The sequence below is a fragment of the Paenibacillus sp. NPDC058174 genome (assembly GCF_042883865.1).
In the GTDB taxonomy this organism is placed as follows: Bacteria; Bacillota; Bacilli; order Paenibacillales; family Paenibacillaceae; genus Pristimantibacillus.
Window position 1 is genome coordinate 210,048 of sequence record NZ_JBHVUY010000002.1, and the last position, 115,343, is coordinate 325,390.

Below are 115,343 nucleotides of genomic sequence, written 5' to 3' on the forward strand. Positions count from 1 at the left end.
AAGTGAGGCGGCAGCGAAAAGTAACATTGTGTTTGTGCATTAGCGAAGTAGGTTCGCAAAACAGCGAACCCAATTTCGCTAAAGAGTCCTCGCGTAGCTTGGATTACGGCTACAGCGAAGCTAGCTTCGCTGTAGGCGACCGGCGATGCTGCTGCTCCGTGCCGAGCGAACTTAGCTTCGCTAAACAGCGAAGCAGGTTCGCAAAATGTGTAGCCCCGCGCGCCGAACGAACTCAGTTTCGCAAATAGCGAAATTTGATTCGTAGTAGGTAAGCGGCTGAGCTAATGCCACCCGTCGAGCGAACTCAGCTTCGCAAATAGCGAAAACAGCTTCGCAGCAGTTAAGCGGCTGAGCTGATACTCCTTCCCGAACGAGCCTACTAGCCTCGCAAATAGCGAAAAAAGCTGCGCTCTAGGCGGCTAACCAACGCCCCCCCTCCCCCCAAAGGAGCATTTTGTCAATCCATTTATCGGAATCGCATATAGGAACTGTCTGCAACCTGAGCTATTATAGAGGGAGTCTTTTCTAGAGGGGGCAGAGGAATGCATATTTTGATCGTTGACGATGAGATTATTATTCGCAATGGCCTGAAGCATATGATGACCACGTACAGCAAACCGTTCACAAGTGTGCGCGTAGCGGAAAATGGCGAGGAAGCGCTGGCCCGAATCGCCGAGTATCCGCCCAATATATTGATTACCGATATCCGCATGCCGAAGATGGACGGTCTCGAACTTTGTAAGCGCATACAGATCCTATACCCATATATCCGCGTAGTCGTAATCTCCGGTTTTGCCGAATTTGAGTATGCGAAGCAATGCGTGGCGTACGGCGTGAAGGAGTATATGCTGAAGCCGGTTGTGAAGTCGGACATCCATGAAATGCTCGACCGGATACTGCCAGCGATGGAAAAGGGAGTCGTAACGCCAACGCAATCCAAGCAATGGCTCGACGAAATTACGGAGCATATTTGGCAGCTTCGGATCCCCGAGCTGGATCAGTGCTTGGACGAATGGCTGCGCTATTGCGCTGAACGGACCGACCACCCCAATCAGCTCAAAGAGCTGCTGAATGATTCATTCCAAGCGGTGCTCGACCGGCTTCAAGCGAAGGGCCACAATCATTCGGAGGCGAAGCCGAGCACCCTGACGCCAGCATCCAGCTCAAGCGAGTCCAACGACAACTATGGATTCAGCGGTATACAAGAGCAGTTCCGCCGCAGAATTCACACGGTAACGAACGAGCTCGCCTTGCGAAGAGACGGCTTCAAGGACATTATGTCCGAGGTTAAAGCCTATATCGAGCAGAACATCGCGAGGGAAGTAACGCTGGAGGAGGTCGCCAATCTTGTCGGACTCACTCCAAATTATTTTAGCCTCTACTTCAAAAAAACGACCGGCGTCACCTTTATCAATTACCGCATTGCCAAACGAATCGAATTCGCTGAGCAGCTGCTCGCTTTGCCGCATTACCGGATCGTGGACGTCGCTCACGAGATCGGTTACGAGGATTATTCGCATTTCGCCAAAACGTTCCGCAAAGTCAAAGGCATCACGCCAACGGAATACCGCAGCAGTCTGGGGATTAAATAGATGGCGGGGCATAAACGCCGGAAGGGGCTTTTTGTACGGCTGTATACGTATTTCGTCATCGTTATTTTCGTGCCGCTCGCTGCGCTCGGGCTGTATACGTACTATGGAGCGACGGACAAGCTGCGCGATCAGGCGGAAGCAAACATGGCGCAGGTCGTCAACATTGCATCCTATCATTTGGAGCAGTATATCCACAATTACGAGAACTCGACCTTATCGTTGTTGTCCAACTCTGATATTAAGTCGTTTTTGGAAATCGATCCCGATAAATATTATGAAAAATATTACTACACGTCCACCATCAAGACGAACGCGCTGGAGCCGATTATGATCCGCCATCCGGAAGTAATGGCCTTGTACGTGGTCGGCCAGGACGGACGAACCGTTAGCGTCAACAACGGCGCTTCCCTTGATTTTACGAGTCCGTCGGCCAAGGCCTACGTGGACAAGCTGTTCGCAGACATTCCGGATAACGGCCAGATTATGATCCTCAATGCCAGTATCAGCCCGGGTCAGCAGGGTCAGACCATTACGCTCGCTCGCAAAGTGAGAGCGCCTCGGTCGTTGACCTACAAAGGCGTGCTCGCCATAGAGGTGCGCAGCACTGAATTATCGGCATTATGGCAAGGCATCGACTTGGGGCCGCGGGGTTATTTTCACATCGAAGACAGAGACGGGAAAATCGTCTACCATACCGATGCGAGCAAAATCGGACAACAACTGCCTGCTGCCGAACGAAGAGGTTTGTCCGACGGGAAAACCCAGTCGTTCATCGGCAAGGAGGACGGCGAAGAACGGTTTACGATCGCCCGCCACTCGTCCTATACGGATTGGAACCTGCAAATTTCGATTCCAATGGAGGATTTGCGCGAGCCGATTATCGGCATACGAACGAATATTTTTTGGATCGGCTCGATTACACTGGTGCTGGCGCTGCTGCTCGCTTACCGGTTCAGCCATTCCCTCACAAGTCCCATCCGCAAGCTGAGACGGGGCATGAAGCAGGCGGAGAAAGGCGACTGGAACCGGATTCCGCTCAACGGCACGCAGGATGAAGTGGACGAGCTTATCGTCAGCTACAACTCCATGGTGAACAAGCTGTCCGATATGATCGAGCAGGTCTATATGGCCGAGAATACGAAGCGGGAAGCGGAGCTGGAACGGCAGAAGGCCGAGCTTCAGGCGCTGCAATTGCAGATCAATCCGCATTTTCTATATAACACGCTGGAGACGATCGTCTGTTTCCCTGCCGTTCAAGACTCGGATGAGGTTTCCGAAATTGTGAAAAGTATGGCCCATATGCTGCGATACGCCGTTCAGACGAGCCTGGAAGAAATTACGGTCGTTAATGAGCTGAAGCATGTGCTTAATTATATGGCGATCCTCAAGCATCGGTACGGCAAGGATTTCGAGATTGAAGTCGAGATTCCGTCGGACTTCCTTCTGAAGAAAATGGTTCGGCTCACGCTTCAGCCGCTGATCGAAAATATTTTTCAGCATGCCTTTTTCGAAGGGCTGGAGGACGGCCATCGCATTCAGATTCAAGCAACCGAGACGGATCAATACTTCGTCGTATCCGTTATCGACAACGGCTCGGGGATGAGCGAAGCCGCGCTGCTGCAATTGAGAAACCGGCTGGAGACGAAACGTCTGACCGAGGCGGAGGGGAAGGGCGGAATTGGCGTCCTCAATATTCACCGCCGTATTCAGCTTGTATTCGGCGACAACTACGGTCTCGAAATTGAGAGCATGCTGGGCGAGGGAACGGTCGTGCGGATGAACATGCCCAAATCGTAAAAAAAGCCATACCGCCAAAGATCACGCCATCGTAAGCGCCCAGCGCCATAGTGTACGATTGTCGTACAAACTATGCAAGGAGTTGACTCCCATGGCGAAAAGCAATATCGAAGCGGAAATCGGGCCGATGCGGTTTCGAACGGCCAAAGAACGATGGGCCTATCTGAATAAGTATAAGGCACTGTATTTTATATCGATTCCCGGCATTCTTTATTTTTTGCTATTCAAATACGTGCCGCTGTTCGGCTCGGTTATGGCTTTTCAAGACTACAATATTTTTAAAGGATATCTGGGCAGTCCGTGGGTCGGGCTGGAGCATTTTCAGAAAATGTTTCAGTACACCGATTTTTTACGGATATTGAAAAATACGCTTTTGCTTGCCTTTTACAGCTTGGCTATCTCATTTCCCGTACCGATTATCCTAGCACTGCTGCTCAATGAGATTCGCAAGGTGCTTTTCAAACGGGTGCTGCAGACCGTTTTTTATATGCCGCACTTCCTGTCTTGGGTCGTTATTGGCGGTATCGCAATCGAGATTTTGTCGCCCCGGAGCGGGATTGTGAACAATATTATTACGGCGATGGGCTTTGAGCCGATTTACTTCATGGGCGAGGAATCCTATATCCGTACCATTCTGGTCAGCTCCGGCGTATGGAAGGATGCAGGCTGGGGGACGATTATTTACCTTGCTGCACTGACGAGCATCAACCCGGAGCTGTATGAAGCTTCCGAGATCGACGGAGCGGGACGCTGGAAGCAGACGATGTCCATTACGCTGCCTGCGCTGATGCCGACGATTACGATTTTGTTTTTGCTGCAAATCGGTCATTTCATGGACTTTGGCTTTGAGAGGGTTTCGATCTTTTTGAATACGCTTAACTCTGGCAAAGGCGAGATTCTGGATACGTACATCTATACCGTGGGCCTTCTCGACCGGCAATACAGCTATACGACAGCCATCGGTCTATTCAAGTCAGTAGTGGGGCTTGTCCTGATTATGACAGGCAATACGCTGAGCAAGAAGATGACCGGAGAAGGATTATATTAAGGAGGAGAGCCCATGGTAAGAACAAGCAACGCTCAACGTTGGTTTAACGTGTTTAATTATATTTTTCTGATCGTATTAGGCCTGAGCATGATCCTGCCGATTCTACATGTTCTGGCGCAATCCTTCAGCAGTAATGCAGCGATAAACAGCGGCAAAGTGTATTTGTGGCCGGTCGATCTTACCCTTACGAACTATAAGGCGGTTATCGGCGAAAAGCTGATCTGGCGCTCCTTCGGTGTCAGCGTCATTGTGACCGTGGTCGGTACGTTCATCAACTTGGCGATGACCTCGTCGCTGGCGTATCCGCTGTCGCGTTCCGAATATGTCTATCGCAAGCCGGTACTCATTATGGTGCTGCTCACGCTTATTTTCACGGCACCGCTTATTCCGAACTACTTGCTTGTTAGAGGCTTGGGGCTTCACGATACGTTATGGTCATTGATGATTCCTGGCGCAATCAGCGCGTTTAACCTGTTTGTTATGCGTTCATTTTTTATGGGACTGCCGAATGAGCTTATCGATGCATCGCGAATCGACGGCTGCGGCGAGATGCGGATCCTGTGGAACATTATATTGCCGCTGTCGAAGCCGGTTATGGCGACGCTTGGTATTTTCTACTCCGTAGGGCATTGGAACAGCTATGCGAATGCGCTTTATTTTATCAACGACCGGATGCTGTATCCGCTGCAAGTGAGATTGCGTGAATTCATCATTACGGACAGCTCATCAATCAATGTGCCTGCCGAGGACGCGCTGATGTCTTCTCCTGAAGGGATCAAAATGGCGGTCGTCATTATTGCCACCATCCCGATTATGATCGTCTACCCGTTCCTGCAAAAGTATTTTACAAAGGGAATGATGGTTGGTTCCGTCAAATCGTAATAGCGTAAAAAAAACCATTGCGCCATAAATGAGACCATGTGAACGGTTTTTATACCGTGATAAGGTAGTAATTGTAAAATGTAAGCGCTATTACAAAATGAGAGGGGATCTAGGCATGAAGAAAAGTATGCTCAGCTTATTATGCGTAATACTTCTCGCCGGCTTGCTGGCGGCTTGCGGAGATGGAAACAAGGGGAAAAACTCGGAGACAGGCACGGACAAGGGCAATGGAAAAGAGGCTGCTGCCGCGCCGACCAAATTTACGATGGCTAAAGGTACACTCGCGATGAAAGCGATCGAATCCGTCGAAGACTTAAACAAAGACAAATGGGTTCTGGAGCTGGAGAAGCGGACGAACACCGATTTGAACATCACACTGATTCCGCATAAGGATTTTGGGCAAAAGGTTTCGCTGATGTTCGCGGGCGGCGATGTGCCGGACGTATTGGTCGGCAACACGACACCGTCCAGCAATGCGATGAAGGATGCGGTGGATGCGGGCGTGTTTATGCCGCTGGACGATATTCTCAAGACCCACGGTCAAAACCTGCTGAATTCGATTCCGAAGGAAGCTTGGGATTCCGTTACGTATGAAGGCAAAATTTACTCCATTCCGCAATATTTGAGCGTGCAGTCGCGCCGTGCAACGTTTGTACGTGCTGATCTGCTGGAGAAAGCGGGCATCGAAGCGCCAAAAACGATCGACGATCTGCTTCCGATGCTCCGCGAGTTCAAGAAGCTTGGCGTGGAGCAGCCGTTCGGCTTCCGCGAAAACTTCAAATATGCAGACTTTATCTTGGGCGCTTATGACGTCCTGCCATACAGCACGATGTACGAGAAGCAGGGCGATCAGATCGTTCCAAAGTTCTTCGATAGCGAAAATATGATGAAGGCGCTTGGCGTCTACAAAGCGATGTATGACGAAGGCTTAATGGCTAAAGACTTCGCGACGATTACCGGCGCAATGTGGACGAAGGGCCGCGACTCCGGCAAAATCGGCATCTACAACGCCAATGCGAACCAGCTTGGCATCTATGAAGCCGAATTGAAAAATGCCGTGCCGGAAGGCAAGCTGGCAATGATCGCATCGCCGACAGGTCCGGACGGCAAAGGCGGCATGATGCTCTACAACAGCACGCTGGAGCAGGCTTACCTCAATGCGAAGCTGAGCAAGGAAAAAGCAGAAGCGATTGTGAAGTTCTTCGACTACATGGTGACGGAAGAGGCGGCAACGTTCTTCTCCTTCGGTATTGAAGGCGAGAACTATACGAAAGAAGGCGACAAAATCAATTACAAGCTGCCTGAGAGCGAGGAAGATCGCTTCTCCGAGCAGCGCCGCGACTGGCTCTGGCTCATTAAAGACGGGGCATACAACGCCGAAAAGCTTCCAATGGAGCCAAAAGGCGAGGAAATGCTGAAAAGCTTCGAATCGATCCTTCCGCATGAAGGACGCGGCGGATTCTCATTCGCACCAGAGCTGAAGAGCTACACGCAATACCCGGATCTGGCTCCAAAATTCGATGAGCCTTCCAAGTTCATCCTGGATCACATGATCAAAATGATCTACGGCAAAGAGAACATCTCCGATTGGCCGAAGGTGATCGAGGAGTGGAAAGCGAACGGCGGTAACGACATTATTAAAGAAGCAACGGACCGCTTCAATAAAAAAGAGGGCGTGGAGATCGGTCCAGGCGCTAATGTGCAATAAGTTTATTAGTGAGTGCAGTCGCCAACGTATGCGTACGTTGTGAATTGTCACGAACTATGGATAGCAAGCCGAAGAGCGTCCGCGAGGACGCTCTCACATTTTCGGAGAGCCTGGAGGATGCACGCAAGTCCTCTGCAACCATGCGGTGCATGGGCAACAAAATGTAAAAGTGCAGGCTGATAAAGCCAAAAAGCTCCAAAATCGCGATCAAAATGCAAAAGTGCATTTGAAATCGCCCGATATCGCTCTATGAGGCCATTTTTGACCAATCAAACTGCACATTTGCATTTTGAAGCGATAAATCATCGAAAAAGCGGCTGACAACCTGTACTTTTACATTTTGATTCGTTGCAGCTGGCCCACAGCAGACTATTCGCGGACATGAAAGTGATGCGAGGACGGCGAATGATGATAGCGGTGGTTAACCAGCTAAACGTTTAGCTAAATAAACTTTTTTATGCAATTGGTCAAACGCGTTTTATTTGTCCCTGAACATGCTCGCTTTCCTAGCAGTATATTTCTCTACCTGCAATGGTTGAAATGGGAGTGGAGGTGAGCGGAGCGTTTTGAGTTCAGGATGACTTTTTGCAGATTTTATCCATTTTTCATCGGAAAAGCGATGGGACAATGAAATCAAGAATGGCAGCATGAACCAAAACGCGCAGCGAAACTCTTTTTTCGACAGTCGAATAGCAATCGTAAGGACGCTTTTCCAAAAAGAAAAAAGACAGGAGAACAACAGCATGCACAAACAGCGGCTTATAGACGGATGGCAGCACTATACCGGCAGCCTTGGCGGCGTCTGGGAAGTATGGCGCAGCGATAAGCTGAACAATCATTATAATGTCCCATGGCAGGAAGTAAAGCTGCCTCACAGCTACAATGCCTATGATGTGATGGACCCGGACCGGACGTATTACCAAGGCCAAGGCTGGTACCGGCTTAAAGCAGATATCGATAATCCTTATCCGGGCGGGCGCACTCTGCTTCACTTTGAAGGGGCGGGGCAGCGGACGGATGTGTATGTATATACGAGTAAAGCGGGCTCGCATCTGGGCGGTTATGATGAATTTACAGTAGATATTACGGACGCGGCCAAGGAAGCCGCCGAAATGGAGCGTTATGCCGGCAAGGTGCCGATTGCCATCTGCAGCGACAACAGCCGCGATCTGGAGACGATTCCGTCGGATGCCAATGATTTTCATGCGTACGGCGGCGTTTACCGGTACTTGAATCTCGTATATGTACCGGCCATATCGGTCGGGCAGGTGCAGGTGACGATGGAGTGGACGGGAGCGCCAGAAGAGGCGAAGACCGGTAGAGGCCCGGTGAAAGTACAGGTCGATGTCTCCTTGTACAATCCCGAGCAGCATCAAGAAGAGCTGGCTATTACGGTTATTCTCCATGACCCGCAAGGTAAGGAGGCGGGGCGCATCACGCTTCAATCCAAGCCTTGGGACGGGAAACAACGGATTGCCGAATTTGAACTCAAAGATCCAGAGAGATGGTCCACCGATACGCCTACTCTATACTCGGTTACGGTCATGCTGGAAAGTGCTCATGGTCAAACCGAACTCAGCGAGCGCTTCGGCTTCCGTACATTCGAATTCGTCGACCACGGTCCTTTTCTATTAAATGGTGAACGGCTGCTGCTGCGGGGAACGCATCGGCATGAGGATTACGCTGGAGTTGGACCTGCGATGACCGAAGCGATGATTCGCGAGGAGCTTCAAGTTATCAACGAGATGGGCGTGAACTTCATCCGCTTGGGGCATTATCAGCAATCCCGGATTGTGCTCGACCTTTGTGATGAGCTGGGTATTCTGGCTTGGGAGGAAATTCCGTGGAGCCGCGGCGGCTTGGGCGGTGAAGGCTATCGCCAGCAATGCAGGGACATGCTGGAAGCGATGATTACGCAGCACCGGAACCATCCGTCTATTGTGCTCTGGGGCCTTGGCAACGAAAACGACTGGGAATGCGATTTCGATTATTTCGATCAGAATGAGATTAGAGCGTTTATGAAGGAACTGCACGAGTTGTCGCATCAGTTAGATCCTTTCCGGCTGACGGCTATCCGGCGCTGTGACTTTTGCAAGGATATCGTCGATGTGTACTCGCCTTCTATATGGGCGGGCTGGTACCGCGGCATTTATACTGATTATGAAGAAAGCTGCAAGACGGCTGCCGCTGATGTTCGTTCGTTTTTCCATGCGGAGTGGGGAGCAGATAATCTCGCAACCCGCCATGTGGAGACGCCGTATACCGGCTTTGCTTCCATAACAGGCGGAGCGGGCCGGACGGACGAGCGTGACGGGGACTATTTGCTTGTTGGCGGCGAGCCGCGGGTTTCACGTGACGGCGATTGGTCGGAGACGTACTTCTGCGAAATGATCGACTGGTATTTGAGCGCGCAGGAACGGATGGATTGGCTGACCGGTGCGGCCCAATGGGCGTTTAAAGATTTTGCCACGCCGGTTCGCCCGGATTCGCCGATTCCATATTTAAATATGAAAGGCGTCGTCGAGCGCGACCTGACGAAAAAGGATGCTTATTACGTCTTCCAATCGTACTGGGCGACAGCGCCAATGATTCATCTGGCTGGGCAATCCATGCCGGTGAGATGGGGAGCGGCGGGGGAGAGCAAGGTCGTGAAGGCCTACTCCAACTGTGAATCAGCAGAGCTTTTCTTGAATGGTGTAAGTCAGGGAAAGAAGCGGCGGGACTCGAATGATTTTCCGGCGGCAGGCTTGCGCTGGGAGGTTCAATTCGCCCCAGGCGAGAATCGCTTGAGCGTCGTTGCCGAGCAGGACGGCGTCGTTGTCCGTGACGAGCTCGTGTTACACTATCAGACGGAGCCGTGGGAGGAACCGGCAGAAATCCGGTTGACGGCGGAGCGGCAGGATAAGACGGGGTTATATGAGGTAACGGTTAAAGCGTATGACCGTCATGGCGTTTTTTGTCCCGATGCAGCTGGTTTCATCCGTTTCGGGGCAGCGGGAGACGGCAGGCTGCTGGACAATCTCGGAACGATACGCGGCTCCAGACTGATCCAGCTGGCAAGCGGCCGGGCAAGCATATTCGTTGATCCGCATGGAGCGCCACCGCCTCGTATAGCAGTGGAGGAGTTTTTCACGGCCGGAGGCCCTGCTGCTTCATTGCAGCGGGACAGCAATACTCAAGCGAGAGTATCCCATACCATCGTTAGCGCAGCCTGTGAGGGGATGGCAACGGTATTTGCAACCATTAGCGACATCCGTGAATGCAGCAGCGGCAAAGAGGAGGGGAAATAGACGATGACTGAGCAGCAGCAATTTGATTTTACGAAACCACTAGCCATGATCGCCGATAAAACAGAACGAATGATTGCGCAAATAGGAGACAAGTCGCCGCACGTTGCCAAAGCAGACGGTAAGTATGACGATATGCGCCACGACTGGTGGACGTCCGGGTTTTGGCCCGGCATGCTGTGGATTATGTATGAGATGACAGGGAATGACCTGTATAAGAATGCAGCTTGGGAGTGGGATGTGAAGCTGGAGCGGAAAATGATGCAGCCAAGCAATTTCCATCACGATGTCGGCTTTCAATTTCTTCCGACGGCTATAATGAAGCATAAGCTGACCGGTGATGAGGACGGCTTGCGGCGGGGCTTGTTCGCCGCCAATTTTCTGGCAGGCCGCTATAATATCGAGGGCCGGTTTCTGCGGGCTTGGAATCAGGAGAAACTGGGCTGGTCGATCGTCGACTCCACGATGAACCTGTCGCTGCTGTTCTGGGCTGCACAAGCATCGGGCGATCCGCGCTTTGCGCATATCGCGAAAGCACATGCTGATACCGTCGTGGACCGGTTCGTCCGGGCGGACGGGTCCGTACGCCACATCGTCAGCTTTGATCCTGAGACGGGTGAGTATCTGGGAGCAATCGGCGGGCAAGGCGCCAGTCCGGATTCCGCATGGAGCCGCGGCGCGGCTTGGGCGCTGTATGGCTTAGCGAACACTTACCGTTATACGAAGCAGGAGAAATATTTGCGCGCCTCCCAGCGGGTCGCCAATTTCTTTCTAGCCAACCTGCCGGAAGATTCCGTCCCGCATTGGGATTTTCGCGCGGCGGAGCGCTTGGAGCAGGAGCCGCGGGACAGCTCTGCTGGCGCTTGTGCGGCATCGGGACTGCTGGAGCTTTCCTCCCATCTCCCTGCAATTGAAGGAGGTCTGTACCGCAATGCCGCCGAACGAATCCTCATCTCGCTGCATCACAACTACGCAACCTGGGATCAGCCCGAGCATGAGGCGATTTTGCTGCAAGCGACGGGCAATCGTCCGGCTGACGTTGACGTGAACGTATCGCTCATTTATGGTGATTACTTCTTCGTGGAGGCTATTGCGAAGCTGAACGGCTGGGTTACCCGGATCTTCTAACTAATATTTGATAGTAATCACAAGCCCCTCTCACAAGCGGATTAACACTTGCGGGAGGGGCTTATTGCTAGGCAGAGGAACGCTCACTGCCGGGGCCGGCAGCAGAGCCGGCTTCATCTGCTGGTAGTATGAACGTAAAGCGGCTGCCCTCTCCAATACGGCTCTCCACGGTAATGGCACCGCTGTGTCGCTCGACGATTTGCTTTGCAATCGCTAATCCAAGGCCGCTTCCCGAAGCAGGGTCTGCTTGATTCGCGCGGTAAGCCCGCTTGAAAATATGATTCAGATGCTCAGGCGGTATGCCACCCCCTTGATCTAGTACCGAGAAGGATATGCCATCCGGCAGGCTCTTCGCTTCCAGAATTATTACGGAGTCCAGCGGAGAGAACTTGCAAGCGTTATGGATCAGATTGCCCAGCAGCCGGCGAATGCCATGCAGATCAATACGAAGCGTCCGGTTATCCTCCACTTCAATCCGGTATTCGCATCTGTGGTTCATCATCTGAATATCTTCCGCAGACGTCTGGAATTCCCGCGTAATCCAGTCCTTGACCCGTACACTCTCCAGTGGAAGCTCCACAGACGATTCATCAAACCTGCTAAGCTGAAACAGATCGTCCATGAACCGGTTCATGTACAGTACTTTGTCGTACAGCTTTTCTAACGTTTGCCCTTTATCATCACTTCCGACCCGAATCCCCATCATTAAGGCGCGAAGGCTGCCTTGAACAACGGTAAGCGGCGCACGAATGTCGTGGGAAATGCTCTGCAGCATTTCAGCCCGTTCCTTTTGCGATTGGACAAGCTTTTCCGTACGTTCCTGTACCGTGGATTCCAGCTCCTCATTCCAGCGCTCGAGCGTGCGGACTAGCTCCTGCTGATGCACGATCATCCGCGACTGCGCTTTTTCCTTTTCTCTTTGTAATTGCCGTGCTTGGAAGGAAAGCGCGAAAGCGAGAATAATAAATTCAGCGAAGGAGCCGAACTGATAGCCGTAATGAGTGAGCGGATTGCTGTCCATGAGGCCAAACGTGTACAGAACGGACGGGAGAGCGCAGCCGATGATGGCAATAAAGCCAAGCATCAAATATCTGGCGGTCCGGTTGCCATTCAGAACGCACCAGCAGATAGCGGAGAGAAGGAAGGCGGCGACTGCTGCTTCATAATAGATTGCAAGGGTAACGAACCACGGCCAGTGGAAAAGCAGACCGGCAATGACGATCGGTGAAGCCCACTTCACGATAGCGGCAAACGGGAGGAGCTGCGGCGCGTAGCGCTTTAGTTCCAGGACGCCCACCAGGAAGAACAAGGCGAACCAAAGACATAGGATGAACACAAATACAAATACGCCTTCGAGCGTATTAAATGTATGCAGCAAGAGTTGGAGAACGGGATGGTTTTCACCCAGAAGCTCTTGCGGTATGCCGTTCCAGATGAGCTGGGAGGCTGCGAAGAAAATTAAATAGAATGAATAGTAGAGATAAGAGCGATTATGGAAAAAGATATACATCGATAACATATAGGCCGCCATAAGCAGTACGAAACCGTAGTAGACTCCGAACAGCAGGTACTCGGTCCGCAGCGTCTCGTGATAGCTCGCACGATCAAGCAGCTCGACCGGGACGATCATTGAGCCTTCTGTCGTCACCCGCATATGCAGCGTGACCGGTTTTCCCGCAGGCAGCGCAAGCTCATAGGCGCCGTAATGATCGTTCAATCGCTCCCCCAGGGGAGAGACTCCCTCCGCACCCAGACGATTGCCGTCTAAGTAAACGTCGAACTGGTCCACAACCGCATTGTGGAGACGAATCACCCATTCCCCGGTCTCACTTTCATTCACTACTGTCATCCGAAGCCAATAGGTGCTTGCGGACAAGCCGAATGCGGCGCGTCCGTCTGCCGGAAGAAACTGCTCGGCTATGCGGGGAGAAACAACCTGTTCATACTCCAGCATGCCTTCCCGGTCGGGCAATACTTGCATGGAATTGTTGCCTTTATAGTGTCCATTGCCGTCCGTAAGCCGGATTAAGGAAGCGTCGCCGGAGAACGGTTTCCATTGCGGAATAAATACCAGCCACAGTGCCGTCAGCGCAATGAGAAATAATAATATGGTGGCTGCAAACACCCGGTTGTGTTCTGCCAATGTTTTTCTCATGGTGAGGCCTCCTGAGCATTCGATGTTTTCTACTATTATCCTAGCATATTCTATTTTAATCGACAGCAATCTGTCATAAAATGTTGATAGGATCACTGTGATATTGTAGAGATACCGTCTTTAGGAGGTTAACCATATGAGGCCAAAAATCATCTTCGTCATTGAGGATGATCCAGATGTTCAGAGTATCGTGACATCTTTTCTTCAGCATGAGGGTTACACGGTTCGAAATGCGTTATCCGCTGCAGAGGCGTTCCATTTGTTTGCTGCGGAGGAACCGGATTTAACCATACTCGACATTCAATTGCCGGACATGGATGGCGTCACCTTTTGCCGTCATATCCGCACGCATTACCGGAGGCCGATTCTATTCGTGACCGGCAACCGGGAGCAGGAGTATAAAGTGAATGCGCTCCTTTCAGGAGGAGATGATTTTATTCAGAAGCCGTTTGATCCGCTCGACCTGCTGCTGCGGGTGAAGGGGAATTTGCGGTGGAGCGATCTTCTGCCCCCGGCAGCCTCTATTCCAGAACCGGATAGGGACGTGCTGGAATATCCGGGACTTCGCATCGATCTCAGACGTATGACCGTCACAGTTCGTGAAGAGCTGGTTACACTTCTTCCGAAGGATATCAAGCTGCTTACGACGCTGGCCAGCCATCCCAATCAGGTGCTCCATACTGAGCAGCTCTACAGGCTTGCGTGGCGGGACGAGAGCAATTTCTCTAAAGATACGGTCAAGGTGCACATATCGAAGCTGCGCAAAAAAATCGAAGAGAACCCTTCCTCCCCCAAGTTTATTTTGACAGTCGGCAGTCTCGGCTATAAGTTCAATCCTTACGGGGCCCTTGAGCCGGTATAAGTACCACACCATCTAGCGGCTTTGACTTATTGGCCTGCAATCGCTTACAATAAAGCTACGCTTAGTTTTCGGCCGCACCCGGCCGAGAAGCGGGGGAACCAGTCAATTGGGGCGAATCATTTGCGAATGTAGGGTACCATCTTACCCGAGCCCGTCAGCTAACCTCGTCAGCAGTGGATGGGTCTGCTTCAAATTGAATGTGATCAACCAGAGACCCTATTTTTTAAGGGTCTCTTTTTGTCTTTTTTTGGACCCTGCTGGCGGCACACTGGCTTCTTGACACAAAAGGCTCCCTTTATTCTCACCCTATGGGACGAAGGAGAGAGATACAGTGCAGAAGGTACGGTACATTACGGATGTTGCAAAAATGGACAATTTGTCCGAGCACGAAAAAGCCGTTTTAAAGCCGATTACGGACAAATTCGTTTTTCGCGTCAACGATTATTACCTCCAGTTAATCAATTGGGATGATCCTCATGATCCGATCCGCAAGCTCGTTATCCCCAATGAAGGGGAGCTGTCTGAGTATGGACGCTGGGATGCTTCGGACGAGGATACAAATTATGTCGTTCCGGGATGCCAGCACAAATACAGGACGACGGCGCTTCTGATCGTCTCTGAGGTTTGCGGCTCCTATTGCCGCTACTGCTTCCGCAAGCGGTTGTTCCGCAATGACGTCAAGGAAGCGATGTCGGATGTAGCTCCGGGGCTTGCTTATATTGCGCAAACTCCTGAGATCAGCAATGTGCTTCTCACTGGCGGGGACAGCCTCATTCTGGCAACCTCCAAGCTGCGTACAATTATTGAAGGACTCCGAAGCATCGATCATGTCAAAATCATCCGGCTCGGCTCCAAAATTCCGGTATTCAATCCGATGCGGATTTATCAGGACGAGGAGCTGCTGGAGCTGATTCGCACCCATTCGACGGAGGAGAAGCGGATTTATGTCATGGCGCATATTAACCATCCCCGTGAAATTACGCCAGAAGCTAGAAGAGGGTTCAAGGCGCTGCATGACGCAGGGGCGATTGTCGTGAACCAAACTCCGGTGCTTAAGGGCATTAACGATGATCCGGCCGTATTGGGCGAGCTGCTTGACCAGCTGTCGTGGGCAGGCGTTACGCCTTACTACTTTTTCGTCAACAGGCCGGTGGCCGGCAATCGCGAATTTGTGCTTCCGCTAGAGCGGGTGTATCAAATTGTAGAGGAAGCGAAGGCAAGAACTTCCGGTTTGGGCAAAAGAGTGCGCTTGTCCATGAGCCACACCTCCGGCAAAATTGAAATTCTGGCCATTGATAACGGCAAAGCCTATCTTAAGTATCATCAGTCAAGAGACGATAATTACGGGCAGTTCATGGCGCTCGATTGTCCGCCCGATGCCGAATGGTTCGACGACCTTCCCGGCAGCGAGCAATACTGGACGAAGCCGGTCAAGAAGAACGATGCGATCATTTCCGTTAATGAAATGGAGCGCAGTCCTAGTTGTGCGGCAGCTGATTAATAGAGCCGGACAATAAAATAGTAGCCTTTTGGGGAGCAGCAAAGTCATTTTAGGACTTTTGCTGCTTCTTTTGTTTTCCAATTATTGATAAAGTGGTAAACTGAAAGGTGAATTGTAGCAAATTGGAAGAGAAACTGGAGAGATTAGAGATGGATCGAAAAATAGTAGTCAAACTGACGAATCTAATTGGATATACGGCCAGCATATCGACGATTTTATTATGGATTATTTTTGTATGGGTGAATCCTTATGGTCCAGGGCTGGAAAAAACGAGTGCATTTATTACCTTTATGATGCTTGTGCTTCCTGCCGTTATTTTTGGCACGGGTCTCATGCTGGAGAAAAGCATGATTTTGCTGGCAGCATATATTTGGAGTTTTCCGTATAGCATGTATATGGTAGTTACGCCGGGCGTGTTTATGCTGTTTGGCATGACCAGCTTCATCTATTTCATCTGTTTTATGATGTATCGGCTTCGCGGCGTCAAATATTAAGAGGGAGTTGCATCTAAGGTGTTGAAATCCAGACACACAGCAGCAGTTATATTGATACTGGCCGCTATTATTTTATTGTTTAGTATTTTCTCTTTAGTGAAGAAACAAGAGGCAGTCCAGAATAAAATCGACAGGACCTTCATCGAACAGTTATCTAATGTAATAACCGGGTTTAGTATGAAGTTGACTGGTGATGAGGGTATCTCCTCTTATCAGCGGTGCATAGCGTCAGTTGCAGCAGCGGCTGCAATGTCGCCGCTTACCTCTTACGAGGAGGAAAACGATGAGCTCGATATCGCTTTGCATAATTTGTATATGGCGATGCTTAATGCCGATTACAAGGAAGAAATAGTGAGTAATGATGCTCTTTTTCGCGAATTGTTTCTTAATTTGTCCCGCAACCCGAAAGATAAAGGAACAACGGATGCGATTATTAAATTTACCGCTAGCCTGCAACGGTAGCGCAGCAAGGAACGAGGCAACAGCGTGAGAAAATGGATTTTCATCGTATTGATTCTGTGCGTTCTAGCATTGGCGGGCTGCTCGTCAGGCAGCCGTCTCGTTTTTAATGATGAGGATATTCGAATCAGAGCAGTAGCTCTCCAAGTGAGAGAAGACTTCACCGAATATAATATTGAAGTGAGAAATGAAGGCAAGATCGAATTGAGGAACCTTCATTTCTATCTTTCTTTTCCTGTGATTACCTCGAATGGAACGAGCGATAATCCATTCAGGCTGGAAGGAAAAACAGAACTGAATCGTCCGGTTATACTCCGTCCAGGCGAACAGACCGTATATACGTTTATAGCGCCTATCAAAAAAGTGTTCGGAGATTCCGAGCTTCTTGATTTTAATCAGCCCAGCATCGATTTAAACGGTACATTCTTATATAAGAAGAAAGAGATCCCTTTTGGAATGGGAATGGGCTGGGGTGTTGTCGAGGACAGCGATAAATGGAGCAGCAGCTAGCAGCGGCTAATTAATTGATAACATCAGGAGGACCTTATGTGGCTAATCATTAGCATCATTTTTTTTGTTTTATGCATCTCAAGCATTATAGGCAATCAGATGGTTTCCTTGCGCAAAATGGATGCGATGCAGAAATCGCTGGATGAAATGAACCAGAGCCTGCAGGAGCTGAATGCGAAGCAAAAGCATTAACAGCTTGTCGTCATATGGAGGCAATGATTTACTCCAACAAATAAGGCGCGTATCTTTGCGCCACTTTGTGATTTACGCGGTAGTAGATATACGTACCGTCCTTGCGTTGATCAAGCAGCCCGCATTCTGTCAGTTGCTTCAAGTGATGGGAAAGCGTCGAGCTGGCTACCGATTCGAGCTTGGTTCCAAGATCAGAGCAGCATAAATCGGCATCTTGTGTAAGAAGCATGGCGATTTTGATTCGGGTAGGCTCTCCGAGTGCTTTGTAGACTTTAACAGCTTGACGTACGTCTGTATTTTCTCCTGCCATCGTAATTCACCTTTTTTCAATCATAATCTTTCTATATCTGTAGAAACAAAATAGCATACCTGTTGCTAGAAAGTAAACCTGACCTGCTTGGAAGCAGTCCGTACCCCTCCTTGGAATATTAATCCTCTGAGAAAAGCCCACTTCGGGCTTTTTTGTCGTTTCTATCGTTTTCTCCAATCAAATTGATGAAAAACCAATCGTTGTGATATGGTTCCGCTTTCATTTCCTCCCTATACTTTTAAACAAAGGGGTGACACGATGCTTGCAAGTCTGAGAAAATACCGCTGGCAGTACATGATGATTTTACCGGCCTTCGTACTTTTGTTTCTGTTCAATTACGTACCGATGACCGGTATACAGGTAGCTTTTAAAGATTTTCACATCGGCCTGACGGTATGGAACAGCCCGTGGGTCGGCTTTGAAAACTTTGCATTTTTGAAAGATGATCAGTTCTGGATAGTAGCGCGAAATACGATCTACATCGCGGCACTTAAATTTGTGTTCGGTTTCCCGGCACCAATATTGTTAGCACTGTTAATTAATGAAGTTCGTCATAGCGTCTTCAAAAGATTTGTTCAATCAGTCAGTTATTTGCCACATTTCTTCTCCTGGATTGTTATTGCTTATATTTTGCAATCCTTGCTTACACTCGACGGTGGATTGGTCAATCAGCTCATTACGAATCTAGGCGGCGATCCGGTCTTTTTCCTGGGCTCTACCGAATGGTTCCGTCCGATGATCGTCGTAAGCGGTCTATGGAAGGAAGTCGGCTGGAATACGATTCTGTATTTGGCGGCGATTACTACCATTGATCCCCAGCTGTATGAAGCGGCTAAAGTGGAAGGCGCCGGCAAGCTGTCGCAGATTCGTCATATTACGATACCGGGCCTTATGCCTACAATTACGATCATTCTCATTCTGAGCATGCCGAGCCTGATTGCTGTCGGAATGGATCAAATTTATCCGTTAATGAATCCGGCAAACCAGCCGGTAGCAGATGTACTTGATACGTACATTTTACGCAGCGGCTTGCAGCAGGGCTACTTTGGACCGGCAACCGCTATGGGCCTTATCTCTTCGCTCATCAGTCTGATCCTCGTCGTAACTACTAATAAGATATCCAACAGGATGAACGGGGAGGGGCTCTGGTAAGCATGAAACTTTCAACTGGCGAAAAGGTAAGTCAGATAGTTATAGTTGTGTTTCTGGGCCTGTTATGCCTATCTGTTATTTATCCGTTTATGTACATGCTGGCGATATCGCTAAATGTAGGCAGTGATGCCGCAAAAGGCGGAGTATACTTATGGCCGCGGGAGTTCACTTTGTACAATTATGAAGTCGTTCTCGGCAATTCGGTTATTCAGCACGCTTATCTCATTACGATTCTCCGTACGATTGTCGGCACGGTATGCGGCTTGTTCATTACATTAATCGCAGCATTTGGCTTGTCCTACCGGGCGCTGCCGCTGCGGAATACGCTGCTTGGCTACATTCTGATTACGATGCTGTTCAGCGGCGGATTGATTCCGTTCTACATTCAGCTCTATAACTTGAATCTGATCAATTCCTTCTGGGTGTATATCATTCCAACGGCTTTCTCGGCCTGGAATATGTTCGTCATGATGAAATTCATTCAAGGCATTCCGGATGCGCTCATCGAATCGGCTGAAATCGACGGCGCTAACCCGGTACGCATCCTATATTCGATTATTATTCCGCTATCTAAGCCCATGCTTGCGGCGCTTGGTTTGTTCACCGCCGTTATGCACTGGAACGACTGGTTTGCAGGGGCGTTCTACGTATCCGACCAGACTCTGATCCCGGTGCAGACCTTCTTGCAGCAGCTGCTTTCCGCCCAGGATATATCGGTCGTCCTTGGCTCCAACAACAATCAGGAAGCGATCGCTCGGGGCTCGATGCTATCCAACGTAACCCTGATGTCGATCAAGATGGCTACGGTTATGGTCAGCGCGCTGCCAATCCTGTGCGTCTATCCGTTCCTGCAAAAGTATTTTGTTAAAGGTGTATTAATCGGTTCGGTCAAAGGGTAAGCCATAACTAGCAGGTATAGGGCATCACCACATACCAATTTACAAGACGAGAGAGGGGAAGCATGACATGATAGCAAAACGGGGAGCAAAAGGATGGGTCGCATTAACGCTTGCAGCTTTGATGCTCGTTCTGGCAGCTTGTTCGTCAGGCGGGGATGGCAAGAAAGAAGAAGGCAGCCCGAATGCCAGTTCTACGGCAGCGGCAGGAACCGGGTCCAAAGCGTTTAAGCTTTGGCTGGGCTGGACCGCAACGATCAATAACGACAGCATGGTACAAACGTATTGGAGAGAGAAAGAGCCAGGCATTAACGTTCAGATCGAGGCTACGCAAGGCGATGCCATGACGGCGCTTAATCTGAAGCTGAATACGGGCGGATTCGAGGATGCGGCAATTTTTGGCCGTACCGATATCGTGACTTCCGCTATGATTAAATCCAATACGGTTCTGCCGCTGGAGCAATACTTCGACATGCCGGACAAATATCCGGGTCTGGCTGCTATTCCGAAGGTTTATCTGGACAGAATGAAGGATAAAGACGGCCATATCTGGTCGATTCCGGCCTGGTTTGACCAAAACCCGCAAGACCCGTGGCCGGGCTGGGCTTCGCTGGGCTGGTTCGTCCGTTCGGACGTGCTGGAGAAAACCGGCATGACGGTTGATGATCTGAAAACGATCGACGGCGTTGAAAAATATTTGAAAGCTGCTGCTCAGCAAAAGGATGCTTCCGGCAAAAACCTCATTCCGCTCAGCTTCTTGTCTGATGCGAATGATGAGAATGTCATTCTGAGCACCTTCGGCGTAACGGTTGCTTCGGCAGGCGGCGTCGTGCCAGTTGAGAAAAAAGGCGAAGGCGTTGAATTCATCTACGATAATCCGCAATACAAAGCGGCTTACCAATGGATGAACAAAATGTACCGTGAAGGATTGATAGATCACGAGGTTATTACCGACAAGAAAGAGCGTTACAAAGAGAAAAACAAAACCGGCCGCGTTGCGCTGAATGCCGGCGGATTCTTCAATATGGATGCTCAGCTGTGGGAAGTGCTGGACGGTCCTACAGAACCGGCTTGGTACTATCAAGCGATTCCTTATCCGCAAGTAGAAGGCGTAAGCAAAGTAGGCGCGAATCAAATCGTCAACCCTTACCCGGCTAACGATATCTTCATTAACAAAGATACGAAAAATCTCGAAGCTATCTTGAAGTTTTTCGATTACACGCTGACGCAAAAACCGGAGCAGCAGCAGGTTGTCAGCGAAGGCCCTCCAGGCGTGTTCTGGGATTGGACCGATCAGCCGCTTGGCAAATGGACTTACACGGACGAGAAGTATCAGCAGGCGCATGATTCCGGCGATGCAGCGAAGGTTGCAAGCACGAACCCAGGTCTGTATGGCGCTGCTTCTTACAGCAACGAATGGTATCCATGGTGGAACTACGGCGTAACGAAGCCGGAAGGCCGCTTGAAAACGATCCAATTCACAGAGAGCATCGGCAAAATGGGCGGCATCCGTGTCGCTGAAGCGTACGATATGGTAAAAGCGGAATCGGGCGGTTTGTGGGAGAAATATTTGCCTGAGCTTGAGAATGTAAGAAAAGAGTTCAAAGCCAAGCTGTTGATGGCTAAGGACGACGCTGCGTTCGAAGGCGCATGGAAGGACTTCCAGGCTGCGCTTGAGAAACGTGCGCACTGGACGGACCTGAAGAAAGAATGGCAAACATCATTTGATGCGACTAAAGCTTAATGGCATAAAAGAGGGACAGGGGAAGCCGCAGCTGCGGTTTCCCCTTCGTTCCCGTACGGCGCGCGTGCTATACTGAACGTGTGAAAGGGGTCAGGCACCGTGAGATTATGGCTGGAGAAACAAGTGATTCGCTTCACCCGTGGCATGAACCTGCGCAGCAAAGTGCTTGTTATGTACGGGCTTATTTTGGTTTTGCCAACTTTGGTGTTAGGCGGCAGCGCCATTTACTTGGTCATTCAAAGCTTTCATCAAAGCTATTTGACGACGGTAGATGAGGCTGTGAGACAAACGGCGCAAAACGTCGCTTTTGGCAAAAAAAGCTATGATTTGCTCGCAGTCCGAACAGCGACAGATGGTGAGCTCATTTCGAGATTAGGGCGCAGCTACGCCGATATGACTGAAATATTGGATACCGTCAATTATGTGGACCGCACATTCCTGATTACGAGCAAATATTTGCCGGGAATTGCGGATTTTCGCATTTATCATACGAATGAAACGCTCGTACAGGACGGACAGCTGCTATGGCGGCCGGAGAAGCGGTCGCTGGTCGGCATGGATGAGCAGGCCTGGTACGAAGAGGCGGCCAGCAGCGATCAAGCGCTGCGCTGGAGCAATGCGCCAAGCAATCCGAAACAAATTGTCATTACGCGCAAAATTATGGGGGCCGACGGCAGTGTGCTCGGCATGGTCTACATTTTACTCAATTATGACAGCGTTTTCGGTGAACTGCTTGACAAACCGTTCAAAGGCGCCGGCAATTTATTTGTCGTTGACAGCAGCCGACATGCGATTGCCGCAACGGAGACCGACAAAATCGGCAGCCGGATCGTGACGAAGGAATGGCCGCTGAGCGGGAAGGAGAAAGATCCAGATTTAGATGTACATTCAGATTTAGATGTAGATACGAATGCGGATGGTTCATCGCCAGTGTATGATCTCACTTCAACGAAGGAGCTGTTGATCGCCAAGCCGCTTTCTTCCGGCTGGGAGGTCGTTGCGCAGCTGCCGATGCAGTATATGGACAGCCAGAACCGTAGGATTTTGCTGCTGAACGTTTCGATAACGGCACTCTTTCTTTTATGCTCATTGTTCCTGATCATGACGATCGTCAAAAATATGGTATGGCGCATCCGCAAGCTGGGAACACGAATGAGCGACCTGTCGCGCGGCCAATTCGAGGTTAGCGTCCGCCATAATAATAATGATGAGCTCGGCGACCTGGAGAGCATGTTCAATTCGATGTCCGAGCGGCTGGGCAAACTGGTGGAGGATATTACGAAGGCGGGGCTGATGGAGAAGGAGCAGGCGTTCAAGGCGCTTCAAGCGCAAATCAACCCGCATTTCATTTATAATTCCTTAAGCCTGCTGCGCTGGCGCGCGCTGGACGTGCAGGATGAAGGACAAATTCAGATCATCGACGCGCTAACGACCTTTTACCGGCTGGCTCTCAACAATCAAATTAGTGTCATTCGAATTCGAGATGAGCTGGAGCATGTGAAAGCCTATTTGGACATTCATCAATTCCGTTATCCGGACAGGGTACGTGTGGAGTGGGATGTGGACAGCTCGGCTCTCGATTTCTATACCATTAAGACGGTGCTGCAGCCGATTGTAGAGAACTGCTATTTGCATGGGGCGATTACCCGGAAAAAGGATGCGGTTATTCGCATCTCTGTTCATCGGGAGGGCGACAACATTCGAATGGCCGTCTATGACAACGGCAGCGGCATTGCCGAGAACGTTCTCAGCGGAATTGAAGCGGGAACCCATCGGGGGAAAGGCAACGGATTCGGCACGGCTAACATTAAGGAACGGCTATCGCTTTATTTTGGCAGCAGGGCTTCATTCATCATAGAAAGCGAGGCTGGCGAATGGACACGGGTAAGCATCGTATTCCCGGCTTCCACAGAGCAGCCTGTGATTAGGAGGGAAATATAATTTGTTGAACGTGATGATCGTAGACGACGAGCCTTCCAACATTCAAGGGCTGGTCCGTTATATCAAGTGGCAGGATCACGGCTATGCGTCTCCGGTGACGCATGAATCGGGAGAGGAAGCGCTGGAGGCGCTGCAGGAGATGGAGTTCGACGTCCTTATTTCCGACGTGTCTATGCCCGGGATGAACGGGATTGAGCTGGTGGCAAGAGCCAAAGCGCTTTATCCCCATATTCAGGTTCTGATGATTAGCGGCTACAATGAATTCGAATTTGTTCAGGATGCGATTCATGTCGGCGCTCAAGCTTATGTGCTGAAGCCGCTCAAATTCGAGGAGGTGACGAGCCGGCTCGACACGTTCCGGGCAACGCTGGAAAAGATGCGGCAAATCGTCGAGCAGACTAGTGAGCTGGAGAAGAAGGTGTCCGGCAGTCTGAAGGTAGTTAAGGAACGTTTCGTCAACGACCTAATCGGAGAAATGGTGCAGACCGACGACATGCTGCTCTCGTGGGAAAGCCTTATGGAGCTGCCACAGGTTGACCGCGGATTGCGAGTCATTTTGTTTGGCCTCGATCACTTCCTGTCCTTAAGCAAAGATGCCAAGGAGCGAATGGTGCTGGGCAGCGGCTTTCGCAAAACGGTGGACGTCGGCTTATCCGATCTGGAATCGCTGTATGTAGCGCAGACCTCTCCGGATGAAATCGTCGTGCTGCACGCCAATCCGACGCCGGAGGAAAGCACAGTATTGGAGAAGCAGATGGTTTTTATCCAGCGCATGATGGAGGAGCAATACGGCTCCACTGTAACGGTCGGCCTAAGCCGGACGGGCAATGGGTGGGAGGATGCATCGCTTTGCTATAAAGAAGTGAAATTCAAGATGGCTCAGGCGCGGCTCATGTCGGACGGTCAGATTGTCCACTATGACCCGACGGATTCGCATGAATTTAAGGAATACCGGCTTCGCGAGGAATTTATGCCGAACATCGTCAAGCTGATGGAGTCGGGTGACCGGGCCCAGGTTGGCGAATATATGAACCGGGTGTTCGGCTTGCTGCAATCTCAGGAGCCGTTCTCCTTCTCTTACGCTCAAGCGTTCGGGATGAGCTTTCTGAGCGAGCTGATCCGGATTTTGAAATGGCAAAACGGAGCGGAAGGCGAAATCAATATATTAATGTGGCGCAGAATGCTCGATTGCAGCAGTACGAGCCAGATCATTGAGCTGCTGGTCGAATATGTGGATCGCTATATGCTCGTTGAGAAAAAAGAGCAGGGCCATCAGCTCCATAATCTGATCCGGCAAATTGCCACGTTCATCGAGGAGCGCGTCCACGAAAGCTGGACGGTCAAGCAGCTGGCTGAGCAGTTTAACTTGAACGCGAGCTATTTAAGCGTGCTGTTCAAGAAGGAAATGGGGAAGACGATCTCCGAGTTCGTTCAGGAGACTCGTATCCAGCTGGCAAAGCAGATGCTGCAGGACCCGAGTATTAAAGTGTACGAGGTCGCCGACCGGGTGGGCATTCAGACCTCGGCGTATTTCACTTACTTGTTCAAGAAGATGGTCAACTGCACCCCGCAGGAATTCAGGGACCATCATTATTCTGCCCAAAGCCCGGGCAGCGGAAGCGGCGGCGGGGCCAAGCCGGGCGCTGGGCGCTAGAGGGCAGGGGCTTAGAGCAAGAGGAAGAGCAAGAGCAAGAGCATGCTTTGCATGGCTTCAAGCCTCTCGCTAAAGTTTGCTTTATATTGCTTCAAGCTTCTCGCTAAAGCTTGCTTTGAATGGCTTCAATTCTCTCGCTTAAAGCATGCTTTGGATTGTCTCCTTTGCCTGCTGGAATGTACACGAATAGGAACTGAGCTCACTTTACTCGCCACGTACACGCAGATAACTTGCTTCAAGCCTCCTGCTAGCCGTACGCTCTCGACGCCTAACTTACTTGTTTTGCTTAAAGGCTACGCAAAATGCAAATGCGGCTAGACTCTAGGATCGCCACTAATCTGGAGCTTTCCCGCCTCTACATTGGATAAATCCAATGTAGAAGCGGGAAAGCGGCAGAGAATGTGCCTACGTTGGAAATATCCAACGTAGGGGTGGAAAAGCAGCGTAGAATACGCCCTACGTTGGAAAAATCCAACGTAGAGGCGGGAAAGTGGCAGAGAATGTTCCCTACGTTGGAAAAATCCAACGTAGAAGCGAAAAAGTAGCCAAGAATGCGCCCTACGTTGGAAAAATCCAACGTAGAAGCGAAAAAGTAGCCAAGAATGCACTCTACGTTGGAAATATCCAACGTAGGGGCGGAAAAGTAGCCAAGAATGCTCTCTACGTTGGAAATATCCAACGTAGGGGTGGAACAGCAGCGTAGAATACGCTCCACGTTGGAAAAATCCAACGTAGAGGCGGGAAAGTGGTAGAGAATACACCTTACGTTGGAAAAATCCAACATAGGGGTGGAAAAGCAGCATAGAATACGCTCCACGTTGGAAAAATCCAACGTAGAGGTGGAAAATCAGCGGCTTAGCACTACCTTGACAGGGTAGAGGTCAAAGTTTCGATCCCTGTTCAGATCAGCATACTTAAGCGACCGGAACCCTTTAGAAATCAAGGGTTCTTTTTTGCATGGCGATAATTCTCTCACTAACGAGAAGATAGTAAGGAGCAGAAGAAGCTCACTTAGGCGAAACGTGCTGTTAATAATAGATCAGAGCGTATTATTAAGATGATAATGTGTTTTTTTATCGAGTTTGACAGGAAGGATTGTTTACTTTAAATGTCAATGTTAACCTGATTTTGTAAGAAAAACGAATCATTAAAGGAGGAAGATGACACAAATTAACGGGAATGAAAGGGCAGTATGCAAGCGGCTTAAAAACTCAAATGGAGAAGGAAGTGTCGATCTTGAAATTGAAAAAATGGCTAGTTGCTTTGATTGCCCTTATGCTGCTGATTCCGGCGATGTCTGCTAATGCTGCGACGGGTGCTTACGTAACGAATGTTACATCCAATTCATTGACCTTGTTATGGACGCTTCAGTCCGGAGAAAATTATGTTCATGTCTATAAGGACGGGGCCTTTTACTCCACAATGGCTGGGAATGGCATCAATGTTACGGGGCTAAGCCCTTGCACGACGTATAATTTCAATGTTGTCAGCGGCCAGAGCGGGTATAGCAGCACATCGACATCTGCAACTACATTAGGCTGTGATCCGGCTCCAACTGCTCCGGTAATTACGTATACAACCAGCCCTTACTACAATATCAATCTTTCATGGACTTCGACAAACGCAACCAACTATGACATTTACAAGGATAATGTGTTTGTGGCCAACACGACAAATACATCCTACACGATTTCAGGCTCGATTAGCACGGCCTATACGATTAAAATTGTCGCCAAAAATAATACAGGACAGTCGGCTTCTTCAACGATTAACGCTACGTCCCCTGGCTTCTCCAATTCATGGACGGCAAATCTGAACGCAGGGAACATCAGAGTAGGTGCGGCTTTATACAACTCAAGCTATGCGTTTTCCACGGTCATGTATATGGATCTGTATCGCGTAACGGCTTCGGGAGACGTGTTTGTAGCAAGCACTAGCGTAAATCTTAACCCTTCGCAAACGACGGGAGGCTGGTACAACCTGGCTTACGGCCAGCCGGCGGGAACCTACAAAGTCACACTTCATTCTACTTATGCCACGACATCCGGAGCTTCATTGGGGAACTTTTAATCAACTAAAATGATATTAATGCGAAAAGAGCAGACGGGCTCGCTGTAGCGAACCGTTCTGCTCTTTTCTTTTATTTTGTGAGCATCGGAAGCAAGGATTAGGTTGAGCGCAGCGCATCCGCGTATAGCAAAGCGGTGTTCTTTTTATTCAATTTGTATGTTATAATAAACAAAAATATATTATAACGCACGTTTGAAACAGGAGGGACCATCATGCATCCCATCAACATTAGCATCAGCAAAAATGTACTAAGAATAAGAAAGGATCGGAAGCTTAGCTTAGACCAAGCTGCTGAACTGACAGGAGTCAGCAAAGCGATGTTAGGTCAGATCGAGCGAGGCGAGACGAATCCTACAATAACTACGCTCTGGAAAATCGCGAACGGACTGCGTGTCTCTTTTTCCTCCTTGCTGAAGGACCAGTCAACGCCGGTTACTCTTATTGCTAAGGAAAATGTAGAGGCGCTGTCAGAGAATGAAGGGAAATATCGCGTGTACCCGTTATTCCCCTTCGATCCGAAGAAGCAGTTCGAAATCTATGCGTTGGAAATCGACCCGCAATGCAGCCATGAGTCGGAGCCCCATCATGAAGGCGTGGAAGAATATCTATCGGTATCCGAAGGGACGTTGGAGCTGCTGATTGAGGATGAGTTATTCGTCGTGAACGAAGACAGTACGATTCATTTTCAAGCGGACAAACCGCATACCTACCGGAATTCGGGAAATACAACGGTCAAATGTATGCTTACGATTCATTATCCGGGCTAATGGCGAGGGGTGAAGATATAAGAAGTGCAGGAGAGGAGTTTAAAGGCTTGGAAGCTAATAAAAATCATATCCCGGCACATTCTCATGCACAGGGAGCTACACAACCCGAGGATACCTTCCTCCAGGGTGTGAAGGATTGTATTCCGACTTTGCTGGGATATTTAAGTATAGGATTTGCTGCTGGTGTTGTTGGTCATACCTCGGGGTTGAGTATTATGGAAGTCACTCTGATGTCTCTGTTAATCTATGCTGGTTCTGCCCAGTTTATCGTCGCCGGAATGCTGGCAGCTCAAGGCTCGGCGATTGCAATTATCGCAACGGTATTCATTGTCAATCTTCGCCATGTGCTGCTGAGCGCAGCGTTGTCGCCGTATTTTCGCCAATTAACCCCATTAAAGACGATGATAATCGGCTCGTTACTTACGGATGAGACATTCGGCGTTGCTGTCAATCAGACAGCCCAGAAAACAGCCATTAGTGCGAAGTGGATGAACGGTCTTAATGTGACGGCTTATCTCAATTGGATTGCGGCTACGGTAGCCGGTGCTTTTTTGGGCCAGTGGATTACAGACCCTGAGAAATATGGTTTGCATTTTGCTCTGCCCGCCATGTTCATAGGGCTTCTTGTTACACAAGTTATGAGCCGCGGAAAAATACGCAGAGATCTGTTTGTGGCATGCAGTGCGGTGATTCTTGTCATCGGAGCAAGCTTTGTGCTGTCCGGAAGCATGGCTGTTATTGCTGCAACCGTCATTGCTGCAACATTAGGAGTGGTGGTGGAAAAGTGGAAGTAAGAGCGGATGTGCTGCTGATCATTATCGGCGCGGCGCTGGTCACCTTAATCCCAAGAGTAGTTCCGCTTATGGTGCTAAGCCGGATGAATATACCAGACTGGGCTATGCGATGGCTGAATTATATTCCGATAGCCGTCATGGCGGCGTTGGTCGGAGAACAATTAATGACAGCAGATCATGGTCTTTTTCAAAATAAAGTAGAGCTGCTGGCTGCGCTGCCGACTTTTGCGATGGCTATATTCACCCGCAGCCTGCTGGGAACCGTAGTAGTTGGAATCGTTTCTGTGATGGTGCTTCGTTTGATTTTATAATTGGAAAATTGTTAAATGAGGAACATTTTCACTCGGATGTTTGCTAAAATAAAGTACATCCTAAAAGCTTTAACGACATCATAAGACTCTGCCTACAAGATCGATTATCTGAGGCAGAGTCTTTTTTCATAGGGAGGGACTTGGTATGGAATATGTATTTTTGGTAGTTGTGGCGTTCTTTATTGTCGCTTTGGGAGTTCGCGTCGGATTGGACTATTCCAAGAACACGCAGTATACGAAACAAGTATTGAAAGAGTTGAGGGAAATCAAAGAGCTGCTGCAAAAAGGCAGCGAGAAGTAGAAAATGGGGGGCGATGGCGTGACAGAGAGCCAATTATATTATTCAATACCTGACGGTATGCTGGGTCCTGACAAGACAGTGATCTGAGCAGGTGAAAGCGGAAATTATCCGCGATTTATACGGTTAAATGAATTTTGTAATCCGAATAATTACATATTGGTACATATTATTACCTTTTGTCTAGACAGAGGGTTTTCTTTGCTTTACAATCTCCTTAAATGGAATGAATTGGAGGGGACTGGGATGTACAAAATCGATGATTTGGCTGAGCTGCTGGATATGCATGCACGAACCATTCGAAGATACATTCATGAGGGCAAGCTAATTGCGATGAAGGTAGGCGGGGAATGGCGAGTAAGCGAAGAGGAGCTGAACCGGTTTTTGGGCAAAAAAGTGCAGCAGCTGCATGAAGAGTCTCTGCAGCATGTCGATGAGTATTTGGGCAAAGGCACGACTGAGATTGACGGGATCTACCAGGTCTGCTCGATTATCGATTGCTATGTTGACGGCGCTAAAGCGGCGTTGATTTCTCAGGAGTTAATCCAATTGCTCAATGCCGATGACCCGGAACGGGGAAAAGCCAAGTTTCAGTACTTTTATCTTCAAGAAGAGAAGAAGAGCAGATTCATCGTATGGGGAAAACCGGGATTTGTAGGCAAGCTTCTGCTGACTATCGAAACGTTATCCAAATTGGATTAAACTTGCGTACGCTTCTAAACAAAAACACGTTCTCCCTCGTCTATGTAGAAAATGGATGAAGGCGGGGTTGAAGCGTGAAGTACCGGTATGGTTGGATCATAATAGCATCAGCCGCAATGCTAGCGTCAGGCTGCGGTGCAACGGAGCCGAATGTACGAGAGCAGCATGTTGCCGGGCAGCAGCAGCATTCTTACGCTGAGAACGTTAACCCGATAGTACAAAATGAAGCAGCATCCGGCGATGATGCCATAGAACGGTCGCCGGATGCTGCTTCCGGATTATTGTCCCCGCTGCCCGACGAAATCAGCTTGTCCTTCACGCCCTTACAACTGGAAGAGCTGCAGCAGGGCGTGCCGGATAAGAAATGGACGCTCAAGCGGACGATTTCTTTTGGTCAAATCAACAAGCGGGAGGCTGAACTTAGCATTTACGAAGAGCTAGGAGAGAGTGACATAATATCCCGCTCTTATTACGGTGTGCTGCTCGTAAACAAAACCTCCTATTTGATCCGGGACGTATCCGCTTCTCTAGCAGCCGACAATGCAGAGACAGACTGTACTCAAACCTGTCTATTCCAGCGGATGCTCCCCGGTCAAACCCGATATGAGCTGATCGGAGGAATAGAGCTTTTAGCTAACGGACCTGGCCGGGCGCTTTACCTCGTTTATGATCATGAGAAGCATCAGCTAACAAGCTTCGAAAGCTGGGGAATGCCTGATTTTATTGACTTAGATGGAGACGGAGCGGATGAATTCATTATCGAATTCCAAGGTCTGCATTTGTCTTGGCCCGATCTATCTATTCTGAGAGTAAATAACGGAGTTATTGAACTTAGCCCCTCTGTCGTCGATCCCGTCAGATGTAATCAAGGCGACTATGCTGTAATAATAAGGGATCAGCAGTCGCCGCCTCTCATCCGTCTGTCCAATATTCAATACGAGGATAAAGTAATGGATGACTATCTGTATTCCAAAGGAAATTTAATCAAAATAATCTCCAGTCCGTAGTTCTCCTAGCCAGCCCTTCATTCATAACAAGAATCGCTTTGGCATCAACAATAGTTGCGCTAATAACCACTCTAAGGTGTATACTATTTCACAATACGGATTGATCTGGACGCAACGAAGCGTATATTCAATCATGCCAGTCAGATTGAGCGCGGCAAGCAGGATGCGAAGCATGGAGATTTTAGAATGGGCGATAAAACGCACTCATACAATGATCGCATAGGGGAGAGGGGTTAAGCATGAACAGCAATTTGGATACGGAAAAAGAGCAAGTGGCGCCGCGGCGGGCATTGGGACAACTGAAGCCTTATACAGCCGGCAAACCTATATGGGAAGTCCAGCGGGAATACGGAGTGGAGCGGGTTGTTAAGCTCGCTTCTAACGAAAATTCGCTAGGTCCTTCGCCCAAAGCGGTGAAGGCAATGCAAGAAGCATTAGCGGAGCTGCACCGCTACCCGGATGAGCGGTCCTCTGGTTTGATTAGCGAATTAGCCCGTCAATATAACCTTTCGGACGACCATTTTATTGTCACGAACGGAGGGGACGAGCTCATTCTGCTTATCTCGCAAGCGTATTTGGAAGAGGGCGATGAAATTATCGTGCCCGAACCGACGTTTAGCGAATACGCATTTGGCGCTCATCTGATGTGCGGCGCTGTTGTAAAGGTTCCTTTTCAAGAAAATTACAGCTATAACGCAGATCATATACTCGCGGCAGTAACGGACAAAACAAAGCTGATCTACCTGTGCTCGCCCAACAATCCGACCGGCACCTATTTGCCGGAAGCGGAGCTTCGCCGCCTTCTCGATCGTCTCCCGGCAAGAGTGCTCGTTGTAATCGACACCGCTTACCGGCATTACGCTACAGCTTCTGATTACTCAGATGGCGCGGCATTTATTCGCGAGGGCTATCCGCTGCTGGCGTTAAATACCTTTTCGAAAATATACGGTCTGGCCGGCATTCGCGTCGGCTTCGGTATCGCGCCGGAAAACGTCATCCGCACGCTGCTGAAAGTGAAGGAGCCGTTTAATGTCAACGCGCTGGCGCAGGCGGGAGCTCGAGCTGCCTTGACCGATTATGAACATATCGAAGCTTCGCGTGCCATGAATAAGGCGGGCCGGGAACAGCTGTACAGCGGAATGCGAGAGCTGGGTATCTCTTATACGGAGAGTATGGCAAATTATGTACTAGTGGAGCTTGGGGAAAAAGCAGACCATATCTATAATCAGCTGCTGCAACGGGGCATTATTATTCGTGCGGCCAAAGGCTGGGGGCTGCATCAGCATATGCGGATTTCCGTCGGTACGGAGGAAGAGAACCGGATCTTGCTGGAGGCATTGGCAGAGCTGATCTAGCGCTTGATAGCAGGCGCTCAGGTAAAAGAGGACAATCGAACCTAAGGGAAGGTTCAGCTGTCCTCTTTTCTGTTTTCCAGTTTTTAGTCATATGATAAACTGAGCTCATGATTAGACTGAAAAGGAGTGTTAAAATGGACAATTCTACGAGCAGCATACCTGGCGCAGCAATTCGGGGAACAGCATCGGGTGTCATTTTTATGGCTTTTTTCGGTACATTCTGGGCCTATACGGGCGTAATGGGCTTGCAGGGCTGGGGGACCGCATTGCTCCTGATCATTGCTGTGGCTATTGGTCTAGTTTTATTTCTAAGCGCAGCCTCGCTTATACGCGCTTCCAGAAAGCTGGCTAACCAAGGCTCGAAATCCGACCTGCGCGTCAGCAAAATGAAGGGTAAGAAGTTCTATTTTATTTTCGCTGGTGAAGGTGTTGCGATCTATATCGCCGTTCTCCTATGCAACTCGTTGGGCCGACCAGAGTTAATTCCCGGAATAATTGCGATCATCGTCGGCATTCATTTTTTCCCGCTGGCGCCTCTGTTCCAGGTGCGGCTTTACTACGTGACAGGAGCTTTATTATGTCTGCTTCCGATTGTAACGTGGCTTAGCTTCTCGCAAAAGGTAATCATAGATGGCCATGAAGTAGTCGCCTATATGGCTATAATTGGGCTAGGTTCTGCTCTTATTTTATGGGCGACGGGATTGGCTGTATGGCTGCAGGGCAAAAGCTTGCTGTCGGCAGCAGCAGCCCAGCAGTCCGGCAAGCCGGTTGGTGCATAACGAACCGAACCGAATCGAATCGTTGCTTCTGTTTGTATTGCTCAAATGATTACACGCGGCTACGGTCACATCTTTCCACCGAGCGCTTTTCTTACTGATAGGGCGAGCAGCAGCAGCAGCGGCACGAATACCATAAAGATCGTCGCAAAGGGAGACCAGATTTTAGATAGAAAGTCTTGAACGAAGATCGTATTGGGGTAGCTTAATAAAGCCAGCACGATCATACCGAAGCCCATAGGGATGACGATCGGTTTCGATTCCTTAAGCTTGCATACCTGAGAGAGTCCGAGAACGGCAGCGTCAAAGGTTATGACGACTTTGATCATGATCGAAATAACCCAAATCAGCATCATGACGCCTTCTATCCGCTCAAGGAAATGGCCGATGCTTATTTTTTTGGCCAGCACGTAGGCGGGATACAGCTGATTGGAGGTTACCAAGAAGCTCATTACGCCAATACAGCAAGCTGTCGTAATAATGAGAACAACGCCGCCGACCAGCACGCCGCCTACAAACGCATTTCTGCGGTTGCCCGATCGCTTCACATAAGGGTAAAGCATCATAAGAACGATAATTTCCTGCAGCCCGAAGAAGGAATATCCGCCTCGTATGACAGGCTTTAAGCCGAACTCCAGCATAGGCTGAAAATTCCGGTAGTCTATAATGTGCAGCATGGAAATAATGAGCAGGCTAAACATGAAAATCATTAGCGGGAGAAAAATTTCTGCCGCCCTTGAGTAAACAGCGATGCCTCCTCTGATGACCGCAACGACGAGTATTACAAACAGAATTTGCAAAATTTCAATCGGCGTTTCCGGCATAATTTGTGTCGTCATAAAAAATCCGAGATCTCCCACCATCAGGGAAGCCAATAGGAGGAAGAAACCAATATAACACAAAGCGAGCAAGGCGCCGATCCATTTTCCGAATGCGGCGATACAAAGCTCGATTAGCGTTTTTTGCCCAAACCGCTCCCCTAGCGAAACGTATAGAAGTGCCAGTAAGCTGTTAAGCACAATGCCGAATATGGCGGCAATCCATGCATCTTGTTTAGCCTCATGAGCAAGCTGTGCCGGTGTAATAAGAATGGAGGTGCCAATCATGAACAAAATAACGAGTATCGTGTACGTGCGGACAGTAATCAGCGGACTCGCCTTTATCATCTCGCTGCCTCCTTTCAGGAGAGTAGGCTGTATATCGCTTTGGAATAAGAAGAGAAAGCCGCTTGGATCCATTTCAACGGATTTGGCGGATGATTGGAGTAGATATAAACCACACTCCCTGCCGTCATGAGGGCCATTAAGAGAAGGTGCAGCATTAGCACTCCCCGCTGCCGCTCTCTTACTAATTGAGGGATATCAACAATGCCCGACCATAGCCAAACCCCGATTATGCCTACCCATAGCCACATTGTCTATCGCCTCCTATCTCGTTTCGTTTTGCAAGGAATGAACCGTAGTACCGATTCTTCGAATCGTGACCAAAGCCCGTACATTGATTTCCACATTCTCAAACGTTTTGTTCCAGTCCTTGATTACCCGCCATTTCTTCGGATAGGCACGGTGCAGCACATCGCCGAATCCGTAGATATCAACTTTAAGCTCTTTCTGCGCTTTACGGATAGAGTTCTCCAGCAGCTTCTCGTATCTTTTATTTCCTAGCTGCTCCAATAAGTGAAGATTATCCGGTTTGGAGATGTCGAATTCGCAGCCGACATCCCTGACATCCTGTTCGGTTTTCAACAGCACATCAAAGACAGGTTTCCCTTCCTTATAGTTGACGTGAATCGCAGCATGCGAGCTAACAATTTGAAACGTAATAAGACCGTCGCGATTTGGACATTCCAATATGCCGGTCGTTTGCGTAATGTTGTTCTGCAGGTAATTGAGCACCTTTGTATCGGTTTCATTCAGCCAGCCTGTCATTTTATCAAATTTGAAAGCGGCCATTCCTGCGTACTTTAATACAGCGGTAGGATCGATATAATTGGCATCCGTATAATTATCGCCTCTGGATTTCTGACCAATGATTTCTATAGCAGTCAGAGAAGGGTTTTTCCCTTGCTTAGAGAGGTCTTCTATCAGCTGATCGAGCGTGATTTTGCCAGTAGCAGCCCAGAGCTTATCGGATGTCTCCAGCTTCGTGAATAAATTGTTCGAAGGAATGGGATCCATCGGGCTGTACGTTTCCAAAACTTTATCCGCAGTCGTATTTTTCGCTACGATCAGATAGAAGTCGGTCCGCATTTCCCGGTTACGGGCTATGAAATCCAGCGGTTTGCTAATGCCTTCACGCGCCACTTCCTCACCTACAATCAAGATACGCAAATGGGAGAAATAAAGCTGACGGGCAGCCTTCACCGTCATTCGGCTCAGCGCTTCGGGAATAGTAGCACCAGTAGCGTCATAGGTGACCACGGGACTAAAATTTCTGCTCCCCCCTTGCCGGAGGCTGACCTGGCTGGGATTGACGATCTGAGCGCTTACTTTATACTTCTCTCCCTTTTTATCAATCCCGAGTCCCACGACGATACTGATATCATTCAGCTCATGACGGCTCCAGCAGGAGGACAGCAATCCGGTGCAGCAGGCGAGAGCAAGTGAGACAAGGAGTAGACGGGTTATTCTGCGGATATGTCTCATGATTTTTTTTGCCTAACCAGCTGTTTAGGATGTAGACTTTTTGGCCGCGTAAACAGTTTTGGAATCGGGAAGCGGAAAAATGTATCCTTCTGGTCGCTCCCTTTAAAAGGAGCGAGCGGCGCCATATAAGACACCCCGAATGATCTTAGGCTGCATAGATGAAACACAATGCCAATGACCCCTATAAATACGCCGTATAAGCCGAAGGTAGCGGCCAGCATCATTAACACAAACCGGATGATACGGGCAGCTATCCCTAAGTTGAAGGCCGGCAGCACAAAGTTGGAGATGGCTGTGATGGAGACGACGATAACCATAGCTGCACTGACGAGCCCGGCTTCTACCGCTGCTTGTCCGACAACAAGCGTGCCTACAATGGAGATCGATTGCCCGACTGTCTTCGGCATGCGGACGCTGGCCTCCCGCAGAATTTCGAAGGTAACCTCCATAATGAGCGCCTCGATAAACGCCGGAAAAGGCACGCCTTCCCGCTGGCTGGCTAAATTGTAAAGCAGCGTAGTCGGCAGCATTTCTTGATGGAAGGTCGTGATCGCGATATAGAAGGAAGGAGTGATCGTTGCCAGGAAAAAAGAAATGAAGCGAAGCAAGCGGATCAGCGTGCTGAAATCCGATCTTTCATAGTAATCCTCACTGGATTGAAAAAACTGCGTGAACAAGGCAGGCACAAGCAGCACAAAGGGGGTGCCGTCTACCATAATAGCTACCCGGCCTTCAAGCAGTCCGGCTGCGATAACATCCGGCCGCTCCGAGTTGAATATCGTCGGAAAAGGGGAGTATTTCTTGTCCTGAATATGTTCCTCCAAATAATTGCTTTCCAGAATACCGTCGATGTCGATTTTTTGCAGCCGCTCGCGAACCTGTTGAAGTACACTGTCGGCGACAATATTATCGATAAACAGAATGGCCACTTTTGTCTTAGTTACACGGCCGATTTGAAGGGTCTCGACCCAAAGATGCCGGCTGTTGATTTTTCTCCGGATCATGGCAGTATTCCAGCTAAGCACTTCGGTAAAGCCTTCCCGTGGTCCCCGCACGACTGATTGCACATTGGGTTCTTCGACGGGACGGGCTTTCAGATCCAGCGTGGAGACGCCAAGTGCTTGGGAGCAGCCTTCGAACAGCAGGATCGTATTTCCTGTAAGCAGCAGATCGTACATGTCATCAAAGGTATGGACATCCTGTACGGAGCCTTCTGTAATGACGGATTCCTTGCAATAATTCAACAGCTCAGCCGGAGTTGTACAGCGGGTGGTGCTGCTGTTTTCAGAAAAAATAGACTGCAGCATGGAAGTGGAGCTTGATAGTCCGTCCATATAAAGGATAGCGCCCTGCAGCGGCAGATCATGGATCAGCTTTACTTGCAAGTAGCGCGTAATCAGGTCAGGACTATGTCCGAGGCCTTTGGTGACCTCGTCAATATTGCGTTTCAGCTCGTTATATAAGGAATTGACGTTAGTCTTTTGCTCGGCTTTCTTGACCATCGCTGCTCACCCGATTCCGCTTCGAAAATAAACCCGTTTCGTTAAATTGTCCAATATGTGCAAAAAAATACATCTGCTCCATCTTCCTTCTATTATTAAGAACATCTATAAGAACGATAGACAAAACCGTATTGATCGTTAATTGCAGATATCTCTACAATAGATGTAATCCATCAATTACGAACAATTCGGAGGGGTAAAATGGGAAAACAAATTGTAGATCTTAGCCACACAATTGAGCATGACCATGTCACATATCCGGGGATGCCCGCACCGCAAATATCTGATTTTTTAAGCTTTGAAGAGGCAAAGGGGAAGTATGCGCCTGGTGTGGCTTTCAACATCGGACGCATCGAGATGGTCGCCAATTCGGGCACATCCATCGACAGTCCTGCTCATCGCTATGAAGGCACCGCTGATGTTGCCGATTTGCCGCTGGCTGCTATTGCGGATCTTGAGGGTGTTGTTATTCGTCTCGTCGAATTCAAGGGGCGAGCCATTACCCGCCAGCAGTTAGAAGGGCATACGGTTCGCAATCGGGCTGTATTAATTGAGACGGGCCGCGGGCAAGCATGGGGACAGCCGGACTATTTCGAGGAGCATCCCTATTTAACAGAGGATGCCGCTGCTTATTTGAAGGATGAAGGCGCGCTGCTTGTCGGCATCGATAGCCATAACATCGACGATACGTCTGATCCGCTTCGTCCCGTTCATTCGATCCTGCTGGCAGCATCGATTCCGATCGTCGAAAACTTAAACAACCTAGGGCAATTGCCCCTTGAAGGCTTCTATTTCACAGCCGCCCCGATGAAAATTAGAGGGATGAGCGCATTCCCGATTCGGGCATGGGCTAGACTGGTTTCGAATAACGGTTAAGATGCTGGGGCAATTTATAGTCACAATGTTAGGGATAGGTGGGACTATAAAAAATGAAATGGCTACTGGCTTCGTTAAGCCTTGTGCTTTTGTGCGGCTTTCAGGCTCCTGTGGAAAAAAAGGACCGCTATTTTTACGAAAAAAGAGGAGAGGTCATATGGGAAGTGCCCTTGAACGAGAAGAAAATCGCGTTAACGTTCGATGATGGCCCCTATCCCGCAACAACTGAGCCGATACTGGATTTATTGAAGGAATATGATGCGAAAGCGACCTTTTTCGTATTGGGCAACCGGGTTCGGAAATATCCCGATCTGCTGCGGAGAGAAGTCGAGGAAGGGCATGAAATTGCGAATCATACTTTCAATCATGTTTATTTCAGAGGCAATACGAATTTGAATACTATTGAAGATGAAATCGTGAGAACAGAGGAGCTGCTTGTTGAATTAACGGGGAAAAAACCGTTCCTGTTCCGGCCGCCGGGCGGATTCTATAACGATAATACAATTCAAGTAGCCAAAAAATTAGGGTACCAGACCGTACTATGGTCATGGCATCAGGATACGAATGACTGGAGAAAGCCGGGTGTGGGCAGTATCGTTAAGAAGGTGCTGGGCAATGCAAGGAATGGAGACATCGTATTGCTGCATGACTATACGCCAGGCTCGACGCAGACGGTAACGGCGCTGCGTACGATTTTGCCCGAGCTAAAGAAGAGAGGGTTCAAAATCGTTACCGTATCCGAATTAATTAACGGCGAGCCGGATGAGGGCATTCCGCTTCAGCAGCTTGACAATATAGGGCGTTCGAGCTCCGAATAATGTTAGTTTCACGAAAAAAGCATGCGAAGGGGATAAATCCTGCGCATGCTTTTTGCTTATAATATGGTTGTTATGACTGTTGGAGTCCCTGCAGCATTTGCTGCTTTTCGTCCGAGTTCTCATAAGCGTCCAATATCGCTGTGAGCAGGCCTGGAAAACGGAATTCCAAGTCGTCCGTTCTAATGGATACGAGACGCTGGGTGCCGTGGCTGCGTACGTTGACGACTCCGGCTTCCCTTAGTGTCCGGGTATGATGAGAAAACGTGGATTTGGCAACGGGTACGTCGAAATCACCGCAGCTTTTTTCCTGGTGTTGACGCAATTCGGAAAGAATAAACAGGCGTATGGGATCGCTTAATGCATATAATACGGAGGACAAATGGATGTCTGCCCGGTCGGGATGATGTAAAATTTTCAAGATAGAAGCCTCCTTTGAAAAAGTTCAAACCGATGATTGCATTATAACATAACGCGTGCTATGATTCTATTGTTCGATTACGATCGAACTTTAGAACTTTGGAGGTGGAGAAACCATGACAGCCGAGACTTTAAGTCAGGCGAATAAGCCGGCAGAGCAAGCAGCTATGAAAGAAGGCCTGGTCATTGGCTTGTTAGGATTAACGATTGTTCTCGTCATCATGAATACGATGATGTTTAATTTGGCTTTGCCGGACGTTGCGGAATTATTTCATTTATCCGCTTCCTCCACTTCATGGATCGTGACGGGATACTCGATCGTATTCGCAATCTCATCCATTACGTACAGCCGGCTGGCTGACTTCGTGCCGATTCGCAGGCTTTTTATTATCGGTATCTTATCGCTAAGCTTAGCGGCGCTTGCCGGTATTTTCAGCAACAGCTTCATTATGCTGCTCATCGTCCGCATTTTGCAAGCTTCAGGGGCAGGGGCAATTCCATCCCTTTCGCTTGTGCTCATTTCGAGGTACATTCCGCTTGAACGGCGGGGCAAAGCAATGGCGCTTATTATGTCCTCAGTATCCCTTGGACTTGGATTGGGGCCTGTCGTAGGCGGAGCTATCGTCGAATATTTGGGCTGGCATGTGCTGTTCATCGTAACAGCTGTCACGCTGCTGCTGATTCCTTTGTTCATATCGCTAATTCCGAAGGAACAGCCGCAAAAAGGCTCTTTCGATGCACTTGGCGCTTTATTTATAAGCATAGGCACAACCGGACTGCTTCTGTTTCTGACGAACCAATCATGGCTTGCGCTCATTATCGGCCTCGTATCGCTTATTTTGTTTATCATACGTATACGTTCGGCTAAAAATCCTTTCGTGCTGCCGTCCTTATTCCGGAACCGCTCGTACTTGATACTGGGCAGCGTCGGGATCGCCGCTTATCTGTGCAGCTTTTCAACGCTGTTTCTGATGCCGCAAATCTTGGTAAAGCAATATGGCTTAAGTGCAATTCAAGCCGGACTTGTCATTTTTCCGGGATCGATTCTAGCTATGTTCGTCTCCCGTAAAGTCGGCCGTTACATCGATACGTACGGAAACAGCTCCATTATCCGTTACGCTCCGCTGCTGCTTCTTGCTGCGGTCATTCTGTTTGCCTTGTTCGAAGGGGTATCTTATTTCGCGATATTGTTCATCTACATGCTGTTAAGCACAAGCTTCACCGTCTTAACCAGCAGCGTGTCCAATGAAATGTCCCGGATATTGAAGCCTGAACAGATCGGCTCGGGACTTGGCTTGTTCCAACTGCTTCAATTTTTCAGCGGCGCATTTGGTGTAGCTGTATCGGCCACTGCTCTCGTCTGGCAGAAGAACCTTACGCTGGCACATGCCTATAGCAATATCTATTGGGGTTTGACAATTGTTGTCATCCTGGCAATTATCTGCGCACTGACTTACTTCCGAATGGTGCTCAGCAGACCTCAAACACCTTGATATAGGTGATTTATTACCTCGTAGTAACGTAAGTCTCACATGCCCTTATGTAAAAAAAGCGCAAGAAGCCGTTTTAGGCATCTTGCGCTTTTTCACGTAATCAGCTTGCTGTCGTGAGGAACCTGTCCGTTATCCAGCCAGTGCTCAATCATTTGATTAAAGTATTCGGGCTTCGCCAAAGAAATGCCGTGTCCGATGCCTGGAATGACCACGCCGATGCAGCGGGGATTATTCCGGGCAAGAAGGGCTGCTGATTTTTGCATAACGGCTTTTTCTTTTTCCCCGACGGTTATTAACAGCTTGCTTTGTGCGATATGGAAGTTGGCAGGCAGCTCGAATGACATATTTTCCTCTAATATGCGTACTAGGGAATTCTGCTGTAACCGGCAGCTCTCCTCATAATAGTTGTTGAACTGATTGCGGTTCAGGTAAAGTTGTTTCGCTTGCAGCCTAGAGAAGGTCCTATTGCGGATGAGGGGAAAGGTTAAACGGACAGACAGAGGAATCCACCGTTTCATTGAAGGCATGGGGATTACGAGCGCGCTGTTGATGATGGCGTAATGGATGAGGTCTGGTCGTAAGCTGACCATCTGTACGGCAATCTGAGCACCTAGAGAAAATCCAATTAGAATGACCATTTTCCCTGCTCCGATCGCTTCAATCCGCTGCAGCAAATGCTCGGCGCTGGCTTTAATGGAGAAGGGGGAGCCGTCCCGGCTTTTTCCGTGCTCCGGCAGATCGGGTGCAACGCAATGATAATGAGGCGAAAAGTGCCGGATTTGCTCATCCCACATCCAGCCGCTGACACCGCCGCCATGAATAAAGAGCATCAGCGGGTTATCTGCCTTGCCATAGTGCTGTTCATGCATAATTGGGCATTCACCTCTTCTCAGATAACACTTCTATTTGGATAATTATAACATGAGAGGACGCTATTATTTGGCATGTGCAACAAATATAGCATTTGCTTGCGTCATGATAGGGAAGCAATTCCATCATCAAATTCTAATAATGATGCATGACGACGATGGGGGCTATTCAGAACAATTCTGAGGAGGAAATAGAGATGCCTTGGCCAATGGTCCATTTTGCGGTGGCGGAAGAAGTGTGCACAGTTGAGTCTTCCCCTCATTTTTTAATCGGAAGCATTGCTCCAGACGCTATACATAGAAGAGAAGCGTCTACTAAGGAAGATAAAAAATTTACGCATCTATTCGAGAACGGCAAATTCTCGACGATCGAGCGGCTTAAGGATAGATGCCTGTACTACTTGACGCTAAATTCTGATGCGGAGTGGAGGGACTTTGTGCGGGGCTACATCTCGCATATCTACACCGACATAAGATGGACGCAAATGCTGTACAGCCCGTTCGCCAATGAATATCAGGGAACGCGTGATGAAGCGAAACGCTTTTACTATAAAGAAGTGAGCCAGCTGGAGTTCATCCTGCTGCGGAATGAAGCTTGGGGAGCGGGGGCTCTTGGCCGGCTGCGGCAAGCTTCTGGCTTTGGTATCGAGCCGCTCGTCACGAAGACGGAGGTGGAGCAATACCGGGATGATAAGCTGCAATGGTTTGCAGAGGAGCACAACGAACCGGGAATTGAGCCTTTATTTTTTACCGAGGCCAGGGTCAAGCCATTCGCCAGCCAAACGGCAGCCGAGCTGCGCCTGCTCTATAAGGACTGGGGTATCGAGTAGCTGCGCTCCTTCGGCGCACATTTTGCATACCGGACTAGTAGTAGCGGCTCTGCCTTGGCGGCTAACCTCCGACCACCTGCTAAATGATAGATAGCCATGCTAGCCACGCTCCATGCACGTTGCGGGATATGTAACCTAAAAGTAACTGAGTAGTATCACGTGTGTTCTGCTATGTCACTTGCAAGCAGCTAACCAGCCTCTCACGCATGTAACTAACTGTTTTTTCGGCTTCTAAACTAGCTAATTTTCACCTCATGGTAAACAAAATGCAAAAATACATTTTGATAAGCCCTGTACAGCCCAAAACAGCCATCAAAATGCAAAAATACATTTAAAATCGCTCAATTTCGCCTGTATGAGGCGATATGAGCCTATCAAACTGCACATTTACATTTTGATGCGAAATATCTCCTATAAAATGGGAATCAGCCTGCACTTTTGCATTTTGATAGGCTGAATTGCTTGTATAACGAACCTGCTTCGCTAAACAACGAAGTAAAGTTCGCTACAACAACAACTGAGGAGCATCGGCATTGCTGTAGCGAACTAAACTTCGTTTTTGGAGAACGCAGCATCGCCATTTGCGAAAATCTCTTCGCTAAATGGCGGCAGGCTGCTTGATTAGGCATATTTAAAGTAAAATTTGCGAACCACTCTTCGCTATAAAGCGAACCAGGTTCGCTGTCCGTCCATCCTGGGCAGTTTTTGTGAGTCGATTGGAGTGAATGAAGCACTTTGCTCAATGCTGACTCACTGGCAGATGATTATCTACGATTGATGAGTTGGGACAGTGCCGCGTGAGTATTGTTGGATGTGAATGATTGTTCTGTATGGCCGACTGTAAAAGGGAGAGCGGAGTGTTTTGAGTTCAGGCTGACTTTTCGAAGGTTCAATCCATTAATCATCGTTTAGGCGATGGGAGAATGGAATCAAGAACGGCAGCATGAACCAAAACGCGAAGCGATCCCGATATCAGTACGTGGTAAGTTGCAGGCTGCGGAGCAGGGAGAGCGGAGCGATTTGAGTTCAGGCTGACTTTTCGAAGGTTTAATCCGTTAATCATCGTGTATGCGAAGGGAAATGGACTCAAGAACGGCAGCATGGACCAAAACGCGCAGCGACCCCGTTGTTAGTGCTAGTAAGTGGCAGGCAGCGGGATAGGGAGAGCGGAGCGATTTGAGTTCAGGATGACTTTTCGAAGGTTCAATCCATTAAACATCGTGTATGCAATGGGAAAATGGAATCAAGAACGGCAGCATGAACCAAAACGCGCAGCGACCCCGATGTCAGTGCGCGCAAGTTGCAATCATATAAGTGTTTCTCCAAGGCGCCGCATACGCGGCGTCTTTTTGTTATGGCTGCGGTCCATTACACACCAGCGATCCTCGACATCCTCCACACCAATCCGAGTTCCAAATCCGCGCATAAGTTTCATATCTGCTACCATTCCTAGTTCCAGAAGCGCGCAATCGCCCAATGTAGCAGGATTAGAACTATTCACAGCCGCTCCGAATCCTTATCGTTAGAGGCAGTTGGAGCCAACGTCAACGGAAATCTGGGAAGGAGCAATGCGCTCATGGGATTCATCAAAGAGATCGTGAAAAATCGCCAGCTCTACACGCTGGCCATTCCGGGTATCGTATTTTTGGCCCTTTTCTCCTACATTCCCATGTTCGGGCATTTGATCGCGTTTGAACGCTTTCAGCCTGTCAAAGGAATATGGGGGAGCGAGTGGGTAGGGCTGGATAATTTCAAGTTTTTTTTCGGTAGCCAGGATTGGCTGCGGGTAACGTTTAACACGGTATATCTAAACGCGTTGTTTCTCATATTCGGCATCGGAATTGCGCTGCTGCTCGCGATATTAATTAACGAAGCGACCTCGACGCTGCTGAAGAAAATAAGCCAGTCGCTTATTTTTCTCCCTTACTTCATTTCTTGGCTGGTCGTCAGCCTGATGATTATGGCGTTTATGAGCACCGACGGTTTATTGAACCAATGGCTCGGCCAACTGGGCATTTCGGAAGTTAACTGGTATCAGAACGCCAAGCTGTGGCCGATTATACTGACGCTGGTCTATGTGTGGAAGTTTTCAGGCTACTATTCCGTAATTTTCATGGCTGCGATCGTCGGCATCTCGAATGAGTATTACGAATCGGCGAGAATCGACGGCGCGACACGGCTGCAGCAAATCCTTCATATTACGATTCCGTCGATTCGATCGGTCATCGTCGTGCTTCTCTTGCTGGGCGTCGGCCGCATCTTCTTCGGAGACTTCGGGATGATCTACGGTATCATCGGCGACAACTCTATTCTATTCCCGACAACGGACGTTATCGATACGTATTCGTTCCGGGCGCTGCGTCAGCTGGGCAACTTCGGAATGTCGTCAGCGGTCGTCCTGTATCAGTCGATTATGGGCATCGCGGCCATCCTCATTTTCAATAAAATCGCCAAAAAAATCGATCCCGACTCGAGACTGTTCTAGGAGGTAGCTTAGCTTATGACGAACCGATCCATGCCTTTAACTAAAAACAAGCCAGAGCCGAAGATGAAGCGGAACAAAATCAAGAACGACCAATCGTTTGGGGAAAAAGCATTCCTTGCCTTCACGTATATCATCATCGTCGTATTTAGCGCCGTCTGCGTCATCCCGTTCTGGATCGTGCTGGCGGATTCCTTCGCCTCAGAGGCCAGCTTCCTAAAGCACGGCTATCAGCTGCTCCCTAGTGAATGGAGCTTGGACGCCTACATTTATTTGCTGCAAGGCAGCCAGCTGCTGACGAGCTATAAAAACTCGCTGATCGTTGCCATTGTAGGCACGCTATTGGCTGTCGCCATTACCGCGATGTTCGCCTACGTCATTGCACATCCAAGAGTGAAATACCGCAACGTGCTTGCGTTTCTCACCTATCTCGCGATGGTGCTTGGCGGCGGCTTGGTCGGTTTCTATATTATGATCGCCAACTGGCTGCATCTGAAAGATAGTATCTGGGCGCTCATTCTGCCATACCTCATGAACCCGTTCTACGCGTTTATTCTGGTCGCTTTCTATAAATCGCTGCCTTACGAGATTAACGAAGCGGCGACAATTGACGGAGCGGGAGACATCAAGCTCTTTTTCAAAATCATCCTGCCGATCTCGACGCCGGTTATCGCGACCGTATCGCTCTTTTACGCCATTCTGTATTGGAATGACTGGTACTTGTCGCTGCTCTTCATCGATGACCACAATCTGCATCCGCTGCAGCTGATGATTCGTCAGCTAATCTCGAATCTCAACGTAGCTGCCTATGTCGGCGGGGGCGCAAGCTATCAGGTGTCAGCACCATCCAACTCGATTCAGCTGGCAACGGTGTGCTTAACCATCGGTCCCATCGTCCTGCTCTATCCGTTCCTGCAAAAGTATTTCGTCAAAGGCATTACGATCGGCGCCGTTAAGGGCTGATATAGGCTTGATTTATCCGAGCTTCTCGGTTAAATATAACAATAGATACAGGAGGTCATGTGACAATGAGAATGAAAAAAGGAATTGCCGCTATTCTCTCCATTATTATGCTCGTAGGTTTGCTCGCCGCTTGCTCCGGCAAGACAGAAAACAATGCCCCGTCAGCTAGCCCTGATGGTACGGCTGCCCCGGAGGCAAGCACTAAGCTGGATCCTGTTACGCTGAAAATTATGATTCCCGGCGACCGCCCGAGAGATTTTGATGCGGTTGTAGCGGAAGCGGAAAAACGAATGGCCGGCACTTTGAACGTGAAGCTGGACGTCGTATTTGTACCTTGGGCCGATCTTGCGCAAAAAACGCAAGTGACGCTGTCCTCCGGCGAGAACATTGACCTGATTTTTGATGCGCCATGGCTTCACATTACCCAGCAAATCGCCGCAGGCAGCTATGCGCCGCTTGACGATCTGCTTCAGCAATACGGACCGAATATTTTGAAAAACCGTCCGCAAGCGATGTGGGACGCCAATAAATTTGACGGTAAAATTATGGGCATTCCGAACGGCATTACGTTCGTGCAAGGCCGGGTCTACTATGTCAGGAAGGATATCCGCGAGAAGCTTGGCATCGCGCCAATTCAAACCTATGATGACCTGATGAAGTTTGCCTATGCGGTGAAGGAAAAGGTGCCGAATATGACGCCAATGATCCCAGCCGGTCAGGATGTAACGAAGGGATTGTCGGAAGCTTCCTTCCGCCACTATTGGAAAGACAATACGGCGAACATTACGCCTAGCCCAGCGTTGTCGGAATCGCTTGTTCTTTACACGAAGAACAACGACGGCAAAGTGTACAACCTGTTCGACGAGATGGAGCCGATGGTATGGTCGTGGATCGAGAATGCCCGCAAGCTGTATCAGGATAAAATCATCCACCCGGATGTGCTCGCAATTAAAGATACGGGCGAGCTGGCGAAGCAAGGGAAAGCCGCAATCATTCCGAACAATGATTTTGGCGTGAAGAATGATGTGCAGCAAGCGCTCAAAAGCGTAGATCCTAATGCAGAGTTCGAAGCTGTAACGCTAATGAATCTGGATAAAGGCGCTGTGCTGACTAATGCATTGCAATACAACTTCATCAGTGTGCCAGCTGTGAGTAAAAACAAGGAGCGCGCGATTCAGTTCCTCGACTGGGCCAACCAGAAGGAAAACTATGACCTGCTCGCATATGGAGTTGAGGGCAAGAACTGGGAAGCCGTTGGCGACGACCAGTACAAGTTTTTGAATGACGGTTACACATGGTTCCCGTTCGCATGGATTTGGAATCCGGCGACCGATCGTCAAGATGCCGGACAAGATGATGTGACCAAGCAGTTGAATCAGTGGGGAGCGGACGTGAACAACTTCACGCTCGATAAGCTTGCGGGCTTCACTTTCAACAATACGGCAGTCGTGAATGAGATCTCGCAGTACACGAGCATTGAAGCCAAATACTATACCGCAATGTTCAACGGCGTTGTAGAACCAAATGAGTATTGGGCGAAATTCAAAGCGGAAGCAGCACCGCTGGCCAAAAAAATTCAGAACGAGCTGCAAAATCAGATCGATACATTTCTGGCTGCGAAATAATTAAAAACTTAGCGCGACTCCAGTCTTTATAAGGCTGGGCCGCGTTTTTTGGCGTTGTCGCAGGCAGCTACTAGCGGATTTGATACCTCATAATCAAAATTCGAACAACCTGAATTGCAAAATATATGTTTTAATGAATGGGAACAAGAACAGGAGAAGGGGAGTTCGGATTGCGACGACTGCTGCCTAAGAAAACATACATTCGAAATTTTCTAATTATCGGAATTTTGTTCACGATCATCATTCTTCTGTTTTCTTATTTATTGAGACAGCAATATGCGAATCAGGCTTACGACGATGTAAATCATTTGATGGAGATCAAGACGACCAGCGTCAGTCAAAGCTTTGAGTATCAACTGGACCATCTGCGTGCGTATGCACTCACGATCTATCAGGACCCTGAAATTTTCAACTGGCTCATGTCGGAAGACGGCGATCCGCTAGTGATGTCGTCGGCGTTGAAGTCGGTATCCAAATTTATGAGTCTGCAATCCTTCATCGACTCGACCTATTTGGTCAATATGAAGCTGGGGAAAGTCATTCATTCCAGAGACGGTATTCATACATTTGCGGATTTCATGGACCAGGATATGCTGGATCAGCTGCAGCATCATCCGCCTTCGACGTTGCGTTTTTTCAACCATACGAATAAAACCGGTTCTTACCTTGCGCTTATTGCGCCTGCTTATTATTCCAAAGTCGCGAGCCAAGGCTATATCGTCATTTTATTGGACAAAAGTCTGCTGGAAAAATATTTGCTGCAAAATTTGAATGATTCGACGACGAGCATCATGGTGCTGGACGGGGATCAGAACGTTATTCTCGGCGGCTCAGACGACTTAGACGTCAAGCAATTGATCACACAAAACGAGCAAGTGAATGATAACAATAGATATTTGATTCATTCGCATGCGTTTAATATCGAGGATTGGAAGCTTTATTCCACTGTTAAAGTAAAGGACATTAGCAAAAATATCGATAAAATCATGTTCCGAATGTACGGCATGTGCTTCTTCCTGCTGCTCATCTTATCGGCTTTGACCTATTGGAACTCGCGCCGTCAGTTTATGCCGATCAGCCAGCTTGCGGGACAAATCCGCAAAACCGTCGCCACGAGTGCTGCGAATGCCGAGCAAAGCTCCAATTCGGAATTTGCCATTATTAAAACCGGCGTGGACCATATGGTGAAGACGATGGAAGAGATGAACAGCATGATCCGCAATCATCAGGAGGTTGTGAAGAACGAGGTGCTGCGCCAATGGCTGCTGCAAGGCACGTACAATAACGCCATTCAGGAGCTTGGCAACGGAAACGTATCGCAATTACTGGCTGGCAATATCCGGCTGGCCGTTATCCGGATCAACCGTTTCCAGTCCTTCTCGGAGCGGTATGCCTATGCTTCCAGAAAGCTTCTCTTGTATGCGATGGGCAATATAGCAGGAGAGACGCTGGGCAATCAAGGCTTCGTTACGGAAAATGTTGATCTGGGCAGCGATCATCTCGTCATTCTGATCGGGGGCGGCACAGCGGATCAGAACCCGGTTCCGGCCTTAGAGGAAGCTCGGGTAGCTATCGACAAATGGCTGCATATTCAAGTGACGGCGGCAGTCAGCCATCAGACGGCGATCGACGAAAATATGCGCGGCTTATATGACCGCGTCTGTGATTTGACGCTGCTGCGGTTTTTCGAGACGGAGGAGAAGGTTTATGTTGAGGGAGATTTAGGCGACTATTTGCCGGAACGGCAGTGGGATTTGGATGAAAGCCGGATTCAGAAGCTGATTCAGGCGGTGCGTAAGTCGCAGAAGGAGCAGGTGCGCGAGCAGCTTGATCTTATTTTCGGACAACTGCAGAGCTTGCCTTATTCGGAATGCCAGTTCCAGCTGAAGCTATTGTTCTTCTATATTGTGAAAGCGTTTAACAAGGTGATGGGCGAGCAGGAGCAGGGGGGCGTCGATCTGCTGCTGCAAAAATTCGATACGCTGATGGATGTCAGGGACTGGCTTGATGACCAGTTCACGCGGCTGATCGACAATGTGGCGCAAAGCCATACCGCCTCCAACCGCAAGGAGGAGCTGGCTTCGGAAATTTTCGACTATGTGAAGCGGCATCTTCATGACCCGATGCTGACGCTGGAGAGCATTGCCGATTACTTGGTGCTTTCCGTCAGCTATGTCCGGCTCGTGTTCAAGGAGACGTATCTCATTACGCTGTCGGGTTTCATTCATCAGGAGCGGCTGGAGCAGGCGAAGCAGCTGCTCGTATCGACGGATTGGCCAGTACTCGACATTGCCGAGAGATCCGGCTTTCAATCGAAGACGACGTTCTTCACATCGTTCAAGAAGTATACAGGGCTGACGCCGAATCAATTCCGCGAGCAGAACAGCAATACCGGTACAGATTTTTAAAGCTGTGCTGGCTGCTGGAAAGCAGGCCGCGGCTTACCTTATTGCGCCAGCTGCTCTAAATCGGGCTGAAGTTTATTCCGCAGCGCATAGAGCATGACCGCCCCGACGAGGAAGGCAACCGCATCCGCTATGACGAGCGACCAGACAACGCCGTGGAAGCCATTCAACAAATTCGCAAGATACAGAACAGGGATGAGGGTCACACCTTGCACAATGGACATGACGAAGGCGGCTGTTCCTTGACCCGTAGCTTGGAAAATCCCGGTGAAGAGCGTTGTCGTCCCCGAAATGAACAGAGACAAGAAGGTAACATGCAGAATATAGCTGCCTAGTTCAATCATTTGCGGATCGTTCGTAAAAAAGCCGATCAGATGATCCGAAGTAAAATAGACGATAATGCCGAAGACTACAGCCAAAGCGGCCACGATTTTGATTGTGAAGCTGATCGTTTTTTTCATCCGCAGCTTATTCGCAGTGAAGGAAAAGGCGATGAGCGGTACAACTCCTTCACATAGCCCCATCAGTATAAATTCAGGGAGCTGCAGGAGCCGTGATGAAATGCCGTATCCGGCAACAGCTTGATCGCCATATTCAATAAGGTAATGGTTGAAGATGAGTCCCATTGCACCTAGAAAAATGCTCATAATAAATACGGGAACGCCAATTTTGAGGATGTTGCTTATGATCTCTTTTGATGCTTTGAACCATTTCAGCGACACACTGAGAAATTCACTTTTTCTTCCTATATAGACAGCGAAATAGACGCTTGCCGCCACGTTGGAAATGACAGTTGCTATTGCAACACCCATCACATCGCCGTGCAAAACAAAGATCACGAATGCATCAAGCATAATATTGACGATAACGCTTAGAATCATCCCGATCATGGAGATCATTGCGGACCCTTCGGCACGGACAATGTTCTCCAGGGTGAAAAATAAAACAACAAACGGAGAACCGATGAGCATGACGGTGACATAGTCTTTAGTGAATGCAAACGAGCCGGCTGTAGACCCGAGTCCGTGCACAATCTGGTCGATTAATGGCAGTCCGGCAAGCATCAGCAATAAACCGAGAGCAAGACTGGAATAAAAGGCGAAGGAGGATACATGCTTCACTTTGTCATAGCTTTTCTCGCCTAACAATCGGGATATGAACGTACCTGCACCCATGCCGATCAGATTGCCCAAAGCCATAATCGCTGCGAACAACGGCAGGGTAAGGGCGAGCGTCGTCAGCATTTCGGTATTGTGCAACGTGCCAAGGAAATAAGCGTTAAGAATAGAGTAAATAACACTCATCGACATACCGAGCATCATCGGAACGGCGAAATGAGCAATCGCTTTATAAATCGGTGCTTTTTCGAAATAATGGAGGTTTTCAGAATCCATGCGATTCACCACTTTCTTAGGTTGGGTATGAATTGTTTACGGGTCATTACTTAGAATTCTAAGTAAATAGTTAGAGTTCTAAGTATATATCAATCGTAAACCCGTTGCTTCATTCGGAAGCTAGGGGATTACGAGAATCTGCGGGAATTAACGTCTGCGGTCAAAAGTGATCTTATCTTCATTGATATTGGCTTCGATGCGTTCAAGAAATCTGAACAGCAGATTGGCTTCATCGGCTGTAAAGCCGTTAAGCAGCGTATGCTCAAACTCTTCAAAATATTGCTCGAACGCTCCGACAAGCTCTTTCCCGGCGGGGGTTACACGGAGTAGTTTGCGGCGATCATCCTTCGGGTCAGCCTTTCGAACAACCAGAGCCTTCTTCTCCAAATTGTTGACCAGACTGCTGATTGAGGAGCCTTTGCGGTTAAAGGTGTTTTCTAAATCCTTCTGGGAAAGGCCGCCTTCTTCATGTCCATCAATGTACCGGATCGCCAGTCCTTGCTCTATTGTAAGCCCTAGCGACTCCAGCTTTTTATCGGCGCTGATCTTCATCATGAGGCCGATCATACGAAACTGATGCTGTAGGTTGCGTTCTTGCTGCATGCTAATCACCTTCAGTCTGAATGAATTAAGGAGCTATTCGTTAGAACACTAACTAAATATAGCGTGACGGTTTTTAATTGTCAAATCTATTTTTTCTTTATTGCTGCTTTCAAGGACTAGCTGTCGTCTTCTTGCCGTCCGCTCAAACCGGCTGCAAAGGCAGACGGCGTTGTGCCAAACGTTCTGCGGAACAGGCGGGTGAAGTAAACCGGCTCCATCCCGACATGAGCGGCGGCTTGGCGGATCGTCATTTCCGGATGCCGCTCCAGCAGCTGGATGGCGGTATGGAGCCGAATCCGCTGCAAATACTGGAGAGGTGTCGTATCCAGCGATTCCCGAAACAGGCGGGTAAGCTGCTTGGACGAATAGCCGACGTGAGCGGACAGCTCGGTCACTGTAATCGGCCGCTGCAAATGGTCTTGAAGAAAACGAGTAGCCTGGCTGACGACCGAGTGGGGGTAACGCGACGCTTTAGACGTCTCTGGGAGCTTTTCGGCAGAGCTCTCTTCCGGCACAAGTTGGCGTTTAATCTCCAGGCAAAAGGCGAACAGCAGCTCCGCTGCTCTCCAAGGATCATAATCGCGGCCGGATTGCTGCCAGAGCTGGTATAGAAGCTCATACAGCCGGCCTGTCTCCTGCAGCTTCGAACGGAAGAAGGAGGCGCCGAAGCCATATTGCTCAAGCAGACCATAGCATTGCTCGACAAACGTGACATAGCCGACCATCCACGGCTCCTCGCCGACCGGCCCGTATTCATGAGGCAGTCCTTCGGGAATATAGAGCAGCGTACCTGGAGGAATCAGGCTCCATTGACCAGAATCCGAGCCAGTATCGGAATCGGGATCAAAGCTCAGCAGCCGAAAGTGGCCTGTCCCGGAAAAGGTGAAAAAAAACTGATGGGCCGAGTAGCCCTCCAGACGTGTCATCAGCGGCTGATTTTCCGTTCCGACTGTATATACGGCGAACGGTATTGCCGGGTCCATAGGAATGGAGGAAAGATTGCTTCGAAGCTGTAATATATCCATGCGTTCCACCTCGAATGTCCGTTTTGTACTAGATGTTGTTCGCTTTGGTATCTAGGAGAGCGGCGTGTGTGATTTTATAATTTTAGCATAGGCAAATGATTATACAAGCTGGAAAGCGAGCGTGAACGAGTTGTTCAAGACAAATCCTTATTGGCAAGACCTAAATGTACTGGAAGTGAACAGGGAGAAGGCAAGAGCTGCTTATATCCCTTATGCGGATGCCGCAAGCGCCCAATCGGGCGTCAGAAGCCGTTCGCCTTACTATCAAACCTTGAATGGCAACTGGAAGTTTCAATATCACGATACGGTTCATGCCGTTAAGGACGGCTTTTATGCCGAAGGCGTCGATGTGGGCGGCTGGGATGATCTGCTTGTTCCATCATGCTGGCAGCTTAAAGGGTATGACCAGCTTCATTATACGAACGTTAATTACCCGTTTCCGTGTGATCCGCCGTTTGTGCCGGATGCCAATCCTGCAGGTCTCTATGTGAGAGATTTCAATGTACGGGAGCCGTGGTTGGACAAACGCCAATATATCGTTTTCGAAGGCGTCAATTCTTGCTTCTACTTGTGGGTAAACGGCCAGTTCGTTGGCTACAGCCAAGGCAGCCGGGTTCCGGCTGAATTTGATCTGACAGACTATCTGTGGCCGGGCAGCAACCGGATTGCGATGATGGTGCTGAAATGGTGCGATGGCACTTATTTGGAGGATCAGGATGCGTGGCGTTACTCCGGTATTTTCCGGGATGTATATTTGTTGGCCCGTGAGCAATCGCATGTAAGCGACGTCTTCGCAAGGCAGCAGCTTGCCGAAGATTACCGCTCAGCACAGCTTGTTGTAGAGCTGGAGACGAAGGGAAGCGGCCCTGTCGGGACGAAAGCAGAGCTGCTGGATGCGGCGGGTAAAGTTGTCGCTTCTGCTTTGGGCGCTGTGGACGGCCAAGGCAGTCTGGTGCTTTCGTTAGATCAGCCTACTCTATGGAATGCAGAGCGTCCTTACTTGTATCAGCTTCTCGTATACGGCGGCGGAGAAGTTATTCGTTTTCCGGTCGGGTTTAGACGTATCGCGATCGAGGATGGCATATTCCGTATCAACGGTCAGGCTGTGAAGCTGAAAGGGGTGAACCGTCATGATTCTCACCCTGAGCTAGGCCAGACGATTCCGATCGCGCATATGCGAAAAGATTTGGAGCTGATGAAGCGGCACAATGTGAATACAATACGGGCCTCGCATTATCCGAATGACCCGCGCTTCCTCGACTTGTGCAATGAATACGGCTTCTATGTCATCGACGAAGCCGATCTTGAATGCCACGGCATGGGCATCGCCGAGAGCTGGGCGGACGGCGCTGTGCATAAGCTGTCGGCGAATCCGGACTGGCGTCCGGCGTTCATCGACCGGGAGCGGCGGATGGTGGAGCGCGACAAGAATCAGCCTTGCGTCATCATTTGGTCGATGGGCAATGAATCCGGTTATGCGGAGAATCATATCGCGATGGCGGAATGGACGAAGCAGCGCGATGACTCGCGGCCGATTCATTACGAGGGAGCGGCGCCAATCAACAAAGGACTGGACAATGATGACTGTCTGGATATGATCAGCCGAATGTACGCGTCGCCTGCCGAAATGAAGGCTTATGGCGAGGACGACAGCCTAAATAAGCCGGTGTTTCTGTGCGAATACAGCCATGCGATGGGCAACGGTCCCGGCGATTTGCAGGATTACTGGGAGCTGATCTACCGTTATCCGAAGCTGATGGGCGGCTGCGTCTGGGAGTGGTGCGATCATGGCATCGCGACGGCAACCGCCGACGGCAAACCATTTTTCGCATATGGCGGAGACTTCGGCGATAAGCCCAATGACGGCAACTTCTGCATCGACGGTCTGGTCACGCCGGACCGGATTCCGCATACGGGCCTGCTGGAATTGAAACAGGTGATCGCGCCGGTTCGGATTGACGGACATGATTTGCAGTCCGGCATTGTTCGGATTGCCAATCTCTATGATTTTATCGACCTGTCACATCTTGCGATTCGCTGGAAGGTGGAACAGGACGGCAAAATTCTGCAGCAAGGCACCGTCTGGCAGCTGGATGCAGGACCACATGGAGAGCAGCTTCTTCAGCTTCCTTACAACTTCCCGGCTAAGGGAGCGGGCACACAGCTATTGACTCTATCCTGTTGGACGAAGGAAGAGACGGTCTGGGCGGAAGCCGGCCACGAGATTATGTTCAAGCAGTTTGAGCTTGCGGCGGATGCTGCCGGGACGGAATCAGCTGTGCAGCCTGCCGCCGCAGCAACGGCATCAGGCAGCAATATCATTCATTGGCCTCTGCAGGCTGCAGAGAACAACAAGCAGTTGACGATAGAAGGCTTCGATTTCCGCTATCTCTTTGATCTGCATAGCGGTGCATTCGTCTCGCTGCAGAAGAACGGCGTTCCGATGCTGGCAGCTCCTTCGGCCTTTAGCATCTGGCGGGCTCCAACCGACAATGACATGCAGGAGAAGAAGCAGTGGATTGATCAGGGACTGGATCGGGCCCAGATGAAGGTGTACGGGGCCGAGTGGTCGTTAACAGACGACCAGACGGTGAAGATTACCGTTCATTTTTCCCTCGGCGGCTATATCCGTCATCCCTTCTTGCACGGAGAAGCGTTATGGAGCATCGATTCATCCGGGGCCATTGAGCTGTCGGTAAACGTTAAGGTGCGCGAGAATTTGACGTTCTTGCCGAGATTCGGCCTGCGGCTGACGATGCCGGAGGGCATGGAGCAAGTCGAATACGTTGGCAACGGTCCGCATGAGAGCTATATCGACAAGAGGCAGAGCGTACGCAAAGGCGTATACCGGCTAACGGTTGATGAGATGTTCGAGGATTACATTATGCCGCAAGAGAATGGCTCCCGGTACGGTACGGAATGGTCGGCCGTCACGAACGCGCTGGGTATGGGGTTGGCGTTCCATGCACCGAAGGCATTCTCGTTCCACGCGGGCCATTTTACACCGGAGGACTTGACCGCTGCGCTGCACTCCCATGAGCTGAAGAAGCGGAAGGAGACGATTGTCCATCTCGATTATGCAATGAGCGGTGTAGGCTCCGCTTCCTGCGGGCCGCAGCTTCTGGAGCAATTTCAGCTCAATGAGAAGCAATTCGAGTTTAAGCTGCAAATTGTTCCTGTTTTCCAAGAGGACGAGAAATAAATAAGACTTTTACCCTGCTATAAGGTCCTTCGCTCCGGTGTTCCTCCTGTCTTTTTAACGGTAAATTTATAATGTAATCTTTATTAGCTGCCGGCTAGGAGAGGATAGGAGGAGACCGGATGAGACAGGCGACTGCCGAAATGCCCGGAGCAACAAAAGCGAAACCGGCTGTACGCGGGGGAGTCAACCTTTTGGCAAGGAGAGTATGGAAATATAAGCTGCTATATGTGCTGCTGATTCCGGCAGTGGTGTGGGTATTACTGTTCGATTACCTGCCGCTGTACGGAATCAGCATCGCATTTACCGACTTTAATGCCATTCAAGGACTTTCCGCCAGCAAATGGGTGGGATTCAAATACTTTGAGATGCTGTTTGAATCGGAGATGTTCCGCAACGCATTCCGTAATACGCTGATCATCAGCCTGTATAAGATGATAAGTGGCTTTATTTGCCCAATATTGTTAGCGCTTGCATTAAACGAAATTCGAACGGCCTGGTTCAAAAAAACGCTGCAAACTGCCGTTTATTTGCCCCGGTTCGTCTCATGGGTCGTGTATGGCGGCATTATTACGATTCTGCTGTCGCCAGAGACAGGAATTATTAACAAGGTCATCGCCTTCTTTGGCGGAGACCCGGCCTACTTGCTAGTGGAGCCCGCTTATTTTCGCGCCATACTTGTCGTTACAGATGCGATGAAGGAGATGGGCTGGGCAGCCATCATTTACATCGCGGCTATCGCCGGGCTTAACCCGGAGGTGTACGAAGCGGCCATTATGGATGGCGCCAGCCGGTTCCAGCGCATTATCCGCATCACGCTGCCTGGCATTACAAGCACCATCATCGTCATCTTCATTCTCAGAGTCGGTTATATCATGAGCGCAGGACTGGATCAGGTTATTAACCTGTACAATCCGATGGTCTTCGAGGTAGGGGACATTCTCGATACGTACATCTACCGCGTCGGCATTGAGCAATTCAGCTTGAGCCTCGCTGCCGCAGCCGATGTGATCAAAGGCGTAATCGGACTTGTCATGGTGCTGGTCGCCAACCATATCGCCAAGCGCATCAATGATTCCGGTATTTTCTGACGAGGGGAGAGAGAGCAGATGAAGCTTTCGAAAGGCGAGAAAGTGTTTGTATCGAGCAATTATATTGTGTTAACGATTTTGACCATCATTATTGTGCTTCCGTTCTGGTACGTCATTTCCGTATCAGTTACGCCTTATTCGATCTTTAGCTCGAAGGACGGCATGGTCTTGTTCCCGAGCACAATCAGCTTTGATTATTATGAGTATTTGCTCAAAAAAGGATCGATGATCTATACCTCTTACGGCAATACGATCCGCAATACGGCGGGCGGCGTAGCGCTTGCCCTGTTCCTGACCGTAACGGCGGCGTATGCACTGGCGGAGAAAAGACTGCCCGGCCGAAAATTACTCGTGCTGTTCTTCGTCTTCACGATGCTATTCCGGGGCGGGATGATCCCGACCTATATTACGATCAAAGAGCTGGGGCTCCTCAATACGAATTATGTGCTTATTCTCATTATGGCGTTCAGCGCCTTCAATATGATCATTATGAAATCTTTCTTTGAAGGCATTCCGGAAAGCTTGCGGGAATCAGCAGCTATTGATGGGGCATCCGAATTCAGAATATTGTGGCAAATCGTTCTTCCGCTGTCCCTGCCGGTTATCGCAACGGTTGGACTGCTCTATCTGGTCGTTTACTGGAATGATTTTTTCAACGCGATGCTGTATGTGACGGATTGGCATAAAGCGCCGGTGCAGCTCGTTCTCCGAACGATTATCGCCAGCTCCAGCTTGCCGCCGGAGTTGCTGGAGCAAGCAGGCTCCGCTCCGCCTCCGACCATCGGCATTCAGATGGCGGCAATCGTTATCGTGGCGCTGCCGATGCTGATCATCTACCCGTTCGTTCAGCGCTTTTTTGAACAGGGCATGCTGATCGGTTCCGTTAAGGGCTAGAACTTTGGTTTATCCCCAACAGGGTAAATATAATCAAGCGAAACTATGAGGAGGTCAGTGGTACATGTTAAAGACAAAAAAAGCAGGCGTGTTTGCCGCATTATTGGCAGGAATTATCATGGTGACAGGCTGCAGCGGATCAAATAACGGCGGCCCGTCGGCATCTCCGGCGTCTTCGCCGGCATCTCCGGCATCAACGGAGGCCGCTTCGGCAACGCCGGAGGCGGAAGCGCCGTACACGTTCAAATGGCTGAAGGCGCAGGACATCTCCAAGCCGTACGACCCGGCGAAGGACGTCGTCAAGCAAGCGATCGAGGAAAAGCTCAACATTAAGATTATCCCGGAGATGGTCGATGTTCAGCAGTACAAAACGAAGCTGAATCTGAAAATGTCCAGCGGCGACATTCCCGACGTTGTCCGCATCGATTTTGTCGATGACTTCCAGAAGTATGCGCAGCAAGGCGCATTCGTTGATCTGACGGATCTCATCAACGAGCAGGACACGCCAAACATTATGCGTGAAGTGCCGAAGGAAGTGTTCGAGCAAGCCAAAGTAAACGGCAAAATTTACGGTATCCCTTACCAAGGCGGCCCGGGAGCGGGCTATCGCTGGGATCTAGTGATGCGGAAGGATTATCTGGAGTCGATCGGCACCCAAACGCCGCAAACGCTCGATGAATACTACAATGCGCTGAAGAAAATTAAAGCGGAGAAGAAGGACGTTATTCCTCTCGGCGGCTATACGGCGCAAATCGGGGAGCAGAAATACGCCAACAACTCCTTCGACCATATTTTCGGCGCGTTTGGCGTAACACCGGGTTTCTTTACGGAAACGGATGGCAAATTCAGCAATTATGATATCGATCCTCGAATGAAAGATGCTTTACTGTTCCTGCAAAAAATGTACGCCGAAGGCTTGATCGACAAGGAGTTTGCAACGATCAAGGAAGAGCAGCTGCGTACGAAGCTGTATAGCGGCAAATTGTTCTCCTGGATGGGCTGGTGGTCGACCGCCAATGGCTATGACACGATGGTAGAGACAGGCGAGCTGGTTAAGAAAGGCGAGCTGGCGGCTGACGGCACGCTGCCGGATCAAAGCACCGAGCCTTACAAATATTTGACGCTGACGGGCTCGCTTGTTGGTGCCGATGGTACGGCAGTAGCGCCGATGGGCGCGCCATTCTCGCAAATAAATGCGATCAGCGCGAAAACGAAGGATCCGAAAAAAGTGCTGGCGATCATTGAAGAATCGCTGTCGGAAGAGAATCAAATGCTGACCGTATGGGGCATCGAAGGCGCTGACTATAAGGTGGAGAACGGCTTGCTGAAATCGGTAACCGATCTGGTCGATCCGCAAACGATGCAGGATAAGGACGGCAACTTCCGCGGCATTCAAAGCTACTTGTTCGCTCCTGGCTTGAAGGGCTGGCCGCGTTACTTGGAATCGCTGCCGCTGAGAGCCTCCGAGGCGCTTGATGTAGCGATCAACAACAAGTACCAAATTACGGATGCCTCCAACTATTTGGAATCGCCGACGAAGATCGCCAAGCTCGTGGAGCTGAACACGATGCGCGACTCCGTATTCACGCAGATCATCATGGGCGCAGACATCAAAAAATTCGACGAGTTTACCGTCAAATGGAAGTCCCAAGGCGGGGATCAAATTTTGAAGGAGCTGGAAGAATCATTTAAGAAAAAGGCGGGCAACTAATACGCCTTGCAATCCGAATCGCTTTAGCCTCCTTCCGTACTGCAATTGCAGGCGGAAGGAGGCTCTTTGACCAATCTCGGGGGTGAATGATACGTGAGAAGAAGCCAAAAATGGTTAACCATGCTGCTTATTGTTGCGTTAGGCATACAAGGCTGGCCGGGGCCAAGTCCCGCTAGTGCAGCTAGTGAGGCAAGTGCGGCAAGTGCGGCTGTGCAAACTCCGCTTGTGGATGAGAGCTTCGGAGAGGGATTAGGCAAATGGGATTTGTTCGGCAGCACCGCCTGGACGACGCAAGGCAGCGGAGAGGCCGCGCAATTGGTCGGTACAACTACATCGACGTCTCCTCAGCGCGCTGTGCTGAAGACGTCCATATTTCCTTATTCAAATCAGGATTATGTCATCGATTTCTCGGCTAAGGGCGACCGGTTCCGCTCCATGTTCCGCTATTCTTCTGGAACGAGCTATTACTTTCTGGAATTTAAAAACACGAGTTTTGTAGAGCTGTGGAAATACCCGAATTCATCGGCCTCTGTCATCGTAGGAGCGCCGGTCAATATCGCGGCCGTCCTGCCGGGCTTCAATCTGACCAATCAGCATGCCTATAAGCTGGAGGTCGTTGACGGAGAGTTCAAGCTATCTATCGACGGCAGCTTGGTCACGATCTTTCAGGACCCGGATCTGACAGCAGGAGGAGTCGGTTTTTCGGTCAAAAGCTTAACGGCAGGCAGCGCCGTTTATTTGAATGTCGACCGCTTAACGATAAGTCCGCCAGCAGATGCGCCTGCCGCATTCACGATCGGGCATAATCCGGCGGTTTCAGTTCCGTATTATGCCGATTTGCCTGTATTGTTCACGGCGGAGGAGCGTGACACTACGGTAACGGCTTCCGTTTATTACGCTTACGGAGAGGATACGCCTAATAGTAAGCTAGCGGCAAACCGGATTGGAAGCGGGTCGTACTCCGCAGTCATTCCGGGTACAAATCTAGCGGATCAGATCCGCTACCACATCGAGGCCGAAGACGGGAACGGCAATACGGCCCGTTTTCCGGAAACAGGGGAGATTAACGTAGCCGTAAATGCGCTGGAGCCGTATTGGAATGATTTCGAGAATACGCAGCCGAATACAGCTCCCGCAGGCTGGACGATTGGCGGGAATACGAAGGTTATCGCACTGGAGGACGGCAACAAAGTGCTTAACCTGAATGGGTCAGGCAGCGCCAGGCTTAATCTGCCGATGTACCAGAACGCAGACAACTTTGTCGTCAAATTCCGGGCCAAGTATGAGCGGACCAGCGAGGCCGTGCAGAACACCTGGCGCTTCCGCTACAGGGCACTGGATGATATGAACAATAATGCGGTGGAATGGGCGACCCATAATTCGAAATATTTTATTATGCGCAAAACGACGCTGGGCGGCAACTACTACATCGCCAACTATGTGAAGTCCATGCTGGATGAATGGCATGATTACGAAATTTATGTAAGCGGTATCACGCATAAATTGTTTATCGACGGGCAAGAAGTAGCAGGCGGAGACGATTCCGATTCGCTTGCACCAATCAAAGGTTATTTCCAATGGAATGTCGTTGGCGGAATCAATCTGATGATTGATCAATTTGCCATCGAGCCGATTTCGGCGCCGTATGTCATCGATCTTCAGCCATCTGGCAACTACGCAGGTATTTACTCGCTGTCCGAATCGCCGGGGCTGCTGCTGGCGCTGGATGCAGGCTCAGGAGCGCATCAATTCCGGATGGATTATACGGTTCGGCGCGCAGACGGCAGTAAGGAAACTGTTGCCACGGGTACTAAAAGCTATGAATTGAGCAGCCATGAGAAGTTTAATGATACGGTGGCCTTCGGTTCGGGGCTGAACGGGATTGGCACCTATGATGTAACCGCAGAATTTGCAGTGGACGGAAGTTCGGTTCCGGGCAAAACAAAACGAATGCGCATCGTGGTTATTAATGAAGCGGCTCCGGTTCAGGGGCTTGATCTCGACAATGAGAGCAAGTTTGGCCTCAATACCCATTATTCGCTGAACTGGAAAGACGATATCATCGATGGTGCCCGCAAGCTGGGTGCTCGCCATCATCGTTCCGGCATTACATGGGAAGAAGTCGATAAGAACAAGAAAGATGCATCGGGCAATCCGATCTACGATTACAGTGGCGTGGATGCCAAGCTGAATAAGCTGTTCTCCTACGGCTTCAATCAGATTACGGGGCTTGCAATCGACCGCAATCCCTACTATCAAGATGGAACGGTGAATACGACCTCTGGCTTGAAAGCGATGGGCGACTTCGTCTATCAGACTGTCAGCCGCTATAAGGATCAAATCCGGCAATGGGAGATGCCGAACGAGCCGGAGCTGTTCGCGAAGCCGTACATTCCTGCGGAATTCGTGCAGCTGCAGAAGATTACTTATTTGAATATGAAAAAAGCCGATCCGAACGCCATGCTGCTCGCAGGCGACCACACCTCCAGTGTACTCAGCGTACTGCCGAAAGAGCTGGAGCTTGGCTCCTTCGACTATGCCGACGCCTATTCTTACCATCCTTACGTGTACAATTCAATGCCGGATGGTAATCTGCAAAACTTGATGAACGGCGTTAAGGAGCTGGTTAACGCTTACGGCGGCTGGAAGGATTATTACCTGACAGAGGGCGGATGGCCGACTGCGAATGCAGGCTACCCATCGGTGTCTGAGGCGGTTCAGCGGGATTATATCGTTCGGGCTTTTCTGAACTATATGATCACCGATCAAGTGAAGGCTTACGAGTATTACAACTATAAGAACGACGGTACAGATGACCGTTATTACGATATTTTCTGGGGAATTACCGACAATGACGGCAGGCCGAAGCTTGCTTATGCGGCAGTCAACCAATTGATGACGAAGCTGGATAAAGCCCGTTATCTCGGTACATGGGATACAGGCGATGCGAAGGTTGCCGTGCAGCTGTTTCTGAACGAAGATGAGCCGGTCATTGTCGCTTGGAAAATGGCGGATCACAAGGATAACCCTGCTGTGAATCCTCCGGTTAGTACCGTTACGCTTCCTTTCGGCGCATCTGGACTGGAACTGACCGATATTAACGGCGCGTCTATTCCGGCCACAGAAGCAGACGGCAAGCTGCAGCTTACTGTATCCGGTTCGCCGCTTTATATAACGGGTGCTCCTAAATCATTTGTATTGGGGGCTGCCGTCCAACTGTTGAACAGCAAGAAAGCGGAGGCTTCTGCCAAGCTGAACAAGCTGCGTTCAGCGGACAATGGAGCGGAAATCGATGGCCATCTGGCGGAGTTGAACCGGATAGCAGCGCTGCTGGGGACTGCGGCAAGCAACGGCGGTCAAGCTGCCGTCATAGAGGAAGCCATAACTGATATTTACGAATTGATGGCGGATATTGCTGAGGGAGTCAAAAATGGTGCGCTGGCTTCCGCTCCGGTTTATGTGGCGCTGGAAGCACTGTACAATATGGCGGAAAGCGCCTCGATTACGCTGTCTTATGCTTTGGAAGGCATTAGCGGCAATACGCTTGATAATGCGGCTGAGGTGCAGCAGGCCAACCACGCATTGGAATTGAAAAAAGGCGAATACGGCATCATGCCCGTCTCCTCATCGGCTGTGCTCCGCTTGAATCGCTATAGCAGATTGGCGCAGGCCGCCCATGATCGCGGCAGCTTCGCTGAAAGCTATGCGTACAATTTGCTGGCCCGCCAATTCGCTGGAGCGGCTGAGTCGATGATCGATTCAGAGCCGGCTAAGTTTATCGGGGTAATGGCCAACGTCGTGCCGACGCAGACAAACGGAGAAGCGGGCTATGCCAATACACTGAATCTGTCGCTCGTGAACGACACGGATGCTACGCAGCAAGTGACGGTGCGGCTGAAGCTCCCGGCAGGCTGGGAGGCGTCGCAAACCGGCATTTTATCCGAACAAATCACAATCCCGCAGCGCGGTTCGCTGGAACGCGCCTATCAGGTTCAGGTGCCGGAGGATACGCTGAAGGGGCGTTATGAAGTAGCGGTGGAGATCGAGTATAACGGCGTCGTTTTCGATTCGAAAACGGTGCAGCTAACGGTTGAAGACGGACTCGACGTGAAAGTGATGCCCGTGAAGAAGCCGGTGGATGAGCTTGAGGTGTTGTCCGTCCGGCTGACCGGCACGTCCTCCTTCGCGAAGACGGGCAAAGTGTCGATTATCGGGCCGGATGGTGCCGTGTTGCAGCCGATCGGAACGGACAGCTTCAGCGGACTGCGCAAAGGCGATCAGGTTCAGCTCAATTTCCGCTGGACGTACGGCGAAACGCATGCTTTCCATCAGTATGCGGTTGATTTAAAGGTTGAGGACACGGTTCACAACAAGACGATATTCCATGATGCGGAGCTTCCGCTTGATTTCAATCTTGTTCAGCGACACAACGGCATCGTCATCGACGGCGACCTCTCCGATTGGGCGGACGCGTTCCCGATTCATCTCCGCACCAAGGCGCAGAACGCGACCGGCTTCGCTGACCCGGTCAATCTGGAAGCGACGGCCTATGCCAAATGGGATGAGCAAGGCATGTATTTCGCGATTGCCGTAACAGACAACATCCATAAGCAATCGGAAAATGCCGCGAATCTATGGAAGAACGATTCCGTACAAATTACGCTTGATCCTCTGAATAACCGGGAGTCGCCTTATGGTGCAGACGATGTGGAATGGGGCTTTGCTCTGGCGGATGACGGCCGGCTCATGCTGAACATATTCAGCTCCACACAGCCTAATCCGAGCGGAGAGATGAACAACATTCCGATCAGCATTATTCGTGATGAAGCCGTGCATAAAACCTATTACGAGCTGCAAATTCCAGCCGCTTACGTCAAGGACCTCGCACCGGCGCTCGGCGGGAAAATCGGCTTCAACATTGCGGTAAACGATGCCGATTTCCAGAATGGCAGAGACAATTACATTCAATGGACGAAGGGCACGGCCGATTCGAAAAATACATCGCTGTATGATTCCTTCGACTTCGTAAATATTGTGCGGGTGCTTCCGCCGGACCCGGGAACAGATCCGGGCACGGGTCCCGGCACTGATCCGGGTAACGGCCCAGGCACGAACCCTGGTACTGATCCGGGTACCGGCCCAGGAACGAATCCAGGAACTGATCCTGGCACTGGCCCAGGCACGAACCCCTCCACCGATCTGGGTACCAGCCCTGGGACGAATCCCGGTACCAATCCGGGTAATCCCCCTGCTGCGACGGAGCGGTTCGCTGATCTGGCAGCGGGACATTGGGCTTTTGAGGCGGTTGAAGCGCTGTTCGCCAAGCAAATTATTCAAGGGACGGGTCCGAAGACGTTTGAGCCAAACCGTGCGGTTACGCGTGCTGAATTTACGGCGATGCTCGTCCGGGCGTTAGGGCTTACGGAGCGCGGCGACAACCGTTTCGCTGACGTTGCCGAAGACAGCTGGTACGCGGATTCGGTTGCCGCTGCAAGCAAAGCGGGCATCGTCTCCGGCAAAAGCGCAACGGCGTTTGATCCTGGGGGCGCCCTTATGAGGGAGGAGCTCGTGACGATGCTGATGAAGGCTTACCGGCTCCATGCAGGTGAACCGGGGACAGCTGCCGGAGCGGTTTTCGCAGATGAAACGAATATTGCGCCATGGGCTTTGCCGTACGTGAAGGAAGCGGCAGCGCTGGGCTGGATTCAAGGCCGGGGAGCGGGACAGTTCGTCCCTCAAGGTATTACGACAAGAGCCGAGGCTGCCAAAGTCATCTATCAGCTTATCAAATAATCAAATAACTGCCGGGGAGGGGAGAAGAGAATGGCTGTGCGCCTGCGCAAAGGAAGATCCGGCTTGCTGTCGCGGCTGAATATGCCGATATTTTTGCTGATTGTCGTCATTATCGCTTTTTTTGCAACGGCGTCCAGCTATATTCTCATTCGGGTCCAGAACGGCCATACGCTTCAGCTCGCCGAGCAATCGATGAAGTTCGTCTACCGCAACCTGTGGTATCAATTCGATACGATGAACAACGTGTCGGCGTTTATCTTCAGCAATCAATCCATTGAAAACTTGCTGGAGAGCGATTATGAGGAACCGTACGAGGCTGTGAGCGACTATTTCACACTGCAAACCAATCTGCAAAATCTTTCGCTGCTTTCCCTTCTGAATGACTTTGGCTCCCGGGAGGCTGTACAGCAATCGTATACGGTATCGCTGGCGCTGGAGCCGGGGAGCGGTCTTTATGGATTGGCGACGGAACATTTCGACCCGGTGACAGGCATTTTCAAAGCCGGCGATCTGCATAATGAAAGCTGGTACCGCAGTCTGAGCAGCGGTGAGCAGCAGACCGTCTGGTGGGGGCAGGCGACAAGCAGGCCTAACGCTTCGATGATTTATTCGGCTAGGAAGAAGGCGAGCATCAAGGACGGCAGAAGCGTTGGCACGGTCATTATCGGCGCTAATGCCGGCAGCATCAGGAGCGTCTTTAACAACGCGCCTATCGATAAGGGCTACCATCTGCTGCTGGATGAGCGCAGGCGGGTCATCGCAAGCGAGCGATATTCCTTTCTGGAGGATGTCAGTGAGCTTCCGTACGTTCAGGCTTCGAGCGCAGCCAAAGGCTCGATCGTCATTCGTATTGAGGGAGAAAAGCACCGCGTCATGTTCGATACGCTGGCGAACGGATGGAAGCTGCTTACGGTCGTCCCGGAAAGTCATTTCAGCAAATATACGCTGGCGATATCGGGCATCGGAGCGGCGACCGCCGTCGTTGCTCTGCTGATCGCTGCATTCTGGGTTCGCCGGATCGTCGTGCGGGTGACCGTTCCCATTACGAGGCTCGTTGCGGCGATGCAGCGTCCCGAGGTTGCGGCGTTCAAGGAGCCGCTGCCGCATCCGAATACAGGAATTTACGAGGTCGACGAGCTGAATCAGAAATTTGCATCCATGCTCGTTACGCTTCACGGACTGATCGAGAAATCCTTCGAGGAGGAGATGGAGCGCCGCGCACTCCAACTGGAGCTGCTGCATGCACAGATCAATCCTCATTTTCTATATAACACGCTGGATTTGATCAATTGCCGCGCCATTATGGCTGGCGACAAAGAAACGAGCCGCATCGTGCGCTCCTTGGCTAACGTTTTCCGATATGGCCTCAACCGGGGACAGACGTGGATTTTGTTGAAGGAGGAGCTCGCGCAGGTGCAGTCGTATCTTCATATTCAGCAAATGATGAACGAGCATCTAGTCGTGGAGCTGCTTGTGCCGGACAGCCTGATGTCCGCCAGTATGATTCACCTGACGCTGCAGCCGCTCGCGGAAAATGCCATCATTCATGGCTTCGCACAAGCAGATTCCGAGTGCCGCATTACGATTTCCGCCCGTCAGGAAGGAACGAAGCTGATCCTCCAAGTGCAAGACAACGGAATCGGCTGCGATGTTCTGCGAATGAACCAACTGCTGCAGGAGCAAGCGCCGGGAGGCGAACGGCTTGCCGATGCTGGCTCCAGTTCCAGCTCCGGGTATGGGACGCTGAACGTGCACCGCAGAATTCAGCTTCATTGCGGCAAAGCTTTTGGCCTGCGCTACGTGGAATCGGTTAAAGGTACTTGCGTCGAGGCTGTACTGCCCTTGTCTCCGGAGAAGACAGACAGCATCAGAAAAGGAGGCTAATCCCATGTTAAAGCTGCTTATTGCCGAAGATGTCAAAACCGTCCGGGATACGCTCGTCTGCTCCATCCCCTGGCAGCAGCTGGGCATATCGCTGCTTGGCGCTGCGGAGAACGGGGAAGAGGCGCTCGCTTGGCTGGAGCGGGAGGAGGCCGATTTGCTGCTGACTGACATTGGCATGCCGAGAATGAACGGTCTGGAGCTGATCGCCGAAGTGAAGGCGCGGCAGCCGGAAACGCGCTGTATTATTTTATCCGGGCTCAATGAATTCGAGCATGCGCGGCAGGCGGTAAAGCTGCAGGTGCTGGACTACGTGCTGAAGCCGATAGATCCCGATGAGATTGAGAGGGTCGTATCGAATGCTGCCGGCCAGCTGTTGAAGGAACGGGAAGGCAGGCGGGAGGCCGCTTTTGCCTTGCAGTCGGCGAAGGAAAAGCTGCCGAACCTGCTGGATGAGCTGCCGCCGGAGGAGTGGGCGGGAAGCTTAAAGAAGAAAAAGCTCGCCGAGCAGGCGCTTCGTTATATGAAGAATCATTTTACACGAGGCGACTTGTCGGTGTCCGATGTAGCGGAAGCGATAGGCTTAAGTGATAAATATTTGAATCTAGTGGTGAAGGAAGTTACCGGGCAGACCATTACGCAGTGGATCATCCGTCTTCGTATGGAGGAGGCGGCCCGGCTGCTGGAGGACCCGATGATTAAAATCTATGAACTATGCGAGCGGATCGGTTATGCGGATCAGGATTATTTTCGCGAGAGCTTCAAGAAGCAATACGGCTTGACGCCGACTGAATTCCGCAACCGTTTTTTGTAGCTAAGAAGGAGAATGTGCAAAATGAACAAAATGAGCAGAACAGATGTAGAGGAAGCCGCGCACCGGGTTTATCGCTTTATGATGCACAGCAAGCCTGAGGAATGGGGCGGTCACGCTTGGACTGACTGGGCGATGAATATTGATAAGTGGGACTGGAACCCGGGTGTAGCGATTATTGCGGCAGTGGAATATGGCAGAGCGACAGGGGATTCATCCGTTTTGCAGGAGGTGGAAGATTGGGTACGGCGCAACCGAGGTCAGTCGGAGGAGGTTAGGGTCATCAATTCCATGGCGCCGTATGCCATATTCCCGCAGCTGTATCAGATGACTGGAGACGCTTATTACTTGGAAAAGGCTGTGGAAATTGCAGAGTGGATGGTGGAGCAGGCTCCCCGTACGAGCGAAGGGGCGTTTGAGCATACCGTTACGGAGAATGCTCAGTTTAGTGAGCAGATTTGGGCGGATACCGTATTTATGGCGGTCTTGTTTCTGGCGCGTACTGCACGGCTGACGGGCAGCCGCAAGCTCGCAGAAGAAGCGCTACTGCAAGCGCTGCTCCATCTTGGAGCCTTGCAGGACGAGGCTACGGGACTGCTCTTCCATGGCTGGGACGGCTCAGCCGGCCATTGGATGTCGGCAGCCAGATGGAACCGGGCGAATGGCTGGAATGCCGCTGGCATTCCGATGATCCTAGAGGAGGCGGAGCCGCTATGCCGGGATTCAGATTTGCTTCATGAGTTGAAACACCGGTACAGCAGACTTATCGAGGCACTCGCTGCTTGCCAGCTGCCCGGCGGCATGTGGCCAACGGTGCTGGATCGGCCTGGCTTTTACGAGGAAACATCGGGTTCCGCAGCTATTGCTCTGGGGCTGTACAAGGCCGTCCGCATGGGGCTGGCGTCTGAACAATTGCTGCCCCGCGCCGACCGGGCATTGGCTGCAATTGTGCCGATGGTTGCGGCAACGGGAGCCGTCTCGGGCGTGTCCGGGGGCACGCCGGTATTGGAGAGTGAAGAAGCGTACAATGAGGTGCCGATATTCCCTACGCTTTATGGGCAGGGGCTTGTGTTGCTGTTGTTGTCCGAAGTAATCGAACAGCGATAGCAGACAAAAATGTTTGTTTCAAACAAAATTGTTGTAGACATATTGTGCGATTCATCCGTATAATGATGTTATAAACGAACATAAAATTGTTTGTTAATAACACAAAAGGGTGGATACCGATGACAGCAGCTGCTCGTATGGCAAGAATGTTCAGTGAAGAAGGCAAGTGCTTTGACGTTGCGATTGACCACGGCTTTTTTAATGAATATGGCTTTCTTTCCTCGATTGAAAATATGAAGCAGGCAGTGGAGACCGTCGTGAAGGCCAATCCGGATTGCATTCAGCTAAGTCTGGGTCAGGCGAAGCATTTGCAGCAAATCCCGGGTAAAAGCAAGCCCGGCCTCGTATTGCGCACCGATGCGGCGAACATATACGGCTCGGAGCTGCCGCATTTTCTTTTTAGCGAAGTTATCGACAATGCCGTCGAGCATGCCGTAAGATTGGATGCCGTTGCAGTATGCGTCAACCTGCTGCTGCTGCCGAACCAGCCGGAGCTGCACTATCAATGCGTTAAAAACATCGCTAAGCTGAAAAGCGAATGCGAGCGTTATGGCATGGTGCTGATGGTGGAGCCGCTCGTTATGCTTCCGAATGATCAGAAGGGCGGTTATATCGTAGACGGGGATATCCGTAAAATCATGCCGCTCGTCCGGCAAGCTGCGGAGCTTGGTGCCGATGTCATTAAGGCCGATCCTTGCGACAACGTCGAGGAATATCACCGTGTCATTGAGGTCGCATCCGGCGTACCAGTTCTCGTAAGGGGCGGGGGCCGCGCTTCCGATGAAGAGATTGTGGAGCGTACGGTGAAGCTGATGGAGCAAGGCGCATCCGGCATCGTTTACGGGCGCAACGTCATTCAGCATCCTCAGCCTGCGCGCATGACCGAAGCCTTAATGGGGATTGTTCATAAAGGTCACAGCGCAGAAACGGCATTGGCTGTTCTGAACGGGGGGAACGTCTCCCATGTCTAAAAAAGAAATCCGCTTCGGCCTGATCGGCTGCGGCTTAATGGGCAAAGAGTTCGCGAGCGCTGCCGCCCGCTGGTGCCATTTGAGCCATGTCGACTTTCAACCGGTCATTACGGCTGTATGCGACGCTAACCCAGAGGCTGCTGCATGGTTCGAGCAGGCCGTTCCCAGCGTGAAACGGACATACAGCGACTACAAAGAGCTGTTGGCGGACCCGGAGGTAGACGCTGTCTATTGCGCCGTACCGCATAATCTTCATGCCGAAATCTATGCCGATATCATTCGAGCTGGCAAGCATTTGCTGGGTGAAAAGCCGTTTGGCATTGATGAGCAGGCGAATGCCGTAATCCGCAAGGCTATCGCTGAGCATCCCGAGGTGATCGTCCGCTGCTCTTCGGAATTTCCGTTTTTCCCCGGCGCTCTTCAATTATCCAAGTGGGTGCAGGAGGGCCGCTTCGGTAAAATTATCGAGGTGGAAGCGGGCTTCTGGCATTCCAGCGACCTTGATCCGCAAAAACCGATTAACTGGAAGCGGAGAATCGCAACGAATGGCGAATATGGTTGTATGGGTGATTTGGGCATGCATGTGCTGCATCTCCCAATGCGATTTGGCTGGCAACCACAAAACGTTCGAGCGCTGCTGACGAAGGTTGTAGAGGAGAGACCAGACGGCAAAGGCGGGATGTCGCCATGCGAGACTTGGGACAACGCCATCCTCGCTTGTGAGGTCAAGACGGAGGAGCAGCAGTTCCCGCTGGTGCTTTCCACTAAGCGGATTGCTCCGGGCCATGCCAACACTTGGTTTATTAAAGTGCAAGGAACACGTTTCTCTGCCGAATTTTCGACCAAAAATCCGAAGCAGCTCTCTTCGCTGCCTTATGAACCAGGCGGAAGCCAAGCTTGGCATGTGACAGATGTTCCTTATCAGTCCGCTTACGGCACGATTACCGGAGGCATCTTTGAATTCGGATTTTCCGATTCCATTCTGCAGATGTGGGCGGCTTTCTGCGACGAGGTCGCAAACGGCATGGATGGCATGTCGCAGCCTTTCCGCTGCGCAACACCGGAGGAAGCGTCCGGCAGTCATCGCGTCTTCACCGCTGCATTAGAATCCAATCGGACAGGACAGACGATACCAATCAACTGGGGGAGCTAACTTGGACAACGGAGCAGCGTCTTATCCCATTATTGTAGGCGGACATATTTGCCTCGATATTATTCCGGCTATTCCCGGCGGTCCGTTCAGTATGGCACCGGGGAAGCTGCTGAACATCGGTCAAGCTTCTCTGTCCACCGGCGGAGCAGTGGCTAATACAGGACTGGCTTTACAGCGGCTTGGCCTGCCGGTGAAGCTGATGGGCAAAGTTGGGGATGATTTTTTTGGACAAGCAATTCTATCTATCATTGGCGAGCGTCAGCAAGAGCTGGCCGAGGGGATGATTGTAGCGGCCGGTGAGGCCAGCTCTTATTCCATCGTTATCAATCCGCCGCAGGTCGACCGGATGTTTCTGCATTGTACGGGAGCCAACGATACGTTCAAGGCGGAGGATGTAGCCGATGAAGCGCTGGCGGAGGCGGGCTTATTTCATTTTGGATATCCGCCGCTCATGCGCCATATGTATGAGAACGGCGGCACCGAATTGGCGGAGCTGATGCGCCGGGCGAAGGCAGCGGGGACGACGACTTCGATGGATATGGCGAAGCCGGATACGGATGCCCCTTCGGGGCAGGTCGACTGGCGGGAAATTCTTGCCCGGACGCTGCCTGACGTCGATCTGTTTCTGCCAAGCGTTGAGGAAATATTGTTTATGCTTAGAAAAGACGTATACGATGGAATGATAGCGTCGGTAGGCAGCGATCAATTATTATCGCATATCGATGCCGCAATGTTGGAAGCGCTGTCTTCAGAGCTGTTGGACATGGGTCCGGCGATCGTGGCGCTCAAGCTTGGCGAATATGGCCTATATGTCCGGACCACTGCCTCAGAGGAGAGGCTGGCGAGATTGGGCCGTTATCAGCCGCGGCAAGCCAGCAGTTGGCTTAACCGGGAGCTGTATGTTCCATGCTTCCGTGTTGATGTTGCAGGTACGACAGGGGCTGGCGATTGCACGATCGCCGGATTTTTGGCCGGCTTTGTTCAAGGACTGAGCCCGGAGGATACGATGATCGGCGCGGTGGCAACGGGGGCGTGCAACGTCGAGCAGCCTGATGCCACAAGCGGCATACCGGCTTGGCTCGACGTGCAGTCGCGGCTGCAAGCGGGGTGGGCAGCTTACCCGCCGAGAGCGGATTTTTCGCATTTTCGCGCAAGCAGTCAAGGAAATGCAGTTATTTATGATGGAGCGGCGGACAAAAATCTGGCTATCAAATAAGGAGGGCGGAAAGCATGCTGACTCGCAATCTAGTGAAGGCGGCTCAGGAACGAACGGCAGAGCTGCTGCAAGATGCCGGAATCATATTGTCCGAAGAAGAGCGGGCGAATATCGAGGTGGCGGGCTTTGGTTTGGATGAGCTCGAGGTTCAGGGGCTGCAGCTGATTACCTATGTGAACAATGACCGCTATTGCGCGAAGGAGCTTGTGCTGTTCCCGGGACAGACTTGTCCCGAGCATCTGCATCCTCCGGTGGGCTCCGATCCCGGCAAAATGGAAACGTTCCGCTGCAGGGCCGGTAAAGTGTATCTGTATGTAGACGGCGAGTCGGCCCAGCCTATCAGTGCAGCGATTCCGAAAGGGAGCGAGAGCAGCTATACGGTTTTCCATGAAATCGTCCTGCTTCCGGGGCAGCAATATACGATTCCGCCTGGTACGCTTCATTGGTTTCAAGCCGGCGCTGAGGGCGCGGTCGTCTCGGAGTTCTCCAGCACGAGCCGGGATGAGTTTGATTACTTCACCGACTCCCGTATTAAAAGGGTTGCCGCTTTGGCTGAGGAGTAAGGCGTATGAAGCTGCACGGCAGAGAGTGGACTCGCAGACAATTGGAGGCACATGTCGGACGGGTGGAGCAAATCGGCGGTATCCACCGGTATACCGGAGCGGAAGGCCGGGAGCAGGGGATGGAATTTATTGAGGTCCGAACCGGCGCCGGTCTATCGTACACAGTAACACCAACCAAAGGGCTCGACTTTTCGCTGGCGGAATTTGGAGGCACGCCGATCAGCTGGCAAGCTGCGGGCGGCGACGCTCATCCGATGTACTATGAGCCGGAGGGAACGGGCTGGCTGCGCTCCGCTTCCGGCGGTCTCATGATGACTTGCGGGCTAACACATGCGGGCGCGCCTTCCGCTTACGAGGGGAAGAGCTATGGCATGCATGGCCGCGCGCATCACCTCCCGGCAAGGCAGGTAGCTGCAGAAGGCCGATGGAATGGAGACGAATATGAGATGGTCATCCGCGGCATCGTGGAGGAAACGGCGATGTTCGGGGGGCACCTGCGGCTGTATCGCGAGATTCGCTCCCAGCTTGGTGATAATCGGATTACCGTAACCGACATCGTCGAAAATGCGGGCTTCGAGCCCATACCGCATATGCTGCTCTATCATTTTAACTTTGGCTATCCGCTTATGACGCCTGATACGCGAATGCGATTCCCTCCGGCTGCGGTAGTGCCGCGAGATGCGGGGGCTGCGGTTGTGGGGCTGGAAGGTCTGGACAGGCCTGAAAGTTTGGAAGGCCCAGACGGGCTAGAAGGGGCGGAATGCCCCAAAGGACTGGAAAGTCTGGAAGGTCTGTATGGTCTGGGTGAATCGGGACGAGTGGAAGGACTGAAACGGCAAAAAGCGGTGAATGGTCTGAGTGAGCTGAATCAGTGGCAGCTTCCTGATCCGGGTTGTGCAGAAGCTGTGTATTATCACGAGCTGCTGGACAAGGACACGGCTGAGGTGAAGCTGCACCAGCCCCTTTTTCCGCAAGCCGGGGGCCGGACTGTTCCTCTTACGGTGTCGCTCCGCTGGTCCGCACAAACGCTGCCCCATCTGGTGCAATGGAAAATGCCCGGAGCAGGCATGCATGTACTTGGCATTGAGCCGGCCAATTGCCGGGTCGGGGGCATTGCGAAGGAAGCGGAAGAAGGGCGGCTGGTGATTTTGCAGCCCGGTCAAACTGTCGATTACAGCTGGGAGTTGAACATTGACTGATCCCTTGCAATAATAGGGGGAAGGATTTGCAATATCGTAATAGGAGTTGCTCGGGATGACCAGCGAATGGAATGATAGACAGCAGCAAATTAAAGAACAATTGGATATAGACGGAGAAGTGAGAATCGCCGATCTGAAGGAGCGGTTCCAGGTCACCGAAATGACGCTCCGCAGAGACTTGGAGAAGCTGGAGCAGTCCGGCCTTGTCCGCAGAACCTTTGGCGGAGCGATTCTGCTGGGCAAGGATATTGCCTTGAAGGACCGGACTGGCGTATTAGCCGAAGAGAAGGCGAGCATCGGCCGGAAGGCGGCGTCCTATATTCAGCCGGGGGAATATATTTTTCTGGACGGCGGAACGACAACGATTGAAATTGCCCGTGCATTAAAGCCGGGATTGGCGATAACCGTCGTGACGAACGCGCTTAACGTCGCAAGCGAGCTCCAGGAGAAGCAAATACCGACGATTGTATCGGGCGGAATGATTTTGGAGACAACCTCAACGCTATTTGGTCCCTATGCCGAGAGTCTGATCGGCTCCATGGCTTATACGCGGGTGTATCTGGGTACGACCGGCATTTCAGCCCAGCATGGCTTCAGCAATTCGAATATGTATGAGGCCGAGATCAAAAAGGCGGCGATCCGCCAAGCTACGGAGGTTACGATCGTTGCCGACCACTCCAAGTTTGGAGCCAAGGATTTCATTTCATTCGCTCATCTGGGCCAAGCGCATCGCCTGATTACCGACAGGCTGCCGGAAGCTCCTCTGCTCGAAGCCTGCAAGGAAGCAGGCGTGGAGACGATAGAAGCTTCCTGACAGATAAGGGAGGAATGCGTGAATGACGATTGAACTTGTACAACAGTTGGAACGCAGCGAAACGAAGCTTGTCGGATACACCGTTACGGTGTCTCTGAATCAGGATCTGGCAGAAGGCATTATTGTACAATTGCGGGAGCAGTTGAAAGCGCAGCGGCATCATATTGCGGAGCAATGTGACGACGGCGTTTATTTGGTTCAGGTCTATTCGGATGAGGAATTCACGCCGGACATACCGTTCGAAAGTATCGTCGCTGTAGCAGTTAGTGAGTTCGGTTCTCTTCCTGATGGCATGGTTAGCCATACGCTGCCGGCAGGAGCTTATGTGAAAGTGATACATACTGGGGATGAAATTGACATTGGGGATGCGTATGATTTCATTAATAATGAGGAAATCGCGAGCCTGCGCCCCTTTGATTTCGAGTATTGGGCTGACTTGCGTGCGATTGAGCAAGGGGAAGGTTCGATCGAAATCTATTTGCCGCTCTAGGTGTGAAGCGGCCGGAGCGGGACCTTTGCAGTTTTTAACTGAATAGGAATTCTAACCGCATGATCGCGGGTACGGGCTGTCGAGACTTATTCGGCAGTCTTTTTTATTTTAATCGGATGGTTAGATGCGGCTGAGGGGCGGGAGGATCATAGTCAAAATGTAAAAGTGCAGTTTGATCCGCATCAAATGACCCGAAAGATTGATCAAAATGCAAAAGTACATTTGAAATGGTCTGATTTGGCCCTAAAGAGGCTTTTTAGGCTAATCAAACTGCATATTTGCATTTTGAGCCCTTAATTCGGCGAAAAAGCGGCTGACAACCTGCAGATTTACATTTTGATCATGGAGGCGAAGTCGTGACGGCGGTGAGGACGGTGCCATCACGGGACCCGTTGCTCAGTCAAACGTCGGCAGTCAAACCTCGTTTCGGGCGATGACAATCATCGCGACACTCAAAGTGCATTGTTTTCCAATTATGGAGGAGATGGTAAGATGAAAGGGATGAAGAAAGGAGTGATGCGGTATGACAAAAGGTAGGAGCAAAAGTATGACAAATAGCGTGATGCAGCGTGCGGTTCAAATTGGCTTGATTCAAGCTTTTCAGGGTGACATCCACTAGAACGGCAGAAATGGCTCGGACTCGGGCGGCCTTTTCTGTCATAGAGGAGGAGTCTGATATTATTCATTTAGAACAAATTAATCGCTCCAATTGGGAGCATTGCATTGAATTGAAGCTTAAGGAAGAGCAGCAAGCATTCATGGCTTCGAATTTATATTCGATTGCCGAGCTGCAGTTTTTGCCTGGATTTACAGCAGCTGCAGTCTATCTTGAAAATCGTGTAATCGGCTTTGCCATGTATGGCGTTGACCCGGATGATCACAATTATTGGATCTATCGGTTTATGATCGACGAGACCGAGCAAGGGAAGGGCTATGGCACGGAGGCGATGAAGATATTAATCGGGATGATCATGAATGCTGTCGATAGAACAGACATTATCAGAATCGGCTATCATCCGGACAACGAGGGTGCTAGAAGACTGTATAGCCGAGCAGGATTTCAAATTGAAGGGATCGCTCATTGGGGAGAGGAATTGGCGGCGTATCATTTTAACAGTTAATTGCTTGCTGCTAATCTCACTGCGTGCCTCCCGGTACGAGACTTGACCGTGGACGTGAGACTAAGCACTGTGTATCAAAAGCAAATCTCTTGGCAAGTGCTTGCCCCCAGAAGCAAGGCTGTATCTCATTGCATGCTGGGGGCTTATTGAGTTGATTAAGACAAGGAGGATGATGGCGGTGTCACTGGAGCAAATTATTCCGATTTTTCGCATTTTTGATCAGGATAAAGCGAAGGAATTTTATATTGATTATTTAGGTTTTCAAGTTGATTGGGAGCATCGGTTCGAGCCCGGGTTTCCTTTGTATCTCCAAATTTCAAAAGGTGTGGTAAAGCTGCATCTGAGTGAGCATTATGGAGACTGCACGCCGGGTTCGGCAATACGCATAGCGGTTAATGGCATTAAGCAACTGCATGAGGAACTCATCTCGCAGCAGCGCTCCTTTTCCAGGCCGGGCTTGGAGCAAATGCCATGGGGCGGCGAGGAATGTATTGTGACCGATCCGTTTGGCAATCGGATTGCATTTTATGATGCAGGTGAGGCAGAAGCTTCAGAGTAGTTTTGCGAATGAGGGGAGTATTTTATGCCGCTAATTAGTAGTGAAGTTCAAAGTATAATAGATGAATTGTGTACGTTGAAAAAGGTAGAAGCCATAACGAGTGTGCAGCCGTTGAAAGGCACAACGGACGGACTTGTGTTTTTGTTGGAGGATATTAATCAGGTACGCTATATTTTGAAGTTTGATGATCCTGAATCGATGGGATTGGTCAGCAGTTTTTTAACGGCGAATGAGGACTCTTCGTTATTGCCCCGTCTTCTCTATCTGGCAGATGACAACCGTTATATGCTTTACAGTTATCAGGATGGAAAGACCCACGTCAACCGGGGGCCGAAGAAAGCGTGGATGTCGCTTCTTGTTAAGGAGCTGTTGAACAAATATGAGCCTTACACGGGGGATGAGCAGTGGGGAAGGTTTCAATGGCCGCGTGAATCCTGGCTGGAATTCAATGAAATCAGCTATGAACAGTGCAAAACCGATATTGCGGAATTTTTGCCCGAAGAGGATCATGGTCTCGTAAAAGAGTTGATTCCAAAGCTTTACGGCAACGCTCAGTTAGATGAACGCTACCTGCTGCATGGAGATACGGGCATTCACAACTTTGTATTCCGCGACAACAGGCTGGTTGGCGTTATTGATCCGTCGCCGATGGCGGGGCCTGTTCTCTATGATTTTTGTTATGCATTTTGTTCGTCTTCCGATGATATTAATGAGAATACGCTATTTGCGGCATACGATTTGCTGGATCGGTGTAATGTGGAGCGAGTATGGTTAGTAGAGGAAGTTGCTTTTCAGCTCTATTGTCGAATCGGTATATGCCTGCGGCATCATCCTGAAGATTTGCCGGGGTATTTAACGGCGTGGAGCGACTGGAAGAAGGTTTTGGAGAATTATGCTGGTTAGATGAACGGCGTGGAGCGATTGGAAGAAGGTTTTAGAGAACTACGCTGGTTAGATGTTTTGAAGAGGTAGACGACGGAAGGGTGAGGACGCTGAGGAAAAGGGGCAAGTGGATCGCAATTGCTGGTCTTGTGATACTCATCGTGTTCCTGGGCTTTTTTGCAGCTGCTCAAAGACCGCTTAAGGCGGATGGTATAACTACGATTGCAGAAAGTGAGACGCTTATCATCGGATTGGTTAATAACGGGTTTTGGGGTATTAAGCTGACCGATGTGGCTGTAAACGGAAAAAGGGTGCCTGCTCAAGATGTGCAGCTGATTGTGAGCTATACGCAGCATTTGGTTGCAGGGAGCGGACTGGAGGAGGACCCTAATATCAAATTTGTTGCCGTAGATGCGATGAAAATCGGCCCGAAGCTGGACGCGGAAGAGGTGCAGAAATACAAGGGAAGAACCGACACCCCGATTAACTATGGTGTTCGGATTATTTCGGATGAAAAGATTGAACAAATAACGATCAGGTACAACTATATGGGTCTCCCTTTTACGAAAACGATGACCGTGGACCAATGGCCTTCATCTAACTTTTAGCTTACACTGGATTGTAATTAGAGCAGGAGTTGAATGTTAAGATGAATATCGAAACAGCGATTTCCATTGCGTTGCAAGCGCATAAAGGGCAAACCGACAAAGGTGGAGTCCCTTATATTTTGCATCCGCTGGCGGTCATGAACCGTGTGAGTACGATGGAGGAGAAAATAGCGGCCGTCCTGCACGATGTCGTTGAGGACAGTGATGTGACGTTGGAGCAGTTGCGGCAGTTGGGATTTTCTGCAGAAATTGTAGATGCGGTGCGGGTGCTTACCAAGCAGGAGGGTGAGAGCTATGATGCATTCGTTGCTCGTGCTGCTGCCAACCCCATCGCTCGGATGGTGAAAATCGCCGATATCCAAGAAAATATGGATCTGTCCAGAATCAAGGAGCCTTCTGCGGTAGATCACCAGCGTGTGGAAAAGTATCGGGCAGCACTTGAGCGGCTGCGGCGTTAGGTTGAAGGGTAAGGGGCCAAGTGAAGCCTAGCTTCCCTTGGCTTTGCTTTGCTGCCCGCTGCGGTACGGGTATTCAGCGAAGCAAAGTACACTGTGCAACGACGAGGGGGGACAGCGAAGTCAGGTTCGTAAAATAGCGAATGTGGTTCGCTCGGCAGCGGTCTGAGCAGAACAGCGAAGCTAGTTCGCAAATTAGCGAAGGCAAGTTCGCTGAATGGTGTCTGGTTGGGAAGCTGTGAGCATATAGCGAACTGAATTTCGCAAATGGAGAACCTAGGTTCATGGAAAGCGAAAATTAGTTCGCTCCAGACCGATGGTCTATCGAAAAGGGAGCAGATAGCGAAGGCAGGTTCGTAAAATAGCGAATGTGGTTCGCTCAGCAGCGGTCTGAGCAGAACAGCGAATCTGGTTCGCAAAATAGCGAAGGCAAGTTCGCTGGGAGGCGTCCGGTGCTGTAGATGTGAGCATATAGCGAACTGATTTTCGCAAATGGAGAACCTAGGTTCATGGAAAGCGAAAAATAGTTCGCTCCAGGCTGACGGTCTACCGAAAAGGGAGCAGATAGCGAAGGCTGGTTCGTAAAATAGCGAATCTGGTTCGCTCGGCAACGATAACGGTAACGGCAGCGAGGACAGGGCTTAGCGGTGACACGGGACGGTGAGCGAAATGAAGCTAATCTGCTCAGAATCACAGGGTGATGCATTGCGCACTCACTTGCATCGTTGACTTTAATCGAACGATTGTTTATTATAGGTCGCATGAGACATAGAGACGAGAATAAGAGCGAAGCTATTTTCCACGCAACGATACAATTGCTTAACGAGATTGGATTTTCGGATATTTCGATGTCCAAGATCGCCAAGCGCGCGGGCGTTTCCGCCGCGACGATTTACGTTTACTTCGATAATAAGGAGGATATGCTCGTCAAGCTTTACCTGAAGGTGAAGGAGACGATGAGCAGACGGCTCATGCAAGGCGTTCATGACGGGCTGAGCGTAAAGGCTGCTTGCGAGCTGTTCATGCGCAATTCCATGGGCTTTATTATGGAGAACAAGGATTACTTTATGTTCCTCGAGCAATTTTCGACCTCTCCTCTGATGCAAAAGCTTTGTGTAGAGGACACCACGCCGATGTTTGCCCCATTGTTCGACTTTGTTGAAAAAGGGAAGCGTTATGGTGAGCTAAAGCCGGCAGAGACGACTTTCTTGCTTACGTATTGTTATTTTCCGATTACTCAGTTGGCTCACGCGCAATTTAAAGGTCAATTGGAAGTGACAGAGGAACATTTGCAGCAAGTCATTGGAATGAGCTGGGATGCGATTAAAGCCTAATAACGGCTTTATCCGTTCTTTTATAAATGATTATTCAATTATTATTATAAAGCGAAAAAGGGGAGATCAATAAAATGAAAGTTATCCTCACTGGAGCAACCGGCATGATTGGCGAAGGCGTTTTGCATGAATGTCTGCGTTCTTCCGAAGTACAGGAGATTCTGGTTATTGGCCGCAAACCGTCTGGGGTGAGCCATCCCAAACTTAAAGAAATCATCCATGCTGATTTTCTGGACTTGTCCTCCATCGCGGAACAGCTTGCCCCTTTCGACGCTTGCTTCTTTTGCCTAGGCGTCTCGTCAGTCGGCATGAACGAGCAGACGTACAGCAAAGTTACGTACGACCTTACGCTCCATATGGCGGAGATTCTGGCCGACCGCAATCCGGGCATGGTATTCTGCTATGTGTCTGCAAGCGGTGCAGATTCCTCCGAGCAAGGAAGGAGCATGTGGGCGAGGGTAAAAGGAAAAACCGAAAACGCGCTGCTCCGTCTTCCTTTCAAAGGAGCCTATATGTTCCGTCCGGCCTATATCCATCCGACAAAAGGGCTGCATAACGCCCACCGTTTCTACGCTGCAATTACTTGGCTTTATCCTGTCGTTAGGCGGCTTATGCCTAGCTATGCCATTACACTTGAAGAGCTGGGAATCGCGATGATTCATACGGTTACTAAAGGTTACCCATCCGCTATTGTAGAGAGCAAGGATATGGCCAAGCTGGCGAAAATATAACCATTGAAGCATCAAAGCATCAAAGCATCAACGCGAAAAAAGAGGGTGTTCTCCGCAGTTCATTCTGCGAAAGGACACCCTCTTTGCATTTTCTTTACACACTTATGTTATCTCTTGAAAGCCCGCTCATACTGAACGGGAGGCTCGCCAGCCCCGGCGATTTGCTGAATCGCATGCAGCGCCCAATACGGATCACGCAGCATACCGCGGCCTACCGCAACGAGATCCGCATCTTCATTGGCCAAAGTGGCCTCTGCCAGCGACGGATCATCCAGATTGCCTACGGCAATGACAGGCACGCCAAGCTCTTTCCGATATGCGCGGGCATAAGGAACTTGATACCCGGGGTGGAATCCCGGTTTCCGCGCTCCGGGAGGCGCCTCGCCGCCAGTCGACACATGGAACATATCGACGCCAGCGTCGCGATATTGCTTCGCAACCGCGATGGAATGCTCCAAATCATAGCCGCCGTCCATATATTCAATCGCCGAAATACGCAAGATGAGCGGCATATCTGCAGGCATCACGCTGCGTACCGCCTCAATTACTTCCACGCCGAAAAGAGCATAATTTTGACCATATTCATCGGTACGGTTATTGATGCCCGGGGATTGGAATTGGTGGATCAGATAGCCGTGCGCACCGTGAAGCTCAATTGTATCGAAGCCAGCTTCGACTGCGCGTCTTGCCGCTTCCCTATATTTAACGACCATTGCTTTTACTTCATCCGTACTTAGCGCTCTAGGCGCTTTACGGCTTTCGCCTTGAATCGGAACGTCGGAAGCGCCGACAGGCTGTGCCGCATCCTCCGCTTTGCGGCCCGCATGAGCGATTTGGACGCCGATTTTGGCTCCATATTTATGAACCTCATCGACGATTCGTTTGAAAGCCGGAACATGCGCATCGGACCACAAGCCGAGATCCTTGTCCGTGATGCGGCCGTCCGGCTCGACATCCGTCATTTCCACAATGATGAGGCCGGCTCCGCCAACTGCTCGGGATACATAATGAACGAAATGCCAGTCCGTTGGAACCCCGTCTTTAGCGGACACTGAATATTGGCACATGGGAGGCATGACAATGCGGTTTTTGAGCGTCAGGCCCTTCAATGTAAAGGGCGAATTTATTGCTGCCATCGTTAAAAACTCTCCTTTTTATGTGACGAATTTACAGCCCGTTGAAGAGCTGTATTCTGAATGGTCGTTTTGAAAAAACGTAAGCTAATCATAAAAGCAATGGTACGCCAAAACAATAAACGATCTTGGCTTGATCGTAAGAAAAGATGATACATATTGCTTTTTGGTGTTGGTTGCGTTTTAATGGGAGCAATAACAAATGCGGTGTAAAAAGGAGCAGCATCGGTCATGACAGCAGTATCCCCTACATTAGTCTATATTGGCAAAATAAGCGGAAATCCCAAATGGAGCTTTCCGAGCCATCAGCATAAAGAGCTCAGCGAGATGGTGTATATTGCAGAGGGTGAAGGCGTCATCAAAATCGACGGGCAGCCGTATGCCGTCCAGCAGGGCGATCTGCTTATTTACAATCAGGGCGTTCTTCATGAGGAGTGCTCCTCGCCGATTTGCCCGCTTACCCTATATTATTGCGGCGTAGCCAATCCCAATATTGAAGGCATATGCGAGCATGATCTCATCCCGCGCAATGCCTCGCCGTATATTAAGACCAGAGAATATGCGGGGAAAATCAGCATGATTTTTGCATCGATGCACGAAGAATCGTCGCAGCAGGAACGCGGCCATAGCATTGTTTTACAAAGCCTGCTGGTTACGCTTATTACTTGGATTCAGCGGCTTGTTCAAGTGGATCAGACGGCCGTTAAGGACCGCGATCCCGATTCGCTGGCGGTTCAGATTAAGGAATACCTCGATTTGAACTATTTGAGGCATGTGCAATTGAAAGACATTGCCGACCATTTTCACATGAACGCTTATTATCTTTCGCATGTGTTCAAGCATAAATACAATGATTCGCCTATCAACTATATGCTGTATCGCCGCATGGGAGAAGCGAAGCGCCTGCTCGTCAACACGGAGATGAAGGTGGCGGAAATCGCCGGGTTTTTAGGCTATGAGAATGCGAATTATTTTACGATTCTGTTCACGCGCACGATGGGGGAATCGCCGACGCAGTACAAAAAGAATGAAACCCGGGAACGGGTTAACCTTCTAGAATCCTAATCGAGCCCGCAGCGCATCATCACAGGTATGCGGAATATCGGAAAATCCAAAGAAGTGGCATCATAGAAGAACAAACGGCCGGCAATGATACGAGTAAGCTGTATGGGGACCGGTTACGTTGCTAGTGAAAACTAGATTTTAAAATGAATGAAATGCTTATAAACGAGCTTATAAATAAATAGGCTAAAAAAGAAATAAAATGACTTGATATACCCCAGGGGGGTATGGTATATTTATTTTCGAAAGGAGGTTATGCAGATGGCGCATCAAGAGCTTGATGAACAGGTTGAAACGCTGGAGCAAGCAAGCTGCCATACAGGCTCTGAGCGAAAGAGCCACCATTCGGACAAAACGAAGAGCAATATGGTTTCCAGGCTGAACCGGATTGAGGGGCAAATTCGCGGTGTTAAGGGAATGATCGAGAAGGATACGTATTGTGATGACGTTCTTAATCAAATCGCGGCGATTCAGTCGGCATTAAACAGTGTAGGAAAGCTGCTTCTGGAAAACCATTTGAATAGCTGTGTGATCGAACGGATACAAGAAGGCGACAATGACGTGATTCGAGAGCTTATGGTCACGATGAATAAACTAATCAAATAATGGGAGGCTATTAAACATGACAACAGCAAACTTGAAAGTACAAGGGATGTCCTGCAATCATTGCGTAAACTCGGTGGAAGGCGCCGTTCAGAAGCTTGGCGCGACTGGTAAAGTCAATTTGTCCGCAGGCTCTGTTGCAGTCGAATACGACGAGTCCAAAGTTACGCTGGATAACATCAAAGCGGCTATCGAAGATCAAGGCTACGACGTAGTCGGTTAACCCCGAGCCGCGCAAGCGGCTCTTTTTTAAACCAGCAGCGATGAGTTTAAATAAGCAGCATATTTTTTTTGAATCAAATATACCCCCTGAGGGTATGCGGGAGAAGAGGTGATTGCGTTGGAAGCCAGACAGGAACAGACTACGTTGGACATTAGCGGGATGACTTGCGCAGCCTGCGCGAATCGTATCGAGAAGGGCTTAAATAAGCTGCCGGGTGTAACGAAGGCTACCGTCAATTTTGCGATGGAGACGGCGCATGTAGAATACAACGCGGCAGAAGTGAATGAGCAGGCGATGACGGATAAGGTTGTGCAGCTTGGCTATCAAGCGGTCGTGAAGGAAGAGGGCAAATCGGGCGAGGAGAAAAAGCAGCAGGAGCTGCGCAGCAAAAAGCTGCAGCTGCTCGTATCGGCAATTCTGTCCTTCCCGCTGCTGTGGGCGATGGTAAGCCACTTCTCATTCACATCCTGGATTTACTTGCCTGATTTTCTGATGAACCCGTGGGTGCAGCTGGCGCTGGCAACGCCTGTGCAATTCGTCATCGGCGGACATTTTTACACCGGAGCGTACAAGGCACTGCGCAATAAGAGTGCGAATATGGATGTATTGGTCGCACTGGGAACGTCGGCAGCTTATTTTTACAGCTTATATCTAACGATTCAATGGAGTGCTGCGAATGCGGAAGCGGCGCATGGGCATGGCGTCGGCGCCCCTAGTCTCTACTACGAGACAAGCGCGGTTCTCATTACGTTAATCATATTAGGCAAGCTGTTCGAGGTATTGGCCAAAGGCCGGACGTCGGAGGCGATTAAGAAGCTGATGGGACTTCAGGCGAAAACAGCAGTCGTCATCCGTGACGGGCAAGAGCTGGCAATTCCGGTCGAGAGTGTGATCGTTGGCGACATCGTATTAGTGAAGCCGGGTGAGAAAATTCCGGTTGACGGCGAGGTTGTCGAAGGGGCTTCGGCCGTTGACGAGTCGATGCTTACGGGGGAAAGCCTGCCGGTGGAGAAACAAGCCGGAGATACCGTAATAGGCGCAACCGTCAACAAAAACGGCCGTCTTACCGTAAGAGCAACCCGTATCGGGAAAGAAACGGCGCTGGCGCAAATTATTAAAGTGGTTGAGGAGGCGCAGGGCTCCAAGGCGGAAATTCAGCGTGTTGCGGATAAAATTTCCGGTATTTTCGTCCCGATTGTGGTCGGTATCGCGCTTCTCACTTTCCTGATCTGGTTCCTGCTTGTTGAACCGGGTGAATTTGGAGGCGCGCTTGAGAAAGCGATTGCCGTACTCGTTATCGCTTGTCCGTGTGCGCTGGGGCTGGCAACACCAACGTCGATCATGGCGGGTTCGGGCCGTTCTGCGGAGTTTGGCATTTTGTTCAAGGGCGGAGAGCATCTCGAGGCAATGGAGAAAGTGGAGACGGTGGTTGTTGATAAAACAGGTACCGTTACGAAAGGCAAACCGGAGCTGACGGACGTATTCATCGAGGGTATGGATGAGGCTGAGGCGCTTGGTTTAATCGGCGCAGCCGAGAAGCAGTCTGAGCATCCGCTGGCGGAAGCGATCGTTGCAGGCATAAAGGCAAAAGGCATTGTATTGCCATCTATCGAGCAATTCGAAGCTATTCCGGGCTACGGCATCCAAGCTGTTGCAGTCGGGGGAGCGAAGGTGCTTGTAGGAACGCGCAGACTGATGCAGCGGGAGGGGATCGACTTCGGAAGCGCCGGCGAGGGCATGGAACGGCTGGAGTCTGAGGGAAAAACCGCAATGCTGGCGGCTATTAACGGCCAATATGCCGGGATAGTAGCTGTTGCGGACACGGTAAAAGAATCATCGAAGGAAGCAATTGCGAAGCTGAAACAGATGGGCATCGAAGTCATTATGATGACCGGCGACAATAAACGGACGGCAGAAGCGATCGCCCGTCAAGTCGGTATCGAGCATACGCTGGCCGAAGTGCTGCCGGAAGGCAAGGCCAATGAAGTGAAGCGGCTGCAGGTTCAGGGCAAGAAGGTCGCCATGGTCGGCGACGGTATTAACGATGCTCCGGCGCTGGCAACGGCCGATGTCGGCATTGCAATTGGAACCGGCACGGACATTGCGATGGAAGCGGCAGACGTTACGTTAATGCGGGGAGAGCTTACAGGCATTGCCGATGCGATCTATATGAGCCGGAAAACGATGGCCAACATTAAGCAGAACCTGTTCTGGGCGCTTGGCTATAATACGCTGGGCATTCCGATTGCGGCGATTGGCCTGCTGGCGCCATGGGTAGCCGGAGCAGCTATGGCACTTAGCTCCGTTTCAGTTGTGCTGAATGCGCTGCGGCTGCAGCGGGTAAGACGGTAAGGAATAGATAAGGGCAGGCAAGGCGAAGCTGATGCAGAGAAATGACGAGGAGGACTTTATGAAGCGAATACTATTCACAACGATGCTGGCGGCTGTTCTGCTGGTTGCGGGATGCGGGCAATCCGGGGGCAAAACCGAAGAGCCCGCAATGAATCATGGTGACAGCCATGGGAGCAGCAATAGCGAGAGCAGCGGCCAGCATGAAGGACACGGGGATAATAGCGGCTCGGAGGAGGGGGTCACTTCCAATGCGCAAGCCTTGTTCTCCTACTCCAATGATTCCGTTAAGCCAAATGAGGATTTCGTCGTAAAGATACGGATTCAGGCGCCGGATGGCGAGCCTTATGATGCCTTTGAGACGGTGCACGAGAAAAAAATGCATCTGATTATCGTCAGCAAGGATTTATCCTACTTTAGCCATATTCACCCTGATTATGAGGGCGGAGGACAGTTTAGTATCACGACCAGCCTGCCTGCTGCCGGCGAATACAAATGGATTGCTGACTTTAAGCTTGAGGGAGGCAGCGCGCTGAACCGCAGTGAGTGGATGACCGTTCAGGGCAATGCGCCTGCGCTGAAGCCGATCGAGCCGGACGAGCAGCTGGTTAAGACGGTGGATGGCAAGCAGGTTACGCTCTCGATTGATCATCTGATGGCGAATATGGAGCTGAGCTTGAAATTCCAAATCGCCGATGCCGGCACTAAGGAGCCGATATCCAACCTGCAGCCTTACTTGGGCGCGGTAGGACATGTCGTTGTTTTAAGCGAGGATGCCGAGCAATATTTGCACGTACATCCAACGGAAGAGCTGTCGTCAGGACCGGATGCCTCCTTTATGACAACATTTCCGCACAGCGGCGTGTATAAAATATGGGGGCAATTTCAGCAGGACGGCAAAGTGTTCACGGTGCCGTTTGTCGTGAAGGTGCCTTAAGAAGGAAGCGGGGCTGTGTGCACGACCATCGTCTGCTATTTAAAAGATGCAGGCCCTACCCATTCCTGCAGCCGAAACTGAATTGTTAGCGATGCTTACGGTAAACCACTGCTGCACAGTCAGCTAAGTACTATGCGAGCGGGTCCCCGTGCACTGTGCGCACATCAAAATGTAAAAGTGCATTTTGTTTGCCGCTTTAGGGGCGATTTATCGCATCAAAATGCAAAAGTGCAGGCTGATCGGCCAAAATAGCCTCTTGAAGGCGAAAATAGCGGATTTCAAATGTATTTTTGGTAGCGTCAAGAAGTTTGTGTAAGGAAGTAGGATTTCCATCGAGAAGATGGAGATGTCGCTTGGGGACAATCTCCGTCGCTTGTAAATTAAGTTTGTGGATAGCGTTCTTCGAAAAGTTCGCGGAGTTTCTTTTGCGCTTCCGGGACACCAAACCCTCGAATGACGCGTTCCGCGAACTTCTCGTTGTAGTCTATGCTCTGGAGATAAACGACCTTCTCTGCAGCATCCATATTGGTGAGACTGTTCATAGGTTTAAGACGTTTGCGAAACTCTTTGTTCATGCGTTCAATCGGGTTAGAGGTATAGATCGCATCCTTGATCGCATCGGGGTACTTGTAGAAGGTCAGCAGGGTCGACAGTTGGTTCTCCCACGATTTCAATTCTTTAGGATATAACTTTCCCCACTTGGCTTTGACTGTGTCAAACTCCATTAAAGCCATCTCATGGTTCATCGCATTGTAAATGGTTTTGAGATCGTTAAGAAAGTCGGTTTTGTGTTCCACACGAATTTTAGGAAAGGTAGCGCGAACCTTGTGCACAATACAGTGCTGCACATCCGCTTTCGGATAGATTTCCCGAAAAGCATCCTCAAGTCCAGGCAATCCGTCAAAAACCCCAAGCAGCACCTCTGTAGCCCCGCGACTATAAAGGTCCTTCAGCACCTCACGCCAACCGTTTGAGCTTTCTTGTCCACCGATGTAGAAACCAAGGATTTGACGGTGACCCTCCTCGTCGATTCCCATGGCAAAGTAGATCACTTCCCCACTTACCGTACTGCGTTTCAGCTTTACGTAGAGTCCGTCTAGGTAAATGACCGCATATCGTTTCGAAAGCGGACGAACCTGCCATTGCTGAATATCTTCTAATACGGTCGCAGTGATGTTGCTGATGGTCGTCGGCGAGTAGTGGCTGCCAAACATACTTTCGATGAAACGGGCAACGTCCCGCGTCCCCATTCCGCTTTTATACATTTGAATAACCGCCTCCTCTAACCATCCGTCGCGACGTTGGTAGGGCTCAAAAACTTGCGTTTGAAACAAGCCGTTGCGGTCACGAGGGACCGACAGCTCTTCAATATTGCCATACTTCGTATGAAGGGTACGCTTGTAGTAGCCATTTCGACTATTATGTGAATCGGATGCGTCCGAATCCATAAACGATGCAATTTCAGCTTGCATGATCCGTTCAAGATTTTCCTGAACAAATTGCGTAACAAGATTTTCAAATAGATTAGCTAGCGTGTTTTCGGGTATAGTAGTCATTGAGTAGGGCTCCTTCTTGGTGATCTCAGCAATCCCGAGGATACCCTACTTTTTTGTTGCCTGAATAGGCTCCAAATCTTGGTACACAAACTATTGTACGCCGTCGTATTTTTGCATTTTGACAGCGATTTGAAGGCTTTAAAGGCAAATCAAAATGTACATTTGCATTTTGAACAGCTTTCCGTGCGGTAGAGCTGCTTCAGAGGATGATTCAAAAAGAGAGGTGTCCCTCCATGAACTTCGGGACAGCCTCTCTTTCTTGTTCGGGGCAGCAAAATCGTCTATTTCAAACGGTCGATGGAAATGCTGATTTTATAGTTGCCGTACTGCAGCAGCTCGTCCAAAAAGGCCGTTAATGCTTCTGTTGAAGCGGCCTGCGCACGCAGCCAATAGCAGCCCTCGCCGCTGACGCGGTGCGCCTCTGTAATCCACTCGGTTCTCTGGATATATTTTTGCAGAGACTTGTGGGCTTCAGTTGACTGCAGAAATACGATAATAAACGCAGAGATCACGAGGCCGAGCTTCTCGGGATTCCAGCGGAGCGTATAGCCTTCGATGACGCCCATGTCCTGAAGCTTGCGGATACGAGCTCCGACCGCTTGCCCTGTTAAATGCACGAGCTCGCCGATTGTTTTATGGGAGCGGGTCGCATCCTCCAGCAAGCTGTTCAAAATCCGCAGATCGACCTCGTCAATCATTTCATTGCTTGGCATACTTGAATTCCTTTCAGCGTGAAAGTCATAACCGGCTAATCGTTTCATGAGGTTATGTAAGCCGTGTCGCCTCTTATTTTATAATGAGAGCAGAACGATAATCAATGAAATGACTAATTATAGATGAAGAGGTGTAGTACGATGAAGCTGCAATTAATTCGCAATGCTACGTTAAGACTGCAATATGCAGGAGCGGAACTGCTGCTCGATCCAATGCTCTCCGAAGCGGGATCAAGTCCGCCTATTATCAACACGGCAAATAACCGGCGAAATCCGCTCGTGCCGCTTCCGGCGGCCTATGAATCGGAGGTTCTGCCGGACGCTGTGATCATCACCCATCTGCACAATGATCATTGGGACGAGGCAGCAAGGCAAGCGATTCCGCACGAGACTGCGATTTTGTGCCAGCCGGGCGATGAAACAGCAATTGCCGAGGCAGGCTTCAGCCATGTTACGCCGATCCAAGAAACGGCAAGCTTTCGGGGCATCTCTATCCGGCGGTTCGGAGGGCAGCACGGCACTGGCGATATCGGTAAAATGATGGGGCAGGTGTCGGGCTTTCTGCTGACAGCGGAAGGAGAGCCATCTATCTATATTGCGGGCGATACGATCTGGTGCAGCGAGGTGGAGGAAGCGCTTGACGGCTATCATCCGGATGTAACGGTTGTGAATGCGGGCGGCGCGCGATTTATCGAAGGCGATCCGATCACAATGGATACAGCCGATATCGCAAACGTATGCCGTCATGCACCTTATACGAAAGTCGTTGCCGTCCATATGGACGCGATTAACCATTGTTATACGACGAGGGCGGATTTGCGGAAATATTTGGAGGCGGAAGGGCTGCAGCAGCAGGTTCTTATACCGGAGGATGGAGAATGGCTGGATTTATCAGCTGAATAGAGTGAACCAAAAGACCGCAGTTCCGGCAGTATCTGCCGAAGCTACGGTCTTTTCACTCCTTATGCAAGCATTATGCAGGCATGATTCGGATCGTCTTTACTTCGAAAGGCGTAAAATGCATCGTCGTTTCGTTGGTTGAATCATCGAAAGAAAGCAGCTTAACTTCGCCAGCGCCCCCGTCCTCGTTCAGCTCCAGCATATCAGTTTCCCGAATATCCGTGAAGCTGAAGCTTGTAGAAATGGAGCTGCTGGTCGACATGCCTTTGCATTCATAGAGCCGCGCGATGATTGCGCCCGAGCTGTCCTCGGCCATTTTGACCGTATCGACGATAATGTTCGCCTTCCCGGCCAGCACCAGTCCGCGGAATGCGGCAGAGCTGCCCGGCATAGCAAGCACCGGTGTGTTGAGTTCCGCTGCCTCCCGGATTACAGGATTGGTGACAAAGCCTTCATTCCATACATGGAACGAGTAAGTGAAAGTATGCAAGCCTTGATCCGCGCGCTCGTCCGGATAGCCAGGGGAACGGAGCAGCGTCAGATTCATTTCTTTTCCAAACGTATTAATACCGTATTTGCAATCGTTAAGAAGGGCGAAGCAGCGATCGCCTTCGACAAAAGCGGACCAGCGGTGCTGGCTCACCTCATAACGGTCTGCGTCATGCGGCCTTGAATAGTGGTTCGGACGTTTGACATGCCCGAATTGAATTTCATGGAGCGCTTCTGTCGTATGCAGATTAACGTCGAAGCCGACCTTCAGCAGCTTGTGGCTTTCCTTCCAATCGATTGAAGTATGGAAGTCGACGCGGCGGCTGTCTGCGTGCAGACGAACCGTCTGGATGAGCGTGGACTCATTCAGCTTGCGTTCAATCCGGATTTCCGCGAACAGCGGTCCGCTGCCGGTTACTGTAATTTGAGCAGGCTCAGGAAGCTCCATCTCGGCGTCCCTATACCGCCGGTCCAGCTCCCAGGCATCATAGCTCGACGTTTGATCGCGGAACATGCGGAACCGGTTGCTCACCCCGTGTGTCCACTCGGATTGGCTCTCTTTGTCCCAAATGCTTGCAATTTCGCCGCGCTCATTGAATGTAACGAGCAGCAGGCTATTCTCTAACCGGTCGCAAGCAGCATGTACACGGCTACCCTCTGCGCCCACAGAAACAGCAGACTCCAGTGAAATATAACCGCTTGCCGGCAGATTTGCCCGCACGTATCGCTTGTCGCCATCGCTTTGAACAGGGAGCGTACGGCCCAAATTGTCCGCTGCGCCAGAGAACCCTTCAGGGAGCTCCATTATCGTCGTCCGATCCCATGGAAGCACATTGAATAACGTGACTCCTTCAGCAGTGTGTTGGCCGTTGCCATCTTCTCCAGCCTCTATAATGGCCTGCGCCGCGGAACGGCTAAGCTCAGCGATCGATGCAAGCAAAGCTTCATAGGCTTTCTCGGCTTCCTCATGAACCCGGCGAATGGATGTGCCCGGCAAAATATCATGGAATTGAAGCAGCAGCAGTTCCTTCCATGCCGCATCAAGCTGAGCCTTCGGATACGGAGAGCGCCCTGAGAGCGCGGCAAGTGTGCTGAGATGCTCGGCTTCTTTCAGAGCAGCTTCAGCAGCGCGGTTGCCCTGTTTCATTTTCGCCTGGGAAGTGAACGTACCGCGATGCGCGGAGTAGTAGAGCTCTCCAACGTAGCGGTTAGCCGGTATGCCGCGCTGCTCCAAATCCTCGAAGTATTCGATCGGCGAGCTGATCGCCGTGCGCGGCACGTCTTCGAGATCCTTCATCCGTCTTAGAAACTCAAGATCATTGCGGTTCGCGCCGCCGCCGCCATCTCCGTAGCCGAATTGCACGAGACGGGTCGAAATGCCGTGTTTCTGTATACGCTCATTCCATTGGAAGAGGGCGTAGCTGACATCCGCCGGATTCGGAAACGGACCGTAGTCGAGCAAGTGAACCGGAACGGCAGAGCCGTCAATGCCTTCCCAGGTAAACGTATTATGGGGGAAGGTGTCTCCGGCGTTATCGTAGGTTTGGAACATTTTGACGGAGGCAAAATAATCGACACCGCATTTTTGCATAATTTGCGGCAGGTTGCCGGAGTAGCCGAATACGTCGGGCAGCCATAGCATCCGGCTGTCGACACCGAATTCCTCCCGCAGAAAGGCTTTGCCGTAGAGGAACTGGCGGACGAAGCTTTCGCCGCTTGGAATATTGGCATCCGGCTCTACCCACATGCCGCCCTCCATAATGATGCGGCCTTCAGCGACATAACGCTTGACCCGCTCGTACAATTCGGGATACAGCTCTTTGGTCAAATGGGTCAAATACGGTTGGCTTTGCACATATTTGTATTCCGGATACTCCTCCAGCAGCGCAAGCTGATTGGACAAAGTGCGGGCAATCTTCCGCTTCGTCTCCTCAATTGGCCAGAGCCAGGCGATATCCAGATGGGATTGCCCCATCATGAACAGCTTGGGCGCTGTCGATCCATTGACGCATGCCAGCAGAGGCTGCAGGATTTCCCGGCCTTGACGGGCTGTTGCTTCCAGTACATCACCGGTTCCATTCCAGTCCAGCTCAGTAATGAGCCGGTCGAAGGCGTTGTCGATTTCGCTTGCCCGCAGCGGAGCGGAGCCGATACCGGTTCGAAGCTGATACAGCGCCTCCAGATCGATGAAAAACTGATACAGCTCCTCGTTAAGCACGGCGATGCGGGACTGTTGGTAGACCGGCAAATCCCGGTCATGCCCGGCATAGGCTTCCGCAATGATCTCGAACGTATCGCCAGGGACGGCTTCTTTTGCTAATGTAATGGTCTTATGTTGCAGATCGATCGCCCCGGCGAGTTTGCCGTTAACGTAAACGGTAGTCTCGGAGCCCAGATTCAGCTGGAGCTCGACACGCTTGCCCGCAGCTTCTGGCGGCAGCTCAACAGCAGCTTTAAACCAGCCGTACTGCCACGTTTTGCCCCACTCTGTGCGAGGTTGCATCGCTTCGTAAGGAAGCGAGCCGGCTTCCTCAACATAAAGCCAGTTGTCCGATGGCGAATAGGTGAAGTCGACAGGGCCAAGAGGGCGGTACAGCAAATTCTCTTTTTCCCTTATCCATTTTTCAATATGAAATAATCTCTCTTTATCATGCAAGATGAACGCCTCCGGAAACCTGATGGGCAGGTATGATAGTCGAATAATAAATGGGCTAGCCTTTGGTTGCGCCGGCGGTAAGGCCTTTGACGAGCGCTTTCTGGAAAACGACGAATACGACCAGGACAGGCAGGGTTGTTACGATTCCTGCTGCATTTAAAGGGCCCCATTGGATGCCGGATTTCGTAATGAACGTGTTGATGCCTGCTGGCAAGGTGCGCATTTGATCGGAATTGATAAAGGTCATCGCGATCATCATTTCTTGCCAAGCGGTGATGCAGACAGTTAAGCCTACCGCTACCAGACCGGAGCGGGCCAGCGGCAGCACCATGCGGAACAAGATGCCCAGCGAGGAGGAGCCGTCGATTTTCGCTGCTTCGTCGATGTCCTTCGGCACGCTTTTGAAATAGCCGGTCAGGAGCCAGATCGCCATCGGCAGCAAAATCGCGCAGTTGGTCAATATAATGCTGGCATGCGTGTTAAGCATGTCCAGCTTGCCCCACATCACATACAGCGGCACGATCAGCGTCGTGAGCGGCATAATTTGTGCGAATAGAATGACGGTGAAATAAAGCAGCTTCCCCTTAAACGCATAGCGGGTCATGCTATAGGCCGCAAAGCTTGCGATGACGAGCACGATGAGTACGGTGCCTGCTGTATTGATTACGGAGTTCAGAAAATAGGTCGGAATGGCCGAGCCTTGAAACACCGCTTTGTAATGCTCAAAGGTGAAAATATTCGGAATCAAGGTTGCCGGATCGCGAAAGATTTCATCCGACTTTTTCACCGAAGTAACGAACAGCCAATATAGAGGAAATAAGATGACGACCATAATGAAGGCGATAATTGCTGTATTCCATATGTTCTTAATGGCTTTCATGATGCTCACTCCTTAACCGATCTCAGCATGGCGCGCATATACGGCGAGCAAATAATGCCGATAATAACCAAGCTGATCAGCGCCATTGCTGAGGATTTGCCGAAGTCAAAAAACTCGAAAGCGAGCCGGTAGGTATAGATGGGAAGGGTAGAGGTCGCATCCATCGGGCCGCCTTTCGTAGTCACCCAGATCAGGTCGAAATAATTCAGCGTCCAGATCGTCGTAATGACGCCTGTCGCACCGATGATAGGTGTCAGATGAGGCACCTTAATATAGCGGACGATGCTGAACCAGCGGGCGCCGTCAATCCGGGCTGCCTCAAGCTGGTCGTCCGGAATGTCCTGAAGCGCGGCAAGCAGCATCAGGAACCAGAACGGGAACGCCTTCCAGGTATTGACGAATACTAAGGTGCCAAGCGCCATATCCGGCCCCAGCCATGAGATATCTTTATCAATCAGATGCAGGTAGCGGAGAATATCGTTCACGATCCCCATATCCGACTGGAGCATCCAGCTCCACATTAAAGCGGTCACGACGCCTGGCAATACCCAAGGCAACAGGAGTACGGAGCGAAGAATGCCTTTGCTTCTCCTTCTCTCGTCCACGAACAAAGCCGCCAGCAGTCCAGCTGCCATCTGCAATACAACGCCGCATACCGTCCATATAATCGTCGTTAGCAAAACATGCTTGAATATATCGTCGGTGAGAATATCCTTGAAATTCGCAAAGCCGGTAAACGGCTTGTCGGGCTTGCTTAGCTGCCAGCGGTGAAGGCTGACATACAGATTGTAGAATAAGGGATAGGCCAACAAGCTGACGATAACCGCCAGCGAAGGCAATAGATAAAGGTAAGGAACAAATTTGCGAAGCAGCCGCTTATTTGTCGTCATATGCATGTCTCCTGGCTTCTGGCTTTAGGAAGAGGGGAGAGGCGGGTTAAGGCGCTCCCCCCGTTCCGGTTTATTTTTGTGCTGCAATTTCTTTAATTTTGTTCTCGAGGTCGGCAACCGCTTTGTCGACAGGCTGCTTTCCGACGAGCACTTTCGTAACGGTGTCATAGACAGCCGAGTCGATTTCTTTGTAATAGAGCGTTTTAGGCTGCGATTGTCTCGCGAACTTGATTTGTTCTTGGAAAATCGCATAGGCCGGGTCGGTCGCGAATTTGGATACGGCAAGCGATGCGTTGTTGGCCGGCACGTCCGTCATCGTCCGGGCGTTAAAGTCAACCGAGGTCAGCATTTGAGCCAGCTTGGCAGCCGCTTCCGGATGCTTCGTATTTGCCGCTACGGCGATACCGAAGCCGCCGCCGAATGAGCCGTCCGGTGCATTAGCATCCATCTTCGGAACAAGCGCTTGCCCGTAGAAGTCTGCGCCTTTCAGATCCGCATTCTGGTCGGTGATCCATGTGCCTGCGATGACCATCGCGACCTTTTTCTGAGCGAACAGCGTGCCCAGCTTCAGGTGATCCAGCGTCGCATAATCGGCTTCGTAAGAAGGCTTCATATCGGCAAGCAGCTGCAAGTAGCCTTTGAACTCCGGAGTATTGACGTTTGGCGTAATGGCGCCGTCCTTCACTTCAATAATGGAGCCTGGGGAGGCTGTGAACAGGCTTTGGGACGGGAATTCCTTCAGACCCAGATCCATGCCGAAGCCTGCCACTTTTCCGCCTGTTGCTTCTGTAATTTTTGCAGCATATTCCTTGAGCTCGCTCCAGGTCGCTGGCGGTTTTTCCGGATCAAGTCCGGCTTGCTTGAAAATTTCTTTGTTATACCAGAGAACGCGTGCATCAGTTGTGTACGGAAGCGCCATATGCTTGCCGTTCCAGTCGTACATCGACAAGATGCCAGGGAAGAAATCCTTGAAGGCGTCTTCGCCGAGCGATGCGCCAAGGTCAAGCAGGTAGCCGGAATTGGCGAACGCCGGGAAGTCCGGGTTGTTGACGATGAAGACATCCGGCCCGTTGCCGCTGGCGAACATTACTTTGTATTTCGTTTCCCAGCTTCCCCAAGGATCGCTTTGGAACTCCACTTCATAGCCTGGATTCTCAGCTGCAAACTTCGTCTTCAGCTCCTCCAGAACAGGAGCGATAGTCGGATCAGCTGTCCATTCGGAAAATCCGTAATATACGAGCTTCTCTTTTTTGCCGGAGCCTGCCGGCTCCTTTCCTTTCGAATCATTCGTCTGCGCCGGCTCGGAAGAATTGCCGTCGTTTCCTTTGTTTGACCCGTTCCCGCAACCTGCAGCAAGCGCTGTCATCATAATGGACACCAATAAGATCATAAACACTTTGCTATACCGCTTTTGCACTGCGTTACCCCCTTAATGATCATAAAATATATTGAAGGCTTCGTTCGAAAGAAGAACGATAGCGCTTACAATCGGAGCAGTAATTCAGACTTCAGGCAAGCTGATTCATGGTGTATGTGAGTTTCTGAGCTGTTATTGTATTAAAACTATAATACAGAATGCGAAATACTGTGTTATTTGACAGCCTTATCATAAATCTGAATGTTTTCTGTGTCAATAATTAAATTATATTTTTAATATATATAATACAGATGATACAAAAAAAGAGAGACCGGATTTGAAATCCGGTCTCTCTTTGTAAGAGCGAAATGAGGTTATTTGAGGGCTGCTTGCGGCACCTTGCCGATGGAGCTGCCTAGATTGAGCTCGCCTTTGCATATTTGGCCGAGTACAGACAGATGCTCCTTGCCCTCAAGCAAATTCATCAGTTGAAGCGCGGCCGTACGCCCCATGTCATAGAAGGGCTGATTGACGCCCGTAATATCAAGCTTCAGCTTCAGGTTGAGGTTGAGCGCATCATAGGTAACTAAAGAGATATGCTCAGGTATGCGCAAATTGAGCTTGTCCAGGGCCGCAATTGCCGCTTCTGCCAGCTGATCATTCGCGGAGAAGATCGCTGTACAGCCGCTCTCAGCGATGAGGGAAGCCAGCGTGGAGCTGTACGCCTCGAATTCATCAGCGAAGTTCTCGGATTGGGTCGGCAGCAGCACATCCAGTTCAGGATCGAATGTAATGCCGGAATCTAAAAACGCTTGTTTAACACCAAGAAGACGTTCGTTAAACGTGCTCAGATCGGAGTTGCGAATGAACAGAATGCGGCGATGCCCTTTGTCGATGAGCAGCTTCGTCAGCTGATAGGCGCCGGCGGCGTTGTCGCTGGTGACAAACGGGATATCGCTGTTATACATATAGCGGTCGAGAAAAATGACTTTAATGCCGTTGTTCTTCAGCAGTTCATAAAGCCGCTGGTTGCGTTCATCATGATTATGATCATAGATGGGACTGAGGATAACGCCGTCGACCCGTTTGGCTACCGCGCCTTTGATCAGTGATTCCAGCTTGTCGAGATCGCGGTCGTCGCTATAGCTGAGCAAGTGGAAGCCTCGCAGCTGCAGTACATCCTGTATACCTCTTAGCGCTGAAGCCCAAAGCGGGTTGTCGATGCCGACAACGGATGCGGCGATCAGCCCGGAGCGGCTTTGCCCCATTGGCGATACGACACCATTCTCGATATAGGTGCCCCGGCGTTTGTCCCTTCGCAGCATGCCTTCCTCACAAAGCTCTTTAATCGCCTTTTCCACCGTATTGACGCTGGATTTATAAGCCTCGGCAAAGTCCCTGCTGGATGGCAGGCGCGTATCGCCCAGCCATTCTCCTTCTAAAATTCTTTTTTTAATATCTTCTTTAATGCGGAAATAAGGATAAGTCGACATGGAATTCCTTTCTATCGAACAGATTTTTGTACAGTTGTCTACATTGTATCAACTGTATCAAGAGAAAATCAATATGGAAGTTGAGAGAGAAGGTTTACGGGCGAAGGAGGAATTGCAAAGATAAGGTGGAATGGATAGAGATGGACTGGAAAACGTTGATAGCTAAATATAGTGCCAATATAGCGGGAAATCACTGGGACGCCGAGGATTTGTCGCAGGAGGCATGGCTGAAGCTGACGGAGGCGATCCGGAGGGAGCCGGAACGTGTCGTTACGAAAGCGTACGTATACCGGATCGTCAAGAATGCCTGGATTGATCGGCAGCGAAAAAATAAGCTGCGGACATCATCGCTGGCCGGGCAGCTGGAAGAGCGTGGGGAGACGGATTCGCAGCTGTCGACTCTCGAACTGCTGGAGCTGCTCGCGGGCCGGCTTGCGCCTCGGATGGGCGTTATTTTGCTGCTGATGGATGTATTTGATTTTACGGCTAAGGAAACAGCGGCATATGTGCGTATGAAGGAGTCTGCGGTGCAGGTCACGCTGGGACGGGCACGGGCAAGGCTAAGGATGCTGGCCGGGCAGCATCCGGACCTGCAAGAGCACGAGACGGAGCGGGCGAAGTCTGCTTCAAAGGCGGGTGAAGGAGGAGCTGCTGTACGAATTGACGCGCTGGTCGATGCCTTTCGCAGACGGGATCCTGAGGCGATTTGCCGCGCCTATATCGGAGTGAACGAAACGGGACTCCGGCTTGCGCAGCTCAAACACATAGGAGAGGGATTGCAGTTTGTGTTTCGTGACCCCGACGGCAATGGGTTTAGCGTGATTTCACGCCAATAATAATTTGGCAGGCTCTGTTTGGTTTTTACCGGCTGCTGCGTTTATTAAGCTGTAAGGAAAAGGAATAACGGGGAAAAGGGAGAGGATTGCGGTGACGGAGCTTTCTAAGGATGGGCGGAAAAATGCGATGAGGGCGGTCTGCTCGGTATATGTGCCTGTGAGAAATCCGCTTGAATCGGCGGCATGGTGGCAGCGGCATTTTGGACTGGAGTGGGCAATGCCCTATAATCCGGAAGAAAATCACGCCATTATGAAGCTGGCGGACGGACAATGGCTGCATCTGGTTGAAACGGAAGGTAATATTGACAGCCAGTTCCGCGATAAGTCCGGATATGAGATGTTCCGGTTTACGTTCGAGGTAAGGGAGATTGAGCACATTTATGATCGTCTCCGTTCCGGCGGCGTAGACGTACAGGAGCTGAAGGACCGCGGAAGCTGCGGCATTAATTTTGTGTTCTATGATTCCGACGGCAATAAGTTTGATGTGAACGAAGTCGTGCAAGCTCACCGCTCACCCGAGGAGGCGGCGGCAGTATTGAACTACTTATTCGCTCCGGCGAATGCCTGAGGAGTGACACCGAGAATGAGTGGGGCAAGGCTGGGCTGGCTCGTAATTCAAAGATTGCGCAGCTCGGATAGGATATAAGGCAAGCACGAGGGTAAAGAGTATGAATGTGACATTCAAAATGTAAAAGTGCAGGTTGTCGGGCGTTATATCGGCGATTCCGGGCATCAAAATACAAAAGTGCAGGCTGATTGGGCTAAAAAGCCTCGATAAGGCGAAATTACTCGATTTCAAATGTACTTTTACATTTTGATGGCTGTTTTTCGGTTTTTTGGGCTCATCAAAATGCACTTTTGCATTTTGGAGTGAAGTTCATTGGACATTGAGCCAATGAGATGATATTACAATACCAGCTATCGCAATCCATCAGGAGACGAATACAACGAAAAAGGCGGTGCAGGGGGATCAACCTCCTGCACCGCCTTTTAGAGCGTTCATTAATTCATCGTGTTGGTCTGGCGGACTTTGCTGGCTCTAAGGGACAAGAAGAAGCAAAGAATAAGAATGATTGCGGCCGAAATGTACGGGAAATTCAAATTTACGTCGAACAGGAGACCGGCGACGACCGGCCCTGCGATATTGCCAAGACTGGTGAAGGCCGAATTCAGGCCTGCTACATAGCCTTGCTGCTCCTGTGCCATCTTGGACATTTGGGTACCAATTGCGGGACGCAAAATATCGATGGACAAGAAGACGATGAACGTCACGACTACGATCAACAGATAAGTGTGGACGAACAAAGTTAACAGAATGAATACCCCTGCCATTAGCAGACAGAAGGAGATAACGGCTTTTTCACCAAACCGGTTCAATATCCGGCCGAATATAGTTGCTTGAACGACAGCTCCTGCAATGGAACCGAACGTAATGATAAAGGCGATATCTTTAGGCGTGAAAGAGAATTTATGATCGACAAACAGGCCGAAGATCGTTTCATAGTTCGCCAAACCGAAGGACATGACGAAGACGATGATGAGACTTAAAAAATAAGGCTCGCGGTAGGAGTTAGCCAATTGGGACAGCAACCCCGGCTGTTTGACCGCTGCCGGAGCCGGTGCTTTACCAGCAGCCTCCGGGTCTTGTTGCTTCGCTTTCGAAGTCAGCGATTCCGGCAAGACGAGAATGGTAATGATCGCAGAGAACACGCCTGCAGCTGCTGCAGCGTAGAAAGGTACACGCATGCCGAATTCAGCCAGATAGCCGCCGATGCCGGGACCGATAATGAAGCCCGTCGTAATGGCAGCATTGATGAAGCCCATGCCTGTTGCCCGTTCTTCTACAGTTGTCATATCTGCGGCGTAGGCCATAACGGAAGGCATAATGAGAGCGGCACCGACTCCGCCGAGCATCCGGGCGACGAAGAGCAGCCAAGGTGAGCTGACAGCTCCGAACAGCCATTCTGACAATGCGAATATGAGCATGCCTGCGACGATCAGTTTTTTACGTCCCAGCTTATCGGACAATCTTCCCGCAAGAGGGGAGAACAGCAGCTGTGTTACGGAAAAAGCGGCCACAAGCAGGCCGACAAGACTGCCGCTAATGTGAAGCTCAGTCATATAGGTCGGCATAATCGGTATAACGAGCCCGACGCCGGTAAAGACAAGGAAAATATTAAGCATGAGAAGCAGAATTGCTCCCCGGTTTTTCAGCAATAAAGCCATGGATGTAAGCCTCCGGATTTCTGCATAAGATGTAAGGACTGCATGCCTTTGAAGGGGATAAACCCTCGTGAGATGCAGAAAATAAATCGTAAAGCGATTATTGAATAATACTGAACGTTCGTTTTGTAAAGCTGCTGTAAAAACCAGGCCGTTTAATGAGTTAAAAATTTTTTAAACGGCGGAAGGTTTAACGATGCCGGTAAGCAGCGTATCGATCGCTGTTTTATAAATGGCAGTCGCGTCCTCTGAATTTTTTTTGCGCAGCATTTGGCCAAGACCGAGAATGAGGCCCTCCAGCACAACAGCAAGCTTCTCAACATCGATGTCTCTAAATTCACCGCTGTCGATTCCTTGCTGCAGAAGCTTCTGATTGAATTTAAGATGTCCGGAGACGAGTTCGTCGATTCGTTCCTCTACATCATTCGCTTTCTCCTCATTGTTGTTGAAAAACTCATCCGCCGCTTTAGTGAGCGGGTGGTTCAAGTCTTCCATCACGAGCTGCTCCGCAAAGCCGTAAAGCTTCTCGACTGTGGTGCGGTATTGCGACTCGCGCTGCCGCCAGCTCTGCTCCCAGTCCCGTTCCCATTCATCGAGCAAATAGAGGAAGAGCCCTTCCTTGCTTTTGAAATGGTAATAGATATTGCCTTTGCTGCTGCCGGTTGCCTCCACAATTTCTTCAATGGAGGTAGCCTTATAGCCCTTTTGAACAAACAATGCCCGTGCGGCGTCCGCCACCCGTTTTTTTGTCTGTTCGCTTTGCAATTGTTTTTTATTCATCAGACAGCACTCCGAATCATGTGAGAGCCGAAAATAACCTCTCAATAATACTGAACGTTCGTTCTGTATTTTATCAAATGAAAGATAAAGATGCAACTCGCAGACCTGTTTACATGATGACCAGGTATCAGGCTGGAAGGCTCTGTTTAAGCTATACTTGCGGGTTCCGTGCAGTTTAATCCTCTGGCAATTGCCGGCTCACTTTTTGCAGCAGATAAATGAGCTGGTCTTCTTCATCCGAAGAAAGATTGGAAATTAAGTTTTCATTGGATTGCTTCAATATCCGCTTCAAGGTCGGGTGAAATTGCTCCGCCTTAGGCGTTGGATACAGCAGATGAGAGCGTCGATCATTGGGATCGGGCCGCCGCTCGATGTAGCCGGATTGCTCCAGTTGCTTAACCGATCTTGCTGTCGTTGCTTTGTCGTATTTCAAAAGCTGGGTAAGCTGATCCTGTGTTACGCCGGGCGTTAACAGAATTGTCTTAAGAAAACTATGCTGTCCGCCGCTGCCGATACCGTAAGGGGTTAAGGCTTTGGAGAGAATTTTTGAGTTATGCCGGTGAACATAAGAAATGAGCTTGCCGATTGGCTCTTTTTTCATGGTGGAGCCTCCTTTTTTAACATCGTATCGTAAAGTTGTTGCGCGCGCAACAAAAATGGCGTACACTGAAGTTGTCAATTTAGTTGCGCGCGCAACTAGAATGAAAAATTGAAATCGTAGAAAAGGGGGACTTCCCTTGCACGCTAACGTGAGTACGTACCAGGAAGATAAGGAAGTCCAGGGCAGACGCTGGATCATCCTTATCGTCCTGAACTTGTTTACTTTTATGGCAACGCTGGATGGGAGCATCGTCAACATTGCACTGCCCGTGTTGTCAAAGGAGCTGGGCTTGCCGATCGCTCAAATCGAATGGGTGGCGACAGCGTATCTGATGGCGATATGCGCAGCCATTTTGTTTTTTGGCAAATTGGGTGATATTTTCGGAAAAATTCGGATTTTCAAAATCGGTACGATTGTTTTTATTTTTGGCTCGCTATTATGCGGCTTTAGCGCATCATTGCCGTTTCTCATCGCATCGAGAATCATACAAGCGATTGGCGCTTCGATGACGATGGCGAACAGCCAAGGGATCGTCACCGATATTTTTCCTGCAACCGAACGGGGAAAATCGCTTGGCATGATTGGCATCTTCGTGGCCCTTGGCAGCATTGCCGGACCAAGCTTAGGCGGCATTATCGTATCAACGCTGGGCTGGGAATATATTTTCTGGGTCAACGTGCCGATCGGGGTGATCGCCATTATTATGGGCTGGAGACTGCTGCCTCGTGATCTCATTAAAGTTAAAGCGAGAATCGACGTGCCGGGCAGTGTATTGTTTGCTGTATTTATTGTAGCGTTGTTCGCCGGATTGCTGCTTGGACAGCAGATAGGCTATAGCAATAACGGAATCATTCTTTCATTAATTGTTGCTGCGGTGGCGCTCGTTAGGTTTCTAACCGTCGAGAAACGGAGCGAGCATCCGCTCATACAGCTGTCGCTGTTCAGAAATCCGTTATTTTCAGTAAGCATCTTATGCGGCTTTCTCGTGTTTACCGCTAATTTTACCTTCAATATTATTGCCCCGTTCTATGCGCAAAATATGCTCGGCTTGTCTCCGTTTGATGCCGGCTTTTTGCTTATGCTATTGCCGATCTGTATGGTAATCGTCGCTCCGATAAGCGGGGCGTTATCCGATAAAATCGGATCTGAGCTGCTGACGCTTGCCGGACTGATCGTAATGGTCATTGCGCAATTTGGTTTTGCGATGCTGCACGAAGGCAGCTCCGTACCTGTCGTCGGCCTTTGGATCGCGATGCTTGGCATCGGCGGCGGCTTATTCCAGTCGCCGAACAATTCGCTCATTATGTCGCAGGTTCCGCGCACACAGCTGGGGTCTGCCGGCAGCGTCAATTCATTGGTGCGCAATGTGGGGATGGTCGTCGGCATCACGCTGGCTACGACAATCTTATTCCGCGTAATGAGCACTAAGGCGGGCCACCGGGTAACCGGCTTGATTCCGGGACGTGATGATATATTCCTTGCCGGCATGCACGTCGCGTTTACGACATCCGCGTGCATCTGCTTGGCAGCCGCTTTGCTGACTGGCTGGCGGATGTATCAGGCGAAGGTCGTGAAGCGCCGCTCGGGATCGGAAGCGAAGGCTTGATGAGCTCTAGAGCTGCATTATCTTGAGTAGCTCTAGGCTGGCATTATCTCAATGAAATCTAGAGCTGCATTATAATAAAGGCTAATTGGCTGTTGGCCGAAGGGCAAGAATGAAGACATTTAATATGAAGCAGGGGAGAGGCGATTACGTCTCTCTTTTTTTGCGTAGTTGGGGATGGAGCGGAGGGCTTAAACGAAGTTAGTTATAAAATGAAGAGTTAAGTTATGCGATGGACAGAGGGGGGCAGTTGAGAGGTTTGCGAAGCGAATTCGCTATATAACGAAGCGAAATTCGTTATAGGATGAGGTCTGAAGTTCGATATATAGAATAGCGAAGCAATTTGCGTTGTTGGTGAACCTAGGTTCACGAGTAACGAAGTTTAGTTCGCTAAAGCTAAGCTGCCCCATTGCGAACTTAGTAATAACGAAGTTAGATTCGCAAAATAGCGAAGCTGGTTCGTTCGTGATCAACACTCCCAATCAGTCACGAAACGACACCATTCGACAAAACGATTATTTTCGTGACGATATTTCGGTTATAATGTAGTTTAAGTTTGGGTTTATGCCTAGCTTTTAATATATAGTTTGGTTGAGCAGGAGGTGCCGGTATGGCATTCACATATTGCAAGGTGTTAATTGTAGATGATGAGGCGTTGATTAGACAGGGAATTAAGCATTTTATGAATTGGGAGCAAGAAGGCTTTCAGATCGTCGGAGAAGCGTCGAACGGGAAAGAGGCGCTAGAGATGATTGCCCAGTTGCAGCCGCATATTGTGCTAACGGATATTGTCATGCCGGTAATGGACGGGGAAGAGCTGACCCGGCAAATCAAGCTGCATTATCCCGAAATCGAAATTATTGTTCTCAGCAGCTTTGGAGAGTTCGACTATGTGCGCTCGACCTTCCAGAGCGGCGTGAGAGATTATATATTGAAGCCAAAGCTGGATATCGCCCATTTGCTCAATGTCTTGAAAGAGACGGCGGGCAAAATTCCTTCTCTTCGTACACAGCAGTCTGCGGGTGACGCGAAGGTCTCTGTCGAGCTGTTGCTGGAAAAGCTGCTGTCCGGATTCGAAGCGGAATACGACGAGCAGGAGCTGGCCGCCGAGTTTCCTTACCGCTGCTATTGTCTTATTGGGGTGGATCTGCGGGGACGCAACCGGACGAAGCATCAGATTACGGGCCTCTCGAAAAGCTTGCAGGACGAGCTCGATGCCAGAACTGCAGCAGCGGAGGTAGTCTATCGCATGCTTCCGACCGATTTGCCGATGATCGTGTTCCTGTTAAATATGGACCATAACGGTCTCGCTTCGCTTCCGAGCTGGGCGCGGGCGATGACAAGCGTGCTTGTGGAGCATCATGCGGATACGGCCATCGTGGTGGGCGAACCGTTTATGAATATTGCTGAGCTTGGCCATATCTATAAGCAAAGCTTGCTCAAGCTGATGGACTATCATTTTTATTTTCCCGGCAAGCGTCTGCTGGTCTATAATAATCTGCCGGAAACGCCGCAAGGCTTGGAGCCGTTTAACCTTAATCAGTTCACGGAGGAGTTCAAGCGGGAGCACTTCGATGCGGCTTTCAACTATTTGAAGGAGCATGTGCAGGCGATCACGGTCAATTATATGACTGATGTGTTTGAGTTCAAGTCATTTCTCGGCAATTTAATTTTCAATATTACAGTGCTGCTAGGCAATATGGATTACAGCATTCAGCAGCTGGAGGGTAAAAAGTACTTTTATTTCAAAGCGGTCGAAGATGCCCGGCATGCGGACGAGGCGGCGGAGGTGCTGAACGCCTTTATTGAAGAGGCCAAACAGTGCATTCAGGATCGTGCTGAGCAAAGCGGCAACGTCAATATGAGAAGGCTGCTGGATTATATCGACGAGCATTATGCCGAGCCGCTTAATTTGACGGAAATGGCCAAGCATTTTCACTTCAATCCATCTTACCTGTCCAGCTATTTCTCCACGCATCATAGCGAAGGCTTTATCGATTATTTGCACCGTGTCCGCACGAATAAAGCATCGGAACTGCTGCGGGCGGGCTCGGCCCCGATATCCGAGATTAGCGGCTTGGTCGGTTATTCCGATCACAGCTACTTCTGCAAGGTGTTCAAAAAGCATACCGGCTTGTCGCCAAGCCGTTACCGCCAACAATATACGAGATAGGTGAATTATGAGACGACTATTGGATCGTTTTAAATATAACGGGCTGTTTGTAAAAATGTTCATTATTATGGTTGCCAGTATCGTTACGGTATCCATCCTGGTGACGTGGACGACGATTAATGTGTCGGAACGGGTTTTTATGGAGACATTCAGTATTACGAATTCAAAGGTTATTGAGCAAATTAACAGCCGCATCGATTCCTTCAATTATTCCATTGTGCTGACTACGAATAAAATCGCGCAAAGCGGCACGATCCGTCAGTTTCTAACCGAAAGCGGCGGTACTTCGAGCGAGATGAACCAAGCCTTCTATAGAATGGGCCAGCAAATGAACCGGATTAAGTCCGGGATGGACGTATACGAGGTAGGCATTACGGTAACGGGCATCAACGGCAGGAGCTACGCAACGGTAGATCGTACCTATTGGCCGGTGCCTGACAAGGAGCTTAAGGATCATCCGATTACGAAAAAAGCGCTAGAGCAGCCGACTAAGCTCATGTACTTCTACGATGATGCCAAACGTTCGCGCAAGCCGTTTATGGAGCCGACAATTATAGCGGCGAAGACGCTGCTTGACCGGGCTGGCAAAGCGTACGGCATCGTTTATTTTGCAATTAGAGAGCGGGATTTCTCTCAATTCTATGACGTGAACACGAGCCAAGCGAGTGATGCGATCGTATTGGACAAGGACGGTCTTATCATTTCCTCGAACCGCAAGGAATGGATCGGTGAATCCTCGAAGGAGCTGCTGGCGGATGTGGAGCAGATTGAGAAGAAGTCACTCGACTATAAGAACGCTCATCTCATGGGCAAAGATCAAATTGTACTATCTGAATATTTAGCCCCATTAGATCTTTATATGGTTAATTTGATCGATAAAAATGCGGCAATCGGCCAGTTGACCGATACGAAGAGGATTCTTCTCATCGTGATGGCGATTGTGGCGGTTGCCGTTATTATTGTGTTTGTCATTTCCAGACGGCTCACGAAATCGCTGACCCGCCTCGTTAAGCAAATTTCGAATATATCCAAATATGATTTCGACCGTCATGTCACGATCGGCGGCAGCTATGAAACGAAACAGCTTGGCATTGCTTTTAATGCGATGATCGATGAACTGAACGAATATGTGGGTGAGCTCGTAGAGACCCAAAAGCAGCGGCGCAACGCCGAGCTCGAAGCGCTGCAGCAGCAGATTAACCCGCATTTCCTTTACAACACGCTGGCCTCGGTTAAGTTTATGGTTCAGCAGGGAAGCAAGGACAAGGCTGCAGAGACGATCAATTCGCTTATTTCGCTACTGCACAATGCCATCGGGGATATCAGTGAGACGATTACAGTAAGCCAGGAACTGGACAATATGAAAAACTACGTGTTCATTAACCAGGTTCGTTACGGCGAACGAATTCGGGTTAGCTATTTCATTGCACCGGACTGCTTGAACTACCACGTTCCTAAGCTGATGATTCAGCCTTTTATAGAGAACGCATTTTTCCATGCCTTCAACATCAAGCCGGAGGGCCATATTTACATTATGATCGGCCAGGATGGCGATGCGCTGATGTGCGAGGTTGTAGACAACGGGGACGGTATGGAATTATCGAGGGAAAGCAATCTGCCAAATTCATCAAGCAAACGGCAGCTGTTCAGCGGAATTGGCGTGCGCAACGTAAATGACCGGATTAAATTGCTTTACGGGGAAAGCTATGGGGTAACGATTTCAAGCGAATTGGGAGAAGGGACCAAAATTAAAATCCGGATTCCGCTGCTGAAAATCTAATAATTATTCAAATTTATATAAATTGTACAAATCGAATGCAAATGGACAAATCAACTCATAATAATTGAACAACTCGTTGTAAAGATCGTTCTAACGAGAAATAAAGAGGGAATGTTACACTGAAAAAGTAAGTGAGGAAACGCTTACAGGAATGCAAACAAATAAATGCGGAGGTCTTGTAATGAAAAAACTACTCGTATTACTTTTTGCTACCGCACTTGTACTGTCGGCATGTTCGTCCAAAACGGACAACGGCGGCAACACAGGCGGCAACGCGGCTGATACAAGCAAGATTACGGTCTGGGCTTGGGATCCAAACTTCAACATCAAAGCGTTGAATTTGGCTAAAGAAGATTATGCAGCAAAAGATTCGAAACTGACTGTTGATATCATTGAGAACGCGCAAAACGATATCGTACAAAAGCTGAACACTGGCATGAGCTCGGGTACTACAAAAGGTCTTCCAAACATCGTGTTGATCGAGGATTATCGCGCGCAAAGTTTCCTGCAAGCATACCCGGACATGTTCTATGATCTGAGCAGCTACTTCAAAGCTGAAGACTTCGCTGACTACAAGCTTGGACCTACAAGCGTAGACGGCAAGCACTACGGTCTTCCATTCGACTCCGGCGCAGCAGGCGTGTTCGTACGTACGGACTACCTGAAAGAAGCTGGCTACACGCTGGCTGACATGCAGGACATCACTTGGGAGCAATACATCGAGATCGGTAAAAAGGTAAAAGAAAAAACAGGCAAAAACTGGATTTCCCTTGACCCTACCGACCTTAGCCTTATCCGTATGATGACGCAATCGACAGGTGCATGGTACCTGAAAGAAGACGGCAAAACAGCTAACATCGCTGACAATGCTGCAATGAAAGAAGCGTTTGAGGTTTACCAAAAAATCATGCAAGCTAACATCGTTAAGCCGCATGCTGACTGGAGCCAATTGGTAGCTAACTTCAACTCCGGTGATGTTGCTTCTTATCCGACAGGTAACTGGTTCATGCCTTCGATCGCAGCTGAAGCTTCGCAATCCGGCAAATGGGGCGTTGCACCACTGCCAAAACTGTCGAAAACGCCTAACTCTGTACACGCAGCAAGCATCGGCGGCAGCTCGTTCTACGTATTGAACGTTCCAGGCAAAGAAAAAGCAGCTGAATTCCTTGGCGCTACTTTCGGTTCCGATTCGAACCTGTATCAAAAACTGATCACTGAAGTAGGCGCAATCGGCACATACAAACCGGCTGCATCTGGTGAAGCTTACAAACAGCCAAATGAATTCTTCGGCGGACAAAAAGTAGTTGAAGACTTCGCGAAATGGACAGCTGAAGTACCAAAAGTAAACTTCGGTATGCACACTTACGCAATTGAGGACATCCTCGTTGTTGAAATGCAAAACTTCTTGAATGGCAAGAAGCTGGATCAAGTGTTGAAAGATGCACAAAGCCAAGCTGACGCACAAATTAAATAAAAACAAACAAATAAATAAAAAAAGCAACAGACAATGACCTTGGACACCCGTCCGCCAGCGACGATCATGTCGATGGCGGACGGCGTGTCTTTAGGGTTGTTGCCATAGTTGCAATAAAAAAAGAAACCATACACTGTTAGACGGAATTAAGGAAGGAGCTGGCGAAGCTGTGAAAGAAGCAAGAGCAGGCATGGGCATCAAAGCAAGAACGAATGCCGTAAGTTGGGCATTTATTGCGCTAGCTGTCGTTATGATTTGCATATTTTATTTTTATCCGATGATTCAGGCGCTTCTGATGTCGTTTCAATCGGGAACAGGCACGAACCTCTCTTATGTTGGAACAGAGAACTACACGCGGCTTTTCAAGGACGCGACCTTTATTGCTGCATTGAAAAATACGTTTATTTATTTAATCGTGCAAGTACCGATCATGATCGTTCTTGCCATGTTTATTTCTGTATTGCTTAACGATAGAAATTTGAAATTCAAGGGCTTCTTCCGGACGGCAATCTTCTTGCCAGCCGTTACATCCCTCGTTGCTTACTCGGTTATTTTCAAATATTTGTTCGGAAATGAAGGGCTTATTAATACGATGCTGCTGAAGCTGCATCTGATTGCCGATCCGATTCTTTGGATCAGTGACCCGTTCTGGGCTAAAATTACGATCATTGTCGCCATTACTTGGCGTTGGACCGGATATAACATGATTTTCTATTTATCGGCTTTGCAAAACATTGACAACTCCATATACGAAGCAGCACGCATTGACGGCGCATCCGCATTCCGCCAATTTACGCAGATTACGATGCCGCTGCTCAGACCGATCATTTTGTTCACGTCGATTACGTCAACAATCGGTACGCTGCAGCTGTTCGATGAGGTTATGAACATTACGAAGGGTGGTCCAGGTAACGCGACCACAACGCTATCGCAATATATTTACAACCTTTCGTTCAAATATACACCTGACTTCGGTTATGCGGCGACTGTCTCCTATGCCGTCGTTATTCTGATCGTTATCTTCTCGTTCCTTCAGTTCAAACTGGCAGGTGATAAAAATGGATAAATTGAAAAAGTTTTTTACTTACTTATTCCTAAGCGTCGCTGCGGTCATTTCCATCTTCCCGTTCTTGTGGATGATCTCCAGCGCAACGAATAAATCGGTTGACGTAACAAAGGGCAAACTGATGCCCGGTGCTTTCCTGGGTGAGAACCTGAAGAAGGTCCTCGATACAATTGATATCGGACCTGCTTTGTGGAACTCCGCTAAAATCTCGGTTACGACAACGATTATTGCACTGTTGATCGCTTCGCTCGCAGGCTACGGCTTTGAAATTTTCCGCAGCAAGGCGAAGGACCGGATTTTTAGCATCTTGCTTCTATCCATGATGATTCCGTTCGCGGCAATCATGGTTCCTTTGTACCGGATGTTCGGCGGTATTTCCAAAGTCATTCCGGCTATCGGTATCGATACGATGACGGCTGTCATTTTGCCATCTGTCACAACCGCGTTTCTTATTTTCTTCTTCCGGCAAAATACGAAGATGTTTCCGAAGGATATGCTGGAAGCAGGCCGGATTGACGGTCTGAACGAGCTGGGTATTTTCTTCCGGATCTATGTTCCGACGATGAAAACAACTTATGCCGCAGCTGCGATCATTACGTTCATGTCCAGCTGGAACAACTATCTGTGGCCGCTCGTCGTGCTGCAATCGCCGGAGAAAAGAACGATTCCGCTGCTGATCTCCAACTTGGGCTCCAGCTACGCTCCGGATTACGGCGTAATCATGCTCGTTATTCTGATCGCAACATTGCCTACGGCTATCGTGTTCTTCCTGATGCAGAAGCATTTTGTAGCGGGTATGACAGGTTCCGTAAAATAATCATTTAATTCATTGAATGCAGATATGAGGGGGCATTTGGGCATGAAAGCAGCAAGCGCCAGCTTGGACTGGCTGAGCGACGCAACGGTATACCGGGTTAACCGGCTCGACGCGCACTCCGACCATCGTTATTACCAAACAATGGATGAAGCGGAACGCAATACGCCGATGACGATGCGCAGTAGTCTGAACGGCAATTGGAAATTCAGCTATGCGACCAATGCCGCCGGCAGGATCGGATCGTTTTACCGCACGGATTATGACTGCAACGGTTGGGAAGACATTCAAGTGCCGGGCCACATCCAGCTTCAGGGCTGGGGTGGTCCTCAATATGTAAATACGATGTACCCTTGGGACGGGCTCGACGGCGTCAGGCCGCCGGCCATCCCGGAGGAGTACAATCCGGTCGGCAGCTATGTGAAGCATTTCCGCCTGCCGCAGACGATGACGGGGCAACCCGTTTATATTTCGTTTCAGGGCGTGGAATCGGCTTTTTACGTATGGCTGAATGGGGAGTTTGTCGGTTACGCCGAGGACAGCTTCACCCCTTCGGAATTTGATCTGACTCCTTTCATCAAGGAAGGCGACAACAAGCTGGCGGTTGAGGTGTATCAACGCAGCACTGGCAGCTGGCTTGAGGATCAGGATTTTTGGCGATTCTCCGGCATTTTCCGCGACGTATATTTGTACACGGTTCCTCAGCATCACGTTCGCGACTTGCGGGTGTTGGCGGAGCTTGATGATTCCTATACGGCTGGCCGTCTGACGATTGATCTTGAGCTATTGAGCCAGGGAATTACAGCATCGGCAAGCGTGCTTATGGAATTGAAGGATGCGAACGGCGTGGTTGTGCTTGCCGAACACGGTTATTTCGATGAACAAGGCAGACATTCGTTTGCTGTGGATGCAGGTAAGGTAAAGCTCTGGAGTGCGGAGCGGCCTTATTTGTATTCCATCTGCCTGTCTGTCATGAATGCAGACGGGGAGCTTGTGGAAGCGATTGTGCAAAAGGCCGGCTTCCGGCGCTTTGAAATGATTGATAAAGTGATGTGCCTGAACGGCAAGCGGATCGTATTTAAGGGCGTTAACCGTCATGAGTTCAATAGCCGCCGCGGCCGTTCGATTACGAAGGAAGACATGCTGTGGGACATTAAGACGATTAAGCAGAACAACATGAATGCTGTCCGCACATCGCATTATCCAAACCAGACCCTATGGTATGAGTTGTGTGATGAATACGGCTTGTACGTTATTGACGAGATGAATTTGGAATCCCATGGCTCATGGCAAAAGATGGGCGCCGTCGAACCGTCATGGAACATTCCGGGCGACCGTCCGGAGTGGCATGGAGCGGTTATGGACCGTGCCGTGTCGATGCTGGAGCGGGATAAAAATCATCCGTCTATTCTGATCTGGTCATGCGGCAATGAGTCGTATGCAGGCGAAGTGATTCTGAACGTATCGAACTATTTCCGTGAGACCGATCCGGGCCGGCTGGTTCATTATGAAGGCGTGTTCCATAACCGCAAGTTCGATGCGACAAGCGATATGGAAAGCCGGATGTACGCCAAGCCTGCAGACATCATCGAGTATTTGGAGAGCAACCCGGGCAAGCCGTACATTAGCTGCGAGTATATGCATGCAATGGGCAATTCGATCGGCGGCATGCACAAATATACGGAGCTTGAAGATCAGTACGAATTGTACCAGGGCGGCTTTATTTGGGACTATATCGACCAGTCGCTGGTGAAAAAGGATCGTTACGGCCGCGAGTTTCTGGCCTATGGCGGCGATTTCGACGATCGTCCGACGGACTACAGCTTCTGCGGCAATGGGATCGTGTTCGCCGATCGGACGGTGACACCGAAGATGCAGGAAGTGAAGTTTCTTTACCAGAACATTAAGCTCGAGCCTTCGCGGTTTGGGATTAGAATAAAGAACGGCAATTTGTTCGAAAGCACGGAGAAGCTTGCCTTGTCTGTACGGCTGCTGCGCAACGGTCATGAAGTGTATTCTTGGCTGGGTGAAGTGAACGTTGAAGCAGGCGAGGAAGCTGTTGTGCCGTTGGAGCTGCCAGACAGCTCGGTTCACGAAGCAGGGGAATACGCGATCCATGCGGCATTGGTGCTGAAGGAAGCCGAATTATGGGCGGATTCAGGCCATGAGGTTGCATTCGGCGAAGCTGTATTTGAAGTTACGAGTGCCGCTAATGCTGCTGAGGGCTTGGCGCTTCCGGGAGGATCGGTTCGCGTCGTTGAAGGAGATGTCAATATTGGCGTCTCGGGAGACGGCTTCTCGATTCTGTTCTCTAAGCAAGCGGGTACCCTTGTATCGGTTCGTTACGGCAATCGCGAGATGATCGCGGCACCGCCGGCTCCGCTGTTCTGGCGGGCGACGACCGACAATGATAAAGGGACGCAGCTTGGTTATGAAGCCGGCGTCTGGTATGCTGCAAGCTTGGCACGTAAATGCACGAACGTTAAGCTTACCGTGAATGATGAAGGAATAAGCGGGAATACCGCTTCCGGAGCTTTCGCGACGGTTGCTTTCGATTATGCGTTCAGTGTCAGCGACAAGCTGTATTTCGGAGTTGCTTATACCGTCTATGCGGATGGCAGCATCCGCGTGCGCAGCCAGTATAAAGGCGCAGCAGGCTTGCCGGACTTGCCGATTGTGGCCTTGTCGTTCAAGCTGTCGGCAGATTACGGGAATACGGAATGGTACGCGATGGGGCCGGAGGAAAACTACATTGACCGTGCCTTCGGAGCGAGACTGGGCGTGTTCAGCCGCAAGGTAGAGCAATTGCCTTCGCCGTACTTGGTGCCGC

At 50.2% G+C, this 115,343-nt stretch carries 95 protein-coding genes and 1 riboswitch (1 of these 96 only partly in view); of the genes, 72 read left to right on the top strand and 23 right to left on the bottom strand.

Annotation, left to right across the window (positions count from 1 at the left end; all coding sequences use genetic code 11):
* Positions 1-542: 542 nt before the first annotated feature.
* The 7 genes from ACFVVF_RS12560 (at position 543) to ACFVVF_RS12590 (ending at position 11,442) form a co-directional block, all read left to right on the top strand.
* Positions 543-1,592: a response regulator transcription factor gene (locus tag ACFVVF_RS12560; protein ID WP_387809543.1), complete on the top strand. Its 1,050-nt coding sequence runs from the start codon at positions 543-545 to the stop codon at positions 1,590-1,592.
* Entirely contained in the window at positions 1,593-3,389 is a 1,797-nt protein-coding gene (locus ACFVVF_RS12565) for a cache domain-containing sensor histidine kinase (RefSeq protein WP_387809546.1), read from the top strand.
* Positions 3,390-3,516: 127 nt separating this feature from the next.
* On the top strand, positions 3,517-4,437 hold the full coding sequence (locus tag ACFVVF_RS12570; RefSeq protein WP_387811413.1) for an ABC transporter permease: 921 nt from the start codon (positions 3,517-3,519) through the stop codon (positions 4,435-4,437).
* A 12-nt stretch (positions 4,438-4,449) separates the two neighbouring features.
* Positions 4,450-5,319: a carbohydrate ABC transporter permease gene (locus ACFVVF_RS12575; RefSeq protein ID WP_387809550.1), complete on the top strand. Its 870-nt coding sequence runs from the start codon at positions 4,450-4,452 to the stop codon at positions 5,317-5,319.
* Positions 5,320-5,434: 115 nt separating this feature from the next.
* Positions 5,435-7,027, top strand: coding sequence for an extracellular solute-binding protein (locus ACFVVF_RS12580; protein WP_387809552.1), 1,593 nt, complete (start codon positions 5,435-5,437; stop codon positions 7,025-7,027).
* A gap of 743 nt (positions 7,028-7,770) precedes the next feature.
* On the top strand, positions 7,771-10,317 hold the full coding sequence (locus ACFVVF_RS12585; protein WP_387809555.1) for a glycoside hydrolase family 2 TIM barrel-domain containing protein: 2,547 nt from the start codon (positions 7,771-7,773) through the stop codon (positions 10,315-10,317).
* Between the two features lie 3 nt (positions 10,318-10,320).
* Entirely contained in the window at positions 10,321-11,442 is a 1,122-nt protein-coding gene (locus ACFVVF_RS12590; RefSeq protein ID WP_387809558.1) for a glycoside hydrolase family 88 protein, read from the top strand.
* 67 nt (positions 11,443-11,509) lie between these two features.
* On the opposite strand, the gene ACFVVF_RS12595 is transcribed toward ACFVVF_RS12590, so the two are convergent.
* Entirely contained in the window at positions 11,510-13,597 is a 2,088-nt protein-coding gene (locus ACFVVF_RS12595) for a sensor histidine kinase (protein ID WP_387809560.1), read from the bottom strand.
* Between the two features lie 136 nt (positions 13,598-13,733).
* Between ACFVVF_RS12595 and ACFVVF_RS12600 the strand changes: the two genes are divergently transcribed.
* From ACFVVF_RS12600 to ACFVVF_RS12625, 6 genes are all read left to right on the top strand, one after another.
* Positions 13,734-14,459, top strand: coding sequence for a response regulator transcription factor (locus tag ACFVVF_RS12600; RefSeq protein ID WP_387809563.1), 726 nt, complete (start codon positions 13,734-13,736; stop codon positions 14,457-14,459).
* Between the two features lie 48 nt (positions 14,460-14,507).
* A riboswitch (cyclic di-AMP (ydaO/yuaA leader) is annotated at positions 14,508-14,647 on the top strand.
* Between the two features lie 143 nt (positions 14,648-14,790).
* Positions 14,791-15,960: a KamA family radical SAM protein gene (locus tag ACFVVF_RS12605; RefSeq protein WP_387809565.1), complete on the top strand. Its 1,170-nt coding sequence runs from the start codon at positions 14,791-14,793 to the stop codon at positions 15,958-15,960.
* A gap of 149 nt (positions 15,961-16,109) precedes the next feature.
* On the top strand, positions 16,110-16,454 hold the full coding sequence (locus ACFVVF_RS12610) for a hypothetical protein (RefSeq protein WP_387809568.1): 345 nt from the start codon (positions 16,110-16,112) through the stop codon (positions 16,452-16,454).
* Positions 16,455-16,472: 18 nt separating this feature from the next.
* Positions 16,473-16,916: a hypothetical protein gene (locus tag ACFVVF_RS12615; RefSeq protein ID WP_387809570.1), complete on the top strand. Its 444-nt coding sequence runs from the start codon at positions 16,473-16,475 to the stop codon at positions 16,914-16,916.
* A gap of 24 nt (positions 16,917-16,940) precedes the next feature.
* Positions 16,941-17,423, top strand: coding sequence for a putative periplasmic lipoprotein (locus ACFVVF_RS12620; RefSeq protein ID WP_387809572.1), 483 nt, complete (start codon positions 16,941-16,943; stop codon positions 17,421-17,423).
* Between the two features lie 36 nt (positions 17,424-17,459).
* Positions 17,460-17,615 (top strand): hypothetical protein, encoded by a 156-nt coding sequence (locus ACFVVF_RS12625; RefSeq protein ID WP_387809575.1) that lies wholly within the window; start codon positions 17,460-17,462, stop codon positions 17,613-17,615.
* A gap of 28 nt (positions 17,616-17,643) precedes the next feature.
* On the opposite strand, the gene ACFVVF_RS12630 is transcribed toward ACFVVF_RS12625, so the two are convergent.
* Positions 17,644-17,925, bottom strand: a complete 282-nt coding sequence (locus ACFVVF_RS12630) for an ArsR/SmtB family transcription factor (protein ID WP_387809578.1) — start codon at positions 17,923-17,925, stop codon at positions 17,644-17,646.
* Between the two features lie 258 nt (positions 17,926-18,183).
* On the opposite strand from ACFVVF_RS12630, the gene ACFVVF_RS12635 reads away from it, so the two are divergent.
* The 14 genes from ACFVVF_RS12635 (at position 18,184) to ACFVVF_RS12700 (ending at position 33,395) form a co-directional block, all read left to right on the top strand.
* Complete coding sequence (locus tag ACFVVF_RS12635; RefSeq protein WP_387809581.1) at positions 18,184-19,077, top strand: ABC transporter permease; 894 nt, start codon at positions 18,184-18,186, stop codon at positions 19,075-19,077.
* A 2-nt stretch (positions 19,078-19,079) separates the two neighbouring features.
* Entirely contained in the window at positions 19,080-19,976 is an 897-nt protein-coding gene (locus tag ACFVVF_RS12640; protein WP_387809583.1) for a carbohydrate ABC transporter permease, read from the top strand.
* Positions 19,977-20,043: 67 nt separating this feature from the next.
* On the top strand, positions 20,044-21,717 hold the full coding sequence (locus ACFVVF_RS12645; RefSeq protein WP_387809586.1) for a type 2 periplasmic-binding domain-containing protein: 1,674 nt from the start codon (positions 20,044-20,046) through the stop codon (positions 21,715-21,717).
* 99 nt (positions 21,718-21,816) lie between these two features.
* Positions 21,817-23,658: a cache domain-containing sensor histidine kinase gene (locus ACFVVF_RS12650; RefSeq protein ID WP_387809588.1), complete on the top strand. Its 1,842-nt coding sequence runs from the start codon at positions 21,817-21,819 to the stop codon at positions 23,656-23,658.
* A 10-nt stretch (positions 23,659-23,668) separates the two neighbouring features.
* A complete protein-coding gene (locus ACFVVF_RS12655; RefSeq protein ID WP_387811416.1) occupies positions 23,669-25,312 on the top strand; it encodes a response regulator in 1,644 nt (547 codons plus the stop codon).
* Between the two features lie 1,179 nt (positions 25,313-26,491).
* Entirely contained in the window at positions 26,492-27,382 is an 891-nt protein-coding gene (locus ACFVVF_RS12660; RefSeq protein ID WP_387809591.1) for a fibronectin type III domain-containing protein, read from the top strand.
* Positions 27,383-27,594: 212 nt separating this feature from the next.
* Complete coding sequence (locus ACFVVF_RS12665; protein ID WP_387809594.1) at positions 27,595-28,149, top strand: helix-turn-helix domain-containing protein; 555 nt, start codon at positions 27,595-27,597, stop codon at positions 28,147-28,149.
* 47 nt (positions 28,150-28,196) lie between these two features.
* Complete coding sequence (locus ACFVVF_RS12670) at positions 28,197-28,943, top strand: AzlC family ABC transporter permease (protein ID WP_387809597.1); 747 nt, start codon at positions 28,197-28,199, stop codon at positions 28,941-28,943.
* A complete protein-coding gene (locus ACFVVF_RS12675) occupies positions 28,934-29,254 on the top strand; it encodes an AzlD domain-containing protein (RefSeq protein ID WP_387809600.1) in 321 nt (106 codons plus the stop codon). Before ACFVVF_RS12670 ends, ACFVVF_RS12675 begins: the two co-directional genes overlap by 10 nt.
* A 145-nt stretch (positions 29,255-29,399) precedes the next feature.
* The gene (locus ACFVVF_RS12680) at positions 29,400-29,555 is read left to right on the top strand and encodes a hypothetical protein (protein ID WP_387809602.1); all 156 of its coding nucleotides are present in this window, start codon (positions 29,400-29,402) and stop codon (positions 29,553-29,555) included.
* A 243-nt stretch (positions 29,556-29,798) separates the two neighbouring features.
* Positions 29,799-30,254, top strand: a complete 456-nt coding sequence (locus tag ACFVVF_RS12685) for a helix-turn-helix domain-containing protein (RefSeq protein ID WP_387809605.1) — start codon at positions 29,799-29,801, stop codon at positions 30,252-30,254.
* A 74-nt stretch (positions 30,255-30,328) separates the two neighbouring features.
* Entirely contained in the window at positions 30,329-31,261 is a 933-nt protein-coding gene (locus ACFVVF_RS12690) for a hypothetical protein (protein ID WP_387809608.1), read from the top strand.
* Positions 31,262-31,500: 239 nt separating this feature from the next.
* Positions 31,501-32,616: a histidinol-phosphate transaminase gene (gene hisC / locus ACFVVF_RS12695; protein ID WP_387809611.1), complete on the top strand. Its 1,116-nt coding sequence runs from the start codon at positions 31,501-31,503 to the stop codon at positions 32,614-32,616.
* Positions 32,617-32,750: 134 nt separating this feature from the next.
* Complete coding sequence (locus tag ACFVVF_RS12700) at positions 32,751-33,395, top strand: hypothetical protein (RefSeq protein WP_387809613.1); 645 nt, start codon at positions 32,751-32,753, stop codon at positions 33,393-33,395.
* Between the two features lie 65 nt (positions 33,396-33,460).
* Here the strand turns inward: ACFVVF_RS12700 and ACFVVF_RS12705 are convergent, their stop codons facing one another.
* From ACFVVF_RS12705 to ACFVVF_RS12720, 4 genes are read right to left on the bottom strand one after another with little or no spacing between them, the layout of a single operon-like run.
* Positions 33,461-34,558 carry a GerAB/ArcD/ProY family transporter gene (locus ACFVVF_RS12705; RefSeq protein WP_387809615.1) on the bottom strand — a complete coding sequence of 366 codons (1,098 nt, stop codon included), beginning with the start codon at positions 34,556-34,558 and terminating at the stop codon, positions 33,461-33,463.
* Positions 34,559-34,572: 14 nt separating this feature from the next.
* Positions 34,573-34,806: a hypothetical protein gene (locus ACFVVF_RS12710; RefSeq protein WP_387809617.1), complete on the bottom strand. Its 234-nt coding sequence runs from the start codon at positions 34,804-34,806 to the stop codon at positions 34,573-34,575.
* A 13-nt stretch (positions 34,807-34,819) separates the two neighbouring features.
* Positions 34,820-36,037, bottom strand: coding sequence for a Ger(x)C family spore germination protein (locus ACFVVF_RS12715; protein WP_387809619.1), 1,218 nt, complete (start codon positions 36,035-36,037; stop codon positions 34,820-34,822).
* Complete coding sequence (locus tag ACFVVF_RS12720) at positions 36,034-37,539, bottom strand: spore germination protein (RefSeq protein WP_387809621.1); 1,506 nt, start codon at positions 37,537-37,539, stop codon at positions 36,034-36,036. The genes ACFVVF_RS12715 and ACFVVF_RS12720 overlap by 4 nt, the downstream gene beginning before the upstream one ends.
* A gap of 201 nt (positions 37,540-37,740) precedes the next feature.
* On the opposite strand from ACFVVF_RS12720, the gene ACFVVF_RS12725 reads away from it, so the two are divergent.
* Together ACFVVF_RS12725 and ACFVVF_RS12730 are read left to right on the top strand one after the other, a co-directional pair.
* Positions 37,741-38,415, top strand: coding sequence for a cyclase family protein (locus tag ACFVVF_RS12725; RefSeq protein ID WP_387809623.1), 675 nt, complete (start codon positions 37,741-37,743; stop codon positions 38,413-38,415).
* Between the two features lie 53 nt (positions 38,416-38,468).
* Positions 38,469-39,233, top strand: coding sequence for a polysaccharide deacetylase family protein (locus tag ACFVVF_RS12730; RefSeq protein WP_387809626.1), 765 nt, complete (start codon positions 38,469-38,471; stop codon positions 39,231-39,233).
* A gap of 70 nt (positions 39,234-39,303) precedes the next feature.
* On the opposite strand, the gene ACFVVF_RS12735 is transcribed toward ACFVVF_RS12730, so the two are convergent.
* Positions 39,304-39,651 carry an ArsR/SmtB family transcription factor gene (locus ACFVVF_RS12735; protein ID WP_387809628.1) on the bottom strand — a complete coding sequence of 116 codons (348 nt, stop codon included), beginning with the start codon at positions 39,649-39,651 and terminating at the stop codon, positions 39,304-39,306.
* A gap of 115 nt (positions 39,652-39,766) precedes the next feature.
* Here ACFVVF_RS12735 and ACFVVF_RS12740 point away from each other — a divergent pair, with 115 nt between their 5' ends.
* A complete protein-coding gene (locus tag ACFVVF_RS12740) occupies positions 39,767-41,143 on the top strand; it encodes an MFS transporter (RefSeq protein WP_387809631.1) in 1,377 nt (458 codons plus the stop codon).
* Positions 41,144-41,235: 92 nt separating this feature from the next.
* Here ACFVVF_RS12740 and ACFVVF_RS12745 read toward each other — a convergent pair whose 3' ends face one another.
* Complete coding sequence (locus ACFVVF_RS12745; RefSeq protein ID WP_387809634.1) at positions 41,236-42,012, bottom strand: alpha/beta fold hydrolase; 777 nt, start codon at positions 42,010-42,012, stop codon at positions 41,236-41,238.
* Between the two features lie 197 nt (positions 42,013-42,209).
* Between ACFVVF_RS12745 and ACFVVF_RS12750 the strand changes: the two genes are divergently transcribed.
* From ACFVVF_RS12750 to ACFVVF_RS12770, 5 genes are all read left to right on the top strand, one after another.
* Entirely contained in the window at positions 42,210-42,842 is a 633-nt protein-coding gene (locus ACFVVF_RS12750; protein WP_387809637.1) for a hypothetical protein, read from the top strand.
* Positions 42,843-44,418: 1,576 nt separating this feature from the next.
* Complete coding sequence (locus ACFVVF_RS12755; protein WP_387809640.1) at positions 44,419-45,327, top strand: ABC transporter permease; 909 nt, start codon at positions 44,419-44,421, stop codon at positions 45,325-45,327.
* A gap of 15 nt (positions 45,328-45,342) precedes the next feature.
* Positions 45,343-46,287, top strand: coding sequence for a carbohydrate ABC transporter permease (locus ACFVVF_RS12760; RefSeq protein ID WP_387809643.1), 945 nt, complete (start codon positions 45,343-45,345; stop codon positions 46,285-46,287).
* A gap of 65 nt (positions 46,288-46,352) precedes the next feature.
* On the top strand, positions 46,353-47,912 hold the full coding sequence (locus ACFVVF_RS12765) for a DUF3502 domain-containing protein (protein ID WP_387809646.1): 1,560 nt from the start codon (positions 46,353-46,355) through the stop codon (positions 47,910-47,912).
* A 137-nt stretch (positions 47,913-48,049) separates the two neighbouring features.
* Positions 48,050-50,320: a helix-turn-helix domain-containing protein gene (locus ACFVVF_RS12770; protein ID WP_387809649.1), complete on the top strand. Its 2,271-nt coding sequence runs from the start codon at positions 48,050-48,052 to the stop codon at positions 50,318-50,320.
* A gap of 38 nt (positions 50,321-50,358) precedes the next feature.
* On the opposite strand, the gene ACFVVF_RS12775 is transcribed toward ACFVVF_RS12770, so the two are convergent.
* The 3 genes from ACFVVF_RS12775 to ACFVVF_RS12785 form a co-directional block, all read right to left on the bottom strand.
* On the bottom strand, positions 50,359-51,711 hold the full coding sequence (locus tag ACFVVF_RS12775) for an MATE family efflux transporter (RefSeq protein WP_387809652.1): 1,353 nt from the start codon (positions 51,709-51,711) through the stop codon (positions 50,359-50,361).
* 147 nt (positions 51,712-51,858) lie between these two features.
* Positions 51,859-52,314, bottom strand: a complete 456-nt coding sequence (locus ACFVVF_RS12780) for a MarR family winged helix-turn-helix transcriptional regulator (protein ID WP_387809655.1) — start codon at positions 52,312-52,314, stop codon at positions 51,859-51,861.
* 116 nt (positions 52,315-52,430) lie between these two features.
* On the bottom strand, positions 52,431-53,339 hold the full coding sequence (locus tag ACFVVF_RS12785; protein WP_387809659.1) for an AraC family transcriptional regulator: 909 nt from the start codon (positions 53,337-53,339) through the stop codon (positions 52,431-52,433).
* A gap of 121 nt (positions 53,340-53,460) precedes the next feature.
* Here ACFVVF_RS12785 and ACFVVF_RS12790 point away from each other — a divergent pair, with 121 nt between their 5' ends.
* From ACFVVF_RS12790 to ACFVVF_RS12895, 22 genes are all read left to right on the top strand, one after another.
* Positions 53,461-56,541 (top strand): glycoside hydrolase family 2 TIM barrel-domain containing protein, encoded by a 3,081-nt coding sequence (locus ACFVVF_RS12790; protein WP_387809662.1) that lies wholly within the window; start codon positions 53,461-53,463, stop codon positions 56,539-56,541.
* Positions 56,542-56,660: 119 nt separating this feature from the next.
* Complete coding sequence (locus ACFVVF_RS12795) at positions 56,661-57,629, top strand: ABC transporter permease (RefSeq protein ID WP_387809665.1); 969 nt, start codon at positions 56,661-56,663, stop codon at positions 57,627-57,629.
* A gap of 18 nt (positions 57,630-57,647) precedes the next feature.
* The gene (locus tag ACFVVF_RS12800; protein ID WP_387809667.1) at positions 57,648-58,523 is read left to right on the top strand and encodes a carbohydrate ABC transporter permease; all 876 of its coding nucleotides are present in this window, start codon (positions 57,648-57,650) and stop codon (positions 58,521-58,523) included.
* Between the two features lie 64 nt (positions 58,524-58,587).
* Positions 58,588-60,234 carry an extracellular solute-binding protein gene (locus ACFVVF_RS12805; RefSeq protein WP_387809670.1) on the top strand — a complete coding sequence of 549 codons (1,647 nt, stop codon included), beginning with the start codon at positions 58,588-58,590 and terminating at the stop codon, positions 60,232-60,234.
* A 93-nt stretch (positions 60,235-60,327) separates the two neighbouring features.
* Positions 60,328-66,027 carry an S-layer homology domain-containing protein gene (locus tag ACFVVF_RS12810; protein WP_387809673.1) on the top strand — a complete coding sequence of 1,900 codons (5,700 nt, stop codon included), beginning with the start codon at positions 60,328-60,330 and terminating at the stop codon, positions 66,025-66,027.
* A 30-nt stretch (positions 66,028-66,057) separates the two neighbouring features.
* On the top strand, positions 66,058-67,911 hold the full coding sequence (locus ACFVVF_RS12815; protein WP_387809675.1) for a cache domain-containing sensor histidine kinase: 1,854 nt from the start codon (positions 66,058-66,060) through the stop codon (positions 67,909-67,911).
* Between the two features lie 4 nt (positions 67,912-67,915).
* The gene (locus ACFVVF_RS12820; RefSeq protein WP_387809678.1) at positions 67,916-68,722 is read left to right on the top strand and encodes a response regulator transcription factor; all 807 of its coding nucleotides are present in this window, start codon (positions 67,916-67,918) and stop codon (positions 68,720-68,722) included.
* A 21-nt stretch (positions 68,723-68,743) separates the two neighbouring features.
* Positions 68,744-69,826 carry a glycoside hydrolase family 88/105 protein gene (locus ACFVVF_RS12825; protein WP_387809680.1) on the top strand — a complete coding sequence of 361 codons (1,083 nt, stop codon included), beginning with the start codon at positions 68,744-68,746 and terminating at the stop codon, positions 69,824-69,826.
* A gap of 119 nt (positions 69,827-69,945) precedes the next feature.
* Positions 69,946-70,797 carry a class I fructose-bisphosphate aldolase gene (locus tag ACFVVF_RS12830; protein WP_387809683.1) on the top strand — a complete coding sequence of 284 codons (852 nt, stop codon included), beginning with the start codon at positions 69,946-69,948 and terminating at the stop codon, positions 70,795-70,797.
* Complete coding sequence (locus ACFVVF_RS12835) at positions 70,790-71,950, top strand: Gfo/Idh/MocA family protein (RefSeq protein ID WP_387809686.1); 1,161 nt, start codon at positions 70,790-70,792, stop codon at positions 71,948-71,950. The genes ACFVVF_RS12830 and ACFVVF_RS12835 overlap by 8 nt, the downstream gene beginning before the upstream one ends.
* 1 nt (position 71,951) lies before the next feature.
* Entirely contained in the window at positions 71,952-73,166 is a 1,215-nt protein-coding gene (locus tag ACFVVF_RS12840; protein WP_387809689.1) for a carbohydrate kinase family protein, read from the top strand.
* 14 nt (positions 73,167-73,180) lie between these two features.
* Positions 73,181-73,729 (top strand): D-lyxose/D-mannose family sugar isomerase, encoded by a 549-nt coding sequence (locus ACFVVF_RS12845; RefSeq protein ID WP_387809692.1) that lies wholly within the window; start codon positions 73,181-73,183, stop codon positions 73,727-73,729.
* 5 nt (positions 73,730-73,734) lie between these two features.
* The gene (locus tag ACFVVF_RS12850; RefSeq protein WP_387809695.1) at positions 73,735-74,928 is read left to right on the top strand and encodes an aldose 1-epimerase family protein; all 1,194 of its coding nucleotides are present in this window, start codon (positions 73,735-73,737) and stop codon (positions 74,926-74,928) included.
* A 55-nt stretch (positions 74,929-74,983) separates the two neighbouring features.
* Positions 74,984-75,742: a DeoR/GlpR family DNA-binding transcription regulator gene (locus ACFVVF_RS12855; RefSeq protein WP_387809698.1), complete on the top strand. Its 759-nt coding sequence runs from the start codon at positions 74,984-74,986 to the stop codon at positions 75,740-75,742.
* A 22-nt stretch (positions 75,743-75,764) separates the two neighbouring features.
* Positions 75,765-76,232, top strand: coding sequence for a GyrI-like domain-containing protein (locus ACFVVF_RS12860; protein WP_387809701.1), 468 nt, complete (start codon positions 75,765-75,767; stop codon positions 76,230-76,232).
* Between the two features lie 629 nt (positions 76,233-76,861).
* Positions 76,862-77,353 carry a GNAT family N-acetyltransferase gene (locus ACFVVF_RS12865; protein WP_387809704.1) on the top strand — a complete coding sequence of 164 codons (492 nt, stop codon included), beginning with the start codon at positions 76,862-76,864 and terminating at the stop codon, positions 77,351-77,353.
* Positions 77,354-77,525: 172 nt separating this feature from the next.
* A complete protein-coding gene (locus ACFVVF_RS12870; RefSeq protein ID WP_387811419.1) occupies positions 77,526-77,912 on the top strand; it encodes a glyoxalase superfamily protein in 387 nt (128 codons plus the stop codon).
* Positions 77,913-77,987: 75 nt separating this feature from the next.
* On the top strand, positions 77,988-78,815 hold the full coding sequence (locus ACFVVF_RS12875) for a phosphotransferase (protein WP_387809707.1): 828 nt from the start codon (positions 77,988-77,990) through the stop codon (positions 78,813-78,815).
* Between the two features lie 80 nt (positions 78,816-78,895).
* A complete protein-coding gene (locus ACFVVF_RS12880) occupies positions 78,896-79,402 on the top strand; it encodes a hypothetical protein (RefSeq protein ID WP_387809710.1) in 507 nt (168 codons plus the stop codon).
* Positions 79,403-79,443: 41 nt separating this feature from the next.
* A complete protein-coding gene (locus ACFVVF_RS12885; protein ID WP_387809713.1) occupies positions 79,444-79,860 on the top strand; it encodes an HD domain-containing protein in 417 nt (138 codons plus the stop codon).
* 758 nt (positions 79,861-80,618) lie between these two features.
* Positions 80,619-81,191 (top strand): TetR/AcrR family transcriptional regulator, encoded by a 573-nt coding sequence (locus ACFVVF_RS12890; RefSeq protein ID WP_387809715.1) that lies wholly within the window; start codon positions 80,619-80,621, stop codon positions 81,189-81,191.
* A gap of 74 nt (positions 81,192-81,265) precedes the next feature.
* Positions 81,266-81,922 carry an NAD-dependent epimerase/dehydratase family protein gene (locus ACFVVF_RS12895; RefSeq protein ID WP_387809718.1) on the top strand — a complete coding sequence of 219 codons (657 nt, stop codon included), beginning with the start codon at positions 81,266-81,268 and terminating at the stop codon, positions 81,920-81,922.
* 107 nt (positions 81,923-82,029) lie between these two features.
* On the opposite strand, the gene ACFVVF_RS12900 is transcribed toward ACFVVF_RS12895, so the two are convergent.
* Both ACFVVF_RS12900 and ACFVVF_RS12905 read right to left on the bottom strand, forming a co-directional pair.
* The gene (locus tag ACFVVF_RS12900) at positions 82,030-83,058 is read right to left on the bottom strand and encodes an NADH:flavin oxidoreductase/NADH oxidase (RefSeq protein ID WP_387809721.1); all 1,029 of its coding nucleotides are present in this window, start codon (positions 83,056-83,058) and stop codon (positions 82,030-82,032) included.
* Between the two features lie 2 nt (positions 83,059-83,060).
* Positions 83,061-83,288, bottom strand: a complete 228-nt coding sequence (locus ACFVVF_RS12905; RefSeq protein ID WP_387809724.1) for a hypothetical protein — start codon at positions 83,286-83,288, stop codon at positions 83,061-83,063.
* On the opposite strand from ACFVVF_RS12905, the gene ACFVVF_RS12910 reads away from it, so the two are divergent.
* From ACFVVF_RS12910 to ACFVVF_RS12930, 5 genes are all read left to right on the top strand, one after another.
* Positions 83,287-84,120 carry an AraC family transcriptional regulator gene (locus tag ACFVVF_RS12910; protein WP_387809727.1) on the top strand — a complete coding sequence of 278 codons (834 nt, stop codon included), beginning with the start codon at positions 83,287-83,289 and terminating at the stop codon, positions 84,118-84,120. The two genes, ACFVVF_RS12905 and ACFVVF_RS12910, sit on opposite strands and share 2 nt — an antisense overlap.
* A gap of 258 nt (positions 84,121-84,378) precedes the next feature.
* Entirely contained in the window at positions 84,379-84,723 is a 345-nt protein-coding gene (locus tag ACFVVF_RS12915) for a metal-sensitive transcriptional regulator (protein ID WP_188888176.1), read from the top strand.
* 16 nt (positions 84,724-84,739) lie between these two features.
* Complete coding sequence (gene copZ / locus ACFVVF_RS12920; protein WP_188888177.1) at positions 84,740-84,943, top strand: copper chaperone CopZ; 204 nt, start codon at positions 84,740-84,742, stop codon at positions 84,941-84,943.
* Positions 84,944-85,102: 159 nt separating this feature from the next.
* Entirely contained in the window at positions 85,103-87,295 is a 2,193-nt protein-coding gene (locus ACFVVF_RS12925) for a heavy metal translocating P-type ATPase (RefSeq protein ID WP_387811422.1), read from the top strand.
* Between the two features lie 58 nt (positions 87,296-87,353).
* Entirely contained in the window at positions 87,354-88,229 is an 876-nt protein-coding gene (locus ACFVVF_RS12930) for a hypothetical protein (protein WP_387809731.1), read from the top strand.
* 380 nt (positions 88,230-88,609) lie between these two features.
* Here ACFVVF_RS12930 and ACFVVF_RS12935 read toward each other — a convergent pair whose 3' ends face one another.
* Together ACFVVF_RS12935 and ACFVVF_RS12940 are read right to left on the bottom strand one after the other, a co-directional pair.
* Complete coding sequence (locus tag ACFVVF_RS12935; RefSeq protein WP_387809734.1) at positions 88,610-89,785, bottom strand: IS256 family transposase; 1,176 nt, start codon at positions 89,783-89,785, stop codon at positions 88,610-88,612.
* 281 nt (positions 89,786-90,066) lie between these two features.
* Positions 90,067-90,498: an Lrp/AsnC family transcriptional regulator gene (locus ACFVVF_RS12940; protein WP_387809737.1), complete on the bottom strand. Its 432-nt coding sequence runs from the start codon at positions 90,496-90,498 to the stop codon at positions 90,067-90,069.
* A gap of 141 nt (positions 90,499-90,639) precedes the next feature.
* On the opposite strand from ACFVVF_RS12940, the gene ACFVVF_RS12945 reads away from it, so the two are divergent.
* Positions 90,640-91,401 (top strand): MBL fold metallo-hydrolase, encoded by a 762-nt coding sequence (locus ACFVVF_RS12945; protein ID WP_387809740.1) that lies wholly within the window; start codon positions 90,640-90,642, stop codon positions 91,399-91,401.
* A gap of 70 nt (positions 91,402-91,471) precedes the next feature.
* On the opposite strand, the gene ACFVVF_RS12950 is transcribed toward ACFVVF_RS12945, so the two are convergent.
* The 5 genes from ACFVVF_RS12950 to ACFVVF_RS12970 form a co-directional block, all read right to left on the bottom strand.
* A complete protein-coding gene (locus ACFVVF_RS12950) occupies positions 91,472-94,543 on the bottom strand; it encodes an alpha-mannosidase (protein WP_387809743.1) in 3,072 nt (1,023 codons plus the stop codon).
* A gap of 55 nt (positions 94,544-94,598) precedes the next feature.
* Positions 94,599-95,423, bottom strand: a complete 825-nt coding sequence (locus tag ACFVVF_RS12955) for a carbohydrate ABC transporter permease (RefSeq protein WP_387809746.1) — start codon at positions 95,421-95,423, stop codon at positions 94,599-94,601.
* 5 nt (positions 95,424-95,428) lie between these two features.
* Positions 95,429-96,313: a carbohydrate ABC transporter permease gene (locus ACFVVF_RS12960; RefSeq protein ID WP_387809748.1), complete on the bottom strand. Its 885-nt coding sequence runs from the start codon at positions 96,311-96,313 to the stop codon at positions 95,429-95,431.
* A gap of 70 nt (positions 96,314-96,383) precedes the next feature.
* Positions 96,384-97,730 (bottom strand): extracellular solute-binding protein, encoded by a 1,347-nt coding sequence (locus tag ACFVVF_RS12965; RefSeq protein ID WP_387809751.1) that lies wholly within the window; start codon positions 97,728-97,730, stop codon positions 96,384-96,386.
* 314 nt (positions 97,731-98,044) lie between these two features.
* Positions 98,045-99,163: a GntR family transcriptional regulator gene (locus ACFVVF_RS12970; protein ID WP_387809754.1), complete on the bottom strand. Its 1,119-nt coding sequence runs from the start codon at positions 99,161-99,163 to the stop codon at positions 98,045-98,047.
* A gap of 140 nt (positions 99,164-99,303) precedes the next feature.
* On the opposite strand from ACFVVF_RS12970, the gene ACFVVF_RS12975 reads away from it, so the two are divergent.
* Complete coding sequence (locus ACFVVF_RS12975; RefSeq protein WP_387809757.1) at positions 99,304-99,999, top strand: RNA polymerase sigma factor; 696 nt, start codon at positions 99,304-99,306, stop codon at positions 99,997-99,999.
* 91 nt (positions 100,000-100,090) lie between these two features.
* Positions 100,091-100,567, top strand: a complete 477-nt coding sequence (locus ACFVVF_RS12980) for a VOC family protein (RefSeq protein WP_387809760.1) — start codon at positions 100,091-100,093, stop codon at positions 100,565-100,567.
* A 434-nt stretch (positions 100,568-101,001) separates the two neighbouring features.
* Here the strand turns inward: ACFVVF_RS12980 and ACFVVF_RS12985 are convergent, their stop codons facing one another.
* The 3 genes from ACFVVF_RS12985 to ACFVVF_RS12995 form a co-directional block, all read right to left on the bottom strand.
* Positions 101,002-102,225, bottom strand: a complete 1,224-nt coding sequence (locus ACFVVF_RS12985) for an MFS transporter (protein WP_387809762.1) — start codon at positions 102,223-102,225, stop codon at positions 101,002-101,004.
* Positions 102,226-102,396: 171 nt separating this feature from the next.
* The gene (locus ACFVVF_RS12990; RefSeq protein ID WP_387809765.1) at positions 102,397-103,002 is read right to left on the bottom strand and encodes a TetR/AcrR family transcriptional regulator; all 606 of its coding nucleotides are present in this window, start codon (positions 103,000-103,002) and stop codon (positions 102,397-102,399) included.
* 175 nt (positions 103,003-103,177) lie between these two features.
* The gene (locus ACFVVF_RS12995; RefSeq protein ID WP_387809768.1) at positions 103,178-103,603 is read right to left on the bottom strand and encodes a MarR family winged helix-turn-helix transcriptional regulator; all 426 of its coding nucleotides are present in this window, start codon (positions 103,601-103,603) and stop codon (positions 103,178-103,180) included.
* 148 nt (positions 103,604-103,751) lie between these two features.
* On the opposite strand from ACFVVF_RS12995, the gene ACFVVF_RS13000 reads away from it, so the two are divergent.
* The 7 genes from ACFVVF_RS13000 to lacZ all read left to right on the top strand — a co-directional run.
* Positions 103,752-105,209, top strand: coding sequence for an MFS transporter (locus ACFVVF_RS13000; protein WP_387809771.1), 1,458 nt, complete (start codon positions 103,752-103,754; stop codon positions 105,207-105,209).
* Positions 105,210-105,816: 607 nt separating this feature from the next.
* Entirely contained in the window at positions 105,817-107,379 is a 1,563-nt protein-coding gene (locus ACFVVF_RS13005) for a response regulator (protein WP_387809774.1), read from the top strand.
* A 7-nt stretch (positions 107,380-107,386) separates the two neighbouring features.
* On the top strand, positions 107,387-109,159 hold the full coding sequence (locus tag ACFVVF_RS13010) for a cache domain-containing sensor histidine kinase (protein ID WP_387809776.1): 1,773 nt from the start codon (positions 107,387-107,389) through the stop codon (positions 109,157-109,159).
* A gap of 181 nt (positions 109,160-109,340) precedes the next feature.
* Positions 109,341-110,633, top strand: coding sequence for an ABC transporter substrate-binding protein (locus ACFVVF_RS13015; protein ID WP_387809778.1), 1,293 nt, complete (start codon positions 109,341-109,343; stop codon positions 110,631-110,633).
* Positions 110,634-110,823: 190 nt separating this feature from the next.
* Entirely contained in the window at positions 110,824-111,699 is an 876-nt protein-coding gene (locus tag ACFVVF_RS13020) for a carbohydrate ABC transporter permease (RefSeq protein ID WP_042166457.1), read from the top strand.
* A complete protein-coding gene (locus ACFVVF_RS13025; RefSeq protein ID WP_387809781.1) occupies positions 111,692-112,516 on the top strand; it encodes a carbohydrate ABC transporter permease in 825 nt (274 codons plus the stop codon). Before ACFVVF_RS13020 ends, ACFVVF_RS13025 begins: the two co-directional genes overlap by 8 nt.
* A 42-nt stretch (positions 112,517-112,558) precedes the next feature.
* Positions 112,559-115,343: the 5' portion of a beta-galactosidase, LacZ type gene (gene lacZ / locus ACFVVF_RS13030; protein WP_387809784.1), read on the top strand. 320 nt of this gene lie beyond the right edge of the window; only the first 2,785 of its 3,105 coding nucleotides appear in the window; it begins with the start codon at positions 112,559-112,561; its stop codon lies off the right edge, out of view.

Excerpts from the sequence above, each read along its gene's own strand:
- ACFVVF_RS13020 (WP_042166457.1), top strand. The coding sequence starts at position 110,824 with ATGGGCATCAAAGCAAGAACGAATGCCGTAAGTTGGGCATTTATTGCG.
- ACFVVF_RS12845 (WP_387809692.1), top strand. The coding sequence starts at position 73,181 with ATGCTGACTCGCAATCTAGTGAAGGCGGCTCAGGAACGAACGGCAGAG.
- ACFVVF_RS12860 (WP_387809701.1), top strand. The coding sequence starts at position 75,765 with ATGACGATTGAACTTGTACAACAGTTGGAACGCAGCGAAACGAAGCTT.
- ACFVVF_RS12590 (WP_387809558.1), top strand. The coding sequence starts at position 10,321 with ATGACTGAGCAGCAGCAATTTGATTTTACGAAACCACTAGCCATGATC.
- ACFVVF_RS12725 (WP_387809623.1), top strand. The coding sequence starts at position 37,741 with ATGGGAAAACAAATTGTAGATCTTAGCCACACAATTGAGCATGACCAT.
- ACFVVF_RS12645 (WP_387809586.1), top strand. The coding sequence starts at position 20,044 with ATGATAGCAAAACGGGGAGCAAAAGGATGGGTCGCATTAACGCTTGCA.
- ACFVVF_RS12930 (WP_387809731.1), top strand. The coding sequence starts at position 87,354 with ATGAAGCGAATACTATTCACAACGATGCTGGCGGCTGTTCTGCTGGTT.
- ACFVVF_RS12830 (WP_387809683.1), top strand. The coding sequence starts at position 69,946 with ATGACAGCAGCTGCTCGTATGGCAAGAATGTTCAGTGAAGAAGGCAAG.
- ACFVVF_RS13015 (WP_387809778.1), top strand. The coding sequence starts at position 109,341 with ATGAAAAAACTACTCGTATTACTTTTTGCTACCGCACTTGTACTGTCG.
- ACFVVF_RS12925 (WP_387811422.1), top strand. The coding sequence starts at position 85,103 with ATGACTTGCGCAGCCTGCGCGAATCGTATCGAGAAGGGCTTAAATAAG.
- ACFVVF_RS12850 (WP_387809695.1), top strand. The coding sequence starts at position 73,735 with ATGAAGCTGCACGGCAGAGAGTGGACTCGCAGACAATTGGAGGCACAT.
- ACFVVF_RS12570 (WP_387811413.1), top strand. The coding sequence starts at position 3,517 with ATGCGGTTTCGAACGGCCAAAGAACGATGGGCCTATCTGAATAAGTAT.
- ACFVVF_RS12585 (WP_387809555.1), top strand. The coding sequence starts at position 7,771 with ATGCACAAACAGCGGCTTATAGACGGATGGCAGCACTATACCGGCAGC.
- ACFVVF_RS12745 (WP_387809634.1), bottom strand. The coding sequence starts at position 42,012 with ATGCATGAACAGCACTATGGCAAGGCAGATAACCCGCTGATGCTCTTT.
- ACFVVF_RS12780 (WP_387809655.1), bottom strand. The coding sequence starts at position 52,314 with ATGCAGCAAGAACGCAACCTACAGCATCAGTTTCGTATGATCGGCCTC.
- ACFVVF_RS12565 (WP_387809546.1), top strand. The coding sequence starts at position 1,593 with ATGGCGGGGCATAAACGCCGGAAGGGGCTTTTTGTACGGCTGTATACG.
- ACFVVF_RS12995 (WP_387809768.1), bottom strand. The coding sequence starts at position 103,603 with ATGAAAAAAGAGCCAATCGGCAAGCTCATTTCTTATGTTCACCGGCAT.
- ACFVVF_RS12575 (WP_387809550.1), top strand. The coding sequence starts at position 4,450 with ATGGTAAGAACAAGCAACGCTCAACGTTGGTTTAACGTGTTTAATTAT.
- ACFVVF_RS12815 (WP_387809675.1), top strand. The coding sequence starts at position 66,058 with ATGGCTGTGCGCCTGCGCAAAGGAAGATCCGGCTTGCTGTCGCGGCTG.
- ACFVVF_RS12975 (WP_387809757.1), top strand. The coding sequence starts at position 99,304 with ATGGACTGGAAAACGTTGATAGCTAAATATAGTGCCAATATAGCGGGA.
- ACFVVF_RS12895 (WP_387809718.1), top strand. The coding sequence starts at position 81,266 with ATGAAAGTTATCCTCACTGGAGCAACCGGCATGATTGGCGAAGGCGTT.
- ACFVVF_RS12915 (WP_188888176.1), top strand. The coding sequence starts at position 84,379 with ATGGCGCATCAAGAGCTTGATGAACAGGTTGAAACGCTGGAGCAAGCA.
- ACFVVF_RS12600 (WP_387809563.1), top strand. The coding sequence starts at position 13,734 with ATGAGGCCAAAAATCATCTTCGTCATTGAGGATGATCCAGATGTTCAG.
- ACFVVF_RS12960 (WP_387809748.1), bottom strand. The coding sequence starts at position 96,313 with ATGACGACAAATAAGCGGCTGCTTCGCAAATTTGTTCCTTACCTTTAT.
- ACFVVF_RS12595 (WP_387809560.1), bottom strand. The coding sequence starts at position 13,597 with ATGAGAAAAACATTGGCAGAACACAACCGGGTGTTTGCAGCCACCATA.
- ACFVVF_RS12795 (WP_387809665.1), top strand. The coding sequence starts at position 56,661 with ATGAGACAGGCGACTGCCGAAATGCCCGGAGCAACAAAAGCGAAACCG.
- ACFVVF_RS12730 (WP_387809626.1), top strand. The coding sequence starts at position 38,469 with ATGAAATGGCTACTGGCTTCGTTAAGCCTTGTGCTTTTGTGCGGCTTT.
- ACFVVF_RS12740 (WP_387809631.1), top strand. The coding sequence starts at position 39,767 with ATGACAGCCGAGACTTTAAGTCAGGCGAATAAGCCGGCAGAGCAAGCA.
- ACFVVF_RS12990 (WP_387809765.1), bottom strand. The coding sequence starts at position 103,002 with ATGAATAAAAAACAATTGCAAAGCGAACAGACAAAAAAACGGGTGGCG.
- ACFVVF_RS12665 (WP_387809594.1), top strand. The coding sequence starts at position 27,595 with ATGCATCCCATCAACATTAGCATCAGCAAAAATGTACTAAGAATAAGA.
- hisC (WP_387809611.1), top strand. The coding sequence starts at position 31,501 with ATGAACAGCAATTTGGATACGGAAAAAGAGCAAGTGGCGCCGCGGCGG.
- ACFVVF_RS12760 (WP_387809643.1), top strand. The coding sequence starts at position 45,343 with ATGACGAACCGATCCATGCCTTTAACTAAAAACAAGCCAGAGCCGAAG.
- ACFVVF_RS12910 (WP_387809727.1), top strand. The coding sequence starts at position 83,287 with ATGACAGCAGTATCCCCTACATTAGTCTATATTGGCAAAATAAGCGGA.
- ACFVVF_RS12940 (WP_387809737.1), bottom strand. The coding sequence starts at position 90,498 with ATGCCAAGCAATGAAATGATTGACGAGGTCGATCTGCGGATTTTGAAC.
- ACFVVF_RS12885 (WP_387809713.1), top strand. The coding sequence starts at position 79,444 with ATGAATATCGAAACAGCGATTTCCATTGCGTTGCAAGCGCATAAAGGG.
- ACFVVF_RS12870 (WP_387811419.1), top strand. The coding sequence starts at position 77,526 with ATGGCGGTGTCACTGGAGCAAATTATTCCGATTTTTCGCATTTTTGAT.
- ACFVVF_RS12770 (WP_387809649.1), top strand. The coding sequence starts at position 48,050 with ATGGGAACAAGAACAGGAGAAGGGGAGTTCGGATTGCGACGACTGCTG.
- ACFVVF_RS12625 (WP_387809575.1), top strand. The coding sequence starts at position 17,460 with ATGTGGCTAATCATTAGCATCATTTTTTTTGTTTTATGCATCTCAAGC.
- ACFVVF_RS12755 (WP_387809640.1), top strand. The coding sequence starts at position 44,419 with ATGGGATTCATCAAAGAGATCGTGAAAAATCGCCAGCTCTACACGCTG.
- ACFVVF_RS12805 (WP_387809670.1), top strand. The coding sequence starts at position 58,588 with ATGTTAAAGACAAAAAAAGCAGGCGTGTTTGCCGCATTATTGGCAGGA.
- ACFVVF_RS12825 (WP_387809680.1), top strand. The coding sequence starts at position 68,744 with ATGAACAAAATGAGCAGAACAGATGTAGAGGAAGCCGCGCACCGGGTT.
- ACFVVF_RS12935 (WP_387809734.1), bottom strand. The coding sequence starts at position 89,785 with ATGACTACTATACCCGAAAACACGCTAGCTAATCTATTTGAAAATCTT.
- ACFVVF_RS13010 (WP_387809776.1), top strand. The coding sequence starts at position 107,387 with ATGAGACGACTATTGGATCGTTTTAAATATAACGGGCTGTTTGTAAAA.
- ACFVVF_RS12775 (WP_387809652.1), bottom strand. The coding sequence starts at position 51,711 with ATGGATTCTGAAAACCTCCATTATTTCGAAAAAGCACCGATTTATAAA.
- ACFVVF_RS12820 (WP_387809678.1), top strand. The coding sequence starts at position 67,916 with ATGTTAAAGCTGCTTATTGCCGAAGATGTCAAAACCGTCCGGGATACG.
- ACFVVF_RS12680 (WP_387809602.1), top strand. The coding sequence starts at position 29,400 with ATGGAATATGTATTTTTGGTAGTTGTGGCGTTCTTTATTGTCGCTTTG.
- ACFVVF_RS12700 (WP_387809613.1), top strand. The coding sequence starts at position 32,751 with ATGGACAATTCTACGAGCAGCATACCTGGCGCAGCAATTCGGGGAACA.
- copZ (WP_188888177.1), top strand. The coding sequence starts at position 84,740 with ATGACAACAGCAAACTTGAAAGTACAAGGGATGTCCTGCAATCATTGC.
- ACFVVF_RS12720 (WP_387809621.1), bottom strand. The coding sequence starts at position 37,539 with ATGGTCAAGAAAGCCGAGCAAAAGACTAACGTCAATTCCTTATATAAC.
- ACFVVF_RS12660 (WP_387809591.1), top strand. The coding sequence starts at position 26,492 with ATGAAAGGGCAGTATGCAAGCGGCTTAAAAACTCAAATGGAGAAGGAA.
- ACFVVF_RS12970 (WP_387809754.1), bottom strand. The coding sequence starts at position 99,163 with ATGTCGACTTATCCTTATTTCCGCATTAAAGAAGATATTAAAAAAAGA.
- ACFVVF_RS13025 (WP_387809781.1), top strand. The coding sequence starts at position 111,692 with ATGGATAAATTGAAAAAGTTTTTTACTTACTTATTCCTAAGCGTCGCT.
- ACFVVF_RS12765 (WP_387809646.1), top strand. The coding sequence starts at position 46,353 with ATGAGAATGAAAAAAGGAATTGCCGCTATTCTCTCCATTATTATGCTC.
- ACFVVF_RS13005 (WP_387809774.1), top strand. The coding sequence starts at position 105,817 with ATGGCATTCACATATTGCAAGGTGTTAATTGTAGATGATGAGGCGTTG.
- ACFVVF_RS12715 (WP_387809619.1), bottom strand. The coding sequence starts at position 36,037 with ATGAGACATATCCGCAGAATAACCCGTCTACTCCTTGTCTCACTTGCT.
- ACFVVF_RS12685 (WP_387809605.1), top strand. The coding sequence starts at position 29,799 with ATGTACAAAATCGATGATTTGGCTGAGCTGCTGGATATGCATGCACGA.
- ACFVVF_RS12835 (WP_387809686.1), top strand. The coding sequence starts at position 70,790 with ATGTCTAAAAAAGAAATCCGCTTCGGCCTGATCGGCTGCGGCTTAATG.
- ACFVVF_RS12785 (WP_387809659.1), bottom strand. The coding sequence starts at position 53,339 with ATGGATATATTACAGCTTCGAAGCAATCTTTCCTCCATTCCTATGGAC.
- ACFVVF_RS12800 (WP_387809667.1), top strand. The coding sequence starts at position 57,648 with ATGAAGCTTTCGAAAGGCGAGAAAGTGTTTGTATCGAGCAATTATATT.
- ACFVVF_RS12635 (WP_387809581.1), top strand. The coding sequence starts at position 18,184 with ATGCTTGCAAGTCTGAGAAAATACCGCTGGCAGTACATGATGATTTTA.
- ACFVVF_RS12985 (WP_387809762.1), bottom strand. The coding sequence starts at position 102,225 with ATGGCTTTATTGCTGAAAAACCGGGGAGCAATTCTGCTTCTCATGCTT.
- ACFVVF_RS12640 (WP_387809583.1), top strand. The coding sequence starts at position 19,080 with ATGAAACTTTCAACTGGCGAAAAGGTAAGTCAGATAGTTATAGTTGTG.
- ACFVVF_RS12955 (WP_387809746.1), bottom strand. The coding sequence starts at position 95,423 with ATGAAAGCCATTAAGAACATATGGAATACAGCAATTATCGCCTTCATT.
- ACFVVF_RS12705 (WP_387809615.1), bottom strand. The coding sequence starts at position 34,558 with ATGATAAAGGCGAGTCCGCTGATTACTGTCCGCACGTACACGATACTC.
- ACFVVF_RS12945 (WP_387809740.1), top strand. The coding sequence starts at position 90,640 with ATGAAGCTGCAATTAATTCGCAATGCTACGTTAAGACTGCAATATGCA.
- ACFVVF_RS12905 (WP_387809724.1), bottom strand. The coding sequence starts at position 83,288 with ATGACCGATGCTGCTCCTTTTTACACCGCATTTGTTATTGCTCCCATT.
- ACFVVF_RS12610 (WP_387809568.1), top strand. The coding sequence starts at position 16,110 with ATGGATCGAAAAATAGTAGTCAAACTGACGAATCTAATTGGATATACG.
- ACFVVF_RS12865 (WP_387809704.1), top strand. The coding sequence starts at position 76,862 with ATGGCTCGGACTCGGGCGGCCTTTTCTGTCATAGAGGAGGAGTCTGAT.
- ACFVVF_RS12900 (WP_387809721.1), bottom strand. The coding sequence starts at position 83,058 with ATGGCAGCAATAAATTCGCCCTTTACATTGAAGGGCCTGACGCTCAAA.
- ACFVVF_RS12855 (WP_387809698.1), top strand. The coding sequence starts at position 74,984 with ATGACCAGCGAATGGAATGATAGACAGCAGCAAATTAAAGAACAATTG.
- ACFVVF_RS12560 (WP_387809543.1), top strand. The coding sequence starts at position 543 with ATGCATATTTTGATCGTTGACGATGAGATTATTATTCGCAATGGCCTG.
- ACFVVF_RS12630 (WP_387809578.1), bottom strand. The coding sequence starts at position 17,925 with ATGGCAGGAGAAAATACAGACGTACGTCAAGCTGTTAAAGTCTACAAA.
- ACFVVF_RS12710 (WP_387809617.1), bottom strand. The coding sequence starts at position 34,806 with ATGTGGCTATGGGTAGGCATAATCGGGGTTTGGCTATGGTCGGGCATT.
- ACFVVF_RS12750 (WP_387809637.1), top strand. The coding sequence starts at position 42,210 with ATGCCTTGGCCAATGGTCCATTTTGCGGTGGCGGAAGAAGTGTGCACA.
- ACFVVF_RS12580 (WP_387809552.1), top strand. The coding sequence starts at position 5,435 with ATGAAGAAAAGTATGCTCAGCTTATTATGCGTAATACTTCTCGCCGGC.
- ACFVVF_RS12890 (WP_387809715.1), top strand. The coding sequence starts at position 80,619 with ATGAGACATAGAGACGAGAATAAGAGCGAAGCTATTTTCCACGCAACG.